The organism is Arthrobacter sp. NPDC057259, assembly GCF_042668995.1.
Lineage (GTDB): Bacteria > Actinomycetota > Actinomycetes > Actinomycetales > Micrococcaceae > Arthrobacter.
In genome coordinates this window covers 112,445-223,542 of record NZ_JBHUYA010000004.1, presented here as the reverse complement: position 1 = coordinate 223,542, position 111,098 = coordinate 112,445, and the positions used below count along the sequence as shown (strand labels likewise).

The following is a 111,098-nucleotide window of genomic DNA, read 5'->3' as shown; positions in this document are numbered from 1 at the left end:
AAGGGCCGCCAGGTAATCGTGCCGGCCGGCGTCCTCGGCTATGTCGAGATCGGCGCCGAAGAGGTCCGCCGCGTCGGCTTCGGCGCCCTCTAGGTCCCGCTGTGCTCTCCCTCATCGTGGTGGCGATGGTGGCCGTTGCCGCCGGCTTCGTCGTCTGGGCCAATGACAAGCGGCATGCCAAGTACGGCATCGCCGTACCCGCCGGTGTCGCCCTCACGGTGGGGATGCTCAGCTGGATCATCTTCCAGGCCGCGGGCCTCGGCTATCAGCCGGGCCTGACCTGGATCCCGTGGATCCTGCCGCTGCTGCTCGCCGCGGCCGCCGCGGTTGCCGCCGTCGTGCTCCTGGGCCGGTCCCGCACCGCCCAGGACACGGAGCGGCTGAACGCCATCCTGCGCTCCTAGCCCCCTACAGCGCCTGCTGCAGCACCCAGCGGTTGCCGTCCGGATCGCTGAGGTGGGCGAATAGGACGCCGCCCATGTCCTCGATTTCGCTGACCTCCGCCCCGCGGCCCACCAGCTCGGCGCGCGTCGCGGCCAGGTCCGGGGTCACCAGTTGCAGCCCCTCGAGGCTGCCGGGCTTCATCCCGGTCATTCCCGTCCCGATCACGATCGACGCCGCGGAGCCGGGCGGGGTCAGCTGGACCACCCGCATCCCCGGGATGTGTTCGACGTCGTGGTCCAGCACGAACCCCAGCCGCTCGGAATAGAACTCCTTGGCCGCGTCGACGTCGGCCACCGGAACCTGGATCACTTCTAGGCGCATCTGCATGCGCCCAGGCTACCCCGCTCCCCCGGCGGGTAGGCGCAGTCCCTGGCCGCGGTCCCTAGAGGAACTCGGCGCGGCCTTCCATGCCGGAGGATGCCAGCGCGTGCTCGCGGCGCGGGATGCGGCCGGCCAGCCGGGCCAGGCGGCCCGCGGCGACGGCGTGTTTGAACGCCTCCCCCATCAGCACCGGGTTCTGGGCCCTGGTCACCGCGGTGGCCAGCAGCACGGCATCGCAGCCCAGCTCCATGGCCAGCGCCGCGTCCGAGGCCGTGCCGATGCCGGCGTCGAGGACCACGGGTACCGAGGCCCGGGAGGCGATCAGTTCGATGTTGTGCGGGTTCAGGATGCCCAGGCCCGTGCCGATGGGCGCGCCCAGCGGCATGACGGCCGTGGCGCCGAGGTGCTCCAGGCGCAGCGCCAGGACCGGGTCGTCGTTTGTGTAGGCGAAGACCTTGAACCCGCGCGCCACCAGCTGCTCGGTGGCGTCGGCCAGTTCCAGGGCGTCCGGGAGCAGGGTCTGTTCGTCGGCGATCACTTCGAGCTTCACCCAGCCCGTCTCCAGCGCCTCGCGGGCCAGTTCGGCGGTGAGCACCGCGTCGCGGGCGGTGAAGCACCCTGCGGTATTGGGCAACACCCGGATGTTGCGGTCGGCCAGCAGTTGGAACAGCGATCCGCTCTCTGCCGGGGAGTAGCGGCGCATCGCCACGGTGGTCAGTTCCGTGCCGGAGGCTTCCAGTGCGGCGCCGAGGCCGTCGAGGCTGGGTGCGCCGCCGGTGCCCATAATCAGCCGGGAGCCCAGCTCCACGCCGTCGAAGGTCACCGGGTCGCGGTGCGCCGTGGCCTTCACGGCGGGCTCCTGCGCGGTGTCTGCTTCGTTCATGCCGTTCATCCTCCCTGTACCGCGGTGACGAGTTCGACGTCGTCGCCCTCGATGAGTTCTGTTGCGTGCCACCGGCTGCGGGGCACGACCTCGGCGTTGCGCGCGACGGCGACGCCGAGTTTGCGTCCGTCCGTGGCCTGGCCGTTGTCCGCCAGGGGCCGGCCGGTGACGCCGCTGACGAGGGCGCCGACCGTGGCGTTGTCCGGGAGCGCGTGCGGCTTCCCGTTGAGGGTGATGTTCATGCGGTTGTCCTGTGGGTCGCGGGGTGGAGAGCATTGGTAGGGCTGTGCGCCTGGCTGGTCGACTGGTTGTGCTCAGCGTCGGTGCGTGGGCGGTCGAAGCGGTCCGGGAGGAACCCGTCCCAGCGCGGGTCCGGGGTGCCGTCCAGCAGCTCCCGGCAGATGGCCGCGGCCGCCGGGGTCAGCAGCACACCGTGCCGGAAGAAGCCGGTGGCGATCACCAGGCCCGGAACGTGGCCGCCGCCGGCGGCACGGACCCGTCCCAGCAGCGGGGCGTTGTCCGGGGTGCCGGGGCGTGCCCTGGCCGTGGCCTCGACGAGTTCCAGCTCGGCGACGGCCGGGACCAGCTGCTGGGCATCGCGCAGCAGCTGGTAGACCCCTCCGGCGGAGACGGCCAGGTCCCCGGCCTGGTCCTCGCGCTGGGTGGCGCCAACCACCACGGTTCCGTCTCCGCGCGGAACGATGTAGACCGGGACACCCCGGACCAGCCCGCGCACGGTGGAACTCAGCAATGGACGCAGGCGTTCGGGCACCCGGAGCCGGAGGATGTCGCCGTGGACCGGCCGCAGCGGCAGGGTGAGCCCGGCCGGGAGGTCCTGCAGGGCGGCGGCGCCCAGGCCGTTGGCCACGATGGTCTCGGCCGACCGGATCTCCTCTCCCCCGCTGAGCCGCACGCCGGCGATCCGGCCGTCCGCCTCGATTAGGCCCGCGGCGCGGTGCGGGACGGCCCGGAATCCGGTGTCGGCTGCCAGCAGGGCTCTGATCCGGGTGATCAGGCGGCGCGGGTCCACCTGGTGGTCGGCGGGGATCTCGAAGGCGCAGGAGATCGCCGGGCTGAGCAACGGTTCGCGGCGGCGGGCCTCCCGCACGGTGAGGGGTTCGACGGACAGTCCGGAGGCCACCTGGAGGGCGCGCAGGTCCGCGAGCGCCTGCCGGTCCGCGGCGTCGGCGCCCACGGCGAGGGTCGGCGTCGTGAGGTAGCCGGTGCCGGCTCCCCCGTCGCCGCCGTCGGCGAGGCTGCCGGCGAAGGCGGGCCAGAGCCTGGAGGACTCCAGCATCAGGGGCAGCAGTCCCTCCTCCTGGTAGTGGAGTTCGCTGACGGGTGCCAGCATCCCGGCGGCGGCCCAGCTGGCGCCGTCCCCGGGGGCGTCGTCGATCAGCGCCACGGTGCGTCCGGAGCGCCGGAGTTCCCAGGCGATGCCGTGGCCGATCACGCCCCCGCCGATCACGACGGCGTCGAGGGGGCCGTCAGGCCGAGCACCGCGGCCGTCAGGCTGGGCACCGGGGCCGTGCGGCCGGGCCTTAGGGCTGGGGGTGGTGTTCATGGGTTCCTTCCCTACGCCGGTACTAGCCGGATCAGGTCAAGCGGTCGGCTCTGACGCCCTCTCAGCCCTGCGCCGTCGACGGCGTGCGGGGCTCCCGCGGTATGCGCCCAGTTTAGAGGAACTACGCTTGGGGCATGAGCCAGGATGTCCACAGCACCGCCCGTTTGTACCTCTGCACCGATGCCCGCAAGGACCGCGGAGACTTTGAAGCCTTTGTCGATGCCGCGTTTACCGGGGGCGTGGACATCATCCAGCTCCGGGACAAGACCATCGAAGCCGCGGAGGAACTGGAGCTGCTGGAGGTCCTGCACACGGTCGCGGCGCGCCACGGCCGGCTCTGGGCCGTCAACGACCGCGCCGACCTGGCCTCGCTGGCCGGTGCCCCGGTGTTCCACATCGGGCAGAAGGACATTCCGTTCGGAGCGGCCCGGGACTTCCTCGGCAAGGACACCGTGATCGGCCTGTCCACCCACACCTCGGAGCAGGTCGACGCCGCCATCGCCGCCGCGCCGGGCCGGAGCGGGCTGGACTACTTCTGCGTGGGCCCGGTCTGGGCGACACCCACCAAGCCCGGCCGGGCCGCCGTCGGCCTGGACCTGGTCCGCTACGCCGCCGACGCGATCGAGCGCGCCGAGGCCGCGGGCGACGGCGGCAAGGTAGCCGGCGTCGTGCCGTGGTTCGCGATCGGCGGCATCGACCTGACAAATGTGGAGCAGGTCCTCGACGCCGGGGCCCGGCGGATCGTGGTGGTCCGGGCGATCACCGAGGCGGACGACCCCGCCGCTGCGGCGCAGGCCCTGCTCGCCGCCCTCGACGCCCGGGCTTAGTCGCGGCCGTGCGTAAGCGCGGCCGGTCGCCTCGGCCTCACCGGCCGCGGGCCCTCTACCCGGCCAGGCCCAGCAGGGTCATCCGGCGGGAGTGCGCCGTGGCCAGCGAAGTCAGCAGCGCCCGGACCGGATCCGTGCCCGCAGGGACGCCGTTGCCCGTTGCCCCGTTGCCCGCTGCTTCCGAACCCTGGACGGCCAGGAAGGCGTGGTCGGCCGCGACCCGCTGCGCCTGGGTCAGCGCCTCGCCGAGAAGCCGCCGTGCCCACAGCGCCAGCCGGGAGGCCAGCCGGGGATCGTCGGCCAGGGCCTGCTTGAGCCGTTCACGCAGCACCCCGGTGGCCTCTTCGGAGGCCTGGACCTGCTCCACGAGGGCCGCGGTGGCGGGATCCAGCCGCGGAATCAGGGAACGGTAGAAGTCGGCGGAGACGGTGTCGATGACATACGCCTTCATCAGCGACTCGAACCAGTCGGCCGGCCGCGTCCGCTCATGGAAGTGGTCAACCGAGCGCTGGAACGGCACCATGGCGCCCTCCACGTCCTCGCCCATGTCCCGCAGCCGGGCGCACACGAGTTCGTAGTGCTCGAACTCCCGCACCGCCAGCCGGCCCAGCACGGCCCTGTCCCGGAGGGTGGGCGCGTAGCGGGCGTCGGAGGAGAGCCGTTCAAAGGCGGAGAGTTCGCTGTAGGCCATCACGCCGAGCAGGTCCGTGAGAAAGCGGTGATCGCGGGCGGAATCCGGCGTCGGAGTGCTCATCGTTCAAGACTAGCGGCGGATTTCGGGCTACCCTGACTTTCGTGTCTCACCATCGCCTGACGCCGAGCGTCCGCCAGCAGCAAAACCAGCTCGCCGAGGCGCTGAAGGCCCTGCGCACCGTCCTGGAACTGCCCGGGCCGTTCCCCGAGGAGGCGCTGCGCGACGCCGAGGCGGCGGTGGCCGGGCACGAACTTCCCGGCCTGGACCTGACCCACGTGGAGTTCGTGACGATCGACCCGGCGTCGTCCACGGACCTGGACCAGGCCCTGTTCATTGACCGCTCCGGCGACGGATACAAGGTCTTCTACGCGATCGCCGATGTCCCGTCCTTCGTGGCCCCCGGCGGCCCGCTCGACGCCGAGACGCGCCGCCGCGGGCAGACCTTCTACACGCCCGAGGGCCGCATCCCGCTCCACCCCGAGGTCATCAGCGAGGCCGCCGGCAGCCTCCTGGCCGGCCAGCTCTGCGCGGCCTTCGTCTGGGAGTTCGAGCTCGACGCCGCCGCCGAGGTGTCCTCGGTCCTGGTGCGCCGCGCCCGGGTCATCAGCCGCGCCAAGCTCAGTTACGCCGGGGTGCAGGCGGACCTCGACGCCGGCACGGCCGCCCCCGTCCTGGAACTGCTGAAAGAGGTCGGCGGCAAGCGGGTGGAGCTCGAGCGGCAGCGCGGCGGAGCGAGCCTGAACATGCCGGACCAGGAAATCGAACAGCTCCCCGACGGCGGCTACCGGATCGTCGCGGCTCCCCCGCTGCCGGTGGAGGACTGGAACGCGCAGATCTCGCTGATGACCGGAATGGCCGCCGCGGGCCTGATGCTCAAGGGCAAGGTGGGCATCCTGCGGACCATGCCCGCGCCGGACGAACGCTCCCTGCGCCACTTCCGCCGGCAGACCGGAGCGCTCGGCAAGCCGTGGGACGGGCAGACCAGCTACGGGGAATACCTGCGCACCCTGGACCCCATAGACCCCAAGCAGCTGGCCATCCTGCACTCGGCCGGGATGCTGTTCCGCGGCGCCGGCTACACCCCGTTCGATGGCAGCGTCCCGGACGACGCCATCCAATCCGCCATCGGCGCGTCGTACGCGCACTCCACCGCCCCGCTGCGGCGGCTGATCGACCGGTTCGTCCTGGTCATCTGCGAGGCGCTCTCGAACGGCGCCGAAGTTCCCGCCTGGGCCCGGGAGGCGCTGCCGTCCCTGCCCGCGATCATGGCGGCCTCGGACCAGCTCGCCGGGAAGCTGGAGCGGATGTCCCTGGACACGGTCGAGGCGGCGCTGCTGGTCAACCACGTCGGCCAGGAGTTCGACGCCGTCGTCATCTCCGGGTCGAAGCCCGCCAACGGTAACGGCGCGGGGGCCGGCAACGGCGACGGGAATGGGACAAAAGCGAACGGCAACGGCAACGGTCCGTCCGGAATCGTGCAGATCGCGGAGCCGGCCGTGACCGCCCGATGCCCGGGTGAGATGGAGTCGGGCAGCCTGGTCCGGGTACGCGTCGTCTCGGCCGACATCGCCGCCCGCGAAGTGCGGCTGGAGCTCGCCGGCTGAGGCCGCACCGCGCCGCAACGGCCGCGCCGTCGGGGACGCAGGGGCCGAACGGCTAGACTGGAAGGGTAGTAATGGATGCCCGGTCGTTGATTTCCTCGTAATTTCGAATCAACAAGCCCGCCCCTACGCGATCTTGAGACACACCCGCTGGTCCCAGTGCCAGCATCTAGATAGCCCGCGATCGGCTCCACTGGACTTGCTTGCGCCTACCGAGCGTGCTCCGGAACGGCCCTCCGCCGCCCCGTCGAGCAGGCAGCGCAACCCAAATGAATAAGGAAACTCCCCGTGAGTGAATTGCACACGCATCAGCTTCTGACCGACGAATCCGGCACGGAATCGATCGAACCGGAAGAAACCATCAGCTCCGACGAGGCGCCCCACGCCCTTCCGGAAAAGACGTTCGCCGACTTCAACGTCCGCGCCGACATCGTCGAGTCCCTGGCCGACGCCGGGATCACCCACCCGTTCCCCATCCAGGCCATGACCCTGCCGGTGGCCCTGGGCGGCCACGACATCATCGGCCAGGCCAAGACCGGCACCGGCAAGACCCTCGGCTTCGGCATCCCCGCGCTGCAGCGGGTCATCGGCCGCGACGACGCCGGTTACGACGCCCTCCCGACACCGGGTGCCCCGCAGGCCCTCGTGATCGTCCCCACCCGCGAACTCGCCGTCCAGGTCGCCAACGACCTGCAGAACGCGGCCCGCAAGCGCAACGCCCGGATCGCCACCATCTACGGCGGCCGCGCGTACGAGCCGCAGGTCGATGCGCTGCAGAAGGGCGTGGAGGTTGTCGTCGGCACCCCCGGCCGCCTGATCGACCTGTTCAAGCAGAAGCACCTGGTGCTCAAGAACGTGAAGATGGTCATCCTCGACGAGGCCGACGAGATGCTGGACCTGGGCTTCCTGCCCGACGTCGAGACGCTGATCGCCGCCACCCCGGCCGTGCGCCAGACCCTGCTGTTCTCCGCCACCATGCCCGGCCCGGTCATCGCCATGGCCCGCCGCTACATGAGCCAGCCCACCCACATCCGCGCCGCGGACCCCGAGGACGAGGGCCTGACCAAGCGGGACATCCGCCAGCTGATCTACCGCGCCCACAGCATGGACAAGGTCGAGGTGGTGGCCCGGATCCTGCAGGCCCGCGGCCGCGGCCGGACCATCATCTTCACCAAGACCAAGCGCACCGCCGCAAAGGTCGCGGAGGAACTCGTGGACCGCGGGTTCGCGGCCGCCGCCATCCACGGTGACCTCGGCCAGGGCGCCCGCGAACAGGCGCTGCGCGCCTTCCGCAACAACAAGGTGGATGTCCTTGTCGCCACCGACGTCGCCGCCCGCGGCATCGACGTCGACGACGTCACGCACGTGATCAACTACCAGTGCGTCGAGGACGAGAAGATTTACCTGCACCGCGTGGGCCGCACCGGCCGCGCCGGCAACAAGGGCACCGCCGTGACCTTCGTGGACTGGGACGACATGCCGCGCTGGGGCCTGATCAACAAGGCCCTCGGCCTGAGCGTTCCGGAACCCATCGAGACCTACTCCTCCTCCCCGCACCTGTTTGAGGATCTGGATATCCCCGAGGGAACCAAGGGCCGCCTGCCGCGCGACAAGCGCGTCCTGGCCGGCGTGGACGCCGAGGAACTCGAGGACTTGGGCGAGACCGGCAAGAAGAACCCACGCAGCAGCTTACGCGCCACCGGCAGTGACGGCGCCCGCACCGGCTCCCGCACCGGCGGCCGCTCGGGCTCCCGTGAGGGCGGACGCTCCGGCGGCCGCGAGGGTTCGCGGGCCGGTTCGTCCGAAGGCGGCCGCGAGGGCGGACGTTCCGACTCCCGCTCCGGTTCGCGCGAAGGCTCCCGCGAGGGCACCCGCGAAGGCTCGCGCCGTCGTCGGACCGCCCCCGAGCAGGAGACGGCCGCAGCGCCCGTGGAGGCCACCGGCCGCGCCGCGGCCGCGACGTCCGCCACCGAGGTTGACCGGGCCACCCGTGCCCGCCGCCGCACCCGGACCCGCCGCCACAACGGCGAAGTTGTTTCCGGCGAGGCCCAGGGCGGTACCGCGACGCGCAGCGCCGAGGCCTAGTCCCCACCATGCCTGACTCCGTCTGGGCGCCGGACGGCAGCAACCTGGTGGTACACGCGGACAACGCGGAGTACCTCCAGACGCTGCCGGACGGCGCCTTCACCCTCATCTACGTGGACCCGCCCTTCAACACCGGGCGGGTCCAGAAGCGCCAGGAAACGAAGATGGTGCTCAACGCCGACGGCGTGGGCGACCGGGTGGGTTTCAAGGGCCGCTCCTACGACACGATCAAGGGCGCCCTGCACAGCTACGACGACGCCTTCAGCGACTACTGGTCCTTCCTGGAACCGCGGCTGGTCGAGGCGTGGCGGCTGCTGGCGGATGACGGCACGCTCTACCTGCACCTGGATTACCGCGAGGTGCACTACGCCAAGGTGATGCTGGACGCGATCTTCGGCCGCGAGTGCTTCCTCAACGAGATCATCTGGGCCTACGACTACGGCGCCCGCGCGAAGTTCCGCTGGCCCACCAAACACGACAACATCCTCGTGTACGTCAAGAACCCGGCGAAGTACCACTTCGACAGCGCCGAGGTGGACCGGGAGCCGTACATGGCGCCGGGCCTGGTCACGCCGGCCAAGCGGGAGCTCGGCAAGCTCCCCACCGACGTCTGGTGGCACACCATCGTCTCCCCCACCGGCCGGGAGAAGACCGGGTACCCGACGCAGAAGCCCGAGGGGCTGATCCGCCGCGTGGTGGCAGCCTCCAGCCGGCCCGGGGACTGGTGCCTGGACTTCTTTGCCGGGTCCGGGACGCTCGGCGCCGTGGCCTCCAAGCTCGGCCGCAAATTCGTCTGCGTGGACCAGAACCCGGCGGCCATCGACGTCATGGCCAAGCGCCTGTCCGGCGCCGCCGAGTTCACCGCCCACCCGGCCGCGCCGCCTGCCTGAGAACGCGGCCTCCGAGCCCTGACTGAGCGCTACATCCAGCTCTTCACGAAGGAGTGCACGGCGTCGGCGATCATCTGCACGGCGATCGCCGAAAGCAGCAGGCCGGCAATCCGGGTAACCAGCTCGACGCCGTTCTCCCCCAGCGCCCGCTGCACCAGCCCGGCGAACCGCATCGCCAAGTACAGGGACGCCAGCGTCACGGCGATGCCCACCCCCACCGCAAGGTACTGCGGCACCGTCGACGAGCGCTGGACGAACACCATCACCGCGACGATCGCGCCCGGTCCGGCCATCAACGGCGTGCCCAGCGGGACGAACGCCACGTTCTTGTACTTCGCCGCGCTCTCCTCCCCGCCGGTGGACCCGGTCAGCAACTGCAGCGCGATCAGCACCAGCAGCAGGCCGCCGGCGCCCTGCAGCGCCGCCAGGGAAATGTGCATGTAGTTCAGGATGGACTGGCCGAAGATCGCGAAGGTGACAATCACGCCGGTGGCCACCACGAGCGCCTGCAGGGCCGAAAGGTTACGTTCCTTCGCGTTCATCTGCGCCGTCAGGGACATGAAGATGGGCACCGTGCCCGGCGGGTCCATGATCACGAAGAGCGTCACGATCACCGAGGCCAGCAGCTGCAGGTCGATCCAGTCCATCAACGCACCACCGCGGTGCCGCTGGCGAGTTCCTCGATGCGTGCCAGCACCTCCGGGGCGGTGGTGTTCTCACCCAGCAGGTTTGGCTTCCCGGCGCCGTGGTAGTCGGAGGAGCCGGTCACCAGCAGGTCGTGCTCCGCGGCCAGGCGCCGCAGGAAGGCCCGGCCCTGTTCGGGGTTGTCCCGGTGGTTGATCTCGAGGCCGGCCAGGCCGGCGTCGATCATCTCGCGGTAGGTGTGCTCGCCAACGATCCGGCCGCGGGAGGACGCCACCGGGTGGGCGAAGACCGGGACTCCGCCGGCGGCCCGGACGAGCTCGACGGCGGCCGCCGGATCCGGGGCGTAGTGCTGCACCCAGTAGCGGGACCGGGAGGTCAGGATCGTCTCGAAGGCCTCGCTCCGGTCCTCGACGACGCCGGCGGCCACGAGCGCGTCGGCGATGTGCGGGCGGCCCAGGGTAGCGCCGGGGGCTACGTGGTGGATCACGTCGTCCCAGCTGAGCGGGTAGTCCTCGACCAGCAGGCTGACCATCCGTTCGGCCCGGGTGAAGCGGGCGTCCTTGGACTTGGTGATCTCCTCCAGCAGCCCGGGATGGGCGGGGTCGTGCAGGTAGCTGAGCAGGTGCACGCTGATGCCCTCGCGGGTCCGGCACGAGACCTCCATGCCCGGGACCAGGGCCACCCCCAGCTTCAAGGCCGCGGCAGAGGCCTCCGCCCAGCCGTCCGTGGTGTCGTGATCGGTCAGGGCCACCACATCGAGTCCGGCCCCCGCGGCGGCGGCGATCAGCTCCGCCGGCGGCTGGGTTCCATCGGAAACATTCGAGTGGGCATGCAGGTCTATCCTCACCTGCCCAGCCTAGTAGATCGGGGTGCCTCCGGGCCCCGGGCGGCCTGTTGGCCTAAGCCGCGCCGCTGGTGAGACGATGGGGACGTGAACGATGCAGATAACACCCAGATCTCCGCTTCCCAGCCCCTCGAAGAGCGCGTCAACAACCGCTCCCAGCGCCCCGCTTCCGAGGCCTTCAAGGCCTTCATGGCCAGCAACTGGGCGGCCGCCCCGGCAGAGCTGCCGGAACGGGACGCCGTCGCCGGCCACGCCGCCTCCCGCCGCAAGGCCATCTCCGAACAGTTCAAGGGTGAACGCCTGGTGATCCCGGCCGGCCCGCTGAAGGTCCGCTCCAACGACTGCGACTACCGCTTCCGCCCGCACTCGGGGTTCGCGCACCTGACCGGCCTCGGCCTTGACCACGAGCCCGACGCCGTCCTGATCCTCGAGCCCACGGATGAGGGCAAGGGCGACGACGGCGGCCACCACCACGCGACGCTGTACTTCCGTCCGCTGGCCGGCCGCGACACCGAACAGTTCTATGCGGACTCCCGCTCCGGTGAATTCTGGATCGGCGCCCGCCCCACCCTCGCCGAGTTCAAGGCCCGCCTGGGCCTGGCGACCGCCGACCTGGCAGAACTCGAACTGGCCATCACCAAGGACGTCGGTGCGCCCGAGATCGGCGGGATCTCCGTCCGCCTGGTCCGCAAGGTCGACGAGAACATCGACGCCCTCGTGGACACCGCGCGCTACAACACCGCCAAGGACCCCGAAAACCTGGACCTCGGCGTGCTGGACGCCCTCGACGAGAAGCTCAGCGAGGCCCTCTCAGAACTCCGCCTGATCAAGGACGAGTGGGAAATCGAGCAGATGAAAATCGCTGTGGCCGCCACGGTGGAAGGTTTCACCGAGGTGGTCAAGGCCCTTCCGCGGGCACTCACCCACCACCGCGGCGAGCGCGTGGTCGAGGGCGCGTTCTTCGCCCGCGCCCGTGAAGAAGGCAACGAACTCGGCTACGACACCATCGCCGCGTCCGGCAACAACGCCACGGTGCTGCACTGGACCCGGAACACCGGCAAGGTCAACGCCGGCGAGCTGCTCCTGCTGGACGCCGGCGTCGAGGCGGACTCGCTCTACACTGCCGACGTCACCCGCACCCTGCCGGCCAACGGCACCTTCTCCGAGATCCAGCGCAAGGTGTACGAGGCCGTCCTGGACGCCGCCGACGCCGGTTTCGCCGCCGCCCAGCCCGGCACCAAGTTCCGCGACATCCACACCGCCGCCACCACGGTCCTGGCCGAGCGCCTGTCCGAGTGGGGCCTGCTGCCGGTCTCCGTGGAGGAGGCCATCAGCGTCGAGGGCCAGCAGCACCGGCGCTGGATGCCGCACGGCACCAGCCACCACCTGGGCCTGGACGTGCACGACTGCGCCCAGGCCAAGCGCGAGCTGTACCTGGACGGTGTGCTCACGCCCGGCATGGTCTTCACGATCGAACCGGGCCTCTACTTCAAGGACGAGGACCTGGCCATCCCGGCCGAGTACCGCGGCATCGGCGTCCGGATCGAGGACGACATCCTGATGACTGAGGACGGCCCGGTCAACCTCAGCGCCGCCCTGCCGCGCAAGGCCGACGACGTCGAGTCCTGGATGGCGGGCATCTACCAGGAAGTCGACGCCCAGTAGGCACCAGACCCCACCTACGAAAGAGGACCCCCGGCGCTGCGCCGGGGGTCCTCTTTTTTGTCTCTTGGGTAAAGCTACTGCTGCGGCTGGCCGCCCTCGGGCTGCTGGCCCTCCTGCTTCGGGGCGTCGCCGACCCGGATGCCGTACTGCGGCCGGCCGTCGGGCAGGTCCGGGTAGCGGACGGCGGAGGGGCGGGAGGGCTGCTGGTTCTGCTCGCCGGGGGCACCGTACTGGCCCTGCTGGGGTCCGGGCTGCTGCTGACCGGCTTCCGGGGAGCGCTGGCCGTAGGGGTCGGTCCAGCCGGCCGGACGCTGCGGGCCGTGCGGCTGGCCCTGCTGCGGGCCGCCATACTGGGGTCCGGTCTGCTGCGGACCGTTATGCTGCGGACCGTTCTGCTGGTGGCCGCCCCAGGGCTGCTGGCCCTGCTGCGGGGTGTGCTGCTGGTAGCCGGCCGCGTCGGAGCGGTTCATCGGCAGCTGCTGGAGCAGGCGGCGCGCCTCGTGGGACGCCTCGAAGGCCACCACCACGTCGTAGTTGGTGGCCACCACCTGGCTGGTGGAGGTGAAGTCACGCTTGCCGCGCTGCATGGCGTAGGTGACGATGCCGAACAGCATGAAGAAGGCGGCGCCCATCAGCACCGAAGTCATGATGGAAAAGTAGCCGTCCGAGGTGGAGAAGAACGAGAGCATGACGCCGACGAACAGGCCGAACCACATGCCGCTCAGCGCGCCGGAGAGCGCCACCCGGGGGTACGTCAGCCGCCCGGTGACCCGCTCCACCATCTTCAGCTCGTTGCCCACGATCGAGACCAGCTGCACGGGGAACTGCTGGTCCGCGAGGTAGTCCACGGCCTTCTGGGCGTCCAGGTAGGAGCTGTAGGAACCGACCGTGTCACCCTTGGGGACGGCGCGGGCATCGTCCGCCCCGCCCGGAACGTTGGCCTTCGGACCACCAAAAATGTTTGACATAGGCCCATTCTCACCCATCGAGCTGGTGGGTGCCTGCAAATTCAGCTAAAAGAGAGGAGACTCGGTAGCCTGTAGGAGTGAGCACCACTCTTTCGCGGGTATTTGTCGCGCGCCTCCTCGGACTGGACGTCTTCGACCCCCTGGGCGACCGTCTGGGCCGGTTGCGCGATGTCGTCGTGCTCTCCCGCGGCAACCGCGGCGCCCCCCACGTGGTGGGCATCGTCGTCGAGGTCCCGGGCAAGAAGCGCGTCTTCGTGCCGATGACCCGCATTACCTCGATCGACCAGACCCAGGTGATCTGCACCGGGCTGGTGAACCTGCGCCGCTTCGAACAGCGCGGCGCCGAGACCCTGGTGGTCGCCGAGATGTTCGACCGGCGCGTGACCCTGGCCGACGGCAGCGGCGACGCCACCATCGAGGACATCGCGATGGACCGGCACCGCTCGGGTGACTGGTTTGTCAGCAAGCTCTTCGTCCGCCGCGGCCACTCGCTCTCGCCGCTGAGCCGGCTGCGCCGCAACGAAACCCTCATCATCGACTGGGCCGACGCGCAGCAGGGCGCCCGCACCGAGCCGCAGGCCGCCACCCAGTTCGTCGCCACCCACGAGGACCTCAAGCCGGCCGACTTCGCCGAGGCCCTGCAGGAGATGAGCGACAAGCGCCGTTTCGAGGTGGCCAGCGAACTTCAGGACGAACGACTCGCCGACGTGCTGCAGGAGATGCCCGAGGGTGACCAGGTGGAGATCCTGTCCGCCCTCGACGTCGAACGCGCCGCCGACGTGCTGGAAGAGATGGACCCGGACGACGCCGCCGACCTCCTCGCCGAGCTCCCCTCCGCCCAGGCCGAGGAACTCCTGCAGCTGATGGAGCCCGAGGGCGCCGAGGACGTCCGGCGCCTGCTCGAGTACGACGAGGACACAGCCGGCGGCCTGATGACCCCGGTCCCGGTGATCCTCCCGCCCGAGGCGACCGTGGCCGAGGCCCTGGCACATGTCCGCCGCGAGGAGCTCTCCCCCGCCCTGGCGTCGTCGATCTTCATTGCCCGGCCGCCGCTGGAGACCCCCACCGGGCGATTCCTCGGCGTCGTCCACATCCAGCAGCTGCTGCGCTACCCGCCGCCGGAACCCCTGGGCAACCTGGTGGACAAAAATCTGGAGCCCGTCTCCGACCAGGCGCACATCAGCGAGGTGGCCCGCACCCTGGCCACCTACAACCTCAACTCGCTTCCCGTGGTCAACGACGACGGCCGGCTTGTCGGGGCGGTGACTGTTGACGACGTGCTTGATCATCTGTTGCCCGACGACTGGCGCGCCCACGAGGACGACGCCCCGATAAGGAAGCTTGGAGGCCGCATTGGCTGAACTCAGCACCCCCCGGAACTCCAACGTCCGTCCCGGCACCCGCTCCGCCGGCACCCTCGATACCCCGCTGAGCGGCCGGCAACGCATCCTGCCCAAGCTCTCGCCCAACCCGGACGCGTTCGGCCACGCCACCGAGGGCTTCGCCCGCTTCATGGGAACGCCGCAGTTCCTGGTGTACATGACCGTGTTCTGTGTCTTCTGGCTGGCCTGGAACACCTGGGCGCCCACTGACTGGCAGTTCGACTCCAAGGACCTCGGCTTCACCCTGCTGACCCTGATGCTCTCGCTCCAGGCCTCCTACGCCGCTCCCCTGCTGCTGCTGGCCCAAAACCGCCAGGATGACCGGGACCGCGTCTCGCTGCAGCAGGACCGGCAGCGCGCCGAACGGAACCTCTCGGACACCGAATACCTGACCCGGGAACTGGCGTCCCTACGCATCGCACTGCGCGAAGTCGCCACCCGCGACTACGTCCGCGCCGAACTGCGCAGCCTGCTGGAGGACATGCTGGAGGCGCAGGAGGAGCTCCGCAACCAGGAAGAGCCCGGCGCCGGTCCGGACAACCCGCGGGACAAGGTCAAGGAGCACCTCCGGGAACGCCGGGACAAGCAGCGCGGTCCTCGCACCCAGCAGATCCCCCGCGTCCGCGCCGACGGCGGCGCCGAGACCCAGGGCCGCCGCTCGGTCCCCGAGAGCTGAAATCCGTGAACACCCTGCATGATCATTCCGGCGTGCCCGGACTGGAATCGGCGGTCCGCGCCGCGCTGGCCACTGTCATCGACCCGGAGCTGCGACGCCCCATCACCGAGCTCGGGATGGTCGACGCGGTGGTGGTCTCCGACGACGGCCGGGTGCGGATCAGCGTGTTGCTGACCATCGCCGGCTGCCCGCTGCGCGGCACCATCACCGCCGACTGCGAGGTGGCGCTGGCCGCCGTCCCGGGCGTCACCGCCGTCGACGTCGAACTAAAGGTGATGACGCAGGAACAGCGGGACGCGCTCAAGGAGATGCTGCGCGGCCCGGGCGGTGTCCGCGGCATCCCGTTCAACCAGCCCGGCTCCCTCACCAAGGTCTACGCCGTGGCCAGCGGCAAGGGCGGCGTGGGCAAGTCCTCCGTCACGGTCAACCTCGCCTCCGCGCTGGCGGCGAAGGGTCTGCGGGTGGGGATCGTCGACGCCGACGTCCACGGCTTCTCCGTGCCGGCGCTGATGGGCATCACCGCCGCCCCCACCCGGGTGGACGACATGATCCTGCCGCCGGTGGCCCACAGCGTGAAGGTCATCTCCATCGGCATGTTCGTCGCCGGGAACCAGCCGGTGGCCTGGCGCGGGCCCATGCTGCACCGGGCGCTGGAGCAGTTCCTGACGGACGTCTACTTCGGGGACCTCGACGTCTTGTTCCTGGACCTGCCGCCGGGTACCGGGGACATCGCCATCTCCGTGGCGCAACTGCTGCCCGGTGCCGAACTCCTGGTGGTCACCACCCCGCAGGCTGCCGCGGCGGACGTCGCCGAACGTGCCGGCACCATCGCCGCGCAGACCGGGCAGACAGTGGCGGGCGTCGTCGAGAACATGTCCTACCTGCAATTGCCCGACGGAGGCCGAATGGAGCTGTTCGGCAGCGGCGGCGGCGCGGTCCTCACCGAGCGGCTCTCCGCCACGGTCGGCGCCGACGTGCCGCTCCTGGGCCAGATTCCGCTGGAGATCCTGCTGCGCGAGGGCGGCGACGCCGGCACCCCGCTGGTGCTGGCGCACCCGGAAACCCCGGCCGCGGCGGCCCTGGAAGCCATCGCGGGCCGGCTCGCCTCCGTCCCCCGGAACCTCGCCGGCCGCCCGCTGGGACTCCAGCCCCGCTGAGGGGACGGAACACCCTGGGACACGTCGGCTCGTATGTGTGGGAACTGCGCCAGCAGGTCGGGTCACGCGAACTGCTTCTGCCGGGGGCCCAGGTCGTGGTGTTGGGCCCCGATGAGACTGTGCTCTTCCAGCAACGGACCGATAGCGGCGTGTGGGAATTCCCGGCCGGAGCCTGCGAACCCGGGCAGAGTTTCGCAACCGCCGCCGTCGCCGAACTGTTCGAAGAGACCGGCATACGAGCGGACGCCACGGATCTGACTGCGTTCGCCAGTTTGTCTGAGCCTCAGCTTCATCAGCTGGAGTACCCAAATGGCGACAAGGTGCATGCTTTTGCACTGTGCTTCGCATTGGAGCGGTGGACCGGGAAGGTTACTCGGGAGGAGTCGGAGGTCAGCGACATCGCGTTCTTCCCCCTCGCCGCACCGCCGGAACCTCTGCACCCGCCCACACGTGAGGTAATCCGGCTTTACCTGCGGTACCGTCAAAGCGGCGCCTTTCAGGCTCGATAGAGCATCGAAATCCGCCTAATGGACGCTGTCGATGCCCCACCGGGGAGCGGCTCTTTAGGGCTTGGACAGCTCGAAGCAAAGGTCGGTTTGGGAAGTGTGAAGTATCGTTCTGAACCCGAGCTCCCGGGCGGCAGCGATGTTGGTCGCGTTGTCGTCAATGAAGACGATGTCCTCCGGATGGGCGCACAGCTCAGCAGCCACATAGTGGAAGATTCGGGGGTCAGGTTTTGCCATACCGAGCTTGCCGCTGAAATAGAGTCTCGAAAAATATCCCACCCATCCTGATCCGTCCAGATGCCACTCGGCCATCCCACGCGGCATGTTCGATAGGAGCGCAACCTTCGCCCGGCGGCTCCGCAAGGTCTCCAGAACAGCGATCGTTTGCGGGTTCAGGTGGGACCACTGCGCCGCATCAAGGCGCTCCAGTTGGTCGAGGTCCGCCGGAGGGACCGGCCGTCCCAAAACCTCAGACCAGTACTCCGCCGGGCCTAATTTTCCGGCATCGAAGGCTTCACGGCTCGCCCAGTAGGAGCTCGACGCCGACCGTAGGTTCAGTCCCGTTGCCTGTTCCAGGAAGGCCCAGTCGCTGTGTCTCGGGGCGGTCGAGACCACCATTCCATAATCGAAGAGATACCAGGGAGCCGGGCGGGCAGTGTCCGTCATCGGTCCAGCGTAGCGGGGTCCCCGAAGCCATCGCCGGGCAGGCTGGTCCCGTCTGCTCCGCCGCAGCTGTTAGCGTGATGCCATGCCGCACCTTGTACGTCCGACAGTGGTCCTGCGCGCGGAGTGGCTGGATGCCCACGACGAGTGGGGCGAGGGCCTTCACGAAGACGGTTTCGGTCTGAGGACGGCCGATGATGTCCATTCCCCGCACGGCTTCGAGGCATTCGTTGACCGGCTGTCCGCCGCGGAGGCAGCCTGCGGAGACGCCGGGTGCACCTACCGGTGGATCGTCGAGGACGGTCAGGTGCTCGGCGGAATCGCCCTGCGCCACTCGTCAAACCCCGCAGTGACGACGCTCGGGCATGTGGGATACGGACTGAGGCCCTCCGCCCGCGGACGCCGGGTTGCGGCCCTGGCGCTGCAGCAGATGCTCGGAATCGCGAGGCTCCGAGGAATGGAACGCGTCAAGCTGTGCTGCTTGATGGACAACACCGCATCCATCAGAACCATCGAACGCTGCGGAGGGGTGCTGGATCACCAGATCGAAACAGCCCTCGGGAAGATCGGGCGCTTCTCGGTCAGCCTTTAGCGGATGCTTCCTGGCAGCCCATCCCCAGGAAGCCCCACATCCGGAGCGTCCTTGTCCGGGGATGTCGGAACCGTGCTGCCGGCAGTACGGCGCAGGAAGTCCCCGGTTCGTCGAAACTGCCGGGCCGCCGCGGCCACCAGGCCGGCGAAGAGCAACAGCAAGGGGATCCAAACCCAAAGGAATCCCGGCTGGCCCCAGCGGGAGATCGCCAACAGAATCTGGTTGGCACACAGCAATAGATATCCCGGCGCCAGCAGCAGCTGTAATGCCAGGCCCAGTCGGAGTTGTGTGGCCAGGCTCCTTAGCGGCGGCAGACGGTGGCCTGCGGGCTTCTCCTTGCCCAGGATCTCCCTGCGCACCTGGACGCGTTCCGGGCCGGTCAGCAAGGCCAACGGGCTGCGCCGGCGTGGACGCACCAGCGGGCTGACCCGCGCGCGGAAATAGAGCAGCCCGCCAATGAATCCGCCGATTGCTGCCAACGACAGACCGGCCCCAATGTACTCACGCCAGTCGGCGGGGCCGAGGGCAAAGATCCGGGCTGCAAGAACGCCTCCGACCACGGCCAGCAGCACCAGACCCGCCGGAAGGTACACCAAGTAGTAGGTCCGGACGGCGCCGGAAATGCCATGGTCGGTGACGTCCCTGGCGGCACGCTCGACGGCGGCCCATCGTTCCTGGGCGGCCGGGTCAGCGTCGTTCATCCGTATCCCCCTTGGCGGCAGCAATCCGCTGAGCGTACGGCATCCGGCGCCTGGCGCCTAGGACGGGGTTCGCTGCCCCTAGGTGGCTTCGGTGTCGAAGGGTGCCGGCACGCCCTCGGGCAGCCGTTCCACCACCCGGGCGGGCTTCCGCTCCTCCGCGGCGGCTACGGCCGCGGGAGCACCGGCACTGACCGGCTTGGTGTCATCCTCCAGCAGGGCCTCGCGGATGATCCGGCGGGGATCGTACTGGCGCGGATCGTACTTCTTCCAGTCCACATCGTCGATGTCGATGCCGACTTCTTCCTTGATCTGTTCCCGCGCGCCGGACGCCATCCGCCGGACTTCCTTGACGATATTCGCCAGTTTCTGGGTGTATTCGGGGAGGCGGCTGGGACCGATCACCAGGAGGCCGATGATCAGCAGCAGAATGAACTCCGGGCCGTTGATTCCAAACACTCTAGGAAGATTACCCTCTCGTCCCGGGAGCCGACGATTCGGCGTCGGAACGTCGCCCGGCACTCCGTATGCCGGCGAAAAAGCGGGCGCTCATCGGGCCAGCAGCTCAACAACGCGCTGCAGGCCACGGCCCAGCCGGGTCTGCAGGGACTCCGCTGCCGGGGCACCGGCAGCATCGGCCCCGGGACCGGCGGTGGAGGGCTGGGCGGGCAGCAGCGCCGCGGCGACGCCGTCGTCCGTCTCGGCCGGCGGAGCCTCGGCGACCACGGTGAAAGTGGCGCGTTCAGTCCGGTAGATGGCCCGGTAGGGCGGCTGGCGGTTGACCCAGAGGACACCGGGTGCCCCGTGCCCTGCGGCGTCGGCGGCCGTAGCGTGCAGCGTGACGGGCACGAAGCCGTCGGCCGGGGCCGGGTGGCCGGTGACGACGTTGACGGGCACGCCGCCCCCGGAGCCAGCGGCAGTACCGGCGGGATCCGGGTGTTGTTCCAGCACCGTGGCGAAGGACTGTCCGTCGGTCAGGCGCAGCTCCAGGACCTCTTTTCCGTCCGCCGTGCCCGCACGCGCCCAAGCGAGGTGGTAGCCGAGGTCGCGAAACTCGGGGCAGGCCCAGCCGCCGGTGCGCAGCGCGGAGAGTTGCTCGGCGCTGAGCGATTCGGCCGGCGCGATGTCCGGTTCACCGCTCAACCGCCAGCCGGAGACGGAGGCCATCTGGGCGGAGACGAAGCGGCCGGTTCCGGGCGGGGTGAGCGCATCGGTGAAGGCAGGCGCGCCGGCGGCAGCCCCGCTTTCTTCACCGAGGACGTAGGCGGTACCCGCGGTCAGGCAGGTGGCTGCGGCCACGCCCCCGGTCACGGCGGCGGCCAGCCGGACCCGCGCGTTGCGGGCCGGTGCAGGGGCGACGGGCCGGGCGGCAGGCGTCCCGGCCCCGGGGGATGCGGCATGGGGCTGTGCGGTACCCGGGCGCGTGATTTCGGGTTGCTGCGCCATCTCGCTGGTCCTTGCCAGCAACCGGGCGGTCAGGTCACCGCTGGCCTCCGGGACGGCGGCGTTGCGGAGCCGCTGCAGGTACTGCCGCTCGTGGGCCTGGCGCCGCCTGCAGCCGGCGCAACGCTGCAGATGGCGTTGGAGGCGGCGCTCGGCCGCCGCACTGGGCAGCACCCCGGCCGACCGGTCACGCCGGGCCTGCCGGGCGAGGAACTTACACGCCAGGCCCCCCAGGAGAACTCTCAGCTGTGCCATCGTCCCGTCAGAGCAAACCGGCGATGCGCGGCATCTTCAGGCGGGGCTTCAGGGCGGCCTTGGGCTGCGGACGGGGGTCACGGTGGGCGAGCTTCTCGCGCAGCAGGGTCCGGCCGCGGTGGATGCGGGAGCGGACGGTGCCGAGCTTGACGTCCAGGGCGGCGGCGACCTCGTCGTAGGAGAGGCCCTCCAGGTCGCAGAGGACGACGGCGGCCCGGAAGTCCGGCGGCAGCTCCTCGAGGGCGGCCTGCACGTCCAGGTCCAGGTTGTTCAGCTCGAAGCTCTGCTCCGGGCCCGGTTCCCGGCCGGGGATCCGGGATTCGGCGTCTTCGGCCAGCGCATCGAACCGGATCCGGCTCTTGCGGCGGGCCTGGTCCAGGAAGAGGTTGGTGGTGATGCGGTGCAGCCAGCCGTCGAGGGTGCCGGGCTTGAAGTTCTCGAGCGACCGGAAGACACGGACGAAGACCTCCTGGGTGAGGTCCTCGGCGTCGTACTTGTTGCCCGTCAGCCGGTAGGCGAGGCGGTAGACCTTGGCGGAGTGGTTCGTGACCACTTCCTCCCACGTCGGCCGGACCCATTCGGCATCGGCCGCGGGCTGGGCGTGATCACTGACTGGGACATTTGCCAGAACTGACATTGTCCACTCCCCTCGCAGATGGTGTTTACGTCTCCGTGGCGCCTGCTCCCGCAGGCTCCTGCACCACTGGTTCGACGCCGATCACCGTGGGGATGAGCGGATAGCCATCATTTCAAAAAATTCTGGGAAATTCCTGACCCGCCCGGGGACTTCCGCCATCGGCGGAATGCCGCGCCGGTTCGCGGGGCCGGACCCAGTACGCTGGAGGGAACACTCCCCTCCTGCCCGGAAAGCGATACCCATGAGCGCCGATAAGTCCACAAGCTGGTCCTACGCAGAAGATCTGCCTGCCGAGGACGAGGTCTTGCTGCACGCGCGTGAGCGGTCGTTCCAACTGGGTGTGACGCCGGTGGGTCCGGGGGTGGGCGCCGTGCTTACCGTGCTGGCCGCCGCGTCCAAGGCCCAGACCGCCGTCGAGATCGGCACCGGGGCCGGCGTCTCCGGCGTCTGCATCCTCCGCGGCCTGGGCCCGCAGGCGGTCCTGACCACCATCGACGTCGACGTCGAACACCTTCGCGCGGCGCGGGAATCCTTCCAGGAGGCAGGGAACCCCGCCAACCGCACCCGCACCATCTCCGGCCGCGCCGGCGACGTGCTCCCCCGGCTGACCGACAGCGCATACGACCTGGTTTTCATCGACGCGGACAAGCCGGACTACCCGCGCTATGTGGAGCAGGCCATCCGGCTGCTCAAGCGTGGCGGCCTGCTGATCGTCAACGACGCCCTGGACCAGGACCGGGTGGCCAACCCCGCGGCCCGGGAGGCCACCACCGTGGTGCTGCGCCAGATCGGCAAGGCCATCCGCGACGACGAACGGCTGGCCTCAGCCATGCTGCCCACCGGCGACGGACTCCTGGTGGCCGTCAAGAAGTAATCCCGGCAAACGCAGAAGGGACCGGCTGCCTCGCGGCAACCGGTCCCTTTGTTCTTGTCCTGCCAGCCGTGCCGGCCGCGCCCTATTCGGTGACGCCGACCAGGCATTCCCTGAGGTTCGAGGCCTCAGCGGCATTAAGTTCGACCACCAGCCGGCCCCCGCCCTCCAGCGGGACCCGCATGATCAGGCTGCGACCCTCTTTGGTCACTTCCATCGGTCCGTCGCCGGTGCGCGGTTTCATAGCAGCCATGCGGAATATCCCCTCCAAATTGTCCCGTGACTTTCCAGCCCGGCCGGGCTGTGTCCGCTTGGTCCATTAAGCTGCCCGCCGACCGCGAGCGGACGCCGGGGTTTGACACTCAGTTTTCCTTAGCTTGGGCACCATTATCCCGCAATTACCTGAGCGTAGCTAATCGATGGAGATTCTTGGGAGCGGCAGATCAGGGCGGATAGTCCCCGCCGCCGGGCAGTTGGGCCCAGGCCCAGAGCCACACAACCCACACCAGCTGGAGCAGCAAAAACATCACCACAACGGCGCCGCGGTACGCCCGGGACCGGGATATCCAGGCCGCGCTGAGTGCCAGCGGGAAGAGCGGCAGGAGCATCCGGAAGGTGCTGGTTTGAGGGTGCAGGAACACCAGCAGGTACCCCACGTAACAAACGCACCAGAGGCGCAATTCGGTCCCCAGCCGGACCGCCGGCTTGGACATCATCAGCAGCGCAAACAGGGCCACGAACACAAACGGGGCCAGCAGCCCCAGCACGGGTCCGAACAACTGGACACCGGTATCGAACCACGGCTTGAAGGGCACCAGGTCGTGGCCCCGCCACACCGTCTCGGTCCGCGTGTAGGCCTGGATGTCCCCGGTGACGGCCCACGCGATCGCGGGCCAGAGCAGGGCACCGACGCCCGCGACGGCGGTCAGGGCGGCCAGCGTCCAGAGCCCGGCGGGCGTATGGTCGGCGGGACCGCCGACGGCCGCCTGGCCGGGTAGGCCGTGGCGGCGCCCGGCGCGGACGCGGCCATACAGGCGGTACAGGAACAACAGCCCGAGCATCGCAGCGAACGGGACGCCTGTGGGCCGGGACAGGTCCATCAGCAGCACCACCGGCATGGCCCACAGGTACCGCCGCTCCAGCACCAGCAGCAGCGCCGCCGCCAGCAGGAGCAGGTTCAGCGACTCGGCATAGGGCACCTGGAGGATGGGAGCCAAGGGGAAGGTCGCCACGAAAACGGAACCCCACAGCGCGGTGCGGTGACCGGCCTTAAACCGAAACAGGCGGTAGATCACCAGGGCGGCGCCCAGCCCCGCCACCGAGGCGATCAGGGTGAGAGAGGTTGCCGGGGCCAGTCCCGTCAGGCCGCTGAGCACCCGGCCGAGCAGCGGGAACAGCGGGTAGAACGCCCAGGCGTTCTCCTTGACGTTGCCGGCCGCGTCCACCGGGAGTTCGGACGGATAGCCGTTCCGCAGCGCCTCGCCGTACCAGCGGGCATCCCAGATGTTGATGAAGTTCCAGTAGTCCGGTTTCGGCGGGAACCACGGGTTAACGCCCTGCTGCAGTGCTGCGCCGGCGAAGATGCACGCACTGACCAGGCGGGCGGCAAGGTACAGCGCCGAGATCTGGACCCACCGGGGCCACCGGGCGGCGCGGGCGCCAGCGCCTGCGATCACCCGCCACAGGGCGCCGTTCACGCCCTCCGGCGCGGCCGGGCCGGAGGGACGGAACTCGACGGCGGGGCCCGCCTCGCGGACGGGGCGGGGCTCGTTCACGGCGCCGGGTGCGTGGCCGGGGCGGAATGCGTGGAGGGGCCCGGCTCAGCGGCGGGCGCCGTCCCGGTCTCCGCGCCGGTCCGGGACCTCAGGTCCTCCAGTTCCCGGTCCTTGCGGGTAATCTGCGCCTTCAGCTCGTCCAGGACCTGGTCCACCTGGTCCATGCGGTAGCCGCGGACTCCCACGGCGAACCGGATCCGGTCGATATCGGCCGTCGTCGCGTCCTCGGGCAGCAGGACGGCCGGCAGCGACGCGACCGGCTCATCGAAGCCGTCGTCGAACGCCCGGCCCACCCCGCGGCCGCGGCGGAACAGTCGCGGCACCAGGTCCGTTCCGAGGAAAATGGCGGCGGCTGCCAGCACGACCGCCAGGAAGACGAGGAAAAAACTCACAGCTCCATGGTGCCAGAGAAGCCGGGGCGCGGCCGGTCAGGCGTGCGGCGCGGCCTCCCCGCCGGGCGCCGCACCGGGGTTGTTGCCGCTGGGGTTGCGGTGCCGGGCAGCCCCCTCGACGATGAGTTCGACGGCGAGCGCCGGATCGTCGACCACCTGGACGAGGTCCAGGTCCTGCTCGGCCATCATGCCCTCGGTAACCAGCGTCGTCTGGATCCACTCGAGCATCGGGCTCCAGAACGCGGTGCCGATCAGCACGATTGGGAAGGACGTCACCTTGCGGGTCTGCACCAGGACCATCGCCTCGAACAACTCGTCCAGAGTCCCCAGCCCGCCCGGCAGCACGATGAAGCCCTGCGCGTACTTGACGAACATGGTCTTGCGGGCGAAGAAGTAACGGAAGTTGATGCCCAGGTCCACCCACTGGTTCAGGCCCTGCTCGAACGGCAGCTCGATGCCCAGGCCCACGGAGACCCCGTTGCCCTGGACGGCGCCCTTGTTCGCGGCCTCCATGGAACCGGGACCGCCGCCGGTGATCACGGCAAGTCCGGCCTCGGCCAGCTTCCGGCCCACCTCGACGCCGAGTTCGTAGTTCAGGCTGCCGGGCTGGGTGCGGGCCGAGCCGAAGACGCTGACCGCCGGGCCCAGGTCCGCCAGGGCACCGAAGCCTTCGACGAATTCGCTCTGAATCCGCAGCACCCGCCAGGGATCCGTGTGCACGAACTGCCCGGGGCCCTTGGTGTCCAGGAGCGTCTGGTCGGACATCGTGACCTTCGCCGCCCGGCGCCGCAGTTCCAGTGGGCCCTTGTGCCGGATGCCGTTGGCCGGCGGATTCTCCCGCCGTCCGGCTCCCCCGTTGCCGCCGGCGGTACTGCCGCCGGAGGACGCGGGCTGCTCGGGCACGGGCTGCGGTTCGCTTTTCATGCCCCCAAGGCTAGCCCCCGCGGCGGCACCGGATGTCCGGGGCCCGCCGGGCGCGTCCCGGGGCGCCGGGTGACGGGTATCTCTTGTGTCACGATGTGGACGAACTGGGAGTGATTGGCGTCATAAGGGGCTAATCTTCGCTAGATTCTTCCTATGACTACTCAAGTACCCGGCGATGCCCTCGTCTCCCTGAAGGCCGTGAATAAGCACTACGGCCAGTTGCATGTCCTCAAGGACATCAATCTGAACGTCCGCAAGGGAGAGGTCGTTGTTGTCATCGGCCCCTCGGGCTCGGGCAAGTCAACGCTGTGCCGCACCATCAACCGGCTGGAAACGATCGACGACGGCGTCATCACCATCGACGGCAAGGAACTTCCCGCCGAGGGCAAGGGCCTGGCCAAGCTGCGGGCCGACGTCGGCATGGTATTCCAGTCCTTCAACCTGTTCGCCCACAAGACGATCCTGGAGAACGTCACGCTGGGTCCGATCAAGGTCAAGGGTGCCTCCAAGGCCGAGGCCGAAAAGGACGCCATGGCACTGCTGGAGCGCGTCGGCGTCGGCCAGCAGGCGCCGAAGCTGCCCGCACAGCTCTCCGGCGGCCAGCAGCAGCGCGTGGCGATCGCGCGGGCCCTGGCGATGAAGCCCAAGGTCATGCTGTTCGACGAGCCCACTTCCGCGCTGGACCCCGAGATGATCAACGAGGTCCTCGACGTCATGGTCCAGCTCGCCAAGGAAGGCATGACCATGATCGTGGTCACCCACGAGATGGGCTTCGCCCGCAAGGCCGCGGACCGGGTGGTCTTCATGGCCGACGGCCAGATCGTCGAAGACGAGACGCCGGAGGAGTTCTTCACCAACCCGAAGAGCAGCCGCGCCAAGGACTTCCTGTCCAAGCTCCTGACCCACTAAGCACACCGCATCTCTCTCCGGCCGCCGCCAGGCGGCCGTCCAATGAAAGGTATCCGATGAAGAAATTCTTTAACGGGAAGAAGCCCCTGTTCGTCGCGGCCACCGCGGCCCTGGCTCTCTCCCTCAGCGCCTGCGGCGGCTCCGGCAGCACCGGCGGCGCTGCTCCGGCCGGCGGCGGGGACCAGGCACCGTACAAGGTTGCGGACAACGTCTCGCTGACCGGCAGCCCGACCTACGACGCGATCAAGTCCAGCGGCAAGATCCGCATCGGCGTCAAGCAGGACCAGCCCGGCCTCGGCTTCAAGGATGCAGCCACCGGCGAGTACTCCGGCTTCGACATCGAGATCGCCAAGTGGGTTGCCGCGTCCCTGGGCATGAGCAAGGACAAGATCGAGTTCAAGCCGATCCCGTCCGCCAACCGTGAGTCCGCCATCACCAACGGCGACATCGACTACTACGTCGGCACCTACTCCATCACGGACAAGCGCAAGCAGCTGATCGACTTCGCCGGACCGTACTTCGTCACCGGCCAGGGCATCCTGGTCAAGAAGGACAACTCCAGCATCAACAGCGAGAAGGACCTCTCCGGCAAGAACGTTTGCTCGGCCACCGGTTCCACCCCGATCCAGAACATCAAGGCCAACTTCCCGGGCACCAAGACCACCGAGTTCGACACCTACTCGCAGTGTGTTGAGGCCCTCAAGAGCGGCCAGGTTGACGCGGTCACCACCGACCAGGCCATCCTGCTCGGCTACGCCGCCCAGGAGCCGGACAGCCTGAAGGTTGTCGGCCAGCCGTTCACCACCGAGAAGTACGGTGTCGGCCTGAAGAAGGGTGACACCGCCCTGCGCCAGTTCATCAACAAGACCTTCACCGACGGCGGTTCCGTCTGGCAGAAGATCTACGACCAGACGCTCGGCCAGTCCGGCACGAAGGTCCAGCAGCCCGCAGTAGAGAACTACTAAAACCTGCGTTGAGGGGGCGGCCTCCGGGCCGCCCCCTCTTCCACTGTCGAAAGCGACGATTCTGTGAATACGCTGCTGAATAACTCGGACCTCTTCATTACGGGGTTCCGAAACACGCTCATCCTCTTTTTCTTCTCGGCGATCTTCGCCCTGATCCTCGGCACCGTCGTCGCCGCCCTGCGGGTGTCCCCCGTCCCCGCCATGCGTGCGACCGCGACGCTCTACGTCAACGTGGTGCGCAATACCCCGCTGACCCTGGTGCTGTTCTTCTTCGCTTTGGGTTACCCGAAGCTGGGCCTGGTGCCGATCGACTTCACCACCGCCGCGATCATCGGCCTGAGCCTCTACACCGCCACCTACGTGGCCGAGGCTGTCCGCTCCGGTATCAACACCGTGCCGGTGGGCCAGGCCGAAGCCGCCCGCGCCATCGGCCTGCCGTTCACCCAGACCCTTACCCTGGTGATCCTGCCGCAGGCGTTCCGCGCCGTGATCCCGCCGATGTTCAGCGTCTTCATCGCCCTGCTCAAGAACACCACGGTGGCTGCGGGCTTCTCGGTCTTCGAGGCCGGCGCCATCCGCGCCAACCTCTCCGAGCGCGGCGAGCCGGCCCTGACCGGCCTGCTGTGGGTGGCCCTGGTGTTCATCATCCTTGTCTTCATCCTTTCCGCCCTGCAGCGAAAGCTTGAACAGAAGTGGAAGGTTGCCCGATGAGTTCCGTCCTCTTTGACGCCCCCGGCCCCAAGTCCCGTGCCCGCTACCGGATCCTCGGCGTCGTCACCGCCCTGGTGATCTTGCTGATCATCGGCTTCGTCCTGCTCCGGTTCGCCGAAAGCGGCCAGTTCGAGGCGAAGAAGTGGCAGCTGTTCACCTTCCCGCTGGTGCAGCAGACCATCCTCCAGTCCGTCGGCGCCACGCTGTCGGCCTTCGGCACCGCGGCCGTACTGAGCCTGATCCTCGGCATCCTGCTGGCCTTCGGCCGGCTCTCGGACCGCCGCTGGATCAGCGCCCCGTGCTACGGCTTCACGGAGCTGTTCCGTGCCGTGCCGCTTCTGATCCTGATGATGATCTTCTACTACGGCCTGCCCACCGTCGGCATCCAGGGCATCACGCCCTTCACCGCCGTCGTGGCCGGCCTGGTGCTGTACAACGGTTCGGTCCTGGCCGAGGTGTTCCGCGCCGGCATCGAATCGCTGCCGCGCGGCCAGAGCGAGGCCGGCTACGCGATCGGCCTGCCCAAGAGCAAGGTCATGACCAGCATCCTGCTCCCGCAGGCGGTCAGGTCCATGCTGCCGGTCATCATCTCCCAGCTGGTGGTCATCCTGAAGGACACCGCCCTCGGGTTCATCGTGACCTACAACGAGATCCTGTTCCAGGCGAAGTACTTCGGCAGCCAGATCCAGTACGGCTCCCCGATCATCCCGGCCGCCATGGTGGCTGCCGTGCTGTACGTGGGCATGTGCCTGATCCTGGCCGCGATCGCGAAGTGGCTGGAACGCCGGCTCTCCCGCAAGCCGGGCGTGGCGGTGGTGCCGGCGGCCAGCGTCCCCGCCGACGCCTAGCCCCACCAGCAACGCAGCCACACCAGCAACACAGCTTCGACGCAGAACGGCCCGGAACCTCAGGTTCCGGGCCGTTCTGCGTTTCGGGCGTTTCAGTGCCGACGCGCGCCTACTCGGCGGCGGGCAGTCCCAGCCAGGAGCGCAACGCACGCAGGCATTCGCGGATGGCCGCGGCGTCGACGTGCTCGTTGTCCTTGTGCGCCAGCAGCGCGTCCCCGGGGCCGAAGTTCACAGCGGGGACGCCCAGTTCGCTGAAGCGGGCGACGTCTGTCCAGCCGTACTTGGGCTTCGGCTCGGCCCCGACGGCGGCGACGAAGGACGCGGCGGCCGGATGGTTCAGCCCGGGCCGGGCACCGGCGGCGCCGTCGGTGCGGACCAGGTCGAAGCCGCCCAGCAGCTCGCGCACGTGCGCCTCGGCCTGCGCCATGGTCTTGTCGGGAGCGAAGCGGTAGTTGATCTCCACTACGCAACGGTCCGGGATGACGTTGCCGGCCGTGCCGCCGTGAACGCGCACTGCGTTCAGGCTCTCCCGGTAGTCCAGGCCGTCGACGGAGACCGTCTTCGGCTCGTACGCCGCCAGGCGTTCCAGGATGGGCGCCGCGGCGTGGATGGCGTTGCTGCCCATCCAGGCCCGCGCGGAGTGGGCCGCCTCGCCGACGGTGGTGGCCTCAAAGCGGATGGTGCCGTTGCAGCCGCCCTCGACGGTTCCGTCAGTGGGTTCGAGCAGGATCGCGAAGTCGCCCTCGAGGAGGTGCCCGTGGTTGCGCACCAGCCGGCCCAGGCCGCTCTTGACGCCCTCGACCTCCTCGTGGTCATAGAAGACGAAGGTGACGTCCTTGTCCGGTGCCGCGCCGCCGTCGAACATCCCGGCCGCCAGGGCCAGCTGCACGGCGACGCCGCTCTTCATGTCGGTGGCGCCGCGGCCGTAGAGGATGCCCTCCCCCGGCGCGCCGGAGGCCCAGTAGGAGGGGACGGTGCCGAGGGAGCCCTCGGTGGTGGGCAGCGGCACCGTGTCCAGGTGCCCGGCCAGGATGACCCGCTCGGGCCGGCCCAACGAGGTGCGGGCGACGATCGCGTCGCCGTCCCGGGTCAGCTCCAGCTGCGGGATGGCCCGGAGCGCGTGCTCGACGGCGTCCGCCAGCCGGCGCTCCTCCCCCGAAACGCTGAAGATGTCGATGATGTCTGCGGTCAGGAGGGCCACGTCCTGGTGCAGGTCCAGGCGGGCGGGGGCGCTTTGCTCAGTCACCGTCCCACTGTAGCGTCCGCGCACCGTCACCGTTTTAGAAGACGGCGGGGCCCGTCGATAGACTTGGGCGCATGACTGACAACGCTTCCTCTGCCGCGCCCGCCGACTCCCGCTCCGCCTACGGCTACGGGGTGGCCACCATCGCCACCCGCGACGGCGCGGCCACCGTGCTGGACGCCTGGTTCCCGGCCCCGGCGCTCGGAACCGCCGCGGAGAGCCTGCGGGACGTCGCCAACGCGGACCAGTCGCTGCAGGAAATCGCGGCGGCAGGCGACGACGCCGACCGCGGCACCGAGCAGAAGGTCATCTTCGCCCAGATCAACCTGGATGAGGCCCCCGCGGACACCGCCGACGCGTACCTGCGCCTGCACCTGCTCTCGCACCGCCTGGTCAAGCCCAACAGCATCAACTTGGACGGCATCTTCGGCAAACTGCCCAACGTCGTCTGGACCAACTTCGGCCCCGCCCCGGTGGAGGGCTTCGAAATGACCCGTGCCCGGCTCCGCCGCCGCGGCGCCGTCACCGTCTACGGCGTGGACAAGTTCCCGCGCATGGTGGACTACGTCCTTCCCTCGGGCGTCCGGATCGCCGACGCCGACAGGGTCCGCCTCGGCGCGCACCTGGCCGAGGGCACCACGGTCATGCACGAGGGGTTCGTGAACTTCAACGCCGGCACGCTCGGCACCTCCATGGTGGAGGGCCGGATCTCCGCCGGTGTCGTCGCGGGAAACGGCACCGACGTCGGCGGCGGCGCCTCGATCATGGGCACCCTCTCCGGCGGCGGCAAGGAACAGATCTCCCTCGGAGAGCGGGTCCTCCTGGGCGCGAACTCCGGCGTAGGGATCAGCATCGGCGATGACTCCGTGGTGGAGGCCGGCCTGTACGTCACCGCCGGAACCCGCGTCCGCGTGGTGGGCCCGAAGGACGCCGACGGCGAGGACACCACCCGGATCGTCAAAGCCGTGGAGCTCTCCGGCGTCCCGAACCTGCTGTTCCGCCGCAACTCCACCAGCGGCCAGGTGGAAGTACTGCCCCGCAAGGGACAGACCGTGGAGCTCAACGAGGCTCTGCACGCCAACTAGGCACCGGCCGAGAGCCTGACGGCTCAGGATTCGACCGGCCCCGCGGGGCCCGAGGGAGTATTTACGTGGCACGCAGACGTGGCTGGCGCCGCAGGATCGTGCTGTTGCTGGTCCTGGCGATGGTGGGCGGCGCCGTGTACACCGCCGTCGCCTTCCTGCAGCGCTCCGAGACCCTGGTGACGGAGGGCTGCAAGGTCCCCGGCGCGGACGAGGACCTCGCCTCCGACCAGGCCGGGTACGCCGCCCTGATCAGCGCGATCGCGGTGCGGCGCGGGCTGCCCGCCCGCGCCGCCAGCATTGCGCTGGCCACCTCGCTGCAGGAATCCAAGCTCCGCAACATCGGCCACGGGGACGAGGCCGGGCCGGACTCCCGCGGGCTTTTCCAGCAGCGGCCCTCCCAGGGCTGGGGCACCGAGGCCGAGGTGATGGACCCGTACCATGCCACGAACGCCTTCTACGATGCCCTGGTCAAGATTCCCGGCTATGAGTCGCTGCCCATCACCGCCGCCGCGCAGGAGGTCCAGCGTTCGGCCTACCCGGGCGCCTACGCCCAGCACGAACCGACGGCCCGGGCCTTCGCCTCCGCCCTGACCGGGCAGTCGCCGCAGTCCCTGGACTGCACGCTACGTGCCCCCGACGCCGCCGGCGACCCGGCCGCCGTGCAGCAGCGGCTGACATCGGCATTCGGAGCGCTCACCGCCGGCACGGAGGGGCGCACGCTCACCGTGCAGGCGCAGGGCACCCGGGCGTGGGCCGTGGCCCAATGGGCGGTGGCGAACGCGAAGTCGCTGTCCATCACCGCGGTCGCCGTCGACGGCCAGGCCTGGACCCGGTCCGGCCACAACGGCTGGCAGCCCGGCGACGCCCCGGCGGGCCAGGTCAGCATCACGGTCGCGGCGGAACCGGCCAAGTAGAGGTAAACGGCTCGCCGCAAAGACCGGCGGGCGCGGACGACGTTGGCCCGATCAGGCCAGCAGTTCGATGACGGGCTGGACGTAGCTGCGGAACAGCTCCGGGTCCGCGGCCAGCGCCGAGCTCATGATGATCTTGTCCGGCTCCAAGTACCAGGCCCGCGGCTCGGCCAGCGGCAGTTCGATGATGGTCAGCTCGAAGTCGCGGGCATCCCGGCCGGCCTCCAGCAGTCGGTCCTCGACCATGTCGGCCAGGATCGACGAGGCACCGTTGACGTCCCGTTCAGCCTCGAGCGCGCGGTACTCCCCCTGGCGCTCCCGGGCCCAGCTGAGCGCGGCGCCGAAGTGCGCCTGCAGCACGCGCCGCAGGGCCGGGGAGTTGCCGAAGGCGCGGAAGCCGGGCGGCCCCAGCTCGGGCTCCATCTCCGGGTGCGCCTTGAGCAACTGTGACCACCAGGCCTCCCACTCCGTCTTCAGTGCCGGCATCCCGCCCACCTCGTTGATCAGGTGGGAATGGTTCGACGGATGGATCTTGGGAACGACCGGGCAGAGGACCGGATGACCCACGGTCTCCAGGCCGGCCGCGTCCCGTATATACAGCGCGATCAGCATGGGACCCGAGGTGTCCATGGTGATCCGCCAGCCGGGCCCGCCTGTGTGGTGCATCCGATGTGCCTCCCTTGGCAAGACGTACTTTTTCAGTGTATTCCCGTTGGCCGCACAGGTTAATGGCGGGCACAGGTAGGTGGCGGTCCAGGTGATGGTCCCCGGCGGTCAGGCAGGGACCGGGTGCCGCCGGTCCAGGGTCGAAAGGTGCGCCTCCAGGACGTCGCGGCACACCTGTGCCGTCATCCATTCCGGCTGCAGCAAGGCATGCAGGACTAGCCCGTCGAGGGTTGCCAGGAGCCGCTCGGCCTCGGTGACCAGCTGTTGCTGGTGCGGCTCCGCGCCGTCTCCGGCGAGGGTGAGGACCAGGCGGCCGACGACGGCGGCCACCGCCCGGTGGCTGCGGTCCGCCTCCGGTACCAGGAAAGGGCGGGTACGGGCTGCGGCCTTGAAGGCCATCCAGACGCAGGCGTCCATGGCCCGCTCCTCATCGAGCGGCAGCAGTTCCTCCAGCAGCGCCAGCACGGCGGTCCGGTGGCCGGGGGTGCCGGGGGCTGCCGCGGCGAGCTGCTCCTCGGCGGCGAGCAACCGGCCGGTGATGCTGTCAACGGCGACGCTGAAGGAGTGGATGAGCAGCTCGTCGCTGCTGGCGAAGTAGTGCCGCACGGAGCCGACGGCCAAGCCGGCCTCGTCGGCCACCTCACGCAGGGACGCCCGTTCCAGGCCGTCGGTGGCGATAATGCGGAAGACCGCGTCGACAATTTCCTGGCGCCGCAAAACAGCGTCGACAAATTTGGGCATTGCTCTTTTTTAGCACGCACGTGCCCCGTTCACGGCGAACCACGCCGTCCCACCCGTCACTCCTGTACCAGCCACGGGCACTTCCGGCACGGAAAACGGCGGCGGCCGCGCCCCTGGAAAAGGGTGCGCGGCCGCCGCCGTCGGGCTGTGCTCAGCAGTGCAGTGCCGTTGGATGGGACCTAGACGGCCGGGTAGTTCCGTTCCGGCTCTCCCGTGTACAGCTGGCGCGGGCGGCCGATCTTGGTGTTCGGGTCGCTGATCATCTCGCGCCACTGCGCGATCCAGCCGGGGAGGCGGCCGATCGCGAAGAGCACGGTGAACATCTTCTCCGGGAAGCCCATGGCCTTGTAGATCAGGCCGGTGTAGAAGTCCACGTTCGGGTAGAGCTTGCGCTGGATGAAGTAGTCATCCTGCAACGCCTTCTCTTCGAGGCGGAGGGCGATCTCGAGCAGTTCGTCGTTGCCGCCGAGCTTGCTGAGGATCTCGTGGGCCGTGGCCTTGACGATCTTGGCGCGCGGGTCGTAGTTCTTGTAGACCCGGTGGCCGAAGCCCATCAGGCGGACGCCGTCTTCCTTGTTCTTGACCTTCTCCATGTAGTCCTCGGGCTTGATGCCGTCGGCCTGGATCTGGCGGAGCATCTTGAGGACGGCCTCGTTGGCGCCGCCGTGGGCGGGGCCGAAGAGGGCGTTGATGCCGGCGGAGACGGACGCGAAGAGGTTGGCGTTGGAGGAGCCGACCAGGCGGACCGTGGAGGTGGAGCAGTTCTGCTCGTGGTCCGCGTGCAGGATGAGCAGCAGGTCCAGGGCCTTGGCAACGACCGGGTCGACCTCGTACTGCTCGGCGGGGAGGCCGAAGCTCAGGCGCAGGAAGTTCTCCACCAGGTTCATGGAGTTGTCCGGGTAGAGCATCGGCTGGCCGATGGACTTCTTCAGCGCGTATGCGGCGATGACCGGCATCTTGGCCAGCAGGCGGTAGGTGGAAACCTCAACGTGCTCGGCGTTGAACGGGTCCAGCGAGTCCTGGTAGAACGTGGACAGCGCGGAGACGGCGGAGGAAAGCACCGGCATCGGGTGCGCGTCGCGCGGGAAGCCGCTGAAGAAGCCCTTGAGCTCCTCGTGCAGCAGGGTGTGGTGGCGGATCCGCTGGTCGAAGGCCTCCAGCTCGGCCGGCGTCGGCAGGTTGCCGTAGATCAGCAGGTAGGACACCTCGAGGAAGCTCGAGTGCTCGGCCAGCTGCTCGATCGGGTAGCCCCGGTAGCGCAGGATGCCGGCGTCGCCATCGATGTAGGTGATGGCCGAGGTGGTGGCCGCGGTGTTCATGAAACCGGGGTCAAAGGCAACGGCGCCGGTCTGCTTCAGCAGCTTGGAAACGTCGTAGCCTTCGTTTCCTTCAACAACCTTGATGCGCGGGAGCTCAAGCTCGCCGCCTGCATGACGCAGGGTTGCGCTGGTGGTCTCAGTCATGGATTCTCCTCATGAGGCCCTGGGCCCCTGTTGAAAGCTTGATCCAACATCTGGTGAAGCCGCCCACGGAATCCGCATCTGCATGCCGGTTCCAACGGCCGCGCTGCCTTCTTGTGGAAAGCCACCATTGATCGTCAGTTAAAAAGTACCGGGACTTCGCGGGTGGTACTAATCCGCAGGGCCTTCAAGGCGGCGAATCCGCGCTTTGTGTGCCCCGCGTCACAGCATCGTTACGGTCCCGTAGCCAGACGCTCCGCCGCGGTGGCGATCCGCTCGTCGCTGGCCGTGAGGGCCACCCGCACGAAGCCGTTGCCGGCGTCGCCGTAGAACACCCCGGGGCCGACGACGATTCCGCGGTCCGCCAGCCGCCCCACCGTGTCCCAGGTCGGCTCGCCCGCGGTGGCCCACAGGTAGAGGCCGGCGCGGGACTCGTGAATGGTCAGCCCGAAGGCCTCCAGTGCGGGAACGATCCGCTCGCGGCGGCCGCGGTACAGGTCCTTCTGCGCGGTGACGTGGGCGTCGTCGCCAAGCGCCACGCGCATGGCCTCCTGGACCGGGTAGGGCACGATCATCCCGGCGTGCTTGCGGCTGTTGACCAGGTTGGCCATCAGGGCCCCGTCGCCGGCGACGAAGGCGGCCCGGTAGCCGGCCAGGTTGGACTGCTTGCTCAGCGAGTAGACCGCCAGCAGCCCCTCGTGGGAGCCGCCCGCCACCCGCGGGTCGAGGATGCTGGGTACGGGTTCCCCGCCTCGCTGGACGTCCCATTCGCCCCAGCCGAGTTCGGCGTAGCACTCGTCGGAGGCGACGACGGCGCCCAGCTCACGGGCCTGCGCCACGATCCGGCGCAGGGACTCGGCGTCGCGGACGCTGCCGGTGGGGTTGGCCGGGGAGTTGACCCAGACGAGCCGGACGCGCGAGCGGGTGCCGGCGTCGAGTTCATCGAGGTCGTCGGCGGCGACGTGCTCCGCGCCGGCGAACGTGGCCCCGATGTCGTAGGTGGGGTACGCGACGGTGGGCCGGACGACGACGTCGCCGGGCTTCAGGCCGAGCAGGAACGGCAGCCAGGCCACCAGTTCCTTGGACCCGACGGTCGGCATGACGTTCTGCGGGTCGAGGCCGGGGACGCCGCGGCGGCGCTCGAACCAGGCGGCGATGGCCTCGCGGAGGGCCGGGGTGCCGTGCACGGTCGGGTAGCCGGGAGCGTTGGCCGCGGCCCGGAGGGCGTCCTGGACCAGGGCGGGCGTGTCATCCACCGGGGTGCCGATGGACAGGTTGGCCACTCCCCCGGGGTGCCCGGCGGCGCGGGCGCTGTAGGGCGCCATCGCCTCCCACGGGTAGTCGGGCAGGCTGAGGCCGAAGCTGCGCACCGCAGAAGTCACCGTGGATCCGTCTTAGTGGTCTTGGTTCTGCGGCGGCAGGGCGGCGATCATGGGGTGGTCGGTGTGGGTGTTGCCGATCTTGGCGGCCCCTCCCGGGGAACCCAGCACGTCGAAGAACTCCACGTTGGCCTTGTAGTAGTCCGCCCACTCTTCGGGGGTGTCGTCCTCGTAGTAGATCGCCTCGACGGGGCAGACCGGCTCGCAGGCACCGCAGTCCACACACTCGTCCGGGTGGATGTACAGGGAACGCTCACCCTCGTAGATGCAGTCGACCGGGCACTCCTCAATGCATGCCTTGTCCTTAACATCTACACACGGCTGCGCGATTACGTACGTCACGACCCTGGCCTCTCCACGTTGGCTCCGGCTTCCGCCGGGCGTTCTGCCCCGGCCTGAGCGCCGGGCTGCTGACTTCCGAGCCTATTATCCCCCAGCCCGCTCCCGCCAACCTACCCGGCCGTCACAGACGCACGCGGCAGGCGGTCCGCCCGCGGACCTAGGATGGTCCGGTGAGCGTTTCCCCTTCCCGGCCCCGTGACTTCCTGGCCTCCGCCGCGCCGGGCACCCGGGTGGTGGTCCGGTACCGCGTCGAGGGCGGCCTGACCGACGCGCTGGGCGAGCTGCTGGGTTGCGACGGTACCGAGTGCACGGTCCGCACGCGCCGGGAGGACACGGTCATCACGCTGGCGTCCGTGGTGGCGGCGAAGGCCGTGCCGCCGCCTCCGCCCCGCCGGGCGCCGCGGGTGAGGCCGGGCTCTACTGAGCCGGAGAAATCCCAGGACGCGGCCGGCCCGGAGGAAGCCTAGGAGGCGGGTTCCTCGACGCTGTCCGGGAGCTTCCGCATGGACATCAGCGGCGAGAACAGCACCGGCGCCACGGAGAGCAGGCTCAGCGCGGCGCCCAGCCACATGGCCGGCACCATCCCGATGGACTCGCCGAGGAAGCCGCCGATCAGGGCCGCCACCGGCATGACGCCCCAGACGACGCAGCGGACGGAGGCGTTCATCCGGCCCAGCAGCCGCGGCGGGCAGACCCGCTGCCGCATGGTCAGCTGCATGATGTTGTAGACCAGCGCGCCGAAGGTGGTGCCGAACTCGGAGATGGTCAGCAGCACCAGGGCGTTGCCGGGTTCGGTCTGCAGGGCCGCTACCGGCACCAGCACCAGCGCCAGCGACCCAAGCAGTGCCCCCGCCGGGATGACCCGGCCCTCGCCGATCCGGCGGGCAAGCCACGGGCCGGACACCGCGCCCAGCAGGCCGCCCGCGGCGCCGACGGACATGATGATGCCCATACCCTGGGGACCCAGCCCCAGCTGCCGGAGCACCAGCACCGGCAGCAGCGTGAACACCAGCATGCTGGCGAAGTTCATGCCGGCGGTGCAGAGCACCACGCGGCGGATCAGTTCGTGCCGCACCACAAAGGAGAGGCCCTCGCGGATCTCGGTGCCCAGCGAACCGTGTTCCCGGGCCGGGCGGGGCTCCTCACGGTCGCGGGTGCGGGTCAGGAACACGGCGGAGAGCAGGTATCCCACGGACTGGCCGACAAAGAGCACCGGCGCCGTCACCACGGCCAGGAGCGCTCCGCCGACGGCCGGCCCGCCGATCCGGGCGATCTGGGCCGTGGCCTCGAGTTTGGAGTTTGCCTCGCCCACGTGGCGGGCGGGCACCAGCAGGGGGACGAAGCTCTGATAGGAAACGTCGAAGAACACGGTGGCGACGCCGACGACGGCGGAGATGACGTAGAGGTGCCAGACCTGCAGCGCACCGGCCCACCAGAGCAGGGGCACGGCGCTGATCGCGACCATCCGGACCAGGTCCGCGAGGATCATGGTGCGGCGCTTGAGCCAGCGGTCCACCCAGGCGCCGGCAGGCAGCCCAACCAGCAGGAAGGCGGCGAGTCCGGCGGCGTTGAGGATGCCCACCTCGAACTCGGTGGCGCGCAGCAGGGTCACGGCCAGGACGGGGAACGCGAGCTGGCCGAGCTGGGCGCCGAGCTGCGAAAGGGACTGTGCGGTCCAGAAGACGCCGAAGTTGGCGTCACGCCACAGCGAAGCCTCCCGGGCAGCATCCTCCGGGACCTCAGCGTCCCCGCCGACGTCGGAATCCGCGGCGAAGTCGGCGGGTTTCTGGGCTGTCACCGGGTCAGCTTTGCAGTAGAGGTGACAGCTGTCAATCACTTCGCGGCGCGCCGGGCCGGCGCTGCGCCGCACGGCGCCGGTAGAACCGCGAGGGCCGCTTAAACGGCACTGCCGCCGGGCGGCGGTTGGACCGCCTGCCCGACGGCAGTTCGTGGTGGCGCTGGACGCGCGGATGCCCTGGCGGGCTGGACCCTAGGCCTTGGCGCGGGCGCGGTTGGCCTTGGCCCGCTCGTTGGAGTCCAGGATCACCTTGCGGATACGGATGTCTTCCGGGGTGACCTCGACGCATTCGTCCTCGCGGGCGAATTCGAGGGATTCCTCGAGGGTCAGCTCGCGCGGCGGGGTCAGGTTTTCGAAGGAGTCCGAGGAAGCGGCACGCATGTTGGTGAGCTTCTTTTCCTTGGTGATGTTGACGTCCATGTCATCGGCGCGGGAGTTCTCGCCGACGATCATGCCCTCGTAGACCTCGGAGGTGGGCTTCACGAAGAAGGAGCCACGTTCCTGCAGGTTGATCATGGCGAACGGCGTCACGACTCCGGCACGGTCGGCAACCATCGAACCGTTGGTGCGGTATTCGATCGGGCCGGCCCACGGCTCGTAGCCCTCGGAGATCGAGGCGGCGATGCCGGCACCGCGGGTGTCCGTGAGGAACCGGGTGCGGAAGCCGATCAGGCCACGGGCGGGAACGATGAATTCCATGCGGCACCAGCCGGTGCCGTGGTTGGCCATGTTGGTCATTCGGCCCTTGCGGGCGGCCATCAGCTGCGTCACGGCGCCGAGGTATTCCTCGGGCACGTCAATGGTCATGTGTTCCATCGGCTCGTGGATCTTGCCGTCGATGGTCTTGGTGACAACCTGCGGCTTGCCGACGGTCAGCTCGAAGCCTTCGCGGCGCATCTGCTCGACCAGGATGGCGAGGGCGAGCTCGCCACGGCCCTGGACTTCCCAGGCGTCGGGACGCTCGGTCGGGAGGACCTTGATGGAGACGTTACCGATCAGTTCCTTGTCGAGGCGGTCCTTGACCTGGCGTGCGGTGACCTTGGCGCCCTTGACCTTGCCGGCCAGCGGGGAGGTGTTGATACCGATGGTCATCGAGATGGCCGGGTCGTCAACGGTGATCAGCGGCAGCGGCTGCGGGTTCTCGGCGTCGGTCAGGGTCTCACCGATGGTGATCTCCTCGATGCCGGCGACGGCGACGATCTCGCCCGGTCCGGCGGACTCGGCCGGGACGCGGTCCAGGGCCTTGGTGGCCAGCAGTTCGGTGATCTTGACGTTCTTGAGCTCACCGTTGGCGCGGGCCCATGCCACGGTCTGGCCCTTGCGCAGGGTGCCGTTGTAGATGCGGAGCAGGGCGAGGCGGCCGAGGAACGGGGAGGCGTCCAGGTTGGTGACGTGTGCCTGCAGCACACCGTCCGGGTTGTAGGTCGGGGCCGGGATGTGCTCGATGATGGTCTTGAAGAGCGGTTCCAGGTCCTCGTTCTCCGGGGCGGTGCCGTCGGCGGGCTGCTCGAGGGAGGCGCGGCCGACCTTGGCGGCGGCGTAGACGACGGGAACTTCGAGGATCTTGTCCAGGTCCAGGTCCGGAACCTCGTCCGCGAGGTCCGAGGCCAGGCCCAGGAGCAGGTCCATGGACTCGTGCACGACTTCCTCGATGCGGGCATCGGGACGGTCGGTCTTGTTGACCAGCAGGATCACGGGCAGGTGCGCGGCGAGGGCCTTGCGCAGCACGAAGCGGGTCTGCGGCAGCGGGCCTTCGGAGGCGTCCACGAGGAGGACGACGCCGTCGACCATGGACAGGCCGCGCTCGACCTCACCGCCGAAGTCGGCGTGGCCGGGGGTGTCGATGACGTTGATGGTGATGGTCTCGCCGTTGGAGGACGGACCGTTGTAGGCCACCGTGGTGTTCTTGGCCAGGATGGTGATGCCCTTTTCGCGTTCCAGGTCACCGGAGTCCATGACGCGGTCTTCGAGGTGGTTGTGCTCGGCAAAGGAGTTGGTCTGCTTGAGCATGGCATCGACCAGGGTGGTCTTGCCGTGGTCAACGTGGGCCACAATCGCGACGTTGCGCAGGTCACTGCGCAATGCAGTGGCTACCGCAGTGTTGGTGGTGGTTTCAGACATGCGTTATTGCTCGATTCAGTGGTGAAGTCAGCTGTTGTATCGCGACATTTCCGACCGGAACGCACGACAGGAATGGCCCGTTCGCACAGGGCACCTGCATCCATTCTAGCGGCTCGGGCATTTATTGGCCTAAATCGCCCGCCGGCGCGGGGATCCCCGGGCACCGAGCCCGGCGCCCGGCGACGGCGGCGGCGGCCCGGCGGGGTCGTGTCCACGTGAGGAATGTCACTGGCTTTTGGGAGCGAAGTACCGCATTATTGCCGTGGTAAAGAAAAGCAAAGCCCGGAGACCCCAGATGCGAATCGCCTCGGCTCTGACCCGCTACGCCGCACCTGTGATCGCCACCGGCGTTCTCCTGGCCGGCTGCGGGCAGGCACCCACCACTTCCTCGTCCGGCCCGGACTCACCGGCCAGCGCCAGCGCCCCCGCCTCCGGCGTAGCCGGAAAGTCGGCGGCCCGTGCGGGTGCAGGTGCGTCCGGCGAACCGGTCGCCGCCGGCGGGCAGAAGTCCCTGCTGGCACCCCTGCCCAACCCGGCCACCATGGCCCCGGGCACGGTATACCGCAACCCGGCCAACGGCCGGGAAGAGGTCATCGTGGCCAACATCTCCCGGACCGCGCTCCTGATCGGCGACTCCCAGTCCGAACCGACCAATGGGTGGCCCCGGCAGGGCCTTTCCGCGGCCGGGTACGACGTCTTCTTCTGCGGTCTGGGCGGAACCGGCTATGTCGCGGCGAACGGGAAGACCGGCAACTACGTCGACGCCCTGCAGCGCGGGGACTGGAAGCTGCCCTACGGCGCGCCCGCCCTGGTTGTGATGGAAGGCGGCGGCAACGATGCCACCCGCGGGGCCACCGACGCCCAGATCGTGGCCAACGCCGAGCGGCTGATCGCCTCCCTCAAGCAGCGCTACCCCTCCGCCCGGCTGGCGATGATCGGCACCCTGGCCCGCGGGGCGAACTACGGCGGCGGCCGCCGGACCCAGGTGGATTCGTTGCTGGGCGGCCTTGCGGCCCGGCATTCCATCCCGTTCATCAGCACCGGCGACTGGCTGACCAAGTACAACCTGACCTCGCAGATGGCCGACGGCGTGCACATGAACAGCACCGGCCACGCCGCGCTCGGTACGATCCTGGCCGGCAAACTCAAGGATCTGGGCCTCGAACTGCCCCCGCCCGGGCCCGTGACCACCGAGCCCGGCAACTAGGCAGCGGTACGTAAGGACCGGGAAGAGCTAAACAAAAGGGAGCCGGTGACCACACCGCGGGGTGGTCACCGGCTCCCTTTCTTCGTGCGGACCCGCAGGGGCGTCCTGCCTGGAGGTTAGGCGACGTCCGGCGGGAGCATCAGCTTGGCGCCGGGGATGGCGTTCAGCAGGGCCTTCGTGTACTCCATCTGCGGCGCGTCGAAGACGTCGTCGGTCGAACCGGTCTCCACCAGCTTGCCCTTTTCCATCACGCAGACGTGGTCCGCGATCTGCCGGACCACGGCCAGGTCGTGGGTGATGAAGAGGTAAGTCAGGCCCAGCCGCGACTGCAGGTCCGCGAGCAGGTTGAGCACCTGCGCCTGGACCAGCACGTCGAGGGCGGAGACGGCCTCGTCACAGATGATGACCTCGGGGTCGAGGGCCAGGGCACGGGCGATCGCGACGCGCTGGCGCTGGCCGCCGGAGAGCTCGTTCGGGTAGCGCTGCATGGTGGACTGCGGCAGGGCCACCTGGTCCAGCAGTTCGCGCACCTTCTTTTCCCGGCTGGCCTTGGTCCCGATCTTGTGGGTGCGCAGCGGTTCCTCGATGGTCCGGAAGATGTTGTACATCGGATCGAGGGAACCGTAGGGATCCTGGAAGATCGGCTGGACACGGCGGCGGAACGCGAAGATTTCCTTGGCGTTCAGCGTCGAGGTGTCCACGCCGTCGAACACGATCTTGCCGGAGGTGGGCTGGAGCAGGTTCAGCACCATCTGCGCCACCGTGGACTTGCCGGAGCCCGACTCCCCCACGATCGCCGTCGTCGTGCCGCGCTTGACGCTGAAGGACACGTCGTCCACCGCGGTGAAGTCGGTGGACCGGCCCAGGCCGGAGCGGAGCTTGAAGACCTTGCGGAGGTTCTCGATCTTGAGCACCTCGTCCGGCTTCGCGGCCTCGACCACGCCTTCCTCGGCGGGGGCGAGCAGGTCCTCGGACTCGACGCCCTGCTCCTTGGCGACCTGGATCCGGCGGGACGCCAGCGACGGCGCGGAGGAGACCAGGCGCTGCGTGTACGGGTGCTGCGGGTTGCGCAGCAGTTCCAGCGACGGACCCGATTCCACCACCTGGCCGCGGTACATCACGACCACCTTGTCGGCGCGTTCGGCGGCGAGGCCGAGGTCGTGGGTGATCAGCAGCACGGCGGTGCCGAGCTCGGTGGTCATCTTGTCCAGGTGGTCAAGGATCTGGCGCTGCACGGTCACGTCCAGGGCCGACGTCGGCTCATCGGCGATGAGCAGGCGCGGCTGGCAGGACAGGCCGATGGCGATCAGCGCGCGCTGGCGCATGCCGCCGGAGAACTCGTGCGGGTACTGCTTGGCGCGCCGTGCGGCGTCCGGCAGGCCGGCCTGCGAGAGGACCTTGGCGACGTCGTCGGGACCGTCGGGCAGCCCGTTGGCCTTGAGCGTCTCGCGGACCTGCTGGCCGATCTTCCAAACCGGGTTGAGGTTGGACATCGGGTCCTGCGGGACCATGCCGATGCTGTTGCCGCGCAATTCGATCATGCGCTTCTCGCCGGCGTTGGAGATGTCCTCGCCGTCGAACAGGATCTGGCCGCCGGAGACCCGGCCGTTGGTGGGCAGCAGGCCGATCGCGGCCAGCGCCGTGGTCGACTTGCCCGAGCCGGACTCGCCCACGATCGCGACCGTTTCGCCCGGCATCACGGTGAGGTGGGCGTTGCGGACGGCGTTGACGTCGCCGCCGCCGGTCTTGAAGGTGATCGCCAGGTCCCGGATTTCCAGGAGCGGACGCACGGCGGCCGTTCCCTCTTCACGGATTTCAACAGGGGTGTTCATGGCTTCCCCTTTCATCGCTTGCGCGCTTTGGGATCGAGAGCATCACGGAGGGCGTCGCCCAGCATGATGAAGCTCAGAACGGTGATGGAGAGGGCGATGGCCGGGTAGAGCAGCGGCATCGGGTTCGAGCGCAGGGAGGCCTGAGCTGCCTGGATGTCGTTGCCCCAGGACATCACGCTGGGCGGGAGGCCGATGCCCAGGAAGGACAGCGTGGATTCGGCCACGATGAAGGTACCCAGGGAGATGGTGGCCACGACGATGATCGGGGCCAGCGAGTTCGGCATGACGTGACGCATCAGGGCGCCGAACTTGGAGACGCCCAGGGAACGCGCGGCGGTGACGAAGTCGGCGTTACGGACCTCGATCACGGCACCGCGGGTGATGCGGGCGATCTGCGGCCAGCCGAACGCCATCAGGATCAGCACCAGGGTCCACGCGGTGCGGTTGGAGCGGAACATCGGCAGCTGCATGACGACGATCGCGCCGAGGATCAGCGGCAGCGCGAAGAAGATGTCGTTGATGCGGGCCAGGACCGCGTCAACCCAGCCGCCGTAGTAGCCGGCCAGGGCGCCCATGATACCGCCGATGACCAGGACACCGATGGTGGTGAACAGGCCGACGGTCACGGAGGAGCGCGTGCCGTAGATGACGCGGGCGTAGACGTCGCAGCCCTGCTGGGTGAAGCCCAGCGGGTGGCCGCCGGTGGGGCCGCCGTCGGAGTTGGCCAGCTGGCAGGCCTCGGAGGTGGGGTCGATGCCGGAGAACAGTCCCGGGAAGAGGGACACGGCCACGACCACCAGGATCAGGAACGCGGAGATCAGGAACAGCGGCTGCTTGCGCAGGTTGCGCCAGGCCTCGGCCCAGAGGCTCAGGGGTGCCTGGTCCTCCTTGACCTTGTCCGTGGCCTGCAGCGGGGTCTCGGAGAAGTCGGCGACGAAGTGCTCGATGTGGCGTGGGGCGGGCATCGAAGCGTCCTGCCGTGCGGGATTGGTTTCAGGAGTCATAGCGGATCCTCGGGTCAAGCCAGGCGTAGAGCAGGTCAACGAGCAGGTTGGAGAGGCAGTAGATCAGCACCAGGACGGTGACGATCGAGACCACCGTGGGTCCCTCGCCGGAGAGCACGGCCCGGTAGAGCCGGTTGCCGACGCCGGGCACGTTGAAGATGCCTTCGGTGACGATCGCGCCGCCCATCAGGCTGCCCAGGTCCGCGCCCAGGAAGGTGATGACGGGGATCAGGGAGTTGCGCAGGATGTGCACGCGGACCACGCGGAACCGGGAGAGGCCCTTGGCGGTGGCGGTGCGCACGTAGTCGGCGTTCATGTTCTCGATCACCGAGGTGCGGGTCAGGCGCAGCACATACGCGAAGGAGCCCAGGCCCAGCACGATCGCAGGCAGGATCAGGTCCTGCACCGTGGCCGCGGAACTGACCGTGGGCTTGGCCCAGCCGAGCTGGACGCCGATGGTGAACTGCAGCAGGAAGCCAAGGACGAAGATCGGGATGCCGATGACGATCAGGGACGCCACGAGGACGGTCGCGTCAAAGAGCTTGCCCTTCCGCAGGCCGGCGATCAGGCCGAAGATGATGCCGAAGACGGCCTCGAAGATCAGCGCCATGATGGCCAGGCGGGCGGTAACCGGGAACACCTCGCCCAGCACGGCGGCGATGGGACGGCCGGAGAAGTCCTGGCCGAGGTCGAAGGTGAAGATGCTCTTGAGGTAGAGCAGGTATTGGATCCAGAACGGCTGGTCCAGGTGGTACTGCGCGCGGAGCTTCGCGGCGACGGCCTCGTTGACCGGCTTGTCGCCGAAGAGGGCGACGATCGGGTCACCGGGGAGGCTGAAGACCAGGAAGTAGACCAGCAGCGTTGCGCCCAGGAAGACGGGGATCAGTTGGAGAAAACGCTTGAGGATGTAAGTCGCCATCAGCGAAGCACACCCTTGTCAGCAGGCATCCGGTCCAGGGATGCGGCGGAGTTGTTCATCGAAGAACCTTTTCACTTTGGACTGCAGCCCGGCGCCGGGTCGGTCACAGAGGACGGGCTGCAGAGTTCACCCGAGGCGGTGGCCGTCAGGGCGGACTGTCAGGGAGAACTTGCGGGGATCTGTCCGGAAAACAGAATGGAAGCAGAACAACGGCGGAGGCCCCAATCCAGGCAGCCCCCGCCGTCGTTCAGTTATTTACTTGCCGCTGATGTTGTAGTACAGCGGGACGCCGTCCCAGCCGTAGTCAACGTTGGTGACCTTGTCGCTCCAGCCGCCCTGGGCAACCTGGTACCACAGGGGGATGGCCGGAAGGTCGGTCAGGAGGATTTCCTGAGCCTTGTTCATGGCCTTGTTGCCGTCGGCGACGGTGGAGGCGTTCAGGCCGTCGGAGATGGCCTTGTCGAACGTCGGGTTCGCGTACTTCGCGTCGTTGGAGCCGGCACCGGTCTTGTAGATCGGGCCGAGGAAGTTGTACAGCGACGGGTAGTCGGCCTGCCAGCCGGCGCGGATGGCACCGGTCAGGGTCTTGGCGGTGGCGTCGTTGCGGGCTTCCTTGAACGTGGCGTAGGGCTTGCCCTCAACCTTGATGCCGAGGGTGTTCTTCAGCTGGTTCACAACAGCCTCAACCCATGCCTTGTGGCCGCCCTTGTCGGCGTTGTAGGCGATGGTGAAGGTCTTGTCAGCGTCCCACTTCTGGATCGCGTCGGCCTTGGCCCAGGCGTCCTTGGCCTTGGTGGCGTCGAACTTCAGGTTGTCCGAACCCGGGATCGAGTCGCTGTAGCCGTCCAGCACGGGGGCGGTGAAGTCCTTGGCGGGCTGGCGTGCACCGTTGAAGATGACCTTGGTGATCTCATCGCGGTTGATGGCCATGGAGATGGCCTGGCGGCGCAGCTTGCCGGCCTCGCCGCTCCACTCCGGCAGGTATTCCGGGATGGCGATGGTCTGGTTGCCGGCGTACGGCTTGTTGATGGTGCGGTCACCCAGGTCGGACTTGTAGTTCTTCAGGGCGCTCGTCGGGATGGTCTGCAGGATGTCCAGGTTGTTGGACAGCAGGTCCTGGTACGCGGCGTCGTCGTTCTGGTAGATCTTGAACGTCACGCCGGCGTTCTTGGCCTTGCGCGGGCCGTTGTAGTCCGGGTTCGGGACCAGCTGGATCTGCACGTTGTGCTGCCAGCCGCCGTCCGCCATCTTGTACGGGCCGTTACCGACCGGCTTCTCGCCGAAGCCCTTCGGGTCCTTCAGGGCACCGGACGGGACCGGCACGAAGGCGGTGTAGCCCAGGCGCAGCGGCCAGTCGGATTCCGGCTGGGAGAGTTCAACGGTGAAGGTCTGGTCGTCAACGACCTTCAGGCCGGACATGGTCTCGACCGTGGAGCCTTCCTTGCTGGCCTCGTCGTAGCCCTTGATGGACTCGAAGAAGCCACCGCTGAGCTGTGCGTTCTTCGCGGCGGCACCGAAGTTCCAGGAGTCAACGAAGGTCTTGGCCGTGATGGCCTCGCCGTTCGTGAACTTCTGGTCCTTCTTGATCTTGATCGTGAAGTGCTGGCCGTCCTTGCCCTCGATGGACTCAGCCAGTTCGTTCACGGGCTTGCCGTTGGGGTCGTAGCTGACCAGACCGGAGAACATCATGTCGATGACCTTGCCGCCGCCAACTTCATTGGTGTCGGCGGGCATCAGCGGACGCTGGGGCTCGGAACCGTCAGCAATGATGACCTTGCTGGTGTCGCCACCGGTGCTGCCGCCGGCGGTGTTGGAACCGCCGCCGCCGCAACCGGTCAGGGTCATGGCAGCGATAGCCACCAGGCCCAGTGCTTTGGAAGTGCGCGAAAAACGCATTCCTCCTCCTAAGAGTTGTGGGAGTTCTGCGGGAGAGACTTGTGCTTCCCGGCAGGCGCGGGCACAGGGATATCCCTGTGACGTGGCCTACATATGGAAGTAGCCTAACCGCAAGATGTCCAGATCATGGAACTCCGTTGCCAAACCGTGACTCGACAGCACTGTGACGGCTAGCGTCAAGCGCAACGTATTTCAAGTCACAGATTACTGGCTGGTAGGATACGTGCCCGCTTCTCCCGTTCCTCGTGGATTCCCTCCCTGTTGCCCCTTTCCTAACCGCTCTCCTAGCTGGCGCCCGAGAGCAGCTGGGCCCGCAGCTCGCGCCGCTCCCGTTGCTTCTCCGGGTCCGGCAGCGGCACGGCGGCCAGCAGGCGCTGGGTGTACGGCTCCTGGGGGTTGCGCAGGATCTGGTCGCGGCTGCCCTGTTCGACGATCCGGCCCCGCTGCATGACGCAGATGCGGTCGGCGAGGACGTCGACGACGGCGAGGTCGTGGGTGACGAAGAGGCAGGCGAAGCCGAGTTCCTTCTGAAGGTTCTGGAACAGCTCCAGCACCTTGGCCTGGACCGAGACGTCGAGGGCGGAGGTGGGTTCGTCGGCCACCATCAGCTTCGGCTTCAGGGACAGGGCCCGGGCGATGCCGACGCGCTGCTTCTGGCCGCCCGAGAGTTCGTGCGGGTAGCGGTTGCGGTAGTTGCGCGGCAGCTCCACCTGGTCCAGCAGCGCCTCGATCCGGGTTTGCAGCTCGGCACCCTTCGCGACGCCGGCCAGGAACATTGGCTCGCCGATGCTCTCGCCGATGGGCAGGCGGGGGTTCAGCGAGGAGGACGGGTCCTGGAAGACCATGCCTACGTGGCGGCGCATCTCGTGCAGCTGCCGCCCGTTGCGCTTGGCGGCGGAGATGTCCTGCCCCACCACCTTCATGGTGCCGGCCGCGACGGGCAGCAGGCCGACGGCGGCGCGTCCGATGGTGGTCTTGCCGGAGCCCGACTCCCCCACCAGGCCGACGACCTGGCCCGGGTAGATCGCCAGGTTGGCGCCCTCCACCGCGCGGAAGGCCGGCACCCGGCCCTGCTTGGGGTATTCGATCGCGACGTCGGTCAGTTCCAGGACCGGGTCGCCCTGCGGCTTGGCGGTCTCCGCGGCGGCGGCGAGGGCCGCGGCGTTGGCCCGTTCCCGGCGGAGGAGTTCCTCGTGCGGGATGGCCTCGAGGTCGGCCTGGGTGGCGGCGGCGAGGGCCGCGGTGACGTCAACGTCACCGTCGGCCTCCCCGCCCTGGCCCAGGTGCGGCACGGCGTCCAGCAGCGCCTTGGTGTACTCGTGCTGCGGGTTGTGGAAGATCTCCGCCGCCGTGCCGGTCTCCACAATTACGCCGCGGCGCATGACCGCGATCCGGTCCGCGAGGTCGGCGACGACGCCCATGTCGTGGGTGATCAGGACGATCGCGCTGTCGAGCTTGTTGCGGAGGTTCCGCATCAGGTCCAGGATTTCGGCCTGGACGGTGACGTCGAGGGCCGTGGTGGGCTCGTCGGCGATCAGCAGCTTGGGGTCGCAGGAGAGCGACTGGGCGATCATTGCACGCTGCCGCTGGCCGCCGGAGAGCTGGTGCGGGTAGGAGCGGAAGGCCTTCTCCGGATCCGGCAGCTCCACCAGCTCGAGCATCCGCACGGCCCGTTCCCTGGCCTGGTCCGGGGAGACCTCGTTGTGCAGCCGGATGGTTTCCACGATCTGCGCCCCGACGGTGTAGACCGGGTTCAGTGCGGTCATCGGCTCCTGGAAGATGACGGCGACGTCCTTGCCGCGGACGGCCCTGATGTTGGCTTCGCTGCCGCCCAGGAGTTCCTTGCCGGCCAGCTTGACGCTGCCGTTGACGCGGCTGTTGCTCGGCAGCAGGCCCAGCAGCGCCATGGAGCTGGCGCTCTTGCCGGAGCCGGACTCGCCGACGATCGCGAGGACCTCGCCGGCGCGGACCTCGTAGTTCAGCCGGATGGCGGCCGGGACCCATTTCTTGTCCACGCCGAAGTCGACGCTGAGGTCGCGGACCTCCAGGACGACGTCGCCCTTGCCGGGGGCGGAGGGCTGCGCCGGGTCCACGGTGATGAAGTCAGTCATGATGGGGTGTTCCTTCCGCCGGGCCGCCGCACCGGGAATTTAGTGCGTTCGGCCGGAATGCTGAAATATGGGGGGCATGAGCACAGCGCCCGATGCCGGAAACGTCGAAATCTTCAAGGCCCGGACCAATAAATGGTTCGCCGGCCTGGCCTGGGGTGTGGGGCTGCTGGGCCTGGTCGTGACGGTGGCCTCGGCCGGTCCCGCGGGGCTGCTGGGCACCGCTCCCCTGCTGCTGGTGGCCTTCCTGGGCTGGCAGTTCTTTTGGCTTCCCGCCGTCGTGGTGCACGACGGCGGGGTCACCCTGGAGAACCCGTTCCGGTCCGTCGAGGTGCCGTGGGCGGCGCTGGTGCACGTGGACACCCGCTACGCCCTGACGCTCGTGACGGCACAAAAGAGCTACGCCGCGTGGGCAGCCCCCGCGCCGGGCATCTGGGGCGGCCGCAACGCCCGCCCCGAGGACCTGCGCGGGCTGCCGGACACCAGCTACGGCCCGGGCAACTCGGTGCGCCCGGGAGACCTGAAGACCACCGACTCGGGCCAGGCCGCCCGGCTGGTGCGCGGCCGCTGGCAGGCTCTGGTGGAGAGCGGCGCCCTGGCCGCCGGCGAGGCCGCCACCACCGCGGTGTCCGTGACCCCGCGGTGGGCGGCGATCGCCGTCGCCGTGGTGCTGCTGGCGGCCAGCGTCTGGACCGTCGCCGCCGTCTAGCCTGCGGCCCGGGTTCGGGGCTGTCACCTTAGTCGTCCTTGGTGCCATCGAAGGCGGTGACCGCGGACTTTTCCGCTGCCGGCGAGGCACCCGCTGCAGCGGGAGAACCGGCGGGGGTGCCCGCGGCGGCGTCGGCTTCGCGGGCCTTCTTGGCGTTGAACTTCTTCTGCCGCGGGTCGAAGGCATCCCGCAGCCCGTCGCCGATGAAGTTGATGCTCAGGCAGATCAGCACGATGAACAGGCCGGGGAACCAGAACAGCCAAGGCCGGGTGGCGAAGGCCTGCTGGTTCTGCGAGATGAGCAGGCCCAGGGACGTGTCTGGGGCCTTGACCCCGACGCCCAGGAAGCTCAGCGCGGTCTCGGTGAGGATGGCCGCGGACATGGTCAGGGTGACGTTGACGATCAGGACGCCGACGGCGTTGGGCAGGATGTGCTTGAAGATGATCCGGGCGTTGCTGGCACCGGAGATCCGGGCGGCGTCGACGAATTCGCGTTCCCGCAGGGACAGGAACTCGCCGCGCATGAGCCGGGCGAGGCTGACCCAACTGATCAGGCCGAGGAAGATGCCCAGGGCCAGGACGCCGTTGCTGCTGGCGAAGGAAGCGAACCAGCTGCCGGAGTCGCGCCGGCCGGCCATCTGCGCCATGACCGCCGCGAGCAGCAGCGCCGGGATGATGATGATGACGTCGGTGAGGCGCATCAGGATGGCCTCGGCCCAGCCGCGGAAGTAGCCGGAAATCGCCCCGACCAGGACGCCGAGCAGGCCGGCGATCAGGCCGATGACCACCATGACGGTGATGGACTGCTGCGCTCCGCGCATGGTCATGGCGAACAGGTCGCGGCCGATCCGGTCCTGGCCGAAGGGGTGCTCGCCCCAAGCCAGCGGCCAGAGCGAGGAGGTGGGGGCGCCGTCGTTGACCAGGGCGGAGACCTGCTCGTGGTTGTACTTCCACCAGCCCGGGATGCCGAGGTAGCCCACGGAGGTGAAGGCCATCAGAAAGATGATGGCGAAGACCACCAGGCCGATGATCGCGCCGGTGTGGCCGAGGAAGCGCTTGCGTACGATCTGGCCCTGGCTCAGGCCCTTGGCCTCGAGGACGGGTTCTATGCCGGCCGCGGGGGCACCCTTGAGGGCCGCGTCCTCGGCCATGATTTCGTCTTGCTGGCTTGGCTGGCTCATGCTTTTACCCTTACGCGCGGATCAAGTGCGGAGTAGGCGAGGTCCGCAATGAGGTTGAAACCCATGGCCGTGATGGCCACACAGACGAAGACGCCCATGACCGGGTTGGGATCGGTGTGGGAGATGCCGTCCAGGAACAGGAAGCCCATGCCGCGCACCGAGAACACGGATTCGGTGATGACGGCGCCGCCGATCAGGCCGCCGATGTCGAAGGCCACGATGGTGGCGATGGGGATCAGGGCGTTCCGGAAGGCGTGCCGCATGACCACTGTCCGTTCCGAGACGCCCTTGGCGCGGGCGGTGCGGATGTAGTCCATGTTCATGATTTCCAGCATCGAGGCCCGGGTGAAGCGGGTGTAGCTGGCCAGAGAGATGAGGATCAGGGCCATGGTGGGCAGGATCAGGTGGGTGAAGGAGTCCAGGCCCAGGATCCAGAAGTCGCCCTCGATGTTGGGGGTGCCGGCGCCGATCGTGGCGATCGGGCGGCCGCGGACGCGGCTGTTGTCGAAGTAGCTCGGCCAGGCCTGCATGAACCGGTCCAGCAGGATCATTCCGCCGACCAGGAACGAGGTGATCGCGGCGGCGCGCATGGACTGGCCGCGGTCGTAGCCGCCCATCAGGTAGCCGATGCCCAGGCCCACCAGGACGGCGGCGACGGCCAGCAGCACGATCATCAGGAAGGTCGCCTGGTCCAGCAGCGGCTGGACCACGAAGTAGAGGACGACGCCGACGGCGACGGCGATCAGCGAGGATTGCAGCGCCTTGCGGTTTTTCAGGCCCGCGGAGAGCAGGGTGACGGCGAAGGCGATGCCGACGCCCGCGATGGCGATCACCACTGGTCCGAGGCCCGGGTTCTTGAACCAGAGGGTCGCGGAGAAGTAGATCAGGACGGCGCTGACGAAGGCAAATACGACGGCGCCGACGGTGAGCCGCCGCCGCAGTGCGCCGCCGGCGGCGACGGCGACGATTACGCCGAGCACCAGGCCGATGGCCAAAGCTACGGGGAGCGGGACGTCGGGGTCCCTTAGGAAGTTGTTGAAGCCGATGGCGCCGAATTCCTTGAGCAGGACGGCGACCCAGAAGATCGGCAGCGAGAAGAACAGAAACGCCATGAAGGTGACGCCGTAGTCCAGGGCGCTGTATTGGCGCAGGGCGGTGATGATGCCGAGTGTGATGCCGATCAGGATGGCCAGGATGGTGGCACCGGTGACCAGCGTCAGGGTCTGTATCAGGGCGTGGCCGAGGGCGTCCGTGACGGGCTGCCCGGCGATGTTCTTGCCCAAGTCGCAGGAGTTGGCGAACGGCACCAGGCACTGGGCCGCTCCGCCGAGCCAGCGGAAGTAGCGCACAGGGGCGGGGACGTCGAGCTGCAGCAGCTGCGTCCGGGCATCCATCAGGGCCTGTTTCTGCGGGGAGTTATTGACCCGGAATTCCTCCAGGGGGTCTCCGGACGCCGCCGTCAGGAGGTAGACCAGGAAGGAAGCGCCGAGAAGGATGAGGGCGGCCGTCATGAGCCGCCGGACTACGTAAGTCACCATGGGAGTACAACCTCGGTATTCAGGTCCTGGGATTGCCGGGACCGGTTGCTGGGTTCGCGCCGGCTGCGGGGATACGGCGGGCCAAACCTCTGTGGGGTGCCGCTAGAAAGGCGTCGGGACCGTGGAGCCTTGGTCCCGACGCCTTTCGCCAGCACGTGTTACTTGCGGTCGTCGGCTACTTCTGAGCCCACTCCCAGAAGTTCCACCAGACGCCGGTCTGGTTCGGCATGTACTTCACACCGGTGATGCGGTCGGAGTAGGCGTCAACGCCCACTGCCTGGAACAGCGGCAGACCGTACGCGGAATCCCAGATCTTCTTGTCGATCTGCTGGATGAGGCCGTCCTGCTTGCTCTTGTCGGTGGTGACGATCAGCTCGTCCATCAACTTGTCAGCATCCTTGTCGGAGAACTTGTTGAAGTTGGAGTCGTTGCCGGTCTTGAAGATCTGCGGGACGCCGGAAACGCCGACACCCGGGTTGATCCAGCCGAAGATGGTGGCGTCGTAGCCACCCTTGCCCAGGGCCTTGCCCCAGTCGGACTTGCCGAGACCGCCGTCGACGATCTTGAAGCCGGCCTTGGCGGCGGACTCGCGGATCAGGGAGAAGGCGTCAACGCGGTTGGGGTTGTCCTTGTTGTACATGATGCGGACTTCGGGGGTGGCACCGTTGAGCAGCTTCTTGGCGCCGTCGATGTCGACGTCCTGGTACGCGGAGGAGCCGTTGTTCTTGACCGAGTCGGCGTAGGCGGCCTGGTCCGGAACGAACAGCTGGGAGTCAAGCGGCTTGGCCTTGTCGTCCAGCTTCTTGACGATCTTGTCGACGATGTCCTTGCGCGGGACGGTCTTCATGAACGCCTCGCGGACGTTCTTGTCCGCGAACGGGCCGCTGTAGTTCAGGTCGATGTGATCGTAGGAGAGCTGGTTGCCCTGGTCGACGGTCACGCCTTGGCTCTGCAGCGCCTTGAGCTGGTCCACCGTGTCGGCGGAGGCCTGCGGGGCGATGATGTCCGCTTCGCCGTTCTTCAGCGCCTGGACCTGGGCGGCGGAGTCGCCGATGTAGCGGACGGTGATTTCGTCCAGCTTGGCGTCCGGGCCCCAGTTGTAGTCCTTATTCTTGACCATGGTCAAGGACTGGTCCTGGTTGATGGTCTTGACGACGTACGGGCCATTGGAGAGGAAGAGCTCCGGGTCGGCCGGCAGGGTCTTGGTGTCGAAGCCGGTGTTCCAGAGGTCCGACATGGCCTTGAGCTGCGCATTGGCGGGCTTCGGGGCCTTGGAGTCGCCGCGGGGCATGCCCTTGAGCAGGCTCACGAACGCCTTGGCGTCGGCCAGGCCGGCCTTCTTGGCCAGGACGTGCGCGGGGATGTCGATGCCCGGGCCGCCGAGGGCGATTTCCCAGTCGGCGAACGGCTTGGAGTACTTGATGGTCATCGACTTGCCGTCGTCGCTCAGCTCCGGGAAGTCGGTGAGCGCCAGGCCGGTGGGGTCACCGGCGTAGGAGAAGTAGGAGGTACCGGTCTTCGCATCGGCGTCTGCGTCGTTGTAGTAGCCGGAGAAGGCCGCCCACTGCAGCAGGAGGTCGGCGGTGGTGACGGGGGTGCCGTCGGACCACTTCACGCCGTCGTTGATAGTGTATTTCACCGTCAGCGGGTTATCGGAGGTCTTCTCCATCTTGCCGAACTTTTCGTTGCGGACAACGTTCAGCTTGTTATCGATGTAGTAGAAGCCCGAGTGGGTGGCGTAGCTGACCTTCGAGTTGATGTCAGTGTTGCCGTCGGCGGTGTTCGGGTTGAACGTGTTGAACGCGTTAACCTCGACGACCGTTGCCGATCCGCCGGTTTTGCCTGCCGCGGCTGACGACGACGGGGTTGACCCGCCGCTGTTGCCGGCGCAGGCGCTGAGTGCGAGTGCAGCTGCCGCTGCCACCCCCACCGCTTTGGAAATACGACCGAAGCGCATTCCGCCTCCTTGTTTCTGTGGTGTGGATGAGACCTGCGCCAACGGCACCGGCCAGACGCCCACACTCCCCCAGCGGCAGTGTGGTTCGTCTCACATGGCATGAACTGTAAACCCGGGATAGGGCGGAATGGTGGGAAATTCGGACAGCACTATCGTTCGTTATCGAGCTGTAACAAAATATGATTCCGCCGTGTAAATTTTGTGAAAATTCGTTGACGAATACGTTACCGGGGGCTATTGACGGCCCGGCAGAAATCCGCTTGACGGCGCCCGCACGAGCTCTCCCAGTTAAGCGGTAATTACCGGGCTCCCCGTGAAGTGAGCCGGTTCCCCGGATTGCCGCCCGCCAGCAGGGCCTCCGCGCGGCTCCGGTGGCGGGCCCGGGTCTCCGGATCCATCCCGTCCAGCAACGAAACGACCACCCGCGACCGTGGGTTCGCGGCGAACACCTCCCGGTGGTCCGCGATGAACGACCAGTACAGCCCGTCCCAGTCCGCGGCCCACTCTCCCGGCGGGAGGTCCGACATCTTCTTCAGGTAGTTACTGCCGGAGACGTAGGGCTTGGTGGTGATGGCGTCCCCGGCCGCGAACTGGCTCATGGCGTAGACGTTGGGGACCATCACCCAGTCGTAGGCGTCGATGAACAGTTCCATGAACCACTCGTAGACGGCATCCGGGTGTATGCGCAGCAGGGACATGGCGTTGCCGAGGACCATCAGCCGTTCGATGTGGTGGGCGTAGCCGGTGGCCAGGACGCGGGAGATCACCAGGTCCACCGGCGCCAGGCCGGTGCCCGCGTCCCACCAGCCCTCACCCAGTTCATTCCGATGGCCCAGCCGGTTTGCGCTGCGCAGGGCACGGCCGCCGGTGCGGTAGGTGGCGCGCATGTATTCGCGCCAGCCGATGACCTGCCGGATAAAGCCTTCCACCGAGGCCAGGGGCGTAGCCTCTGAGGCTCCGTCCAGAACGGCCTCGATCACCTCCCGTGGGTCCAGCAGGCCGACGTTCAGTGCCGGGGTAAGCAGGCCGTGGGCGATGAACGGGTGCACGGCGGAGATGGCGTCCTCGTAGGGTCCGAAGTCGTTCAGCCGGTCCCGGACGAATTCACGCAGATGGTCCCGGGCCTCCCCGGCGCTGGTGGGCCAGGCGAAAAGCTTCGGGTCCCCGGGGGCGTCCGGGAACTCCCTGGCCACCCAGTCGATCGCGTCGGCGACGTCGCGGTGCTGGCCGGCCTGCGGGCCGCCGTCGGGCTGTTCCGTCGCGGGTCCGTCCAGTCCCGTCAGGTCGAAGCTGCCCTGCGGCTCGACGGCGGGGTGGCCGGCGAACCGGCCCACCGTGGCGGGGGTATAGCCGCGCGGCAGCTTCTTGCGGTTCTCCGCGTCGAAGGACCACTTGCCGCCCACGGGCCGGCCACCGTCCATCAGGAGGTCCAGCCTGCGGCGCTGCCACACGTAGAAGTCGTGCATGCGTGCGGTTTTCCCGGCAAACCAGTTGTCGATGTCCCGGCGGCTGGTGAGGAAGTTCGGGGTCTCCAGCACGTCGGCCACGCGCGGCCGGTAGCCGCCGTCGTTCAGGGCGGCGTCGAGGTCCCGCTCCAGCCAGTCGTCGACGACGTCGAACCACGTCACCCCGGATGGGCGGCGGCTGCGGACCAGCTCGGCCAGCTGATCGCCGGAGGGCCGCCCGGCGTCGCTGGCCAGGACCTCCACCTCGAAGCCGCGGCCGCGCAGCCGGCGGGCGAATCGGGTCATCGTGGCCCGGTGCAACACCAGCTTCTGGGCATGGAACGAGTACTGGCGGAACATCAGATCGTGCTCGATCAGTACGAACACGGTGCCGGCCGCCGCGTCCAGGTGCTGGTCGAACAGCTGGTGCGGGAGGACAAGGCGCAGTTCCGGGCCGGGGCTCATGACCCAACGATAAAGGACTCCGCGCGGCGGTCCCCGGCCTCAGCCCTGAGTCAACCCTGAGTCAAACCAAGTCCAGGGCCTTGAGGACGCGGGCGACGCGGGCCCGCTGCTCCGTGTCCAGCCCCCGGATGGGCAGCGGAAGGCTCGGCCCCTGGACGAAGCCCAGCTGTTCGGCCACCGCCGCAACAACGCGGAGGCTGCCGCCGAACTCCTGGAAGAGTTCCCACAGCGGGCCCAGCCGCGTGGACTCCGCCGCCGCGTCCGCGGCCCTTTCCTCCTGGACGGCCCGCGTGATGGTGAGCGCAGGCCCGGGCAGCGTCCCGGCGATCACGGAGTACCAGGCGTCGCAGCCAGCTGCCAGCCCGGCCGCAGCGGAAGCATCCCCGGAGATGCCGATGGTGACATGGGCGGGGATGACGGCACGGATCTTCGCGACCCGCGCTCGGGCCTCCGCCGGTCCGGCGGGGACGGCCGGGATCTTGATCGAAGCGATCCCCGGGAGCGCCGCGATGTCCGAGTACAGGTCGGTGGTGAAGGTGAAGTGGGTGGTCCCGGGATTGTCGTAGACAATGACGGGCAGCCCCGTGTGCCCCGCGACCGTCTCGAAGAGCCCAAAGACGTCGTCCGCGGTGAGTGGCTGGTAAGTTATCGGGGCGAGCAGGACTCCTGCGGCGCCGGCGCCTTCAGCGGCGTCGATATGGCGGAGGACGTCTGAGGTGCGAAGCGCGCCCACCCCGACGAACACCGGCACGTCGCCGGCGTTGGCGACCGCCAGGCGTGCCACACCGGCCCGCTCCTCCGGGCTGAGGTAGGCGTAGGAGCCGGTGGACCCGAGGGCCGTGATCGAGTCAACCCCGGCCGCGGCCAAGCGCCGGACGAGGCCACCGAACGCACCCTCATCAACCGCGTCCCGTGTCAGCGGCGTCAGAGGGAAGGCACTCAGGCCGGTAAAGCTGGGGTTCACTGGATGCTCCTTGCCATGGCGGCCCACTGTATAGGCGGGCCCGAAGGGCAGCGGCCGGCCCTTGCGCCTAGAATACTGACATGCCCACACGTGTTCACGAGTTTGACTGGCCAGACCGGGTGGTCGTCGGCACCATCGGCGTTCCGGGCGCGCGGACGTTTTACCTCCAGGTGAACGCCGGGTCGCAGACGGTGAGCATCGCCCTCGAGAAGCAGCAGTCGGCCCAGCTGGCGGAGAAGATCGACGAGATCCTCGACCAGCTCTTCACCGTCGACGGCAATCCCTTCAGCGTGCCGACCAGCACACCGGTCGAACTGGTCGACAACGATCCGCTGGCACCCGTCCAGGAGCAGTTCCGCGCCGGTGCCATGACGCTGGGCTGGGACCCGACGACGGCACAAATCATCATCGAGGCCTACCCGATCACCGACGTCGACGCCGATGAGGACGATGATTCGTTCGACGACGACGCGGACGACCGCGAGATGCTCCTGGTGCGCATGCCGGTGGGAACCGCGCGGGCCTTCGCCAAACGCACCCGGGAGATCGTGGGAGCCGGGCGTCCGACCTGCCCGCTCTGCGGCTACCCGATGGACCCCGACGGTCACACCTGCACCCTTCCCGGCATGTGATTTCCCCTGGGAAGGCCAGGTTCTTCCGGCCCCTCGGGTCTTTCTTCAGTGGGTCAGGGCGCGCCGCCCGCGAAGGCCGTGCTGGGAAGGTCTTTCTCGCCGTCAACGATGGCCGTGACAATTCGGGCGGCCACCGCGTCCGGGTCCAGCGCCGCGCCGAATTTCGGTGCCTGCCCGGCGATCGGATGCTCGGACAGCGCGGTGCCGGTATGGCCCGGCCTCGCGTCCAGGATCCGGATCCCGGCGCGGCGGAACTCACGGCCGGCAGCCACCGCGAAGGCGGCGAGCCCGGCCTTCGAGGCCGAGTAGGGCGCCAGCCCTGCGACGGGCGCCTCTGCGACAACCCCGCTCAGGGTGACGACGAACGGCTCCCGGCCCGCCCTCGCCGACTCCGCCAGGTGCGGCTGGGCCCCGGCTATCAACTCGATGACACTGGTGGTGTTCACGGCGAAGAGTTCGTCCACCGTTGCCGGGTCTAGGTCGGCCGCTGCGCCGAAGGCGACAACACCCGACGCCACCACCATCCCGTCCAGCCGGCCGTGCTGGGCCATCACGCCCTCAAGCACTTCCCTGACCGCCGCGGGCGCGCGCAGATCCTGTCCGCCGGAGCGCGAGGACCGGACCACGGCGGCTCCGCCGTCCTCCAACCGGGCGGCGATGCGCGACCCGAGCCCTCCCGTGGCACCCAGCACCAGAACAACTGCACCCTCAAGTGTCGTCATGGCTCGATCCTAGTGCCCCGAGTGGAAAGGGTGGCCAGTTCCCCGCCACTACCAACCTGTCCCGCTACGCAGTCCTGCCCCGCCTGGATGCCCGGACGATCAAGGCCACTACCCCCGCCGCGACCGCGGCTCCCGCGACGGCCAGCAGAATCGTGTTCCTCGATGCCGGAGCGGACGTGTTTGCCGGGGCTTCCAGGCCGCGCCTCGCGACTTCGGGCACGTTCCAGTCTGAAGCTGAGGGGAAGATTCCCGGCGGCAGCTTCTCCCTACGGAGCTCGCGGCGCGTCTCGAGACGCTCCCGGACCTGTTCATTCGGCGCGGCGACGACGTCGTCCGCGGCCAGGGCCGTGGGGAAGTCGATGATGTACGGCTCACCGTAGTAGGCCGACGATGCCACGGACTCCAGCCACGTAAAGGGCGGTTCGTCCACGCCGTGGTCGGCGAAAGCGGCCCGCAGCCGCTTGATGATCTCGTCGTGGCTCCTGCCCTTGGAGTCCTTACTGACCTCGAAGATCGCCAGCTGGAGCTGCAGCTTCGCCTCGGCGTCCGGGTCGTTCGCCGCCGGGTCTTGGCCGGTCGGGTCCTCGACCGGCAGTTTGGCGTTCACGTCGGCGGACTTGCTCTGGTCAGGATTCATGGGGTTCCTTTCGTCGTGCCTGTCATCGCGGACTACGCAGCCACAGTGCGGCCTAGGCGCCATTATCCTCGACGTTACCGAGAGCGACCTGAGCAGCATCCCGATACCCATGGAGGCAGGAAGGGAAACCCGAATAGGAGGCATTCACAGGGAACGGCCCTTGAAGGGGTCAGGCCGCCAACAGAAGCTCCGTAAGCGACATCTCAAGGTTGCGCTGCGCCGCGTCGAGATAACTCTGAGCGCTGGATCAAAGACCGAGCCCGGCAAACGTACCGGGGCACTCTTTACCAGGCGGGCGGTTCATCAGCAGCTCACCAATCGCTCCCGGGATCATTCGCATGCCCCGAGTTCCCTGACAAATCGCCTGAGCTGTCCGCCCTGCTCCGTGAGGCGTATCCCCCATGACTCACTTCGTGTGCCCCCCTCTAACGTCGGTCCGTTGCTTCTGAACTCTTGTCAGCCGATCAGGTAAGCACATCCGCGCCCGTCCGAGGCGGCCGTGCTGGCGAAGACTTTCGCTCTATCAAGGAAAGCGTTGACGTAGGCCGCCTCGGACTCCAGCGTGTGGCCGGGCGAGCAGGACCCGCCCAGAGCGACGTTGATGGCGTGGCCGTCGATCGCCTCAAGGTCTCTGGCGATCAATGCGACTTCGTGCGGCGGAAGCGCGCGCACCCAAGGGTGCCAGGTAAGACCATCGCCGGCGTGTGTCACATGTCCTTCGAACATCCGGTAGGAAGCTCGGGCCGCAGCACCTGGCGAGGGCGGACCAGTGAGCCGCTGCAAATACGGCCATGCTTTGTCGAGGTAGAGGAGGTCACGCTCCGGCAGGGATTGCCGGAGGTCTGTATAGCCCTGAATGAAGCCACGCTCAAGGCCGAACGCATCCGCGAGCGGGTCGGGGCCGATCACGGTGCGTGGATCAGCAAGTGCTTGCGCCGCCTGATCACTGTCAAATGCGTAGGCGTAGTACCGGATTCCCATGGAACTAATCCTGCACGGACAGCAGGCTGCGCCCATCAGGGTTCTACCGTATGTGGATGACTCGGGGATCCGGATCGACAGCGGTTAGACCTCCACGTCCGGCCTGCCTTCGCATGAGGCCAAGGTCCTTCCCTACCGTCCCAGCGAGCGGCTAATTTGCCTGAGGGCGGCATCATAGGCCGCTTCCCACGTCCAGCCAGCCGCCGGCGCCCCGGCAATTTCCAGTGACACCATCCCATGCACTTGGCCCCACACCGCGCCCACCATCGAGGCGATCTCATCCCCCGGGGCTCCGGGCAGCGCAGCCTCGACTGCGGCGAACAGCGGCTCCATCGCCGGTTCAGCGGCTCCGGGTGTCGGCCGGCAAGGCACCTGGCTGGTCAGCGCCCCCCCGAACATCAGGCCGTAGAGGACAGGATGCTCCAAGGCCCAGGCCCGATAGGCCAGCCCTAATGCTTCGACGCCGCCGTCGGCCGCGTCCCTCTGGGAGGCAGCGAAGGACGCGAAGCCGTCGTCGAGTACGGCACTCAGCAGTTCCGCTTTACCCCCGAAGAGTGAATACACCGCCGTCGTCGATGTCCCCGCGGCAGCGGCCAGACCGCGCAGCGATACGCCCGCGGCGCCGTCGCGGGCGATCAGGGAGGCGGCGGCGTCGAGCAGCCTCCGCCGCAGGTTGTCGTCATGAACTACGGGTCTTGCCATGGGACCAGTATTCCATAACACTGTTCTGTAACACTGTTATGGAAAGGAATGAGACATGACGGATCACGTTCACACAGGGCGATTCACGGCGGCTCCCGAAGGACCGGTGACAGTCTTCCTGATCGGGATGCGGGCGAACCGATGGTGGAAACTCGGGAAGGTGGCACAGGTGGCGGCGTCCATGCCCACGATGCTTGGCTACCTGGCCAGGACGCCGGAGGCCGGGCTGCTGGGCTACCAGCAATGGTTTGGCAGGACCACCATCATGGTCACCTACTGGAAGAGCCCCGAGCATCTGCAGCGGTTCGCGGCGGACCGATCCGCACCGCACCTTGAGCCCTGGCGCCGGTTCATGCGGGAATCAGCCGGCACCGGCGACGTCGGAATCTGGCATGAGACCTACGAGACGATCCCGGGTGGCAGGGAAAGCATGTACAGCGACATGCCGGCCTTCGGGCTGGCAGCAGCGACCGGCCACGCCCCGGTCGGGGCAGGACTCAACACCGCCCGCCAGCGTTTGGAGGCAGACAGGGCGCATGGTCCTCTGGCCGAATGAGGCGTCTCAGCCGAGGCCGGCAGGCGGCTTCGTTTTCGCTCGGAAGCCCAAAAGAGCGGATGGCCGCCGGGAACAGGTGTTCCCGGCGGCCATTACTTCGCGGACTAGACGTTGAAGCGGAACTCCACCACGTTCCGTAGCGAAAAACCATCTAGGGCATCACCAAGATCTTGCGGACCCATTTGGGATCGATACGCAGGACCCCTCTCCTGATAGGACGCCCGGACAGCGGACGGGTCGGCCGACGATCAGAGCTTCCCTTCGCGGTAGAGCCGAAGCAACAACTCCTGCATTTGCGGCGTGTACTCAATGGACTCGTACTGCTCACCCCGGGCGTTATGCCGCTGTTCAACCACCACACCCAGTGCGCGAGCCAGCTTCGATGGCTCCCACGCGCCTGACTCACCGATGAGGACCCCTGCTTCACTGAGCCGCGCGTTGAGAGCTGAGGTTTTCATGCCGGCGTCCTCGTCACGAAGCTCGCCCGCCTCGCGCCAGCCCTTCAAAACGACAGTCAACGACACCGCGGCAGCACCCGGCTCCAGCGCCCGGGTCCGCCCCACGGTCTGTGAGGACCCGGCTACGAGGGTGGTGGGAGTCGAGGCGGTCCATCCTTCCTCCAGGCTAATTAGGGGGTCCTCACGAAGGGCGAGGACCGCATTGGACCGCTGCGCGAACCTCGACATCACGCCAAACACTTTTCCGTTGTTCCATCGGTTCGCCGCCGCGAAAACGATAAAGAGGTCCTTCGCACGGGAGACCGCCACGTTCATCAGCTCAGGGTTCTGGTCGACGAACGTTGCCTGCGCACTGTCCTGCCCGTACACAGCGGAGAACAGGACAATTGGGCGCTCCGCCCCTTGCAGCCGGTGCGCCGTACCCACTGTGACTTTTTTCCACAATTGGTCCGGCAGACGGGCCGAGGCGTCCGCTGCCTCCGCTGCTTTCCTTAGCTCCGCGGTGATCAGCCGGGCGTGGGCGCTGAACGGAGTCACGACGCCGATCAGGGCATCCCCACTTACCCGCTTGTTCACATCGGGCTCTGTGGAGAAGTAAATGTCAAAGTAGTGCGCGTAGTTCTCCACGATCCATGCGGCGACAGCCTCCGCCTCCTTCTGGTTCCTACGGCTCGATCCCTGCCGGGAATCATGCGATCCCGGCACGTCGGCCCACATAAAAGCGGCTGACTCGCCGTCAAGTTTCGAGGAGCTCGAAAGACGCTTCGACTGAAGCATCCCGTCGTACAACAGCGTGTTGCAGAATCCGATGATGTCCGGATGGCACCGGAAATGCTCCGCGAGGAACAGCCCCGGAGACCCCGTGCCATAGTTCCAACTGGAGGCGTGGCTTGCCGCCCGCATCAGGCTTGACGGTGCCGAGCACGTCAGACCTCGTTCCCGCAGATCCTCCGACCACTCCTGCAGGGGAATGCCTGCTCTCTCCGCCACTTCGCTGTCCGTCAGCTCATCGATGGACCATATCGGTGCCAGCTGCTTCTCGTCGCCCACAACCAGAGCACGTCTGGCCAGCGCGAAAACCGGCCAGCCGAGTGGAGTATCCACCTGGCCCGCCTCGTCGACAATCAGCAGGTCAATGCGGCCGACGGCGAAACGGCTCGGTTCCCCGGGCTTCGTATAGAGCTCGAAGTACTTTGGCACCTGATAGACGGTCATCACGAAGCAGGGCGTGAGGCCCGCAGCCTGCCGCCAGTAGCGCTCCATGACATCCGGGGCAGTCTTCCACCGGTCGTCTTGTTTGATGAAGTCGGCGAGGAGCCACTGCGCCTCGAAATAATGCACGGCAAGCCAGAACTCCGCATACCGCAGGGTCACGTCGAGCTTTTGATCGAGCTGTTCCAGGCTGGTGCAGTACTTCAACTCCGTCACGTGGCTGATCGCTCGGAGAAGAGGAGATGCCTCCACCTCGCTGCACAGGGAGATGTAATCGTCTGACTGCCCCTGGGACGACATGGTCTCGATCAGGTTGATGCGATACCTGTCCACCTTTATCAGCGCATTATGAATCAGCTGCGGCAACTCGGGGATGTCAGTGAGTTCGCCGAAATAGGCATGGAAGCTCATCGCGAAGCAATCCTTCGCCTCCGCAATGTATGCGTCGCTGCTGTAAGCGGAGTACGTCTGGCTCTTATCCTTTTGCTCGACCAGGAACTTCCTTTTCGCGTCGGTTAGTTTCTTCTGGGAGGGGCAGTAGACCGCCAGTGACTGGAGCGATTTCCCGGCACGGGCGTGGCCGTTCTCCTCCTGCGGCAACCAACGGAAGTCCAGCGGACCGGGCTTGTCCTTCGTGACGGAAGCGAACGAGGAGATGATGTTGGTGACGGCCTGGTTGTTGGTGGACGTACCCACGATGACAGGCGGCGCCCCCTGTTCCAGCGCACGGCGTGTCATGAGGTTAGCCACGACCGCCTGCAGCATCGTTGTCTTGCCCGTGCCGGGCGGGCCGCTGACGGCAGTGACCTCGCTGCCGGCCCCGTCGAGGAACGCATGCACTGCACGGCGCTGCGAATCCGTCAGTGGAAATCCGTCGCTCATCGACCCGCAGGAGTTCAGTGCGGCCGCGTAAAGCCCCTCACCCGCATGTATTCCTGTCTCGTGAAGCCTCCCGTTCCCCCACCCCTTGGACAGCCGCTCCACCAGCGCAGGCATCTTCTTTTGCCTACTGAGGAAGTCGTAGACCTTCAGAAGCGAACCCGCGGCATTAATCCGGTCGGCGTTCTGGACATAGCCCAGCTCGTACTGGATCGCACCTTCGCCCGGACCATGCTTCGCTGCGAATTCCTCAACGGTGTCCCCCGCGACGTCCTCAAACATCCGTGTCGTCAGCTTCATCGCATCAGCAAAAGACACCGTCTGGGAGATGCCGGCTCCGAGCACGGAACGTGCATACTTCCAATAGTCACTCAGGGATCCAATTGTTAGCTTTTCCCCCGTTATCGAAGGGGATTCCAGGCGTTCCGCCGGTATCCACGGAGAAGACGCCGTTTTGAGTTCCGGCTCCAGCCGTCCATCTCGGAACAACTTTCCCTCTAACAGCAGGAGGCCATTTTGTGCTGTCCCATTCTTGGCCGACTGCGAAACCAGTGATACCACCACAGAGATTGGCGCGTCCTGGACAGACTCTGTCGCGGCGGTTTGCTCGGCGCTGGGTGTACCTTTCGGCGCAGTGCGGAGGCCGTGTACCTCCTCCTTGTGGTGGGAGAACAGCGTCGCGGTATCCTCAACGCTCAAGGAACCTGTGGCGAGCTGCTCTCGAGTCACCGCCAAGTATTTGGAAGAGTCCTCGAAGGTCACCGCTTCCAAGTCGCCGCGCTTGATAACCTGCGAAAAATAGTCCGCAACCCGAAACGGGTCTGCCATTGTGGAGCTCCTTTGTCTTCCTCGAACCCACTGTCCGCTTCGGGCCGATGGACGCCATACCGCGGCGATTTATAAGGCGGCTCATGATGATACCGCTGGGGCCGTCTCGCCTTGTCGTTTCAGCCTGCGTTGAGGATTCCCTCCAGCACCGGCCGTAGAACAGCAGCGCGAATCGCTTTGCTGTCCCTGCCGTTGGCGCTGGTCCATTTTCGTGATTGTGCTGCCTTTCGTAAGAATGATGGCCAATGCCTCACCGCCCTACACCACGTTTAGAGGGCTGTGTCGGCAGTGTCGCCTACGCAGACTTATCGACAGCCGCGCCCTCGTCGTAAGCTCCGCCGTTCGCCTCGTTCGATTTGTGATTAATACCCAGCGGCAGCAATTCACTATTCGACCCTTGTCGATGACCTTGCTTCCACCGTGACCTATTTCGCACCTACTGACCGAGTAAATATATGCCACAACCATCTCTACCTATCTAGGCAAAAAGACAAGTCCCTAGCGGGAAATCACTGCAGGAGACTTATCGACGGTCTCACGCACTAAACGAGGCCTGTGTCGCCCATCCTTTCAAGACCCAAGGGCGATAACGAACGAAATCTACGAGGGCTGGACAATAAACCCCTCGCTCCACCTACAAGAAATGCCGCCCTAATACGTTTTCACGTAGGGCGGCACTTCCACTGCATCAAGGGATTGAACTACACGTTAAATCTAAATTCCACCACGTCGCCGTCGGCCATGACGTATTCCTTGCCTTCGATCCGGACCTTGCCGCGGGACTTGGCCTCGGCCATGGAACCGGCATCGATCAGGTCGTCGAAGGAGACCACCTCGGCCTTGATGAAGCCGCGCTGGAAGTCCGAGTGGATGACGCCGGCGGCCTGCGGGGCCGTGTCGCCCTGGTGGATGGTCCACGCGCGGGTCTCTTTGGGACCGGCAGTGAGGTAGGTCTGCAGCCCCAGGGTGTGGAAGCCGACGCGGGCCAACTGGTCCAGGCCGGACTCGTCCTGGCCGTTCATTTCCAGCATCTCCCGGGCCTCTGCCTCGTCGAGTTCGACGAGGTCGGACTCGAGCTTGGCGTCGAGGAAGATGCAGTCGGCGGGAGCCACGAGGGCGCGCAGTTCATCCTGCTTCTCGGGGCTGCCGAGGATGCCCTCATCGGCGTTGAAGACATAGATGAAGGGCTTGGCCGTCAGCAGGCCCAGCTCCTTCAGGTGTTCCATTTCCAGCTTGTCGCTCTTGATCGACGAGAAGATGGTGTCGCCGCGCTCCAGGACCGTCTGGGCCGCCTTGACGGCCGCCAGCTCGGCAGCCTCGCGCTTCTTGATCTTGACTTCTTTTTCGATCCGCGGGATGGCCTTCTCGATGGTCTGCAGGTCAGCGAGGATCAGCTCGGTGTTGATCGTTTCCATGTCCGAGCGGGGATCGACCTTGCCGTCGACGTGGATGACATCGGGGTCGTCGAAAACGCGCACCACCTGGGCGATGGCCTCGGCCTCACGGATGTTGGCGAGGAACTGGTTGCCCAGGCCTTCGCCCTCGGACGCGCCCTTGACGATGCCGGCGATGTCAACGAAGGACACGGCGGCCGGCAGGATGCGCTGGGAGCCGAAAATCTCGGCCAGCTTCTCCAGCCGCGGGTCCGGCAGGTTCACGACGCCGACGTTGGGCTCGATGGTGGCGAACGGGTAGTTCGCCGCGAGCACCTGGTTGCGGGTCAGTGCGTTGAAAAGAGTTGATTTGCCGACGTTGGGCAGTCCGACGATGCCAATAGTAAGAGCCACGAGGATTGATTCTACCGGTAAACGGCTCCCCGGCGTCGCTGGCTAAAACTGTCAGAGGTGCGTGCCAGAGTGAAGGCATGGACGCTTTCGCACTCATTCTTGCCCTCCTGATGCTGCTCATCGGGGCCGCCGCCGGCGGCGGTTTCGCCTTCGTCGTACTCCGCCGCCGCGCGATTGGCCTCGAGCAGGACTTCGACGGGCTGTCCGCCCGGCTTTCCGAGACCACGGCCCAGCTTGCCGCGGCCGACGCCGAACGCCGGCTCCTCGCCGCGCAGAACCGCGAGCTGGGTGACGCGCGGGCGCAGGACGGCAGTGTGCTGCGCGCCCTGGCGCCCGTGGCCGAGAAGCTTTCCGCCGTGCAGCAGCAGGTCTCGCTGCTGGAGCGGGACCGCCTTGAGCAGTATGGCCAGCTCGCCCAGCAGCTGCAGGAAGCCAGGCTCTCGGATGAGCAGCTGCTGCGCTCCACCCACGCTCTGGAATCCGCCCTGCGGTCGAACAGTGCGCGCGGCCAGTGGGGCGAGGTGCAGCTGCGCCGCGTCGTCGAGGCGGCCGGCATGCTGCGGCACGTGGACTTCCACGAGCAGGTCCACAGCAGCGGCTCGGACACCGCCGTCCGGCCGGACCTCGTGGTCCAGCTCCCCGGCGCGAAGCAACTCGTGGTGGACGCCAAGGTCCCGCTAACCGCCTATCTTGAGGCGCAGGAACTCGGCGCCTCCGGCCGGGCCGGCCACGCCTCAGCGGGGACCGCGGGGCAGGGCCCGTTGCTGGTGGCGCACGCCAAGGCGCTGAAGTCCCATGTGGATGCGCTGAGCGGCAAGAAGTACTGGGACATCCCCGGCAACGCCCCGGAACTGGTGATCTGTTTCCTGCCGGCCGAATCCATCCTGGCCGCGGCCCTGACGGCTGATCCGGCCCTGCTGGACTACGCCCTGTCCCGCAACGTGGTGCTGGCCTCCCCCGGCACGCTGCTGGCCGTCCTGAAGTCCGTGGCCTTCACCTGGCGGCAGGACGTGCTGACCGACAGCGCGCGGGAGCTGTTCGAACTGGCCCAGCAGCTTTACGAGCGGATGGGCACCCTGGGCGAGAACGTCTCCAAGCTGGGTTCCTCCCTCAAGACGTCCGTGGACCGGTACAACTCGATGGTGGGAACCCTTGAGGCCCGGGTGCTTCCGACGGCGCGCAAACTCAATGCCATGGACACCGCCGGGCTCGCCGCACCGGTCACCGTCGAGGTGACACCGCGCTCCGTGGCCGCGCCGGAGCTCCAGTACGAGGCCCCCGCCGTGGCCGCAGCCGGACCGGCCGAAGCGGGAGAGTCCGCTGCCTAGGAATTCAACTAAGCCCTAGGAACCGGCCGCGGGGCGTGACCCGCGGCCGCCCAGGGCGCGGGAAACATCGCCGGCCTGCTTGAGCGTGGCCCGCAGTTCCTTGGGCAACGAGAACAGCAGGTCTTCCTCCGCGGTAACGACTTCCTCCACGGTGCCGTAGCCGTAGTCGGCCAGAAGCCGGAGCACCTCCTGGACCAGGACCTCGGGCACGGAGGCGCCGGAGGTGACGCCGACGGTGGCGACGCCCTCGAACCAGGACTCGTCGACCTCGTTGGCGAAGTCCACCCGGTAGGAGGCTTTCGCGCCGTACTCCAGGGCCACCTCCACCAGCCGGACAGAGTTGGAGGAGTTGGCCGAACCCACCACGATCACCAGGTCTGCCTGCGGCGAGATCTTCTTGATCGCCACCTGCCGGTTGGTGGTGGCGTAGCAGATGTCGTCGCTGGGCGGATCCTGCAGGGTCGGGAAGCGTTCCTTCAGCAGCCGGACCGTCTCCATGGTTTCGTCAACGCTGAGCGTGGTCTGCGAGAGCCAGATGACCTTCTCCGGGTCCCGGACGGTGACCTTGTCCACCTCGTGCGGGCCGTTGATGATCTGAATGTGTTCGGGGGCCTCGCCGGCGGTGCCCTCGACCTCCTCGTGGCCGTCGTGGCCGATCAGCAGGATGTCGAAGTCGTCCTTGGCGAAGCGCACGGCCTCGCGGTGGACCTTGGTCACCAGCGGGCAGGTCGCATCGATGGTGCGGAGGCCACGGTCCTCGGCGGACTGCACCACGGAGGGAGCCACGCCGTGCGCGGAGAAGATCACCAGGGCGCCCTCGGGGACCTCGTCGGTTTCGTCGACGAAGATGGCCCCCTTCTCCTCCAGCGAGCTGACCACGTGGACGTTGTGGACGATCTGCTTCCGCACGTAGACCGGCGGCCCGTAGTGCTCGAGCGCCTTTTCCACGGCGATCACGGCGCGGTCAACGCCGGCGCAGTAACCGCGCGGGGCCGCCAGCAGCACGCGCTTGGGCCCGGAAACGGGGGCCGCGGCCAGGATTTCCTCCGGCGAACGCCGCCGGCGCGGAACGGAGGGCATCGGAATGGAAACAGCGGTGGACGTCATGTCCCCATGCTACCGGTGTTCGCTACGGCCGGGCCGTGAGCCGCCTGCGCGGGGCGACGACGCGGAGCACGATGCCGGCCACCAGCAGCGCACCGCCGGCCACCAGGGCGGCGATGATCCACTGCCCGAAGTTCGCGGTGGCGGCGTCTACGAATTCGCGCTTGAAGATGCCCGCGACGTCGTTGCCGCCCGAGGTCGCCAGGACAGCCTTCCCGGCCAGGTCCGAGCCGAACTTCCACACCGCGGCCAGCACGAGCGCTCCCAGGCCCATACCGGCCAGAACGGTCCACTTGCGGCGGGCAGCGACAAAAGCCAGGAGGAAGGCGATGGCCGCCCCCACTGCCACGGGCGTTCCCATCGGCGCATAGGCGGACACGCGTTCGATCATCTGGCGCTGGCTGGATTGCCCGATGTTGATCCGGACCGTGTCGGGGGCCTTCAGCGACAGGGGCAGCGGGGAAGCCTCGGTGATCCTTTTCACCACCAGACCCACCAACGGTGCGACGTCGAGGGTCAGGGAGGTAGCGCCGTCGGTTTCCGGGGGCAGGGTCGACGGGTCCGCAAAGCTCAGCCGGTGACTGCGGCGGAGAGTCTCCGCCCAGGCGTCCGCGTAGCCCGGAGCGGTGGTAAGGGACTTCGCCGCGTCGGTCAGGATCGGTTTGATCAGGTTGGCCAGCGCATCCGGGAGCTGCTGCTGGCCGGTGCCGATACCGTTCACCGCCGCCGTCGCCAGGCCCTGCTGGAAGGCGGGATCCTTGCCCAGCGGAGCGGTCAGGGCAACAAACCCGTCCTCCTGGACGATGTTGCGGTCCACCCAGAGGGCGGGGACGGCGACCGCGGACAAGGCCAGGCCGATCAGCACGGCGATGGCCGAGACAAAAGTGCGCACGAAAGTCTCCTGGTGGGTTGGGAGTGAAGCCATCCTACGGGTGAGCCCGGGCGGACGGTAAAACCACCGCGCGCCCCGCCACCAGGAGGCCTGCCGTTATAAAGTCGGACGCCGCTGGTATTGCTATGGATAGAGTTGAAGCCGGCCCCGCCGCCGGAATCGTTCCGCGACCACCACCGAAGGACCCGCAACCATGCACCTGGCACCCCGCGTCGACAGCCGCCGGCATGTCTGAGGAGACCGCCGAGGCCTCTACGCTGCCGGCCACTGCCGCCGGCACCAGCCCGGACAATCCGTGGCCGCTGCAGCTGCTCTCCCAGAAGCTGAAGGGCTACATCGACCGGGCACCATCGGCGTGGGTGGAGGGACAGGTCATCGAACTGAACCGCCGCGGCTCCAACGCCTACCTGACCCTCCGGGACATCGACGCGGAGATCTCCCTGCCGGCGTCGGTCTGGAGCAGCGTCCTGGACCGGCAGGCGACCCCGCTGGAGCGCGGCTCACGCGTCGTGGCCCTGATCAAGGCCGAGTTCTGGCTGAAGACCGGCCGGCTGAACATGTCGGTCAAAGACATCCGCCCGGTGGGGCTCGGTGACCTGCTGGCGCGGATCGAGCGGCTCCGCCAGGCGCTGGCCGCCGAGGGGCTCTTTGCCGAATCCCGCAAGAAACGGCTGCCGCTCCTGCCCCACCGGATCGGGCTGATCACCGGCAGGGACTCGGACGCCAAGAAGGATGTGCTCCGCAACGCGGCGTTGCGCTGGCCCGCCGTCGAGTTCGAAGTCCGTGAGGTCGCCGTCCAGGGCAACACCGCCGTCGCGCAGGTCCTCGGCGCGCTCCGGGAGCTCGACGCCCATCCGGGGGTGGACGTCATTGTGATCGCCCGCGGCGGCGGCTCCCTCGAGGATCTCCTGCCGTTCAGCAGCGAGGAGCTCATCCGCGCCGTCTCCGTGGCGTCGACCCCGGTGGTCAGCGCGATCGGCCACGAGGCGGACCGGCCCATCCTCGACGACGTCGCCGACCTGCGCGCTTCCACCCCCACCGACGCGGCCAAGCGGATCGTGCCCGACGTGGCGGAGGAACTCGCCCGGGTCCGGCAGGCCCGCGAACACCTGCGGCGCGGCGTCGGCCGGCTGGTCGACCGCGAAACGGACCGGCTGGCATCGCTGCGGTCCCGGCCCGTCCTCTCCGCCCCGGAGGGGATGATCACCACCCGCCACGACGACGTCGAGCGGCTCAAGAACCGCTCGCACTCCGCGATCACCACGGCGGTGGTCCGCGCCGCGGACAAGCTGGTGCATCTCAAAGCGCAAATCCGGGCCCTGTCCCCGCAGAAAACCCTGGACCGCGGCTATGCCGTGGTCCAGTTGGACGACGGCATCGTCGAACCCGGGGCCCGGCACGAGGTCATCCGCTCCCCCGAGGAGGCCCCGGACGGCACCGCCCTGGCCATCCGGGTGGCCGGCGGAAAATTCACCGCCCGGTCCACCGGCGGCGCCGAACCCACCGACGACTAACCCAACAGACCACCAGGAGAACCACCATGGCAGCGGACAGCGCGGCAACGCCCACCACCCACACCGACCTCGACGCCCTCAGCTACGAGGAGGCCCGCGAACAGCTCGTCGCGGTCGTCGGCAAGCTGGAAGCCGGCGGGGTCAGCCTCGAAGACTCACTCGCCCTGTGGGAACGCGGCGAGGCACTGGCCAAGCGCTGCGAGCAGTGGCTGGAGGGTGCCCGGAAGCGCCTGGCCGCCGCAAAGGAGCAGGCGGCCGACGAGGGCTAGGAGCGCCGGACCAGCTCCCGCTCCATGTCCAGGTCGATCTCCGGGGCGGGCCACTGCAGGGCCAGGGACTCCAGCGCGTCCAGCAGGAGCTGCTGCACGGCGATCCGGGCGTACCACTTCTTGTTCGCCGGCACCACGTGCCAGGGCGCGTGCTCGGTGCTGGTCCGCTCAAAGGCAGCCTGGTAGGCGTCCATGTAGTCGTCCCAGAAGGCCCGCTCCTTGAGGTCGTTGCCGCTGTACTTCCAGTGCTTGGCCGGATCGTCCAGGCGGGCGAGCAGGCGCTGCTGCTGCTCGTCCCGGCTGATGTGCAGCATCACCTTGACGATCTTGGTGCCTGCCGCGGCCTGCCGGGCCTCAAATTCGTTGATGGCCCGGTAGCGGCGGTCCAGTTCCTCGGCGTCGGCCCAGCGGTGCACCCGGTGGATCAGGACGTCCTCGTAGTGGGAACGGTCGAAGACGCCGACCATCCCGGCCGCCGGCACCTCCTTCTCGATCCGCCACAGAAAATCGTAGGACTGCTCCTCGGGCGTGGGTGCCTTGAAGGATTTCAACTGCACGCCCTGCGGGTTCATCTGGCCCATGACGTGGTTGACGATCCCGCCTTTGCCGGCGGTGTCCATCGCCTGCAGGACCAGCAGGACCCGCTTCTTGCCACCGGCGCGTGACTCCGCGAAGAGCTGCTCCTGGAGCCGGGTCAGCTTGCCGTCCAGTTCGCCGAGCAGGGTCTCGCCCGCGGCCTTGTCGCCGCTGTACCCGGGGGTGGCGCCGGGGTCCACATCGCCCAGGCTGAACTTCTTGCCCGCCCTCAGCAACTCGGCGGGATGTTTCTCAAAGTTCACGGCGTCTGCCATTACAGCCTCATTCCGGTCCGGGCAGCCGGCCGCCGCGACGGGTGTCCGGCGGCGCTGCTGACCCGAATCCTAGTTGCCCTTGTAGCGGCTGAGGAAGTCCGCCATGCGGTTGATGGCTTCCTCCAGGTCCTTGACGTTGGGCAGCGTGACCATGCGGAAGTGGTCCGGGCGCACCCAGTTGAAGGCCCGGCCGTGGGAGACCAGGATCTTCTGCTGCCGTAGCAGGTCCAGTACAAACTTCTCGTCGTCCCGGATGTGGTAAACCTCCGGGTCCAGTTTGGGGAACAGGTACATGGCACCTCGGGCCTGCTGGGTGCTCACGCCGGGAATGGCGTTGAGCATGTCGTAGGCCTTATTGCGCTGTTCCAGCAAACGGCCGCCGGGCAGGATGAGATCGTTGATGCTCTGGTACCCGCCGAGGGCGGTCTGGATGGCGTGCTGGGCCGGGACGTTGGCGCAGAGCCGCATGTTGGCCAGCAGGTTGATGCCCTCGAGGTAGTCAGCGGCGTTCTTCTTCGGCCCGGAGATGGCCATCCAGCCTGCCCGGAACCCGCAGACGCGGTAGGCCTTGGACAGTCCGCTGAAGGTCAGGCAGAGCACGTCATCCCCGGTGAGGCTCGCCATGTTCACGTGGACGGCGTCTTCGTAGAGGATCTTCTCGTAGATCTCGTCGGCGAAGAGCACCAGGCCGTGCTTCTCGGCCAGGGCCACGATCTTCTTCAGCGTCTCCTCGGGGTAGACGGCGCCCGTGGGGTTGTTGGGGTTGATCACCACGATGCCCTTGGTGCGCGGGCTGATCTTGGCTTCCAGGTCCTCCAGGTCCGGCTGCCAGCCGGACTCCTCGTCGCAGAGGTAGTGGACGGGCTTGCCGCCGGCGAGGGCGACGGAGGCGGTCCACAGCGGGTAGTCCGGTGTGGGGATCAGCACCTCGTCGCCGTCGTCGAGCAGGGCCATCAGGGACATGGTGATCAGTTCGCTTACACCGTTGCCGAGGTAGATGTCGTCCACGTGGATGTTCTGGATGCCGCGGGTCTGGTAGTACTGCGAGACGGCGGTGCGGGCGGAGAAGATGCCGCGGGAATCGCTGTAGCCCTGGGCGTGCGGCAGGTGGCGGATCATGTCCACCAGGATCGCGTCCGGCGCTTCGAAACCAAACGGGGCCGGGTTTCCGATGTTCAGTTTGAGGATGCGGTGACCCTCTGCCTCCATCTGCTGGGCGGCCTGAAGAATCGGTCCACGGATGTCGTAGAGGACATTATGAAGCTTGGTGGACTGCTGGATTTCTGCCATCCATCAAATATGCCATAAGGGTGATGGACTTCCCCTGAGACTTGCCTCACAGCCCGTCACGGCCATACGGACCAACGGCAGCGGCCGCCGGGCCCCCGTCATCCGGGTCCCGGCGGCCGCCGTCGTCAGGGTGAGGCGCCGTCTACTTGACGATGCCCTTGTCCTTCAGCCACGCCGCGGCGGCGTCCTTCGGGTTCTGCTTCTGGCTGCCGCTGACCGCCCGGTTGAGGTTGATCAGGTCGTCGGTGGTGAGCTGCTTGGAGACGGCGTTCAGCGCTTCCTTGGCCTTGTCCGTCATCTTCGCCTTGTTGTACAGCGGCAGGACCTGCTGGGCGATGAAGTTGTTCTTCGGGTCCTCCAGCACCACCAGGTCGTTGTCCGCGATGGCGGGGGTGGTGGTGTAGATGTCGGCTACCTGGACCTGGTCGGAGAGCAGGGCCTTGACCGTCAGGGGACCGCCGCCGTCGCTGAACGGTTCCAGCTTCTTGGGCTCGCAGTTGTAGTTCTTCTTCAGGCCCGGGAGGCCGTAGGCGCGCTCGGCGAACGTCGCGGGGGCGCCGACGACGATCTCGCTGCAGACCTTGGCCAGGTCCTCGATGGACTTCAGCTTGTACTTCTCCGCGGTGGCCTTCGTGACCACCATGGCGTCCTTGTCCTCGGCCTTGGACGCGTCCAGCACGGCCAGGCCGTCGGGCAGCTTGCCGGGCAGCGCCTTGGCGATGTCGTCCGCGGAGACCTCGGTGGCTTCCTTGTTTACGTACAGCAGGAGGTTGCCGGTGTAGTCCGGGACCACGTCCACCGAGCCGTCCTGGACGGCCTTGAAGTACACCTCGCGTGAGCCGATGTTCGGCTTCGTGGTGGCGGTGACGCCGGCCGCGTTCAGGGCACCGGCGTACAGCTCGGCGATGATCTGGCTCTCGGTGAAGTCGGCCGAGCCGATCACCAGGGACCCGCCGGCGCCGCCGGTGGAACCGCCGCTGGCCGGCGCGGAGGACAGCGGGTTGGACGAGCCGCCGCAGGCGGACAGCGCCAGGGCCAGGCCGACACCGGTGGCCAGGGCGCCGAATGCGCGCCTGCCGAGGGCTCGTTGGCGGTTTTCCTTCATGATGTACCTCCTTGAAGAACAGGCTCCGCGGTCGCGGGGTCTGTGAGATCAACCGTGGCCTGCTGGCCCCGGTTTGGTGTGCGGGCGGCGCCCCGGACGAGGAAGAGCCGCTGGAACAGGGCCAGGACGAGGTCGACGGCGATCGCCAGCACGGCGATCAGCAGCGAGCCGCCGAGCATTTGGGGGAAGTCGGAGAGCACCAGCCCGTCGAAGAGGTAGCGCCCCAGGCCGCCGAGGTTGATGTACGCGACCACCGACACGGTGGCGATGACCTGCAGCACGCCGGTGCGGAACCCGCCGAACATGACGGGCAGGGCGTTGGGGAACTCGGCCCGGAACAGCACCTGGAGTTCGGTCATGCCCATCGCGCGGGCGGCGTCCACCACGTTTCGGTCCACGCTGGAGATGCCGGCATAGGTGCCGGCCAGCAGGGGCGGGACGGTCAGGATCACGAGGGCCCAGACCGGGGGCATCAGCCCGATTCCCGCCAGCAGGACAAAGAGCGTCAGCAGGCCCAGGGTGGGCAGGGCCCGCAGCGCGCCGGCGAGGGCGACGACGGCCACCCGGCCGCGTCCGGTGTGGCCGACGAACAGGCCCACGGGCACGGCAATGGCCACGGCGATCAGCATGACCAGGCCGGTGTATTGCAGGTGCTCGGCCAGGCGCACGGGAATCCCGGTGCTGCCGGACCAGTGGTCCGGGTCTGCCAGCCACGCGAAAGTATCGGAGAAGACGTTGCTCATGCGCTGGCCTCCACGGTGGCCGCGCTGCCGCGGGCGGCCCGCCCGGGGCCGTCCGGCTTCGCCCTGGCCGCGCGGGCCCAGGGGGTCAGGAGACGCTCGAGCAGCACCAGGAGGGCGTCCATCACCAGCGCGAGGATCAGGATGGCGATGATGCCCACCATCACCTCGGTGACAAAGTCGCGCTGCAGCCCGGCGGTGAACAGCATGCCGAGGTTTCCGATCCCCAGCAGCGCCGCGACGCTGACCAGTGAGATGTTGCTGACCGAGACCACCCGCAGGCCGGCGAACATCACGGGCAGGGACAGCGGCAGGTCGATCTGCAGGAAACGGGCCAGCGGCTTGAAGCCCATGGCGACGGCGGCCTGCTGCAGATCATCGTCCACCGAATCGAAGGCGTCGAGGGCGGCACGGACCAGGAGCGCCACCGCGTAGATGGTCAGCGCGACGATCACGTTGAGCGGGTCCAGGATCCTGGTGCCGATCACGGTGGGCAGAATGATGAACAGCGCGAGGGAGGGAATGGTGTAGAGCAGGGACGAGGCCGTGAGAACCACGGCCCGGAGGGTGCTGCTGCGTCGCGCCAGCTGGGCCAGCGGGATCGCGATCAGCAGGCCCAGGACCATCGGCACCACCGCGAGCACAAGGTGCTGGCCCGCGAGGGTGAAGACGGTCCCGCTGTTGGCCAGAAACCATTCCATCAGAGTCGTCCCTGCCTGGCCCGCCGGTCCGCGTCGATGACGGCGAGCACCTCGTCGGCCTTGAGAATCCCGGCGACACGGCCGTCGTCGTCGACGGCGACGCCCAGACCCGAGGGCGAGGACAGCGCCGCGTCCAAGGCGCGGCGGAGGGTCTCGCCCTTGCGGAAGAGGGAGCCGCCGGGGACAGTGGCCGCTCCTGCCCCGGGACCGCTCCAGCCCAGGGGACGGCCCTCGTCGTCGACCACCAGCTGCCAGTCTCCGGCGCCGTTACCGGCGCCGAGCTCGTGGATCCGGACGGTCTGCGCCGCGTGGATGCGGACGCCGTCGGACGGGCTGAAGGCTAGGTGCCGGAAACCGCGGTCCCGGCCCACGAAGGCCGCCACGAACTCGTTGGCGGGAGCGCGCAGGATTTCCTCCGGCGCGGCGTACTGGGCGAGCTTTCCACCGGTAGCGAAGACGGCAACCTTGTCACCCAGGACGGTGGCCTCGTCGATGTCGTGGGTGACGAACACGATGGTCTTGGCGAGGTCCCGCTGCAGGCGCAGGAGTTCTTTCTGCAGCTCGTCGCGGACCAGGGGGTCCACGGCGCTGAACGGCTCGTCCATGAGCAGCACGGGCGGGTCCGCGGCGAGCGCCCGGGCCACGCCGACGCGCTGCTGCTGGCCGCCGGAGAGCTGGGAGGGGTAGCGCTTCCCGAGGGCGGAGGCGAGCCCGACGACGTCGAGCAGCTCCTCGGCGCGCTTGCGGGATTCGGCTTTGGAGACGCCGTTGAGCCGCGGGACGGTGGCGATGTTGTCCAGGACCGTACGGTGTGGCATCAGTCCGGAAGACTGCATGACGTAGCCCATGGAGCGGCGCAGCTGGGGTGCGGGGACACTGGTGACGTCCCTGCCGTCCACGGTCAGGGTGCCCGAGGTGGGCTCCACCATCCGGTTGATCATCCGCAGGGAGGTGGTCTTGCCGCAGCCGGACGGGCCGACGAAAACCGTGATCGCGCCCTTGTCGATGGACATGCTCAGATCGTCAACGGCGGCCTGGCCGCCCTGATACTTCTTCGTGACGCTCTGGAACTCGATCATGGCCTCTGCCATTACGGGCTTACCTAACTGTTGGCGGCAACATGGGACGGTCCAGCCAACTGATCATATGCATGCTTATTTTTTACTGTAAAGCGAGTAGGAGCCCAGCGTAGCGGGCGCCGCAGACAGGTTGATCAAACGAGTCGAAAAAGTGATCAAACCGTCCCACGGCGCCCGCGTCCCCGCGGCGGCGGCGGACCGCCTCCGCGGGGCGAGCGAAACTCTCCCCGCGGAGTCTTCGGCACCGTTACCCGGACGGATGGGCGCACCTTTTCGTTAGCGGCCGCGCCGCCCGGCCTTGCCGCCGCTGCTGCCACCTCTGCTGCTGCCGGGTTCGCCGGAGCCGGCGGCCCGTTTGGCCCCGTACCCCTCTCCCAGGCGTTCCGCCGCCCGCTGGCCCCGGCTGGCCGCGGACACCTTCTGGTGCCATTCCCGCTGGTAGGCCCGCCGCGCGGCCGCGTCGTGCCGGCGGCCCAAGGCGGCAAGCTCGCGCCGCATCTTCTGGTAGCTGGCCCAGCGGCGGCCCTCCAGTGTGCCGTCGGCGAGTGCGGCCTGAACCGCGCAGCCCGGCTCGCGGTCGTGGGCGCAGTCGGCGAACCGGCAGCCGGCAAACAGCTCCTCGAGGTCGCCGAACATTTCGCCCATGCCGTCCTCGGCGTTGTACAGGCCAAACCCGCGCACCCCCGGGGTGTCCATCAGGACGGCGCCGCCGGGCAGCGGCACCAGCTCGCGGACGGTGGTGGTGTGGCGGCCCTTGCCGTCACCGGCCCGGACGGGTCCGGTGTCCTGGACATCGGCCCCGGCGAGCGCGTTGATCAGCGTCGACTTCCCGGCTCCGGAGGGTCCCAGCAGCATGATGGTGCCTCCCGGGGGCAGGTGGGCCAGCAGTTCCTCCAGTCCGTCGCCCTGCTGCGCGGAGGTGGTGACCACCGCGGCGCCGGCGGCCTGGTGGAGGACGGTGGCGACGACGTCGTCCGCCACGCCCGCCAGGTCCGCCTTCGTGATGACCACCAGGGGTGTGGCGCCGGAATCCCAGGCGGCCACGAGGGTGCGCTCCAGGCGGTTGTGGGTGAGGGGCCGGTCCACCGGAACCACCACCCCTACGACGTCCATGTTGGCGCCAAGCACCTGGGCCTCCGAGGAAGCGTCGAAGGCCTGTTTGCGGGTCAGTGCCGTCCGGCGGGGCAGGACGTCGATGATGGCGGTCTCCCCCACGCTGTCGGGGCCGAGCCACACCCAGTCGCCGGTGGCGGGCAGGCCGCCGTTGCGGGGATAAGGGAGTTGGAGCGGACCGTCGTGGGCGGCGACCACGACGCGGGTGCGGTCGACGCGCGCCACGCGGCCGGCGCCGGTTCCTCCGGACACGGGATGTCCGGCAAACAGGTCCCGGACGGAATCGGTGAAACCGTAGGCTTCCGGGCCGCTGGGGCCGTGGTGATGATGAGATGGTGCAGAGTGAGCGTTCGAATGAGCGTTCAATGGGAACCCTTTGTACTGGGCCCCGGGACATGTCGCCCGCTGCGGTCGGAATGGACCGGTGGAAACCCGCCCGGCAGGAGGTGCCGGGGTCGGGTCAGGAAGCGCGGACGGCCGGGGCAGAACGTGTGCTGTGGCTGCTGGTGGTGCGCTGCGCGCACAGGTCCGTTGCAATCATCACGTTCACCTCCCCCGCAGTAGCTTTCGCGTTCCCCGCTGCCGTTCACGGCGCGGTGTCTTCAGGGTAGCCGCCCCCGCCGCCGCTGGCTAGGGACCGTTCGGAGAAAGCCTGCCGTCCACCGGTCGTTCCCGGTAGAGCCTCAACGCCACATCCACGAGCGAGACCCGGTTCAGTCCGGCGACCTCGGCCAGCGGGATCCACGCCGCGTGCGTGGTGCTGCCGCCGACCTCATGGCGCAACTCTCCCCCGGTGATCTCCGCTTCGTAGACGAGCCGGAGCGACTGGAAGTCCCGGTGGCCGCCGTCGAGCCGTGACTCGGCGGGCCAGTACCCGACGTCCACGCCCAGCAGGGCGCCGACGGCGGCGTCATAGCCGGTCTCCTCGAAGATTTCCCGCCGGCAGCCGTCCACGGGGTGTTCGGCCAGGTCCAATCCCCCGCCGGGCAGCGTCCAGCCCTCGCGGCCGCCCTGCTTCCAGTACGCGAGCAGAAGGTTGTCGTCGCGGATGACGACGCCGTAGGCGGCAGGGCGGGTGTCGAATGGCAGGGTCATCGTCCCAGCGTAACCGCGCACCGCCGGCCCTGCCGGATCCGGCGGCCGGGCCCTAGAGTTTGAGGGTGACCAACCTCGAAGTCCTGCCGCCCGAAGAAGTCTGCCCCGCCGCGCACAGCGTGGCCGGAACCGCCAGCGGTCCGTGCCTCCAGCTCTGGCCGGCCCGCGAGGTCCCGCTCGGCGGGGTCCGGGCCATGAACGTCTCCCGCACCCTCCCGCAGAGGGGCCTGCCGACCGTGGGCGCGTGGTGCTTCCTGGACAGCTTCGGCCCCGACCGCGTCGCCATGTCCGTGCTCCCGCACCCGCACACGGGACTGCAGACCGTCACGTGGCCGCTGGCGGGAACCATCCGGCACCGCGACAGCGTGGGCAGCGACGTGATCGTCCGGCCCGGGGAGCTCAACATCATGACCGCCGGACGGGGCGTCTCCCACTCCGAGTTCGCGGTGCTGCCCGGCGGCCCTGATGCCGAAATGCCGCTGCAGCGCGGCCTGCAGCTGTGGGTGGCGCTCCCGGACAGCGACCGGCACCGCGCCCCGGCGTTCGAACAGCACCGGGACCTGCCCGTGGTCCGCGGCGAGGGCTTCGCGGCGACCGTCATGGTGGGGAGCCTGGCCGGGACGACGTCGCCCGCCACCACCTTCACGCCGATCCTTGGGGCCGACATCAGCTGCGACGGGCCGCTGGACCTGCCTTTGGACCCGGACTTCGAGCACGCCGTCCTGGTGCTCGACGGCAGCGTGGAACTCGACGGCCGGCAGGTGCCGCCGGGACCGCTGGGCTACCTCGGTACCGGACGGGACCGACTGCAACTGGTGGCCTCTCCCGGAACCCGGTTCGTGCTGCTGGGCGGGGAACCGTTCGAGGAGGAACTGCTGATGTGGTGGAACTTCGTCGGCCGCAGCCACGAGGAGGTGGCACAGGCGAGGGAGGACTGGGAGGCGCAGGCCGGACTCACGGACGCCGACGCCGCGTCGGCCCGCTTCGGGCTGGTGCCCGGCCATGGACCCGACGCCGGCCCGGAAGCCGGGCGGATCCCCGCGCCGCCGCTGCCTGGGGTTCCCTTGCGTCCGCGCCGGCGGCACTAACGACGACGGAGGGGTGGCCCGCCGGGCCCGGGTAGGCCGGCTCAGTCCTGTTCGGCGACGAGCTGCAGGACCCCGAACACCGGCTCCTGCTGCAGCACCCGGACATCGGTGATACCCTCGGCCGCGAGCGCGGTGCGGAAGGCGTCCTGCAGGCGCACCACGTTCATTCCCAACCCGCTGCCCAGAATCACGGGACCGGCGATGCCGAGCTGCCGGAGGGTCTGGGCGGCAAGGTCGGCCAGGTCGCGCCCGGCCTGTCCGATCAAGGCCTGGCTGGCGGGGTGCCCGGCGTCGGCGGCCTCGACCACCACACGCGCCCGCTGGGCCCAGAAGCGCCGGCCCGTGGCCGGCGAGTGGAAGAGGGCAATGAGCTTGTTGGGGTGGTCCGTGCCGCAGGAGGCCAGCAGCGCCCGGGTCAGTTCGTCCGGTTCCAGTCCCTGGTTCATCCGGCGCAGGCTGTGCCGGACCGCTTCCCGGCCGAGCCAGTAGCCGCTGCCCTCGTCGCCGAGGAGGTAGCCCCAGCCTCCGGCACGGGCCTCGGCGCCCTCGGCGTTGCGCCCCCAGGCGGCAGAACCGGTGCCGGCAATGACAGCCACCCCGGTGGCGGCTCCTCCGGCCGCCAGCAACAGCCGGGAGTCATGCACCACGGTGACCCGGGCACCGGGGGCGTGTGGGGCGATCAGCGCGGCGAGCGCGGCGGCGTCCTCGTCCGTGTCGATGCCGCCGGCGCCGGCGTAGACGCGGGCGATCGTGCCGCCGCCGATCCGGGCAAACAGCTCCGCCAGGTTCCGGGCCGCCTCCTCGCGGGTGACGTTTTGGACGTTGGCGCTGCCGACGGACTCGTCGGCCACGGGGACGCCGGCTTCGAAGCGGACAGCGCGCGTCTTGGTTCCGCCGATGTCCAGGCCGATCACGGCCCCGTCGGGGCTCGGGACGGCGGCCGGGGGGACGGAGGGGGTGTCAGAATGGGTCACCGAACAAGCCTACTGACAACGGCCGCCGAAAATCCCGTCAGGAGTACCCATGCCGCACCCGATGTTTGGCACCAGCGTCATCGCCGCGCCGATGGCCGGCGGGACGTCGACGCCGTCGTTCGTCACCGCCGTGCACCGGGCCGGCGGGCTGGGCTTCCTCGCCGCCGGCTATAAGGACCCCGCCGCGATGGCGGCCGAGATCCGCTCCGTGCGGTCCACCGCCGCCCGGTTCGGAATGAACGTCTTCGTCCCCGACCCGGCCCAGCTGCCGCCGGGCCCCGCCGTGACGGCGGCGCTGGAGGCGTACCGGCAGGAGCTGATCCCCGAGGCGGGTCGCTATGGCGTCGAGCTCCCGGCGCCCCGGCTGGACGATGACGACCGCTGGCAGGAGAAGATCGATCTGCTGCTCGCCGACCCGGTGGAACTGGTCAGCTTCACCTTCGGCCTGCCTGGGGCGGACACGGTGCGGCGGCTGCAGCAGAAGGGTTCCGTGGTCCTGGCAACCGTGACAGGGGTGGCCGAGGCGAGGCTGGCGGAGGAGCAGGGGGTGGACGCCCTGGTGGTGCAGCACTCCTGCGCCGGCGGGCACAGCGGGGCCTTCCTGCCGGGATCGCTTGGGTCGTTGCAAGAGGGCCCAGGGGAGGGAACGACGGCGGACCTGGTCCGGGCGGTCCGCGCCGCCGTCGCGCTCCCCCTGGTGGCCGCCGGCGGCATCATGGACGCGGCCGGGGTGGCCGGCGTCCTCGCGGCGGGCGCCGGCGCCGCGCAGGTGGGGACGGCCCTGCTGCGCACAGAGGAGAGTGGAACCCGCCAGCTGCACAAGGATGCCTTGGCCAGCCCGCGCTTCATCGGAACGGCCATGACCCGGGCGTTCACGGGACGTGCCGCCCGGGCCCTGGTGAACGAGTTCGTTGCCGCGCACCCGGACGCGCCGGAGGCCTACCCCGCGGTCCATCACCTGACGGCCCCGCTGCGGGCGGCCGCGGCCGCCGCCGGGGATCCGGAACGGCTGAACCTGTGGGCGGGCACCGGATGGCGACAGGCGCGGGCCGGACCGGTCGCCGGGGTGCTGGCACGGCTGCTGGGCTAGCCTCGCTCCACGCGCCGGCCGCAGCGCGCCGGGGACGGCCGCCGGAGACGACCGTTTAGCGGCCGGAGCGGCCGCGGACGAAGCCCGCCAGCAGGGAGGGACCCTCGCTGAGCACCAGCTCCCGGAACAGCCGGACCGGGTCCGGTTCGGCGTCCGCCCCGCCGCGCCGATCCCGCCAGGCGAGGCCGATCTCACGGAAGGCCAGGTCCGACTCCAGCGCCAGCTCCACCCAGCCCAGTTCGGGCGGCTGTCCGGGCTGGTGCCGGTCCGGGGACGGGCCCGCCGGCGGCAGGATGCTGACGCCAAGCCCGGCCGAGACCAGCCCCCGGGCCGTATGGGAGTCCTGACTTTCGAAGGCGATCCGCGGCCGGAAGCCGGTCTCCCGGAACAGGGCATCGGAGAGGGAGCGCAGCCCGTACCCGGGGCCCATCGCCACGAACGGTTCGGCCCGCAGTTCGGACAGCGGTACGCTGGCCCGGCCCGCCAGGCGGTGGCTGTGGTGGACCACCAGGCGCAGTGGTTCCCGGTAGAGGGCGGCAGAGGAGATCCCCCGGCTGGGGGCTGCGACGGGGGCGGTCAACGCCAGGTCGGCCTCTCCCGCGGCAAGCTCGGCCAGGCATCCCTCGCGGGAGCCCTGACTGAGCTGGAAGGCCGGCTGCGGGTGCCGCCGGTGGAAGGCGCTGATCAGCAGGGGCAGCATCGCCTCGCCGAAGGTGTGCTGAAAGGACACCGCGATCCTGCCGCGGACCACCTCCGATTCATGCCGGACCACGTCCAGTCCCGCCTGGAACTGGGCCAGGGCCGCCTCGATGTGCGGCAGCAGCGCCTCCGCCGCCGGGGTGAGCCGGACACCCCGGCCGTCGCGGAGCAGCAGCTCCGTGCCGATGAGGCGGCCGGCCCGCGCTACGCCGCGGCTGACCGTGGATTGCGGCAGGCCAAGGGCCTCGGCCGCCGCGGTGACGTGCCGGGTCCGGCCCAGCTCGGCCAGGACCGGCAGCAGCGGCAACAGCTGGACAAGGTGTTTGTGCTCCACATCCACGCGGGACCTCCTCGGCACGGGACCTCCCGACGGGCCGGGAGAATTGTTCCATTATCGCTATGAGTCTGATGATAATGATGCATTGGAAGCATACCCGGCCGGCGTCTACGCTGGGCAGATGCCCCGCCACCCCGTCTCCAGCCCCGCCACCGGCCGGCCCTCCCCCGTGGCGCGGCCCGCCCCCGGCACTGAAGCCCCAAGGAACCACGGGCAACGGGAACCGCAGGCAGCGTGGGCCGGCCACCGCAAGGGCTCCGCGGGATACCGCAGGATCCTTGCCGGCCTGGCCTTCGCCGGCGTCGCCACCTTCGCGCAGCTGTATTCCACCCAGGCCGTCCTGCCGCTGATTGCGCGCGGAATGGAGGTCACCGCGGCGGAGGCCGCCCTGACGATCTCCCTGGCCACCATCGGGCTGGCCCTCACGGTCCTTCCGTGGTCCTTCGTTGCGGACCGGGTGGGCCGGGTCCGGGCCATGGCCTGGGCGATCTCGGCGGCAACCGTGTTCGGCCTGCTGGCGCCGCTGGCGCCGACGTTCCCGGTGTTGCTCGCCCTGCGGGCACTGGAAGGTATGGCACTGGGCGGGATTCCGGCGATCGCGGTGGCCTACCTGAATGAGGAGATCACGAAGGCCCAGGCCGCACTGGCCGCCGGGACCTATGTTGCCGGCACCACCCTGGGCGGGCTGGCGGGCCGGTTGCTCGCCGGACCCGTCGGCGAACTCTGGGGCTGGCGCGCCGCCGTCCTGTGCGTCTCCGCCATGGCCGCGGTGGCGGCGGTCCTGTTCCTGGTCCTGGTCCCGCCGGCCCGGAACTTCACCCCGTCCCCGGCCGGGGGCTTGCGCGGCGCGTTGGCCACCCTGGGACGCCATGGCCGGAATCCGCGGCTGCTGGCCATCTACCTGCAGGCCTTCCTGCTGATGGGCGGCTTCGTGGCCGTCTACAACTATTTGGGGTTCCGGCTCTCCGCCGCACCGTTCGGCCTGCCGGCCACCCTGATCAGCCTGATCTTCCTGGCCTATCTCTCGGGCACGGTCTCGGCCCGCTGGGCCGCCGGGCTGACCGCGCGGCATGGCCGCCGGAACGTCCTGATCGCCGGGACGGTGCTGATGGTGGGCGGCCTGGCGCTGACGCTTACCGCTCATCTGGTCCTGATCCTGGCCGGGCTCCTGATCTTCACCGGCGGTTTCTTCGCCGCCCACAGCATCGGCTCCGGCTGGACCGGGGTGATCGCCAGCGGCGGCCGGGCCCAGGCCGCCTCGCTCTACAACCTCGCGTATTACCTGGGCTCCAGCGTCCTGGGCTGGGCGGGGGGCCTGCTCTTCCAGTCGCTGGGCTGGACGGCGCTTGCCCTGGGGGTGATGGCACTGGCGGCGACGACGGCGGCGGTCACCGCCGTCGTCCATCCGGCCGGCGTGCCCGGCGCCGCGCAGGCCTAGCGCGTGGCTTCCAGGGCCTGAACCAGGTCCGCGATGATGTCCGCCGGGTCCTCGAGCCCCACCGAGACCCGCAACAGCCCGGCGTGCGGCTTCGCCTCGGCCGCAACGGGCCGGTGTGTCAGGCCGGCGGGATGCTGGATGAGGGAGTCGATGCCGCCCAGGGAAACGGCGTGGGTGAGCAGCCGGACGGCGCCCGGAAGCCGCCCGGCATGGTCCGCGCTGCCCAGCTCGAAGGCCAGCAGCGATCCCGGACCGGCCATTTGGGTCCCCACCAGCCCCAGCGGATCGCAGTCCGGCAGCCCCGGATAGTAGACGCGGCGGACCAGCCCGTGGCCGGCCAGTGCCACCGCCACCTTGTGCGCTCCGGCCTGCTGGGCCCGGACCCGGACCGGCAGGGTGGCCAGGCCGCGGTGCAGGAGGTAGGCCGGCCAGGGCGTCAGGATTCCGCCGGTGATGGCCCGCACCCGCCGCAGCCGGGCGGCCCACTCGCCGCCGGCCGCAATGACCCCGCCCATCGCGTCCCCGTGGCCGCCGATGAATTTGGTGGCACTGTGCAGCACCATGGCCGCCCCGTGGCGTGCCGGCTGCTGCAGCACCGGGGTGGCGAAGGTGTTGTCCACCAGCACCGGGACCCCGTCGGCGGCGGCCACGACGGCGGCGATGTCCACCAGGTCCAGGCTGGGGTTCGCCGGCGTTTCCAGGATCACCAGGCCGGTGTCCGGCCGCAGCGCCCCGTGCACGCCGCCGGCCGTGGTGAAGGTGACCTCGGTGCCCAGCGCGCCGGTGGCCAGCAGGTGGTCGCTGCCGCCGTAGAGCGGCCGGACCGCGACGATGTGCTTTCTCCCCGTCGCCACGACGGCCAGCAGTGCGGCACTCAACGCGGCCATGCCGCTGGCGAAGCCCACGGCCTCGGGCATCGCCTCGAGCAGGGCCACGCCCTCTTCGAAGCGTGCCACCGTCGGATTCCAGAGCCGCTGGTAGACCGTGCTTTGGCCTTCCTGCGGGGTGCCGCCCGTGGCCAGCTGCTCGTAGGCGAGGCCGCCGTCGTGGACGGAGGGAAGCGGGGCGGTGGTGGACAGGTCGATCGGGACGGCATGCAGGCCCTGGTCCGTGAGGCCCTGGCGGCCGGCGTGGACGGCCTGGGAGTCGAAGGAAAGCACGATTCTCCTTGTGAATATTCGCCATTGAATAGGGAAAGTATCCGGCAGATATTCGGAAGGAGACAGGTGTTTCGAATGGAACCGGCGGATATGGCCGCCTATGATGAACCTAAACCACATGGAGGAGGACCCGTGAGCAGTGCTGCGAAGAATGTTCGGACCGGAGCGGGGGCCGGCGAACCGCTGGACGCGATCGACGAGCGTCTGCTGGCAGCGCTGGTGGCGGACGCCCGCATCTCCAACAAGCAGCTGGCCGAGCTGGTGGGCATTGCGCCCTCCACCGCCCTGATGCGCACCCGGGCGCTCTCCGACCGCGGCATCATCCAGGGCTTTGAGGCCAAACTCAGCCTCCCCGCCGTCGGCCGGTCGGTGCAGGCCCTGATCGCGGTGCGCCTGCGGGCCCACGACCGCGAACAAATCGACCGGTTCACCGCCCGCGTGCCCAAGCTCCCCGCCGTGCTCTCGACCTTTCACACCTCCGGCTCGGTGGACTACCTGCTGCATATTGCCGTGGCCACCACCGAGGACCTGCGTGACTGGGTGCTGGACAACCTGGCCACGGACCCGGTGGTGGGCCACACGGAAACCACGCTGGTCTTCGACCACATCCAGGGCAACCACGGGCCGCTGCCGGACTGAGGCGAGGGACCTTCGGCGCCCGCGGACCCGAGGGACTAGGCGCGCAGCGCCTGCCGCAGCGACACCGCCGCGAGAATCAGGCCCAGCGCGGCGCAGAGCACCACGAAGCCGGCCACCGCGGTCTGCAGCCCGACGGCGCCCGCGGCCAGGCCGAGCCCGATCACCGGGAAGGCGCTGCCGAGGTAGGTGATCACGTACACCGTGCTGATGATCTGCGCGTGGCGGGCCGCCTCGACCTTGCCGGCGACGGTGTTGAAGACGGTCCGGAACGCCACGCCCTGGCCCAGGCCCGCGGTGACGCTCGCCGCGACCAGCAGCCAGGGGCTGCTCCAGGCGGCAGCGGCGGCGATCAGCAGCACCGAGACGGAGAGCAGAACGAGCCCCGCCGGCACCACGAAGCGTCCCCTCACGGCCAGCAGCTGGCTCAGGGCGGACGCGGCGAGGGTGAGCCCGGCCAGGACCCCGATCAGCGGACGCGAGTCGGCGTGGACGATCTGCGCGAAATAGCCCGGGGCCACGGAAAGGCAGAAGCCGAACACGGCGAAGCTGAGGAAGCCCACCGACGAGGCGAGCCAGAAGGCGCCCCGTGCCACGCTGGAGACGGAGGGCCGGCGCGGGGCGAGGACCTTCAGCGGCTGCTGCCCGGCGGTGGAGGTGATCGCGGGGCGGGCCTTGAGCAGGTACAGGGGGACCAGGAGCGCCGCCAGGACCAGCGAGTGGAGGTAGTACGGCGTCGACGTCGGACCCGGGAACACCGAGAGCAGCCCGCCGATCGCCGGCCCGGCGGCCACCCCGCCGGCCGAGGCGAGCAGCGTGAAGCGGGAGGCCCATTCGGGCCGGCTGGGCAGCAATTCCCGCAGCGCCGCGGAGCTCGCTCCGGTGGCCAGGGCCACCGCGGCGCCCTGCAGGGCGCGCCCTGCGCAGAGCGCCGCCAGGCTGTCCGCCGAGGCAAAGACCAGTCCGCCTGCCAAGCCCGTCAGGACCGCCAGCACCAGGGCAGCACGCCGGCCGATGTGATCGGACCAGTGCCCCGCAAGGATCAGGGTGGCCACGAGGGCCAGGACGTAGGCCGAGAACGCCACCGTCACGTCCAGCGCCGAGATGCCCAGCCGGGCCTGCAGCAGCGGGTAGAGCGGGGTCGCGAGATTGGCTCCCACCAGGAGCGTGAAAATGACGACGCCGGCCATCACCAGCCGGGCGGTGACGGAGGCATCCCAACCCCAGCGGGCGGCGGTGGCCGGGCGCATGCGGAGTTCGCTGAAGACGGTCATGACGGTGTCCCTGCACATCGGGGTACCGCGGGCGTTCCCGGTGGGGAGGCTACGGACCCGGTAAAGAAATGGATGCCTCCAGAATGCGGCACGCATGATCGTTCACCTCTCTTTTCGTGCCAGAATTGATCAAAACCATCAATGATGCCCCGCGCGGATGAACCGGAGTGATGATTTGAACAGCCTCGACCCCACCGACCTGCGGATCCTGCTGGAACTGGTCAAGGATCCCCGGGTCCAGATCGGCGAACTCAGCGACGCCCTGGGCATCGCGCGGAACACGGCGCAGACCCGGGTCCGGCGGATGCTGCGTTCTGGGATCCTGCACGACGGCGGCCGCGAGATCGACCTCGAGGCGGTGGGGTACGACGTCGTCGCGTTCGTCACGATCGAGGTGAACCACCGGGAGCTCGACGGCGTGGTCGCCGCGCTGCGCCTCATCCCCCAGGTACTGGAGGTGCACGAAATCTCCGGCCGGGGCGACGTCTGGTGCCGGCTGGTCGCCACGGACACGCACAATCTCCAGACTGCCCTGCGCTCCATCCTGCGGATCAAGGGCGTCATCCGGACCGAGACGGTGCTCGCCCTGCACACCCACATCCCCTACCGCACCGAGCCGCTGATCAGCCGGCTGGCCCAGGGCGCCGCCGGGACCGCTGCGCGGCCAGCGCGCCGGGCCGTTGCGGCCGGTGACGGCACCGACGCTGGATAATGGCCCGGTGACTATCATCGACAACGCCGTCTACGTGGACGGCGTCCGCCGGGCCGAGCCCGAGAGCCTGGAACAGACCTTCGAGACCCTGAATCGCCACGGGGGCATGGCGTGGATCGGCCTCTACCGTCCCACCACCGAGGAAATGGCCGCCGTCGCCGCCGAATTCGGGCTGCACGGCCTCGCCGTGGAGGACGCCGTCTCCGCCCACCAGCGCCCCAAGCTGGAACGCTACGACGACAACCTCTTCACCGTGCTCCGGCCCGCCCGCTACCTGGACGACTCCGAGACCGTGGAGTTCGGCGAGCTGCACGTCTTCACCGGCCGCAACTTCGTGGTGACGGTGCGGCACGCCGAGACCGCCGGCGTCGGCCAGGTGCGGCGCCGCCTGGAGCTGCGCCCGGACCTGCTCTGCCACGGGCCCGAGGCCGTGCTCTACGCGCTGATGGACCAGGTGGTGGACGACTACGGGCCGGTGGTTGCCGGGCTGGAAAACGACATCGACGAGATCGAGGACCAGCTCTTCAGCGGCGACCCCCTGGTCTCCCGGCGCATCTATGAGCTCGCCCGCGAGGTGATCCACTTCCAGCGGGCCATCCATCCGCTGCCGGCCATGATGCAGCACCTGCGCAGCGGCTTCGAGAAGTACCGCGTGGATTCGGAACTGCAGCACAACCTCCGCGATGTCGAGGACCACGTGGAGCGGCTGATCTCCCGCGCGGACTCCTTCCGGGACCTGCTGCAGAACGCGCTGACCCTGGACGGCACGCTGACCGCCAACCGCCAGAACGAGGCGAGCGCCGAGCAAAACGAGCAGGTCAAGAAGATCTCCTCCTGGGCCGCGATCTTCTTCGCCCCGTCCTTCGTGGCCGGGGTGTACGGCATGAACTTCGAGAATATGCCGGAGTTGCACTGGGCGTTCGGGTATCCGATGGCGATCGGCCTGATGGCCGCCACGGCGACGCTGATGTACGCCATCTTCAAGCGGAAGGGCTGGCTCTGACCGGAGCCCGCTGAGGCCGGCGCTCCCTGACGGGCGCGGGCGGACCGTACCGCCCCGCGTCCCGCGCCCCCGTGTACTCTGGCCGCATGAGCGCGCGGCGGGAGCGGTTCCGGCACATCGTGGAGACCCTGGGCAGGCACGGGCTGGGATTCGCGGTGGGCGGGCTGCACCTGGAGCGGTTGCATCTTCCCGGCCGGCCCGGAGGGTTGCCCGGCGCCCGGATGCCTGCCCCGGAGCGGGTGCGCCTGGCCCTGGAGGAGCTCGGGACGGTGTTCATCAAGTTCGGCCAGATCGTCTCCACCCGGACCGACATCCTGCCCCCGGACTACGCCGGGGAGCTCGCCACCCTGCAGGACGCCTCCCCCGCCATCCCGGTCGAACAGATCCGCGACGTCATCGCCGAGGAGCTCGGGCCGGCCGCGCATCAACTGCTGGACGGGCTGCGGGACACACCGCTCGCCACGGGTTCCATCGGGCAGGCCCACGAGGCAACACTCGCCGACGGGGGCGCCCTGGCCGACGTCGTGGTCAAGGTCCGCCGGCCCGGCGTCGTCGAGGAGGTCAACGAGGACCTGGAAATCATGGCCGAGCTGGCCAAACGCGCCGAACAGGCGTCCGCGGCCGTGGCCGGCTGGCGGGTCGCGGCGCTGGTGGACGAGTTCGCCCAGACCCTCCGGGCGGAACTGGACTACCTGCAGGAGGCGCGCAACGCCGAGCAGTTCGCGGCGAACTTCGCCGGCGACCCGCGCGTGCACATCCCCCTGGTCTTCTGGGACGCCACCACCACGCGGGTGCTCACCCTGGAGCGGCTGCGCGGCATCAAGATCAGCGACGTCGGCGGGCTGCGGGCGGCCGGGATCGACACCGGGGACCTCGCCGTCCGGGCCTGCACCGTGCTGCTGAAGATGGTCTTCGAGGACGGGTTCTTCCACGCCGACCCGCACCCGGGAAACTTCTTCGTCGAACCCGACGGCAGGCTGGGCATCATCGACTTCGGCATGGTGGGCAGGATCGACGACGGCGCCCGGTGGAACCTGGTGCGGGTACTGCTGGCGGTGGTGGACAAGGACCCCCGGAGCCTGACCACCGCGGTGGTGCGGCTCTGCGGCGGCGCCGACGTCGACTACGGCACCCTGCAGGCGGCGCTGGGCCGGCTGTTGGACCGCTACGCCGACCGGCCGCTGGCGGAGGTGCCGCTGGTACCGGTCCTGGCCGAGCTGGCCGGCCTGCTGCGGACCAGCCGGCTCCGCCTGCCGCGGGAGACGGCCCTGATGGTCAAGATGCTGGTCATGGCCGACGGGCTGGGCAAACAGCTGGACCCCGGCTTCGAGCTGACCGAGCAGCTGGGGCCCTTCACCCGCGGTGTGGTGCTCTCCTCGCTCACCCCGGAGGCGGTGGCTGAGCGGCTGAAGAAGCTCGGGTGGGAGGCCCTGAGGTTCGGCATCGAGGCACCGGAGCTGGCCCGGAGGCTGCTGGAGGTGCTGGAGCGCGGCGGGGTGGACGTGCATTTCCGGGCCGGGGAACTCCAGGCGCTGATGGACCGGGCGGAGAAGACCGGCAACCGGATCGTCGCGGGCCTGATCGTCGCGGCGCTGATCGGCGCCGTCGGGGAACTGGTGTCCTTCCAGCCGGACCGGTGGAAACGGTGGCCCAAGGCCCTGTTCACCGCCGGGCTGGGCGGTGTTGGTGCCCTCGGCGGCTACCTGGCGCTCGGCTCGCGGCCGCGACGACGGCGCGGGACCTCCTAGAGCCGCCTGCTTCCGTTCCCCACAGATTTCGGGGCAGCCTCAGGGCGTGGGCCGTCGGTGCCGTGCCTGCGCCACCAGCCGGGCGAACGCCAGGACGAACACCGCCTCGATCGCCGCCATCAGGGCGAGCCAGAGCCACTCCCGGTGGCCGATGAAATAGACCACGCCCGCCCCCACCAGGATGCTGCCAAGGACCAGCGCGTACACCGCGAAGCCGACGGCCACCTTCGCGCTGCGCACCCCCGTACGGAAACCGAAGCCGTTGGGCTCACCGCCCGGCTGTCCGCGCACACGGTCCTGCCGGGCCGGGCCAAGCCGGTCGAATTCCTCCCACGGATCGGGGCCATGTTCCGGAGGTAGGTCCGGACGTTGTTCCGCCATTGCCCCATTTTAGTCGCCGCCCTCAGCCGCCGCAGGTCAGGCGGCGCGCTGCTCCACCTGGCCAGGGGCGGCGCCGTCAGCCCCGAAGACCAGCAGCCGGGTGGCAATTTTCTCCGTGAAGAACCGGTCGTGGCTGACCACCACGACGGCGCCCGGGAAGTGCAGCAGGGCCCGTTCCATCACCTGGGTACTCGAGAGGTCCAGGTGGTTGGTGGGTTCGTCGAGGAGCAGCACGGACGCCCCCGAGAGCAGGCACTGGGCCATGGCGACGCGGGCCTTCTGGCCGCCGGAGAGGTTGCCGATCTTTTGCTTGAGATCCGCCTCGGAGAACTGGAACATCGCGAGGAAGCGGTTGACCGACTTCCTGGTGGCGGTCAGGGCCAGGCTGTCCGGGAGGGCGTTGACGGCGTGCGAGACGGTGTCGCCGTCGTCGAGCGCCGCCAGCATGGCGTTGTAGGAGACGTACCCCGGACCCTTGGCCCAGGCGACCGTGCCGGCGTCGGGGGCCTCCTCGCCGGTGAGGACCCGCAGGAGGGTGGATTTGCCGCTGCCGTTGGCGCCCAGGACGGCGATCCGGTTGCCCTTGCGGATCTCGAAGCCCAGGTCCGTGAACAGCGTCCGGCCGTCGTAGGACTTTTCCAGCCCCTCGACCCGGCAGAGGACGTCCTTGACGTGCAGGCCGCCGTAGATCTCGGTGACGATCTGGTCCACCGGCCGGGGGGTTCGCGACTTCTTGATCTTGGCCAGCTTGTTCTCCAGGCCCCGGCTGGCGGCCTTGGCGGCCTCACGCCGGTCGGCAATTCCCTCCGCCTCGAAGGCCAGCAGCTCGGCCTCGTGGACGAACTGCTGTTCCAGGGTCTTGAGCCGGAACTGCTTCTGGACCACGTATTCGGCGAAGTTCCCCGGATACTCGTGCAGGTGGTAGTTTTCGACTTCGACGATCCGCGTGACCACGGCGTCCAGGAACATGCGGTCGTGCGAGACGATGACGGCGGCGCCCTTGAAGTCGCGGAACCAGTTCTCCAGCCACTGCACCCCGGCGACGTCGAGGAAGTTGGTCGGCTCGTCCAGCAGCAGCACGTCCGGGCTTTCGAGCAGGATCTTCGCCAGCGCGGCCCGGTTGCGCCAGCCGCCCGACAGCTCGTCGATGGCGCAGTGCCGGTGGGCGTCCTCGAAGCCGAGGGTGGTCAGCACGGTGTCGATCCGGCGCGGGTAGTCCCACCCGTCCAGCCGTTCCATCTCCTCGAAGAGCGCGGCCTGCCGGGTGATCAGGCGGTCCAGTTCCCGGGCACCGGGGTCGGCGGCGATGGCGGCGTCGATCCCGGCAAGTTCCGCCTCGACGGCCTTCACCGTGCCGAACAGTCCGTTGAGGACCTCCGTGATGGTGGAGGCACCGTTGAGTTCGGAGAACTGGGAGAAGTAGCCCACGCGGACGCCCGGATCGACGCTGACCGAACCCGCGTCCGGCACGACCTGGTCCAGGACTAGCTTCAGGACTGTGGTCTTGCCGGAGCCGTTCTTGCCGATCAGCCCCACCCGGTCGCCGGGCTCGAGCCGGAAGAAGACCTCACGGAGGACCGGAGTGTTCTCGAAGCGGACGCTGACGTCGTTCAGGCGGATCAGGCTCATGGGGGTCCTTTCGGGGCGCCCGTGCCCGACGGCGGACCGTACGGTGGGCGGCCCGGCCGCTGTGGGAAGCGGGAGTGGAAGTCCGGGTGGCGCAGGGAACCCGTGGTTTCCAGAATATCCCGGCATGCGAAGAGCCCCGCACCGCGGTTGCGGGACGGGGCTCTTCGGGTATGGGGCTCTTCGGGTGTGCGGTCCGCTAGCGGCCGGACTTGCCGTGGGCGGCCGCGGGAGCCGGGTTGTGCTCGGCTTCGTGGGCCGGGCCGTTGCCGTAGCTGGGGACGGCGGGGGTGGCCGCGTGCTCGTTGCGGTGCTGTTCGGCGTTGGCCTGGCCGGCGGCACGGTGCGCTTCGGCGTTCGCGTGGGCCCAGGCGCTGTTGCCCGGTTCAGCCGGAGCGGATTTCTCCGGTTCGCTGTCCTTCGTTTCCGTGGACTCGGCCGGTTCCGTGGCCTCGCTGGTTTCGGTCGGGGCAGCGGACGGGGTATCGGACGGGGTATCGGTGGCTGAGGGGGCCGGGGCGGGCTCCGTCGGTTCAGCCGTTTCCGTCGGCTCCGCGGATGCGGTAGCGGTCGCGGTCGGGGCCGGTTCCGTGGGCTCGGCGGTCTCAGTGGGGGCCGCCGTCGGGGAGTCGATGGCGGTCGCCGTGGCGGTGACGGCCGGCGTCGGATCCGCGGTGATCTCGCTGACCGTGGCGGCCATCGCCGCCCCCGCTCCGCCGGTGACGACGACGGCGGCCACGGCTGTTGCCTTGCCTGCGGTGCCCAGGGCGCCGAGCCACGTGAAAATTCCTGCCAAGGGGTGTTCCTTCCAGAGTTCCAAAGAGGTGTCCGGCAGGCCCTGTCACCAAGCCAACCGGGGAAAACACTACCCAGACGGAGACGGCGCGACGGCGGGGAACGGGATTCCTGCGGATTTCTTGGGGATAAACAGTGGTGCGGGGCGCCGCGGCGGGCTCAGGGACCCCGGGGCGCGAACATGATAACGGCCACGCCCGCCAGGCAGACCACGGACCCGATGACGTCCCAGCGGTCCGGCCGGTATCCGTCCACCGCCATTCCCCAGGCCAGGGACCCTGCCACGAAGACGCCTCCGTAGGCGGCCAGGATCCGGCCGAAGTGGGCGTCCGGCTGAAGTGTCGCGACGAAGCCATAGAGCCCGAGGGCGACGATCCCGATCCCGGCCCACCACCAGGCGCGGCCCTCACGGACGGCCTGCCAGATCATCCAGGCCCCGCCGATTTCGGCCACGGCGGCCAGGGCAAAGAGCAGGACGGTGCGCGCAATGGTCATGCCACCATCTTTGCGCACCCCGGCCCTTGTCCGCGGCGGCGTCGGCGGGTATGAGGGAAGCATGCAGACCGGACAGGGGCTCCTTGAGGGTCGGGTAGCGGTGGTGACCGGGTCCTCCCGAGGCCTGGGCTTTGCGATGGCGGGGCTGCTGGGCGCCGAGGGGGCCGCCGTTGTCCTCGCGTCCCGGTCGGCCGCCGACGCCGAGGCGGCCGCCACGCGGCTCCGTGCGGAGGGAATTACTGCGTGGGGGCTGCGCTGCGACACCGCGGAACTGGCCGACGTCGAGTCCCTGCGCGACGAGGCACTGCGCCTCGGCGGGCTGGACATCTGGGTAAATAACGCCGGCACTTCGGGGGCATACGGGCCGACGGCGTCCACGCCGGTGGACGACTTCACGCGGGTGGTCCGGACCAACATCCTGGGCACCTTCCACGGTTCCCGGGTGGCGCTGCCGGTGATGCTCGGGCAGGGCCACGGTGACCTGGTGAACCTCTACGGCCAGGGCGACGGCGGGCCGGTGCCGCTGCAGAACGCGTATGCCTCCAGCAAACGGTGGGTGCGCCAGTTCACCGAGACCCTGCGCCGGGAAACGCGCGGCACCGGCGTGCGGGTCCACGGCATGAACCCCGGCCTGGTGGAAACGGACCTGCTGCGGCGCATTCGGGCCCAGTCCGGCTACGAGAAGCGCCTTTCCGCCCTTCAGGTGGTGGTGGGCCTGTGGGGGCAGGCCCCGGAGGCCGCCGCGAGACCCCTGCTGGGCCTGGTCACGTCGGATGCGGCGGCGTACCGGGACCTCACCCCGGCCCGGCTGGTGTCCCGGGGCGCCCGAAACGTCCTGGCCGGCCGGCTCCGCAGGAGTCACCGAATGCCGCTGGATATCACCGTGGTGGAACCGGAACGCTGACCGGCGGAAGCACCGGCGCCGTGGCGGCTACCTGATGGTCAGCGCCGGGTTGACGGGCGCCTTTGCGGCGTTGACCTGCAACCCGACCGTGACCTTCTGCCCGGCGGCGAGCTTCGCCGTCCAGTCCGAGCCGGTGCAGGTGACTGACGTCTTCGGGACCATCGTGCACTTCATCCCCCAGGAGTTGGCAACCGAGGTCACCGTGGGGTCGTTCCAGGACACGGACCACGACGGCACCGCGCGCAACGCCGTAAGGTCCAGGTTCGCCACGTAGCCGCCGGGCCAGGAACTGGTCAACCGCCAGGTGGCCGACAGGGCATCCCCGCTGGCCGGTCCCGGGCTCGCGCTCGGCGAGGGCGACGGCGAGGGCGACGGGCTGGTGGTCGGTGCCGGTGCGGGAGCGGTGGGCGCGCCCGTCGGCGTCGGGGTGGGCGAGGGAGACGTCGTCGGCGTAGGCGCGGGCGACGTCGTCGGCGTCGGCGCGGGGGACGTGCCCGGGGCGTTGGTCAGGATCGGGGCCAGCGCATCCAGCTTGGCGCGTTCCGGCGTGCGCCAGTCGGACTGGACCAGACCGCCTGTACCGGCCGAGTTGGGGTTGAAGGACCAGTAGGCAAAGGACATGCCGTTGGCCTTGAGGTAGCTGACAATCGAGGCCATCCACGCCTTGTCGGAGGCGGTGGCCAGGGCGGTGCCGAACTCCCCCAGCAGCACCGGAGCGATTCCCTGCTTCTGCAGGTATCCCCAGTTGCGGTCCCACACGGCGGGAAGGTTGGCCGGGTAGGCGGGGTCGCTGAACCATTTCTGGGCGAACATGGATGCCGGGTAGTCGTGCGGCGAATACACCACCCGGTGCGGCACGGCGAGGGACACCGGCTTCGCGCCGGCGTCCGCCAGGCCACCACCCCACCAGGTGCCTCCCGCAGTCGCCTGGTTCTCGATTCCCTCGACGAGGATCAGGAGGTTCGGGTTGGCGGCCAGGACGGCGTTGCCTCCCCGGGTCGCCGCCGCCTGCCAGTCGGTCGCGGCGGGTCCGCCCCAGGTGGCGGATCCGGCGGGCTCGTTGTGCAGGTCGGCCCCGATCACTGTCGGATCGTTCCTGTAACGGGCCGCCAGCATCTGCCAGTCCGAGATCCACCGGGACTCGGGGACGGCGGCGGTGTACCAGAGGGGCGACTGGCTTGCCGAGGAAGGGCGGTGCCGGTCCAGGATGACCTGCAGGCCGTTGGCCTTGGCCCGGGCGATAACCGTGTCCATCACATCCAGCGGGCGTTTACCCTCCAGGTTGTAGGCCCGGTTGGCCCAATAGTTGACGCTGCCCTTGATGGTTGTTGCGGCCAGGCACTCATTGGAGAACGGCAGCCGGACGGTGTTGAACCCCATGGATTTTATGCTGGCCAGGGCTTCGTCGATGGTCAGGGTGCCCCAGAGTCCGTGCGGGACGCAGTCGGGGGTCTCCAGCCCGAACCAGGAGGCCGCCTTGATGATGTACGGGGCGTTATTCGAGTCCCGGATGGTGCCGCCGTCGGTGTGCAGCCACCCCGTAGCCGCGGGCGTGGTGTCCGCGACCCGCTCGAGGACCGCACCGGGCTCCGCGGGCCCGGCGCAGCCCGCCACCGCCAGCAGGGCGGCGACACCCACGGCGACGACACCCAGCGTCCGGGCCGGACGACGGCGGGCAGGGCTCTGTCTGGTGGGGCGGCCTGATGACACATGTCCTCCAAGATTCCGGGCCAGGCAGGCCCACTGAGCCTCACCGTACCCAGCCCGGCCGCCGCTCCTTCGGCGACGCTCTGGGGTGGGCGGAATATTTCCTGGTCTTCGGCCCCCGTCCGACGGCGACGAACTCCCGCGGCGCACGTGGCCGGGGCTGGGGTTTGGCTGGGACTTGGCCCCGGATGCGGCGCTCCTACTTGCGCGATAGATGCTAAGCAGGCTTAGGATAGGGACATGGCCGTATCGAGCGGCCGCCAACCAGAGGAGGAAACACCATGGGACTGGGCGACAAGATCGAGAACGCTGCCGAGAAGATGACCGGCAAGGGTAAGGAAGCCGCCGGCGACGCGACGGGCAACGACCGCCTCCGCGCCGAGGGCCAGGCCGACCAGGCCAAGGGCGACCTCAAGCAGGCCGGCGAGAAGGTCAAGGACGCCTTCAAGAAGGACTGATCCCGGACAACTGCCAAGGGCGCTTCCCGTGACGGGAGGCGCCCTTTGCTGTGCCACCCCACTTCCCGGGAGTCACCCCGGTGCACGCCCGGAACCGGCGGATCCTAGAACCTGCCGTACTTGGCCCGTGCCATCGAATACACCCCGTAGCAGACCAGTCCGGCCGCGGTGGCGGCGAGCAACACCACGCCGAACGGCTGGGACCCCAGGGTCTTGAGGCCGCCGTCCAGGCCTGAGGACTTGGAGGGGTCCGCCGTCGCCGCCGCCACGATGATGAGGATGCCGACCACGCCCAGCACGACGCCCTTGGCGGCGTAGCCGATGGTGCCGAGCCACTCCACGGCGGTGCGGGGGTTCCCGGGAACGCTGAGGTCCTCCATGAACTTCCGGGTGACACCCCGGTAGACGTAGTAGGCCCCGCCGCCGATGATCGCTGCCCCGATAACGATCAGCAACAGGACGCCGGCGGGTGCGGCCAGAATCTTGGCGGTGAAGTCGCTGGCCGACTGGCTGGAGCTCTTGGAACCGCCGGCGGCGAAGACGGCAAAGGTGATGGCCAGGAAGCCGAAGATGACGGCTTTTCCGGCCGCCGACGCCGTTTCCTTGACCTTGTCCTTCGCCTCACCCTGCGCGCGGCCGGCGACGACGGCCTCACTCACCATCCACAGGGCCAAGGCCGCGCAGGCTGCGAACCCCACCCACAACAGGATGGCTCCGCCCGGCTTGGACGCCAGCGAGCCGATTGCCCCGGACTGGTCCGCCTCGCCGCCCTGCCCGCGGTCGATCTGGAGGGCGATGACACCGATGAGGATATGGACCAGGCCGATGAAGACGTAGCCCGCCCGGGCGAGGTTCCGGAGTACCGGTCCCCTGGCAGCGGAGCTGGCCTCCGAGACGGCCCGGTTGGCTTTTTGCGAGGCTTCACCCACGGCGGGATCCTTCACTGGAGCGGCAGAAGTGGTCCGCCCAGCATAGCCAGCGTGAAGGCCGAGGGGAATGATGGGGCCGCGCGGGGAACCGGCGGCGGGAGGCAATGTGGAGCTAAGGAGATTCGAACTCCTGACCTCTTCGATGCGAACGAAGCGCTCTACCAACTGAGCTATAGCCCCGTGACAACGCCGCTCCCGAAAGGGAACGGCGTCACCAAACGTTCTTAGGCTACAAAGTATCTGCCCGCAACGCCAACCGACGCACCGGCGCGGGCACCAACCTCACTCGAAAAAGCCAAAAAGCCCCGGATTCACCGTGGTGGTGGATCCGGGGCTTCCTGCGTGGACTCAGGCTCGGCGCCGCTGGAGGACGTCGTCGAGGTTGCTCAGTGCGCTCTGGCCCTTGCCCTGGGGTTTGGACTCGGCGGCCTCCTCGGCGCCGCGCACGGAGGCCTGCTTCAGCGACGGCTTGCCGACGGCCTTCGGTGCGGCAGGGAGGTCGAGGGGTTCCGGGGCCGCACGTTCGGCCTTGGGGGCCTCGACGTAGGTCGGCTTGGGCACCTGGACCGGTTCCCAGCTGGCGCCCTCGGGGGACGCCGGGTCGCCGACCTGGTGGACGGAGATGTCACCGGACGCGGCTGCCTCGGCCAGGGCAGCCTGCCGCAGCTCGGCGACGGTCAGCGTGACGGGACGGACCCGCCCGCCGTCGGCTTCGGCGTCGAACAGGGGGCTTTCCTTTGCCGGAGCGTCGGAGGGGACGGCAGTGGGCTGCTCGGCAGGCGCGGGCCGCGCCGGGCGGGGCGGGGCCATGGCCGACCGGAACGCGCGCTCAACTTTGCGGCGACGGTCACGCACGGCGAGGGAACGAAGGAGTACGACGGCGGCGACCGCGGCCAGCAGGGTCAGGACCGGCAACCAGCCGGAGCCCAGACCGAAGAGGCGGAGCACGCCGGACACGACACCGGTCAGGAGGGACACCACCGCCAGCAAGGCCAGCGCCAGGCGGCCGAACCGGATGCGGAACGTGGAGTTGGCCGGAAGGCTCGAGGGCCGGGCGGACTTCATCGACGCCGGGTCGGCCTTTATCGACGACGGCGCAGCGGCGTCAGGCGTCGAAGGGGCGGAGGTGGGGCGCTGCGTACTGGTCATCGGTTTCTCCTGCGGTGACGTCATGGCCATGACGTTTCCGGCTTGGGGGTCGGCTCGTTCCACGTCCGCGGCGTCCATCAGGAAGTCTCCAGCCGGCCGAAGCTGGCGGCTGTTCCGGAGCATGTAGGGAGCCACCCATACGATCCAGAGCGCAACAGCGACGACAAGGATCACTGAGCTGCTGAGAGGGAAGTCCACACTCAAAACCGTAAGAGCTTGAGGGCGTGGCGGACCGCATTAGCGGCGGTGTGTCGCGGCGCGGCCGGAGAAACTGCCCAACGTGACGAAAACGCAGGTCAGGACGGCGTTTCCCGCTGGCGAACCGGGCCCTCCCGGAGCCACCGGCCCAGCAGGCCCTCGGGGACCTCCTCGGCTGTCAGCGCGAAGCTGCGGTGGTCCGCCCAGCGGCCGTTGATGTGCAGGTACCGGGGCCGATACCCCTCATCCCTGAAGCCGAGTTTCTCAACCACCCGCAGGCTGGGACCGTTCTCCGGCCGGATGTTGATTTCCATCCGGTGCAGCCCGAGGGTGCGGAAGCAGTGGTCCGTGGCCATGGCCACCGCGGTGGGCGCGATGCCCTGCCCGGCCCGGTCCTGGTCCACCCAGTACCCCAGCGTGGCCATCATGGCCGACCCCCACACAATCGAGGAGACGGTCAGTTGCCCCACAATGACGGGTTCCCGATGTCCCGGCGTCCAGGCAGCAATCACGAACGGCAGGGCCGTCGCCTGTGCCGCTTGGGCTTTCAGCGAACTCACCATCTGCCGGTAGTTGGGCAGGCCGCCCCCGGGAGCCGGGTTGGACGCCTCCCAGGGGGCCAGCCACTGCTCGTTCCGGGCGCGGAGGGCGCTCCACTCGCGGCGGTCACGGTACCGGATCGGCCGCAGGACCAGGTCGCCGCTCTCCAGCGTGACCGGCCAGGTGAAGCTGCCCCCCACGGGACTAGTGCGTCAGCCCGGCGGTGAAGCCCGGCAGCCACTCCCGCAGGCCCGGGCCCAGGTCTTCGCTGTCGCAGGCCAGCTGGACGCAGGCCTTCAGGTAGCTCAGCTTGTCGCCGGTGTCGTAGCGGCGGCCGCGGAAGACGACGCCGTACACGCCGTAGCCTTCACCCTCGCCGGCGGCGAGTTCCTGCAGTGCGTCGGTGAGCTGGATCTCGCCGCCGCGGCCGGGCTCGGTGCGCTCCAGCACGTCGAAGACGGCCGGGTGCAGGACGTAACGGCCGATGATCGCCAGGTTGGAGGGCGCGTCTTCGACGTCGGGCTTCTCCACGAGGTGGTTGATGCGCACGTAGTCTTCGCCGTCGACGGCCTCGACGTCGGCGCAGCCGTAGGCGCTGATCTGGGACGGATCGACCTCGATCAGGGCCACGACCGAACCGCCGGTCTTGGCCTGCACCTCGATCATGGTGCTCAGCAGTTCGTCGCGGGCGTCGATCAGGTCATCACCGAGCAGGACGGCGAACGGCTCGTAGCCGACGTGCTGCTTCGCACGCAGCACAGCGTGGCCGAGGCCCATCGGGTCACCCTGGCGGACGTAGTGGATGTCGCCGAGGTTGCTGGCGGCCTGGATGGACTCAAGCTTGGCGGTGTCACCCTTTGCTTCGAGGGTCGCCTCCAGGGTGGGGACCCGGTCGAAGTGGTCTTCAAGGGCCCGCTTGCTGCGCCCGGTGATCATCAGGACGTCGTTGAGGCCCACCTTGACGGCTTCCTCGACCACGTACTGGATGGCCGGCTTGTCGACGACGGGCAGCATCTCCTTCGGCATCGCCTTGGTGGCGGGAAGGAAGCGGGTGCCGAGGCCCGCAGCGGGGATGACGGCCTTGCGGACGGGGGCGTTAGGTGTCTTCACCCGACTAATCTAACCGAGGGGGCAAACATCAGGTAATTGCCCTCACGGTGCGGCCGCGGCGCGTTTGCCCGGCCGGCGAGGCGAAGGAGCCACTGCATGGAAGCGCACGACAGGGACACCAAGGAAGCGATCCGCACCCGGCACCGGCAGCGTCGGGCGGCGATGACACCGGCGTCGCGATCGGCGGCCGGAGCGGCCCTGGCCGTGCATGGCACTGCATGGGCGGCTTCGCTGACCGACGGCGGAACGGGCACCTTCGCGGCCTACCTGGGGGTCGGCTCGGAGCCGCCGACCCTCCCCCTGCTGGCGGCCCTGCACGACGCCGGGCACACGGTCCTGCTTCCAGTCTGCGAACCGGACCTGGAACTGAGCTGGGTGGTCTGGACGCCGCAGAGCGAGTTCGCGCGGAGCCGGTACGCGCCGCTTCAGGAGCCAATCGGGGAACGGCTCGGCACCGATGCCGTGGCGGGGGCAGCCGGAGTCTTCGTTCCCGCCACCGCGGTGGACCTCGACGGAAACCGGATCGGCCAGGGCGGCGGCTACTACGATAAGTTCCTCGCCGCCCTCCCGGCCCTCCCCGGGAACGACGGCAGCCACCCGGTGCCGACTGCCGGCGTCGTCTACGCCGATGAAGTGCTGCCCGCGGGCACCATCCCCGTCGAAGTCTTCGACCGGAAGGTCGGGGCCGCACTCACGCCCGACGGCCTTGTTCCCACAGGCGCCAGCCGCTGACGCCGCATATTCTTCCACCTGTTCGCGCGGTGATAGAATTAGCACTCAGGCCCTGTGACTGCTAATCCCCTGGCTCCCCGAGCCAGCCGCCCCCTCAAGGAGCGGACGGGAGGGACGCAGTACGGGACCTGCTCGTTTGTCCTAGAGGAGGAACCCAGTGCCCACGTACGCCTACGCTTGCAAGGACTGCAACCACGCCTTCGAGACCGTGCAGTCGTTCTCCGATGAATCGCTTACGACCTGCCCGGAGTGCCAGGGAACGTTGCGCAAGAAGTTCAACAGCGTCGGAGTCGTCTTCAAGGGCTCCGGCTTTTACCGGACCGATTCCCGCGATTCCAAGGGCAGCTCCGTGGCGCCCGCCGTACCGGCTGCCACCCCGGCCGCGGCTCCGACCGCCGCCGCCAACTAAGGCACCTGCAGCTTGTCCACATAGCCCGGACCGGGGCTAAGCCCGCCGCGTTCAGGCTCCTACCGTGAAGCCATGGCACCAGCAAGGCTTCACTTCTTTCGTCCCGGGTCTGCCCGCGGCCCATCCGTTGCGGGCCGGCCCTCGGGAGGACGCTTACTTACTTCGCGCCGGTCCGCCCCACGTCGCCTCCGTCGCTGGGTGGGGCGCAACCGCAGGCTGATCGCCGCCCTTCTGTTGTGCCTGGCCGCCGGGCTCGCAGTCCAGCAGCTTACTCCCGCTCCCCCGCCGACGGTCACGGCCTGGGCCGCGGCCGGGGACCTTCCGGCGGGGCGGCTCCTCGCCGCGGGGGATCTCACAGCCGTCCAAGTTCCGCCGGGGGTTTTACCTGACGCGGCCATTGACCCGTCGACGGCCGAGGGGCAGCAACTGGGCGTCGCGTTGAGCCGGGGGCAGTTGCTGAGCTCATCGTTCTTTGTCGGACCCGGCCTTTTGACCGGGAGCCCACCCGGTTCCTCCGCCGTACCGTTGCGCATGGCTGATCCCGCCTCGATCCAGCTGGTCTCCCCCGGTCAGCTGGTCAACATCGTGCTGACCGGCGGCAACGGGTTTGAGCAGGCGGCAACGTCGGAGATTCTGGCCGCGCGCGTCCCGGTGCTCTGGACCTCCGCCCGTGGCGGCAGGTCCGGGCAATGGCTCGACGCCGGCGATACGGACGGGCTGATGGTGGTTGCGGCCGACCCCGAGCAGTCCAGGAAGCTTGCCGGCGCGTCGACGCAGGGAAAGTTGTTTTTCGTCCTCGTTGGTCCCGGTGGGCCGTAGTCACGCTGCGGGCGTGCTGTTGCTCACCGTCCCGCGCCGGAGCTGCCCCGGCCCTGGTGTCAGCCCCAGTGCGGCGGCTTCTGTTCCTGCAGCCAGGCGTCGTGGTCATACCCGCCGGGCTCGTCGCCCCAGCGTCGGGGATCATCCTCCGCGGCCTTGGTGGGAAGGATCCCTGCCGGGGACGCGCTGTGTGCAGCGGCGCCTTCGGCCCGGGACGGCTCAGTCCGGTCCTCGTCCTGATCCGGGGAACCGGCACTCCGGCCCTCCCCGGCCCGGGCTGCCCTGTCGGTATCGATGGTGGCCGCCGTGGCGGGTTCCCCGTGGGCCTCGCCGGGATGGTTCCGGTTGTCGTTTGCGGCGCTCTGGTGACTGGTCACATCCGCCTCCTTAGTACTGCTCGTAAATTCCTGCTGGTGCGCCGCGGCGGCCCAGGCGGTGGGTGCCTGGCCGGTGGCCGCATACGCGTCCCGGGCGCTCTCGAGCCCGAAACTTTCCATGTCGTCCGAGAAGCCCGGAGCGGTCCCGATCCGGGAGGACGCCACCGGCTTCTCCAATCCAAGGTACCCGCCAATCCGGTCCGCGCACACGGAGGGATCGGTAAAGACCTCGATGGTCCACAGCGGCATGTAGCGCCAGCCCAGGCGTTCCAGCTGCTGCGGCCGGAGCCGGCTGCGTTCGCGGACGGTCATCCGCCGGTAACGCTCGGTTCCGTCGGATTCGATGGCCACCGGGCGCGGGATGTCGGCGTCGTCCTGTCCAATCGTGTGCAGTGGATCCGCAGCCGCCACCATGTCCAGGGCTCCGTCGTACTGGTGCCAGACGCGGGCGCCGCGGGCGCGGAGCCTGTCGCCGAGGTCCGTGACCAACGGGTCCGCACCGAGCGCCTGCTCGCTGGCGGCGGCGCGGGACGCGGGGCTGCCCAGGTCCGAGTTGCCGGCAATCTCCCGGTCGATGAGCTCGTAGAAGTCAACGGCCCCGTGGCTCAGCCGGGAGCTGTCCAGATCCTCGGGCCGGAAGCAGGTGAGCACGTGGAGGGAGCGCCGGGCACGGGTCATCGCGAGGGCGAACTTGGCGCGGCCGCCGTCGACGGACAGGGGGCCCAGGCTGTGCAGCGCGCGGCCGTGCGGCGTGCGGCCGTAACCGGGCGAGAAGATCACCCGGTCGCGGACCAGGCCCTGCGCCCGTTCGAGGTCGACCACGCGGAACGATTCGGTGCCCGCGGTGAAGAAGCCCGCCAGCAGCGGGTAGTTCGGCAGCTGCAGTCGGATGGCCTCGCCGATCCGGGCGGCGTGCCGCAGGCTGCCGGTGACCACGGCAAGGGACGTCCTCGGACGCAGCCTCGCGTGCTCGAAGACGAGTTCCACGACCCGGTTCACCTCCGCCAGGACGGACTCGACGCCGTCTTGGTCAGCGCTTGGGAGACCCGTTCCGTCCGGCAGGTATTCGACCGTGAGGGCGCGGTCCAGCCCGGTTGCGGACTGCCCCTCGGGCAGCCGCCGGAGTTCGCCGCCGTAGAAGTTCTTACTCAGCTGCCGAACCAGATCCTCGTCCACGGCTCGGTAGACGGTCCGGAGCCTGCGCACCGGCAGCACCGCCGCCAGGCTCTGGTAGGCGCTATCGACGCGGTGGTGGGAGCTCTCTCCCGCCGCGAGCCGCTCGACACCCACGGTAAAGGTTCGCGGGCTGGCGATCCTGTCATCGCCGAAGGCAATGACCTGGCGGGACCGCGCGACCGCGGGGAGGACTGCCTGCAGGGAGGTCGCCTCGGCGTCGAGGATCACCACCGCGTCGAAGTGCTGTTCGGCGGGCAGCAGGCTCGTCATCAGGTACGGGCTGATGGACCAGACGGGCACGAGCATGGGGATGAGTTCGGCAGACTGGGCGGTGAGCGCCGCCGGCGTGACCCGGCCGTCCTTGAGCAGGCTCCGCAGCAGTTCGGCCTGCCGCGGGTGCTCGGCCAGCGCCGCCCGCCAACGCTCCGCGAGCTTCCAGCGGAGCCGGGCCGCACCGCTGGCGATGTGGGCGTTGTCCGCGAGACGGTATTCCGCCTCCAGCTGGCGGAGGGCGTCGCCGTCGGACATGGCGAGGTAGTCGTCCCCGCTGATCATTGCCTCCAGCGCGGACTGCCACCAGGCGAGCTCGAGTTCGGCAGCGACGGAGTCCGCGGAGACCTCACGCTCGGCGAGGTCCGCCAGCAGCTCACCCAGGCCGTGCTCGCGCATGTTTTCAATCAGCAGCGTGCGTTCGGGCAGGGTCTCAAGGGTGCCGGTGTCCGCCACCAGGCGGGTCAGCCGGTCGAGCAGCTCCGGGTACGGCGTATTCTGCACGTCGCCGCCGTCGCGGGTATACCTGACGGCCTCGCCGAGGTCCTTGAGCTCGCCGTCCAGTTCCCGGTACAGCCCCGACAGCTCGCCCAACCCGGACGGCACCGCGGGGTGCCGCTGCGTGGTGGCGTACCCCGACCACGCCGCCCGCTGCTCCTGCACCAGGACCAGCGAACTGTGCAGGTCGGCAATGTGGACGCCGGGCCGGACGTACTCCTTCGCGACCCGCCGCAGCCGCGACCGCTGCATGGAGGGCATATCAATGCTGCGCTCCCGTCGCCACGACGAGGAAGCAGTGGCCGAGATCAGGTCGTGGACCGGACGGTCGAAGATGTCGGGGGTGAATTTGTCCAGGCTTCCCCGCACGGCGACCAGCAGGTCGATCTGGTCGCCCCACTCGGCAAAGGTGTCCCCCAGCCGGATTTCGGCGTGCTCGGCGACCTCGTTCATCCGGTCGCGGAGCCGCGGCAGCTTCTCCGCGACCGAACGCGCCACCTGCTGCGCTTCCTGCGTTTCCTTGCGGGTCAGCAAACGGGCGCCGTGCCACGGGCTCAGGGTCGAGGCCCGGCTGAAGCTGCCCAGTTCCGCGGCACGCCGCAGCCGCTCGGCCAGTTCCGCGCGGTCCCGGATGTTGTCCAGGACGCTGCGCTTGAGCCTGACGGTGGTCGCCGGGGCGGGATGGATCGCGGTCAGGGCCGCGAGCGACTGCATCGCCTCGTACGGGGAGCAGCCCCAGCGCTCCCGCACGTTGTGCAGGGAGGCCACGTGGTCCATCAGCGCGTGCCGGTGCTCGGTCAGGGTGGCGTGCAGGTTCTTCAGCTGCGGCTCGAGGGACTTCTCGTTGCGCACGATCGCGCGCACCAGCTGGCCCTTAAGCTGGAGCGGGGTAGTGCCCCCGGCCAGCTGCACCAGCATCGAGTCCAGGCCCAGGGCTTCGAGCTGCGCGGAGACCTCGCCCAGGCTGGCGCGGCGGTCCCCCACCACCAGCACGCTTTTGCCCTCGTCGACGAGGGTGCCGATGGTGTTGATCGCGGTCTGGGTTTGTCCGGTTCCCGGAGGGGCGCTGACCACCAGGGAGTCGCCGGCACGGACGGCATCCACCACATACTGCTGGTCGGCGTCCGCGTCGAGGAGCAGTAGCTCGTCGGCGGGGTTCCGCTCGTCCGTGCTGGCGAAGCGGCCGTCCTTGAGCTCGGGTACCTCCACGAAGTCGCCGGCCGCGACGCGGCCAAGGGCGGCAATGAGCTTGTTCTCCGGGTTGATCCACGGGTCGTCGAGGTTGCCGGAGAGATCGGCGAAGGTGGAGACGAGGAGGTTGTGCTCCACCTCGGCGCCGTGGATCGGCTGGATCAGTGTTGCGAGCCGGTCCAGGACGGGCAGCGGGTCGAAACGTGCAGTGCTGTAGGCCATCCGCGTCACGGCGTTGACGTCGAAGACGATGCCGTGGATGGTCTTCAGGTGACGGACCAGTGCCGGGTTGATCCGGGCCTGCTCTGTCAGTTGCAGCTCGTAGTCGTCTTCGCCGGGACGGACCGTGAGGGACACGGCCGTGAGCATGACCGGAGCGGAGACCCGCTGCGGCTTCCCGCCGACGGCCGAGGTCCAGACGACGGTGCCGGCCGAGAGGTACCCCGCGTCGATGCCCCGGTCGTTGGCCAGCTCAAAGATCTTCGAGCGCAGGTTCCGGGACGCGCGCGCCGCCACGACGTACTGCTGGCGGTCACGGATGAGGGTGGACAGCCGCGTGCGCCGCCCGGCCATCAGCTGCGCCAGCCCCGACGGGTGGGCATGGGTCAGGTCGATGGAACCCTCGGGCGTCTTTGTGAAGCGCAGCATCGTGTCGGGGCCCGTGACGGGCTTCAGTCCCGACAGCCATTTCCTGAACTCCTCGGAGCCTTCGGGGTGGCCTTGACCAACTGACACTTCTGCCTTCTTTTCTGTGCTCACGGTTTCTGTGTTCGCGCGGAACGCCCTGGACCATACCGGCATGCCTTCGAGCGTAGCCCGGATCGGTCCGCCGGGAGGGGCCGCAACACTGGCAGGGGCCAAAATAGTGCGGCCGATTCCTCTCGACCGGCCGGAGGATTAAACGCCAAGGGCCGGCCTCCGGAGAGGCCGGCCCTTTACAAGGCTATTCCCACTCGATGGTTCCCGGCGGCTTGCTGGTCACATCCAGCACCACCCGGTTCACGCCGTCGACCTCGTTGGTAATCCGGTTCGAGATCCGGGCCAGCAGGTCGTACGGGAGCCGCGACCAGTCCGCGGTCATGGCGTCCTCGGAGGAGACCGGGCGCAGCACGATCGGGTGGCCGTAGGTGCGGCCGTCGCCCTGCACGCCGACGCTGCGGACGTCGGCCAGCAGTACCACGGGCATCTGCCAGACCTCGTTGTCGAGGCCGGCGGCGGTCAGCTCGGCGCGGGCAATCGCGTCGGCCTTGCGCAGCAGGTCGAGGCGTTCCTTCGTTACTTCACCGACGATGCGGATGCCGAGGCCGGGGCCCGGGAAGGGCTGGCGGCCGACGATTTCCTGCGGCAGGCCGAGCTGGGCGCCAACGGCGCGCACCTCGTCCTTGAACAGGGCGCGCAACGGTTCGACGAGCTCGAACTGCAGGTCCTCGGGCAGGCCGCCGACGTTGTGGTGGCTCTTGATGTTGGCCGCACCCTCGCCGCCGCCGGATTCGACGACGTCCGGGTACAGCGTGCCCTGGACCAGGAACTTGATCTTGTCGCCGTGCGCTGCCGCCTCGGCGATGATGGCCCGCTCGGCCTCCTCGAAGGCACGAATGAATTCGCGGCCGATGATCTTGCGCTTGGTCTCGGGGTCGCTGACACCGGCCAGGGCGGCCTGGAAGCGTTCCTGCTCATTGGCGACGTAGAGCTTGACGCCGGTGGCGGCGACGAAGTCGCGCTCCACCTGTTCGGCTTCGCCTTCACGCAGCAGGCCGTGGTCGACGAAGACACAGGTGAGCTGGTCGCCGACGGCGCGCTGGACGAGGGCGGCAGCGACGGCGGAATCCACGCCGCCGGAGAGGCCGCAGATGACCCGGGCGTCGCCGACCTGCTCGCGGATCCGGGCGACCTGCTCTTCGAGGATGTTGCCGGTGGTCCAGTTCGGTTCCAGCTTGGCTCCCTTGAAGAGGAAGTTCTCCAGGACCTGCTGGCCGTAGGCGGAGTGCTTGACCTCGGGGTGCCACTGCACGCCGTAGAGGCACTTCTCCTCGTTGGCGAAGGCGGCGACGTCGGCGCCGGCCGTCGTGGCCAGGACCTCGAAGCCCTCCGGCGCCTCGTGCACGGAGTCACCGTGGCTCATCCAGGTGCTCTGGTGCTGCGGCATGCCTTCGAGGATGGAGCGGCCCTCACCCAGGACGGTGGTCTCCGTGGCGCCGTACTCGCGCAGGCCGGTGCGGGCCACCTTGCCGCCCAGGGCGTTCGCCATGGCTTGGAAGCCGTAGCAGATGCCGAAGACCGGGACGCCGGCGTCGAACAGGTCCGCGCCGACGCCGGGGGCGCCCTCGGCGTAAACGCTGGACGGGCCACCGGAGAGGATGATCGCGGCGGGGTTCTTGGCCAGCAGCTGCTCGGTGCTGTAGGTATGCGGAACAACTTCCGAATACACATTCGCTTCCCGGACGCGGCGGGCAATCAGCTGCGCGTACTGGGCACCGTAGTCAACAACCAGGACCGGCCTTTGGGACGTCTGGGATGCAGTGGGTGTGGTCACCCCTCTAGCCTACTTTGCGCCCCCGCTCCCCCGCACATTCGCGGTGCGGCGGGTAAGCGAACTCACAGGCCGGCCGCGTCACGCGCGGCCGGTGAAGGTCAGCGGCGAACCGAGGCGGACAGTCTGCGGCGGCGCGGGGGCCGAGAAAGGGCTTAGTAGCGCTGTGGTGCCTGCGGGTTGGCGGCCAGTTCGGCTTCGACCTCGGCGTGGAACTTCTTCTCCACGAAGAACGAGAGGAACGGCACGACGCCGCCGAGGGCCAGGATGATCATCTTGCCGAAGGGCCAGCGCATCAGGGACCAGAGGCGGAAGTTGGACATCAGGTAGACCACGTACATCCAGCCGTGCACGATCAGCACGGT

At 68.7% G+C, this 111,098-nt stretch carries 106 protein-coding genes, 1 tRNA gene and 1 riboswitch (2 of these 108 running past the window's edge); of the genes, 39 read left to right on the top strand and 68 right to left on the bottom strand.

What is annotated here, in order from left to right; all coding sequences use genetic code 11:
- Together ACFUCU_RS08830 and ACFUCU_RS08825 are read left to right on the top strand one after the other, a co-directional pair.
- Positions 1 to 93, top strand: partial view of a DUF3107 domain-containing protein gene (locus tag ACFUCU_RS08830; protein ID WP_290255738.1) — the end only. It extends 132 nt beyond the left edge of the window; only the last 93 of its 225 coding nucleotides appear in the window; its start codon lies beyond the left edge, outside the window; its stop codon occupies positions 91 to 93.
- Positions 94 to 101: 8 nt separating this feature from the next.
- Positions 102 to 404, top strand: coding sequence for a hypothetical protein (locus tag ACFUCU_RS08825; protein ID WP_290255739.1), 303 nt, complete (start codon positions 102 to 104; stop codon positions 402 to 404).
- A gap of 4 nt (positions 405 to 408) precedes the next feature.
- Here ACFUCU_RS08825 and ACFUCU_RS08820 read toward each other — a convergent pair whose 3' ends face one another.
- The 4 genes from ACFUCU_RS08820 to thiO form a co-directional block, all read right to left on the bottom strand.
- The gene (locus tag ACFUCU_RS08820) at positions 409 to 771 is read right to left on the bottom strand and encodes a VOC family protein (RefSeq protein WP_290255740.1); all 363 of its coding nucleotides are present in this window, start codon (positions 769 to 771) and stop codon (positions 409 to 411) included.
- Between the two features lie 55 nt (positions 772 to 826).
- On the bottom strand, positions 827 to 1,648 hold the full coding sequence (locus ACFUCU_RS08815) for a thiazole synthase (RefSeq protein WP_377972055.1): 822 nt from the start codon (positions 1,646 to 1,648) through the stop codon (positions 827 to 829).
- 5 nt (positions 1,649 to 1,653) lie between these two features.
- Entirely contained in the window at positions 1,654 to 1,890 is a 237-nt protein-coding gene (gene thiS, locus ACFUCU_RS08810; RefSeq protein WP_290255751.1) for a sulfur carrier protein ThiS, read from the bottom strand.
- Entirely contained in the window at positions 1,887 to 3,212 is a 1,326-nt protein-coding gene (thiO, locus tag ACFUCU_RS08805) for a glycine oxidase ThiO (protein WP_377972053.1), read from the bottom strand. The genes thiS and thiO overlap by 4 nt, the downstream gene beginning before the upstream one ends.
- A riboswitch (TPP riboswitch) is annotated at positions 3,203 to 3,320 on the bottom strand. Its footprint overlaps the gene before it by 10 nt.
- Positions 3,321 to 3,346: 26 nt before the next feature.
- Between thiO and thiE the strand changes: the two genes are divergently transcribed.
- Complete coding sequence (gene thiE / locus ACFUCU_RS08800; RefSeq protein ID WP_377972051.1) at positions 3,347 to 4,039, top strand: thiamine phosphate synthase; 693 nt, start codon at positions 3,347 to 3,349, stop codon at positions 4,037 to 4,039.
- A gap of 55 nt (positions 4,040 to 4,094) precedes the next feature.
- Here the strand turns inward: thiE and ACFUCU_RS08795 are convergent, their stop codons facing one another.
- Positions 4,095 to 4,793 (bottom strand): ferritin-like fold-containing protein, encoded by a 699-nt coding sequence (locus ACFUCU_RS08795; RefSeq protein ID WP_290255754.1) that lies wholly within the window; start codon positions 4,791 to 4,793, stop codon positions 4,095 to 4,097.
- Positions 4,794 to 4,834: 41 nt separating this feature from the next.
- On the opposite strand from ACFUCU_RS08795, the gene ACFUCU_RS08790 reads away from it, so the two are divergent.
- From ACFUCU_RS08790 to ACFUCU_RS08780, 3 genes are all read left to right on the top strand, one after another.
- Complete coding sequence (locus ACFUCU_RS08790; RefSeq protein ID WP_377972049.1) at positions 4,835 to 6,337, top strand: RNB domain-containing ribonuclease; 1,503 nt, start codon at positions 4,835 to 4,837, stop codon at positions 6,335 to 6,337.
- 285 nt (positions 6,338 to 6,622) lie between these two features.
- On the top strand, positions 6,623 to 8,419 hold the full coding sequence (locus ACFUCU_RS08785) for a DEAD/DEAH box helicase (RefSeq protein WP_377972048.1): 1,797 nt from the start codon (positions 6,623 to 6,625) through the stop codon (positions 8,417 to 8,419).
- 8 nt (positions 8,420 to 8,427) lie between these two features.
- Positions 8,428 to 9,309: a DNA-methyltransferase gene (locus tag ACFUCU_RS08780; RefSeq protein WP_377972046.1), complete on the top strand. Its 882-nt coding sequence runs from the start codon at positions 8,428 to 8,430 to the stop codon at positions 9,307 to 9,309.
- A 29-nt stretch (positions 9,310 to 9,338) separates the two neighbouring features.
- Here the strand turns inward: ACFUCU_RS08780 and ACFUCU_RS08775 are convergent, their stop codons facing one another.
- Together ACFUCU_RS08775 and ACFUCU_RS08770 are read right to left on the bottom strand one after the other, a co-directional pair.
- On the bottom strand, positions 9,339 to 9,947 hold the full coding sequence (locus ACFUCU_RS08775; RefSeq protein ID WP_290256465.1) for a MarC family protein: 609 nt from the start codon (positions 9,945 to 9,947) through the stop codon (positions 9,339 to 9,341).
- A gap of 8 nt (positions 9,948 to 9,955) precedes the next feature.
- Positions 9,956 to 10,801, bottom strand: coding sequence for a PHP domain-containing protein (locus ACFUCU_RS08770; RefSeq protein WP_377972044.1), 846 nt, complete (start codon positions 10,799 to 10,801; stop codon positions 9,956 to 9,958).
- An 84-nt stretch (positions 10,802 to 10,885) separates the two neighbouring features.
- Here ACFUCU_RS08770 and ACFUCU_RS08765 point away from each other — a divergent pair, with 84 nt between their 5' ends.
- Positions 10,886 to 12,463 (top strand): aminopeptidase P family protein, encoded by a 1,578-nt coding sequence (locus ACFUCU_RS08765; protein WP_377972042.1) that lies wholly within the window; start codon positions 10,886 to 10,888, stop codon positions 12,461 to 12,463.
- 74 nt (positions 12,464 to 12,537) lie between these two features.
- Here ACFUCU_RS08765 and ACFUCU_RS08760 read toward each other — a convergent pair whose 3' ends face one another.
- Positions 12,538 to 13,431 (bottom strand): general stress protein, encoded by an 894-nt coding sequence (locus tag ACFUCU_RS08760; RefSeq protein ID WP_377972041.1) that lies wholly within the window; start codon positions 13,429 to 13,431, stop codon positions 12,538 to 12,540.
- Positions 13,432 to 13,508: 77 nt separating this feature from the next.
- Between ACFUCU_RS08760 and ACFUCU_RS08755 the strand changes: the two genes are divergently transcribed.
- From ACFUCU_RS08755 to ACFUCU_RS08740, 4 genes are read left to right on the top strand one after another with little or no spacing between them, the layout of a single operon-like run.
- Positions 13,509 to 14,792, top strand: coding sequence for a magnesium transporter MgtE N-terminal domain-containing protein (locus ACFUCU_RS08755; protein ID WP_290255761.1), 1,284 nt, complete (start codon positions 13,509 to 13,511; stop codon positions 14,790 to 14,792).
- A complete protein-coding gene (locus tag ACFUCU_RS08750; protein ID WP_377972039.1) occupies positions 14,773 to 15,489 on the top strand; it encodes a DUF1003 domain-containing protein in 717 nt (238 codons plus the stop codon). Before ACFUCU_RS08755 ends, ACFUCU_RS08750 begins: the two co-directional genes overlap by 20 nt.
- 32 nt (positions 15,490 to 15,521) lie before the next feature.
- Entirely contained in the window at positions 15,522 to 16,646 is a 1,125-nt protein-coding gene (locus ACFUCU_RS08745; RefSeq protein WP_377972037.1) for an Mrp/NBP35 family ATP-binding protein, read from the top strand.
- A gap of 35 nt (positions 16,647 to 16,681) precedes the next feature.
- A complete protein-coding gene (locus ACFUCU_RS08740; protein ID WP_377972036.1) occupies positions 16,682 to 17,155 on the top strand; it encodes an NUDIX domain-containing protein in 474 nt (157 codons plus the stop codon).
- A gap of 54 nt (positions 17,156 to 17,209) precedes the next feature.
- Here the strand turns inward: ACFUCU_RS08740 and ACFUCU_RS08735 are convergent, their stop codons facing one another.
- On the bottom strand, positions 17,210 to 17,818 hold the full coding sequence (locus ACFUCU_RS08735) for an HAD family hydrolase (RefSeq protein ID WP_377972035.1): 609 nt from the start codon (positions 17,816 to 17,818) through the stop codon (positions 17,210 to 17,212).
- An 82-nt stretch (positions 17,819 to 17,900) separates the two neighbouring features.
- Between ACFUCU_RS08735 and ACFUCU_RS08730 the strand changes: the two genes are divergently transcribed.
- Complete coding sequence (locus ACFUCU_RS08730) at positions 17,901 to 18,407, top strand: GNAT family N-acetyltransferase (protein WP_377972034.1); 507 nt, start codon at positions 17,901 to 17,903, stop codon at positions 18,405 to 18,407.
- Here ACFUCU_RS08730 and ACFUCU_RS08725 read toward each other — a convergent pair.
- The 4 genes from ACFUCU_RS08725 to sigE all read right to left on the bottom strand — a co-directional run bounded on the left by ACFUCU_RS08725 (position 18,404) and on the right by sigE (position 21,440).
- Positions 18,404 to 19,108, bottom strand: coding sequence for a hypothetical protein (locus tag ACFUCU_RS08725; RefSeq protein WP_377972032.1), 705 nt, complete (start codon positions 19,106 to 19,108; stop codon positions 18,404 to 18,406). The two genes, ACFUCU_RS08730 and ACFUCU_RS08725, sit on opposite strands and share 4 nt — an antisense overlap.
- A gap of 78 nt (positions 19,109 to 19,186) precedes the next feature.
- A complete protein-coding gene (locus tag ACFUCU_RS08720) occupies positions 19,187 to 19,564 on the bottom strand; it encodes a twin-arginine translocase TatA/TatE family subunit (RefSeq protein WP_290255766.1) in 378 nt (125 codons plus the stop codon).
- Between the two features lie 90 nt (positions 19,565 to 19,654).
- Complete coding sequence (locus ACFUCU_RS08715; protein WP_377972031.1) at positions 19,655 to 20,803, bottom strand: hypothetical protein; 1,149 nt, start codon at positions 20,801 to 20,803, stop codon at positions 19,655 to 19,657.
- 7 nt (positions 20,804 to 20,810) lie between these two features.
- Complete coding sequence (gene sigE / locus ACFUCU_RS08710) at positions 20,811 to 21,440, bottom strand: RNA polymerase sigma factor SigE (protein ID WP_290255768.1); 630 nt, start codon at positions 21,438 to 21,440, stop codon at positions 20,811 to 20,813.
- A 241-nt stretch (positions 21,441 to 21,681) separates the two neighbouring features.
- Here sigE and ACFUCU_RS08705 point away from each other — a divergent pair, with 241 nt between their 5' ends.
- A complete protein-coding gene (locus ACFUCU_RS08705) occupies positions 21,682 to 22,314 on the top strand; it encodes an O-methyltransferase (protein ID WP_377972029.1) in 633 nt (210 codons plus the stop codon).
- An 82-nt stretch (positions 22,315 to 22,396) separates the two neighbouring features.
- Here ACFUCU_RS08705 and ACFUCU_RS08700 read toward each other — a convergent pair whose 3' ends face one another.
- From ACFUCU_RS08700 to ACFUCU_RS08685, 4 genes are all read right to left on the bottom strand, one after another.
- Entirely contained in the window at positions 22,397 to 22,564 is a 168-nt protein-coding gene (locus ACFUCU_RS08700; protein WP_290255770.1) for a DUF3117 domain-containing protein, read from the bottom strand.
- A gap of 190 nt (positions 22,565 to 22,754) precedes the next feature.
- The gene (locus ACFUCU_RS08695) at positions 22,755 to 23,996 is read right to left on the bottom strand and encodes a hypothetical protein (RefSeq protein ID WP_377972168.1); all 1,242 of its coding nucleotides are present in this window, start codon (positions 23,994 to 23,996) and stop codon (positions 22,755 to 22,757) included.
- Between the two features lie 86 nt (positions 23,997 to 24,082).
- Complete coding sequence (locus ACFUCU_RS08690) at positions 24,083 to 24,478, bottom strand: DivIVA domain-containing protein (protein WP_290255771.1); 396 nt, start codon at positions 24,476 to 24,478, stop codon at positions 24,083 to 24,085.
- Positions 24,479 to 24,514: 36 nt separating this feature from the next.
- Positions 24,515 to 25,243 carry a TIGR00730 family Rossman fold protein gene (locus ACFUCU_RS08685; RefSeq protein WP_377972167.1) on the bottom strand — a complete coding sequence of 243 codons (729 nt, stop codon included), beginning with the start codon at positions 25,241 to 25,243 and terminating at the stop codon, positions 24,515 to 24,517.
- 312 nt (positions 25,244 to 25,555) lie between these two features.
- Here ACFUCU_RS08685 and ACFUCU_RS08680 point away from each other — a divergent pair, with 312 nt between their 5' ends.
- From ACFUCU_RS08680 to ACFUCU_RS08665, 4 genes are all read left to right on the top strand, one after another.
- On the top strand, positions 25,556 to 26,311 hold the full coding sequence (locus ACFUCU_RS08680) for an amino acid ABC transporter ATP-binding protein (RefSeq protein ID WP_290255773.1): 756 nt from the start codon (positions 25,556 to 25,558) through the stop codon (positions 26,309 to 26,311).
- Between the two features lie 56 nt (positions 26,312 to 26,367).
- Positions 26,368 to 27,276 carry a glutamate ABC transporter substrate-binding protein gene (locus ACFUCU_RS08675; protein ID WP_290255774.1) on the top strand — a complete coding sequence of 303 codons (909 nt, stop codon included), beginning with the start codon at positions 26,368 to 26,370 and terminating at the stop codon, positions 27,274 to 27,276.
- Positions 27,277 to 27,339: 63 nt separating this feature from the next.
- Positions 27,340 to 27,987 (top strand): amino acid ABC transporter permease, encoded by a 648-nt coding sequence (locus tag ACFUCU_RS08670; protein WP_290255775.1) that lies wholly within the window; start codon positions 27,340 to 27,342, stop codon positions 27,985 to 27,987.
- Entirely contained in the window at positions 27,984 to 28,835 is an 852-nt protein-coding gene (locus ACFUCU_RS08665) for an amino acid ABC transporter permease (protein WP_290255776.1), read from the top strand. The genes ACFUCU_RS08670 and ACFUCU_RS08665 overlap by 4 nt, the downstream gene beginning before the upstream one ends.
- 109 nt (positions 28,836 to 28,944) lie before the next feature.
- Here ACFUCU_RS08665 and dapE read toward each other — a convergent pair whose 3' ends face one another.
- On the bottom strand, positions 28,945 to 30,081 hold the full coding sequence (dapE, locus tag ACFUCU_RS08660; protein ID WP_377972026.1) for a succinyl-diaminopimelate desuccinylase: 1,137 nt from the start codon (positions 30,079 to 30,081) through the stop codon (positions 28,945 to 28,947).
- A 71-nt stretch (positions 30,082 to 30,152) separates the two neighbouring features.
- Here dapE and dapD point away from each other — a divergent pair, with 71 nt between their 5' ends.
- Both dapD and ACFUCU_RS08650 read left to right on the top strand, forming a co-directional pair.
- On the top strand, positions 30,153 to 31,163 hold the full coding sequence (gene dapD / locus ACFUCU_RS08655) for a 2,3,4,5-tetrahydropyridine-2,6-dicarboxylate N-succinyltransferase (RefSeq protein WP_377972024.1): 1,011 nt from the start codon (positions 30,153 to 30,155) through the stop codon (positions 31,161 to 31,163).
- A gap of 65 nt (positions 31,164 to 31,228) precedes the next feature.
- Positions 31,229 to 32,077, top strand: coding sequence for a hypothetical protein (locus ACFUCU_RS08650; protein WP_377972022.1), 849 nt, complete (start codon positions 31,229 to 31,231; stop codon positions 32,075 to 32,077).
- A gap of 51 nt (positions 32,078 to 32,128) precedes the next feature.
- On the opposite strand, the gene ACFUCU_RS08645 is transcribed toward ACFUCU_RS08650, so the two are convergent.
- From ACFUCU_RS08645 to fdxA, 5 genes are all read right to left on the bottom strand, one after another.
- On the bottom strand, positions 32,129 to 32,740 hold the full coding sequence (locus tag ACFUCU_RS08645; protein ID WP_377972021.1) for a hypothetical protein: 612 nt from the start codon (positions 32,738 to 32,740) through the stop codon (positions 32,129 to 32,131).
- Between the two features lie 108 nt (positions 32,741 to 32,848).
- Positions 32,849 to 33,481 (bottom strand): TetR/AcrR family transcriptional regulator, encoded by a 633-nt coding sequence (locus ACFUCU_RS08640; protein ID WP_377972019.1) that lies wholly within the window; start codon positions 33,479 to 33,481, stop codon positions 32,849 to 32,851.
- 179 nt (positions 33,482 to 33,660) lie between these two features.
- Entirely contained in the window at positions 33,661 to 34,944 is a 1,284-nt protein-coding gene (locus ACFUCU_RS08635; protein WP_290255781.1) for a citrate synthase, read from the bottom strand.
- Positions 34,945 to 35,174: 230 nt separating this feature from the next.
- Positions 35,175 to 36,323 carry a succinyldiaminopimelate transaminase gene (gene dapC, locus ACFUCU_RS08630; RefSeq protein ID WP_377972018.1) on the bottom strand — a complete coding sequence of 383 codons (1,149 nt, stop codon included), beginning with the start codon at positions 36,321 to 36,323 and terminating at the stop codon, positions 35,175 to 35,177.
- 12 nt (positions 36,324 to 36,335) lie between these two features.
- Positions 36,336 to 36,662, bottom strand: coding sequence for a ferredoxin (fdxA, locus tag ACFUCU_RS08625; protein ID WP_290255783.1), 327 nt, complete (start codon positions 36,660 to 36,662; stop codon positions 36,336 to 36,338).
- A gap of 170 nt (positions 36,663 to 36,832) precedes the next feature.
- Here fdxA and ACFUCU_RS08620 point away from each other — a divergent pair, with 170 nt between their 5' ends.
- Positions 36,833 to 37,129 (top strand): hypothetical protein, encoded by a 297-nt coding sequence (locus tag ACFUCU_RS08620; protein ID WP_377972016.1) that lies wholly within the window; start codon positions 36,833 to 36,835, stop codon positions 37,127 to 37,129.
- Here the strand turns inward: ACFUCU_RS08620 and ACFUCU_RS08615 are convergent.
- Positions 37,126 to 38,460: an MFS transporter gene (locus tag ACFUCU_RS08615; protein WP_377972014.1), complete on the bottom strand. Its 1,335-nt coding sequence runs from the start codon at positions 38,458 to 38,460 to the stop codon at positions 37,126 to 37,128. The genes ACFUCU_RS08620 and ACFUCU_RS08615 overlap by 4 nt on opposite strands.
- Positions 38,461 to 38,652: 192 nt before the next feature.
- Positions 38,653 to 40,581, bottom strand: coding sequence for a translational GTPase TypA (gene typA / locus ACFUCU_RS08610; RefSeq protein ID WP_290255786.1), 1,929 nt, complete (start codon positions 40,579 to 40,581; stop codon positions 38,653 to 38,655).
- Positions 40,582 to 40,876: 295 nt separating this feature from the next.
- On the opposite strand from typA, the gene ACFUCU_RS08605 reads away from it, so the two are divergent.
- Positions 40,877 to 41,788, top strand: a complete 912-nt coding sequence (locus tag ACFUCU_RS08605) for an SGNH/GDSL hydrolase family protein (RefSeq protein ID WP_377972012.1) — start codon at positions 40,877 to 40,879, stop codon at positions 41,786 to 41,788.
- A gap of 116 nt (positions 41,789 to 41,904) precedes the next feature.
- On the opposite strand, the gene ACFUCU_RS08600 is transcribed toward ACFUCU_RS08605, so the two are convergent.
- From ACFUCU_RS08600 to ACFUCU_RS08580, 5 genes are all read right to left on the bottom strand, one after another.
- Entirely contained in the window at positions 41,905 to 43,620 is a 1,716-nt protein-coding gene (locus ACFUCU_RS08600; protein ID WP_377972010.1) for a dipeptide ABC transporter ATP-binding protein, read from the bottom strand.
- Positions 43,621 to 43,631: 11 nt separating this feature from the next.
- Positions 43,632 to 44,624, bottom strand: a complete 993-nt coding sequence (locus tag ACFUCU_RS08595; RefSeq protein ID WP_290255789.1) for an ABC transporter permease — start codon at positions 44,622 to 44,624, stop codon at positions 43,632 to 43,634.
- Positions 44,614 to 45,543 carry an ABC transporter permease gene (locus tag ACFUCU_RS08590; protein WP_290255790.1) on the bottom strand — a complete coding sequence of 310 codons (930 nt, stop codon included), beginning with the start codon at positions 45,541 to 45,543 and terminating at the stop codon, positions 44,614 to 44,616. Before ACFUCU_RS08590 ends, ACFUCU_RS08595 begins: the two co-directional genes overlap by 11 nt.
- Before the next feature lie 255 nt (positions 45,544 to 45,798).
- The gene (locus ACFUCU_RS08585) at positions 45,799 to 47,439 is read right to left on the bottom strand and encodes an ABC transporter substrate-binding protein (RefSeq protein ID WP_290255791.1); all 1,641 of its coding nucleotides are present in this window, start codon (positions 47,437 to 47,439) and stop codon (positions 45,799 to 45,801) included.
- A gap of 284 nt (positions 47,440 to 47,723) precedes the next feature.
- Positions 47,724 to 49,550 carry an ABC transporter ATP-binding protein gene (locus ACFUCU_RS08580; RefSeq protein ID WP_377972008.1) on the bottom strand — a complete coding sequence of 609 codons (1,827 nt, stop codon included), beginning with the start codon at positions 49,548 to 49,550 and terminating at the stop codon, positions 47,724 to 47,726.
- 76 nt (positions 49,551 to 49,626) lie between these two features.
- Here ACFUCU_RS08580 and ACFUCU_RS08575 point away from each other — a divergent pair, with 76 nt between their 5' ends.
- Complete coding sequence (locus ACFUCU_RS08575; protein ID WP_377972006.1) at positions 49,627 to 50,256, top strand: PH domain-containing protein; 630 nt, start codon at positions 49,627 to 49,629, stop codon at positions 50,254 to 50,256.
- Between the two features lie 28 nt (positions 50,257 to 50,284).
- Here the strand turns inward: ACFUCU_RS08575 and ACFUCU_RS08570 are convergent, their stop codons facing one another.
- The 5 genes from ACFUCU_RS08570 to ACFUCU_RS08550 all read right to left on the bottom strand — a co-directional run bounded on the left by ACFUCU_RS08570 (position 50,285) and on the right by ACFUCU_RS08550 (position 57,805).
- On the bottom strand, positions 50,285 to 51,406 hold the full coding sequence (locus tag ACFUCU_RS08570; RefSeq protein WP_290256469.1) for an ABC transporter permease: 1,122 nt from the start codon (positions 51,404 to 51,406) through the stop codon (positions 50,285 to 50,287).
- A gap of 26 nt (positions 51,407 to 51,432) precedes the next feature.
- The gene (locus ACFUCU_RS08565) at positions 51,433 to 52,974 is read right to left on the bottom strand and encodes an ABC transporter permease (RefSeq protein WP_290255794.1); all 1,542 of its coding nucleotides are present in this window, start codon (positions 52,972 to 52,974) and stop codon (positions 51,433 to 51,435) included.
- A gap of 175 nt (positions 52,975 to 53,149) precedes the next feature.
- Positions 53,150 to 54,931, bottom strand: a complete 1,782-nt coding sequence (locus ACFUCU_RS08560; RefSeq protein ID WP_290255795.1) for an ABC transporter family substrate-binding protein — start codon at positions 54,929 to 54,931, stop codon at positions 53,150 to 53,152.
- 299 nt (positions 54,932 to 55,230) lie between these two features.
- Entirely contained in the window at positions 55,231 to 56,841 is a 1,611-nt protein-coding gene (locus tag ACFUCU_RS08555) for a cryptochrome/photolyase family protein (RefSeq protein ID WP_377972004.1), read from the bottom strand.
- 61 nt (positions 56,842 to 56,902) lie between these two features.
- Positions 56,903 to 57,805 carry a dihydrodipicolinate synthase family protein gene (locus ACFUCU_RS08550; RefSeq protein WP_377972003.1) on the bottom strand — a complete coding sequence of 301 codons (903 nt, stop codon included), beginning with the start codon at positions 57,803 to 57,805 and terminating at the stop codon, positions 56,903 to 56,905.
- A gap of 80 nt (positions 57,806 to 57,885) precedes the next feature.
- Between ACFUCU_RS08550 and ACFUCU_RS08545 the strand changes: the two genes are divergently transcribed.
- Positions 57,886 to 58,437, top strand: a complete 552-nt coding sequence (locus tag ACFUCU_RS08545) for a DUF3090 domain-containing protein (protein WP_290255798.1) — start codon at positions 57,886 to 57,888, stop codon at positions 58,435 to 58,437.
- Positions 58,438 to 58,490: 53 nt separating this feature from the next.
- Here the strand turns inward: ACFUCU_RS08545 and ACFUCU_RS08540 are convergent, their stop codons facing one another.
- The 4 genes from ACFUCU_RS08540 to ACFUCU_RS08525 form a co-directional block, all read right to left on the bottom strand.
- A complete protein-coding gene (locus ACFUCU_RS08540) occupies positions 58,491 to 59,159 on the bottom strand; it encodes an SDR family NAD(P)-dependent oxidoreductase (RefSeq protein WP_377972001.1) in 669 nt (222 codons plus the stop codon).
- A 64-nt stretch (positions 59,160 to 59,223) separates the two neighbouring features.
- Entirely contained in the window at positions 59,224 to 59,796 is a 573-nt protein-coding gene (locus tag ACFUCU_RS08535) for a hypothetical protein (protein WP_377972000.1), read from the bottom strand.
- A gap of 456 nt (positions 59,797 to 60,252) precedes the next feature.
- Positions 60,253 to 60,777: a hypothetical protein gene (locus ACFUCU_RS08530; RefSeq protein WP_364133111.1), complete on the bottom strand. Its 525-nt coding sequence runs from the start codon at positions 60,775 to 60,777 to the stop codon at positions 60,253 to 60,255.
- A 132-nt stretch (positions 60,778 to 60,909) separates the two neighbouring features.
- Positions 60,910 to 61,479, bottom strand: a complete 570-nt coding sequence (locus ACFUCU_RS08525) for a TetR-like C-terminal domain-containing protein (protein WP_377971998.1) — start codon at positions 61,477 to 61,479, stop codon at positions 60,910 to 60,912.
- Positions 61,480 to 61,534: 55 nt separating this feature from the next.
- Here ACFUCU_RS08525 and ACFUCU_RS08520 point away from each other — a divergent pair, with 55 nt between their 5' ends.
- Positions 61,535 to 62,035 (top strand): DUF4188 domain-containing protein, encoded by a 501-nt coding sequence (locus ACFUCU_RS08520; RefSeq protein WP_377971996.1) that lies wholly within the window; start codon positions 61,535 to 61,537, stop codon positions 62,033 to 62,035.
- A gap of 248 nt (positions 62,036 to 62,283) precedes the next feature.
- Here ACFUCU_RS08520 and ACFUCU_RS08515 read toward each other — a convergent pair whose 3' ends face one another.
- Both ACFUCU_RS08515 and ychF read right to left on the bottom strand, forming a co-directional pair.
- Positions 62,284 to 65,412: an AAA domain-containing protein gene (locus tag ACFUCU_RS08515; protein WP_377971994.1), complete on the bottom strand. Its 3,129-nt coding sequence runs from the start codon at positions 65,410 to 65,412 to the stop codon at positions 62,284 to 62,286.
- A 701-nt stretch (positions 65,413 to 66,113) separates the two neighbouring features.
- The gene (gene ychF / locus ACFUCU_RS08510) at positions 66,114 to 67,199 is read right to left on the bottom strand and encodes a redox-regulated ATPase YchF (protein WP_290255808.1); all 1,086 of its coding nucleotides are present in this window, start codon (positions 67,197 to 67,199) and stop codon (positions 66,114 to 66,116) included.
- Positions 67,200 to 67,276: 77 nt separating this feature from the next.
- On the opposite strand from ychF, the gene ACFUCU_RS08505 reads away from it, so the two are divergent.
- Entirely contained in the window at positions 67,277 to 68,527 is a 1,251-nt protein-coding gene (locus ACFUCU_RS08505) for a DNA recombination protein RmuC (RefSeq protein WP_377971992.1), read from the top strand.
- Positions 68,528 to 68,542: 15 nt separating this feature from the next.
- On the opposite strand, the gene ACFUCU_RS08500 is transcribed toward ACFUCU_RS08505, so the two are convergent.
- Both ACFUCU_RS08500 and ACFUCU_RS08495 read right to left on the bottom strand, forming a co-directional pair.
- Positions 68,543 to 69,634 (bottom strand): 4-hydroxy-3-methylbut-2-enyl diphosphate reductase, encoded by a 1,092-nt coding sequence (locus ACFUCU_RS08500; protein ID WP_290255810.1) that lies wholly within the window; start codon positions 69,632 to 69,634, stop codon positions 68,543 to 68,545.
- Positions 69,635 to 69,656: 22 nt separating this feature from the next.
- A complete protein-coding gene (locus ACFUCU_RS08495; protein ID WP_377971990.1) occupies positions 69,657 to 70,523 on the bottom strand; it encodes a hypothetical protein in 867 nt (288 codons plus the stop codon).
- A gap of 227 nt (positions 70,524 to 70,750) precedes the next feature.
- Here ACFUCU_RS08495 and xseA point away from each other — a divergent pair, with 227 nt between their 5' ends.
- The gene (xseA, locus tag ACFUCU_RS08490) at positions 70,751 to 72,037 is read left to right on the top strand and encodes an exodeoxyribonuclease VII large subunit (protein WP_377971988.1); all 1,287 of its coding nucleotides are present in this window, start codon (positions 70,751 to 70,753) and stop codon (positions 72,035 to 72,037) included.
- Positions 72,038 to 72,063: 26 nt separating this feature from the next.
- Positions 72,064 to 72,306: an exodeoxyribonuclease VII small subunit gene (locus ACFUCU_RS08485; RefSeq protein ID WP_290255813.1), complete on the top strand. Its 243-nt coding sequence runs from the start codon at positions 72,064 to 72,066 to the stop codon at positions 72,304 to 72,306.
- Here ACFUCU_RS08485 and ACFUCU_RS08480 read toward each other — a convergent pair.
- From ACFUCU_RS08480 to ACFUCU_RS08445, 8 genes are all read right to left on the bottom strand, one after another.
- Entirely contained in the window at positions 72,303 to 73,157 is an 855-nt protein-coding gene (locus ACFUCU_RS08480) for a polyphosphate kinase 2 family protein (protein ID WP_377971986.1), read from the bottom strand. The two genes, ACFUCU_RS08485 and ACFUCU_RS08480, sit on opposite strands and share 4 nt — an antisense overlap.
- A 69-nt stretch (positions 73,158 to 73,226) precedes the next feature.
- Positions 73,227 to 74,447 (bottom strand): pyridoxal phosphate-dependent aminotransferase, encoded by a 1,221-nt coding sequence (locus ACFUCU_RS08475; RefSeq protein ID WP_290255815.1) that lies wholly within the window; start codon positions 74,445 to 74,447, stop codon positions 73,227 to 73,229.
- Between the two features lie 142 nt (positions 74,448 to 74,589).
- Entirely contained in the window at positions 74,590 to 75,552 is a 963-nt protein-coding gene (locus ACFUCU_RS08470) for an ABC transporter substrate-binding protein (protein WP_377971984.1), read from the bottom strand.
- Positions 75,549 to 76,295, bottom strand: coding sequence for an ABC transporter permease (locus ACFUCU_RS08465; RefSeq protein WP_377971983.1), 747 nt, complete (start codon positions 76,293 to 76,295; stop codon positions 75,549 to 75,551). Before ACFUCU_RS08465 ends, ACFUCU_RS08470 begins: the two co-directional genes overlap by 4 nt.
- Positions 76,292 to 76,993, bottom strand: a complete 702-nt coding sequence (locus tag ACFUCU_RS08460) for an ABC transporter permease (RefSeq protein ID WP_377971981.1) — start codon at positions 76,991 to 76,993, stop codon at positions 76,292 to 76,294. The genes ACFUCU_RS08465 and ACFUCU_RS08460 overlap by 4 nt, the downstream gene beginning before the upstream one ends.
- Complete coding sequence (locus ACFUCU_RS08455; RefSeq protein ID WP_377971979.1) at positions 76,993 to 78,084, bottom strand: ABC transporter ATP-binding protein; 1,092 nt, start codon at positions 78,082 to 78,084, stop codon at positions 76,993 to 76,995. The genes ACFUCU_RS08460 and ACFUCU_RS08455 overlap by 1 nt, the downstream gene beginning before the upstream one ends.
- A 264-nt stretch (positions 78,085 to 78,348) precedes the next feature.
- Positions 78,349 to 79,551 carry a ribosome small subunit-dependent GTPase A gene (gene rsgA / locus ACFUCU_RS08450; protein WP_377971978.1) on the bottom strand — a complete coding sequence of 401 codons (1,203 nt, stop codon included), beginning with the start codon at positions 79,549 to 79,551 and terminating at the stop codon, positions 78,349 to 78,351.
- 264 nt (positions 79,552 to 79,815) lie between these two features.
- Complete coding sequence (locus tag ACFUCU_RS08445) at positions 79,816 to 80,280, bottom strand: NUDIX hydrolase (protein ID WP_290255820.1); 465 nt, start codon at positions 80,278 to 80,280, stop codon at positions 79,816 to 79,818.
- Positions 80,281 to 80,345: 65 nt separating this feature from the next.
- Between ACFUCU_RS08445 and ACFUCU_RS08440 the strand changes: the two genes are divergently transcribed.
- A complete protein-coding gene (locus ACFUCU_RS08440; RefSeq protein WP_377971977.1) occupies positions 80,346 to 81,368 on the top strand; it encodes a pirin family protein in 1,023 nt (340 codons plus the stop codon).
- Positions 81,369 to 81,409: 41 nt separating this feature from the next.
- On the opposite strand, the gene ACFUCU_RS08435 is transcribed toward ACFUCU_RS08440, so the two are convergent.
- Positions 81,410 to 82,342 carry an N-acetylglucosamine kinase gene (locus ACFUCU_RS08435; protein ID WP_377971975.1) on the bottom strand — a complete coding sequence of 311 codons (933 nt, stop codon included), beginning with the start codon at positions 82,340 to 82,342 and terminating at the stop codon, positions 81,410 to 81,412.
- Between the two features lie 49 nt (positions 82,343 to 82,391).
- Here ACFUCU_RS08435 and ACFUCU_RS08430 point away from each other — a divergent pair, with 49 nt between their 5' ends.
- The gene (locus tag ACFUCU_RS08430; protein WP_377971973.1) at positions 82,392 to 83,432 is read left to right on the top strand and encodes a nitronate monooxygenase; all 1,041 of its coding nucleotides are present in this window, start codon (positions 82,392 to 82,394) and stop codon (positions 83,430 to 83,432) included.
- A 55-nt stretch (positions 83,433 to 83,487) separates the two neighbouring features.
- Here ACFUCU_RS08430 and ACFUCU_RS08425 read toward each other — a convergent pair whose 3' ends face one another.
- Positions 83,488 to 84,471, bottom strand: a complete 984-nt coding sequence (locus ACFUCU_RS08425) for a LysR family transcriptional regulator (protein WP_377971972.1) — start codon at positions 84,469 to 84,471, stop codon at positions 83,488 to 83,490.
- Positions 84,472 to 84,589: 118 nt separating this feature from the next.
- Here ACFUCU_RS08425 and ACFUCU_RS08420 point away from each other — a divergent pair, with 118 nt between their 5' ends.
- Positions 84,590 to 85,906 (top strand): MFS transporter, encoded by a 1,317-nt coding sequence (locus ACFUCU_RS08420; RefSeq protein WP_377971970.1) that lies wholly within the window; start codon positions 84,590 to 84,592, stop codon positions 85,904 to 85,906.
- Here the strand turns inward: ACFUCU_RS08420 and ACFUCU_RS08415 are convergent.
- Positions 85,903 to 87,066, bottom strand: coding sequence for a trans-sulfuration enzyme family protein (locus tag ACFUCU_RS08415; protein ID WP_377971969.1), 1,164 nt, complete (start codon positions 87,064 to 87,066; stop codon positions 85,903 to 85,905). The two genes, ACFUCU_RS08420 and ACFUCU_RS08415, sit on opposite strands and share 4 nt — an antisense overlap.
- Before the next feature lie 132 nt (positions 87,067 to 87,198).
- On the opposite strand from ACFUCU_RS08415, the gene ACFUCU_RS08410 reads away from it, so the two are divergent.
- Positions 87,199 to 87,705 carry an Lrp/AsnC family transcriptional regulator gene (locus ACFUCU_RS08410; RefSeq protein WP_290255827.1) on the top strand — a complete coding sequence of 169 codons (507 nt, stop codon included), beginning with the start codon at positions 87,199 to 87,201 and terminating at the stop codon, positions 87,703 to 87,705.
- A 35-nt stretch (positions 87,706 to 87,740) separates the two neighbouring features.
- Here ACFUCU_RS08410 and ACFUCU_RS08405 read toward each other — a convergent pair whose 3' ends face one another.
- Complete coding sequence (locus ACFUCU_RS08405) at positions 87,741 to 88,976, bottom strand: MFS transporter (protein ID WP_377971967.1); 1,236 nt, start codon at positions 88,974 to 88,976, stop codon at positions 87,741 to 87,743.
- A 157-nt stretch (positions 88,977 to 89,133) separates the two neighbouring features.
- Here ACFUCU_RS08405 and ACFUCU_RS08400 point away from each other — a divergent pair, with 157 nt between their 5' ends.
- The 3 genes from ACFUCU_RS08400 to ACFUCU_RS08390 all read left to right on the top strand — a co-directional run bounded on the left by ACFUCU_RS08400 (position 89,134) and on the right by ACFUCU_RS08390 (position 92,439).
- Positions 89,134 to 89,688, top strand: a complete 555-nt coding sequence (locus tag ACFUCU_RS08400) for an Lrp/AsnC family transcriptional regulator (protein ID WP_377971966.1) — start codon at positions 89,134 to 89,136, stop codon at positions 89,686 to 89,688.
- A gap of 7 nt (positions 89,689 to 89,695) precedes the next feature.
- On the top strand, positions 89,696 to 90,691 hold the full coding sequence (gene corA / locus ACFUCU_RS08395) for a magnesium/cobalt transporter CorA (protein WP_290255830.1): 996 nt from the start codon (positions 89,696 to 89,698) through the stop codon (positions 90,689 to 90,691).
- A gap of 86 nt (positions 90,692 to 90,777) precedes the next feature.
- Positions 90,778 to 92,439, top strand: a complete 1,662-nt coding sequence (locus ACFUCU_RS08390) for an ABC1 kinase family protein (RefSeq protein WP_377971964.1) — start codon at positions 90,778 to 90,780, stop codon at positions 92,437 to 92,439.
- A 39-nt stretch (positions 92,440 to 92,478) separates the two neighbouring features.
- Here the strand turns inward: ACFUCU_RS08390 and ACFUCU_RS08385 are convergent, their stop codons facing one another.
- The 4 genes from ACFUCU_RS08385 to ACFUCU_RS08370 form a co-directional block, all read right to left on the bottom strand.
- A complete protein-coding gene (locus tag ACFUCU_RS08385) occupies positions 92,479 to 92,820 on the bottom strand; it encodes a hypothetical protein (protein WP_377971962.1) in 342 nt (113 codons plus the stop codon).
- A gap of 36 nt (positions 92,821 to 92,856) precedes the next feature.
- Positions 92,857 to 94,449 (bottom strand): ABC-F family ATP-binding cassette domain-containing protein, encoded by a 1,593-nt coding sequence (locus tag ACFUCU_RS08380; protein ID WP_377971961.1) that lies wholly within the window; start codon positions 94,447 to 94,449, stop codon positions 92,857 to 92,859.
- A 196-nt stretch (positions 94,450 to 94,645) separates the two neighbouring features.
- Positions 94,646 to 95,242, bottom strand: a complete 597-nt coding sequence (locus ACFUCU_RS08375; protein WP_377971959.1) for a hypothetical protein — start codon at positions 95,240 to 95,242, stop codon at positions 94,646 to 94,648.
- A gap of 158 nt (positions 95,243 to 95,400) precedes the next feature.
- Positions 95,401 to 95,736, bottom strand: a complete 336-nt coding sequence (locus tag ACFUCU_RS08370) for a YnfA family protein (RefSeq protein WP_377971957.1) — start codon at positions 95,734 to 95,736, stop codon at positions 95,401 to 95,403.
- A gap of 61 nt (positions 95,737 to 95,797) precedes the next feature.
- On the opposite strand from ACFUCU_RS08370, the gene ACFUCU_RS08365 reads away from it, so the two are divergent.
- Entirely contained in the window at positions 95,798 to 96,640 is an 843-nt protein-coding gene (locus tag ACFUCU_RS08365; RefSeq protein ID WP_377971956.1) for an SDR family NAD(P)-dependent oxidoreductase, read from the top strand.
- A 27-nt stretch (positions 96,641 to 96,667) separates the two neighbouring features.
- On the opposite strand, the gene ACFUCU_RS08360 is transcribed toward ACFUCU_RS08365, so the two are convergent.
- Positions 96,668 to 98,350 (bottom strand): cellulase family glycosylhydrolase, encoded by a 1,683-nt coding sequence (locus ACFUCU_RS08360; RefSeq protein WP_377971954.1) that lies wholly within the window; start codon positions 98,348 to 98,350, stop codon positions 96,668 to 96,670.
- 278 nt (positions 98,351 to 98,628) lie between these two features.
- Here ACFUCU_RS08360 and ACFUCU_RS08355 point away from each other — a divergent pair, with 278 nt between their 5' ends.
- Positions 98,629 to 98,805, top strand: coding sequence for a CsbD family protein (locus ACFUCU_RS08355; protein ID WP_290255838.1), 177 nt, complete (start codon positions 98,629 to 98,631; stop codon positions 98,803 to 98,805).
- 104 nt (positions 98,806 to 98,909) lie between these two features.
- On the opposite strand, the gene ACFUCU_RS08350 is transcribed toward ACFUCU_RS08355, so the two are convergent.
- The 5 genes from ACFUCU_RS08350 to galU form a co-directional block, all read right to left on the bottom strand.
- Positions 98,910 to 99,734: a DUF1206 domain-containing protein gene (locus tag ACFUCU_RS08350; protein ID WP_377971952.1), complete on the bottom strand. Its 825-nt coding sequence runs from the start codon at positions 99,732 to 99,734 to the stop codon at positions 98,910 to 98,912.
- Positions 99,735 to 99,841: 107 nt separating this feature from the next.
- Positions 99,842 to 99,914: transfer RNA gene (locus tag ACFUCU_RS08345), tRNA-Ala, on the bottom strand.
- 168 nt (positions 99,915 to 100,082) lie between these two features.
- On the bottom strand, positions 100,083 to 100,883 hold the full coding sequence (locus ACFUCU_RS08340) for a hypothetical protein (protein ID WP_377971951.1): 801 nt from the start codon (positions 100,881 to 100,883) through the stop codon (positions 100,083 to 100,085).
- A 296-nt stretch (positions 100,884 to 101,179) separates the two neighbouring features.
- On the bottom strand, positions 101,180 to 101,821 hold the full coding sequence (locus ACFUCU_RS08335) for a GNAT family N-acetyltransferase (protein ID WP_377971949.1): 642 nt from the start codon (positions 101,819 to 101,821) through the stop codon (positions 101,180 to 101,182).
- Positions 101,822 to 101,825: 4 nt separating this feature from the next.
- The gene (galU, locus tag ACFUCU_RS08330; RefSeq protein ID WP_377971948.1) at positions 101,826 to 102,731 is read right to left on the bottom strand and encodes a UTP--glucose-1-phosphate uridylyltransferase GalU; all 906 of its coding nucleotides are present in this window, start codon (positions 102,729 to 102,731) and stop codon (positions 101,826 to 101,828) included.
- A gap of 96 nt (positions 102,732 to 102,827) precedes the next feature.
- Here galU and ACFUCU_RS08325 point away from each other — a divergent pair, with 96 nt between their 5' ends.
- From ACFUCU_RS08325 to ACFUCU_RS08315, 3 genes are all read left to right on the top strand, one after another.
- Complete coding sequence (locus ACFUCU_RS08325) at positions 102,828 to 103,463, top strand: 5-formyltetrahydrofolate cyclo-ligase (protein ID WP_377971946.1); 636 nt, start codon at positions 102,828 to 102,830, stop codon at positions 103,461 to 103,463.
- A 157-nt stretch (positions 103,464 to 103,620) separates the two neighbouring features.
- Positions 103,621 to 103,872, top strand: a complete 252-nt coding sequence (locus tag ACFUCU_RS08320) for an FmdB family zinc ribbon protein (RefSeq protein ID WP_377971945.1) — start codon at positions 103,621 to 103,623, stop codon at positions 103,870 to 103,872.
- Between the two features lie 72 nt (positions 103,873 to 103,944).
- Positions 103,945 to 104,691 (top strand): RcpC/CpaB family pilus assembly protein, encoded by a 747-nt coding sequence (locus ACFUCU_RS08315; protein ID WP_377971943.1) that lies wholly within the window; start codon positions 103,945 to 103,947, stop codon positions 104,689 to 104,691.
- 59 nt (positions 104,692 to 104,750) lie between these two features.
- Here ACFUCU_RS08315 and ACFUCU_RS08310 read toward each other — a convergent pair whose 3' ends face one another.
- The 3 genes from ACFUCU_RS08310 to ACFUCU_RS08300 all read right to left on the bottom strand — a co-directional run.
- Positions 104,751 to 108,938, bottom strand: a complete 4,188-nt coding sequence (locus ACFUCU_RS08310) for a DUF4011 domain-containing protein (protein ID WP_377971941.1) — start codon at positions 108,936 to 108,938, stop codon at positions 104,751 to 104,753.
- 208 nt (positions 108,939 to 109,146) lie between these two features.
- The gene (gene guaA / locus ACFUCU_RS08305; RefSeq protein ID WP_377971939.1) at positions 109,147 to 110,736 is read right to left on the bottom strand and encodes a glutamine-hydrolyzing GMP synthase; all 1,590 of its coding nucleotides are present in this window, start codon (positions 110,734 to 110,736) and stop codon (positions 109,147 to 109,149) included.
- Between the two features lie 152 nt (positions 110,737 to 110,888).
- Positions 110,889 to 111,098, bottom strand: partial view of a DUF3817 domain-containing protein gene (locus tag ACFUCU_RS08300; RefSeq protein WP_377971938.1) — the final stretch only. 303 nt of this gene lie beyond the right edge of the window; the window shows 210 of its 513 coding nt (coding positions 304-513); the start codon falls outside the window, past its right edge; its stop codon occupies positions 110,889 to 110,891.

What these genes read in the sequence shown, in the direction of transcription:
- thiE (WP_377972051.1), top strand. Translation starts at nt 3,347, where the DNA reads ATGAGCCAGGATGTCCACAGCACCGCCCGTTTGTACCTCTGCACCGAT.
- ACFUCU_RS08390 (WP_377971964.1), top strand. Translation starts at nt 90,778, where the DNA reads ATGAGCGCGCGGCGGGAGCGGTTCCGGCACATCGTGGAGACCCTGGGC.
- ACFUCU_RS08780 (WP_377972046.1), top strand. Translation starts at nt 8,428, where the DNA reads ATGCCTGACTCCGTCTGGGCGCCGGACGGCAGCAACCTGGTGGTACAC.
- ACFUCU_RS08555 (WP_377972004.1), bottom strand. Translation starts at nt 56,841, where the DNA reads ATGAGCCCCGGCCCGGAACTGCGCCTTGTCCTCCCGCACCAGCTGTTC.
- ACFUCU_RS08340 (WP_377971951.1), bottom strand. Translation starts at nt 100,883, where the DNA reads ATGACCAGTACGCAGCGCCCCACCTCCGCCCCTTCGACGCCTGACGCC.
- ACFUCU_RS08760 (WP_377972041.1), bottom strand. Translation starts at nt 13,431, where the DNA reads ATGTCAAACATTTTTGGTGGTCCGAAGGCCAACGTTCCGGGCGGGGCG.
- ACFUCU_RS08590 (WP_290255790.1), bottom strand. Translation starts at nt 45,543, where the DNA reads ATGGCGACTTACATCCTCAAGCGTTTTCTCCAACTGATCCCCGTCTTC.
- xseA (WP_377971988.1), top strand. Translation starts at nt 70,751, where the DNA reads ATGTCTGAGGAGACCGCCGAGGCCTCTACGCTGCCGGCCACTGCCGCC.
- typA (WP_290255786.1), bottom strand. Translation starts at nt 40,581, where the DNA reads ATGTCTGAAACCACCACCAACACTGCGGTAGCCACTGCATTGCGCAGT.
- ACFUCU_RS08515 (WP_377971994.1), bottom strand. Translation starts at nt 65,412, where the DNA reads ATGGCAGACCCGTTTCGGGTTGCGGACTATTTTTCGCAGGTTATCAAG.
- ACFUCU_RS08470 (WP_377971984.1), bottom strand. Translation starts at nt 75,552, where the DNA reads ATGAAGGAAAACCGCCAACGAGCCCTCGGCAGGCGCGCATTCGGCGCC.
- ACFUCU_RS08365 (WP_377971956.1), top strand. Translation starts at nt 95,798, where the DNA reads ATGCAGACCGGACAGGGGCTCCTTGAGGGTCGGGTAGCGGTGGTGACC.
- ACFUCU_RS08505 (WP_377971992.1), top strand. Translation starts at nt 67,277, where the DNA reads ATGGACGCTTTCGCACTCATTCTTGCCCTCCTGATGCTGCTCATCGGG.
- ACFUCU_RS08680 (WP_290255773.1), top strand. Translation starts at nt 25,556, where the DNA reads ATGACTACTCAAGTACCCGGCGATGCCCTCGTCTCCCTGAAGGCCGTG.
- ACFUCU_RS08730 (WP_377972034.1), top strand. Translation starts at nt 17,901, where the DNA reads ATGCCGCACCTTGTACGTCCGACAGTGGTCCTGCGCGCGGAGTGGCTG.
- ACFUCU_RS08455 (WP_377971979.1), bottom strand. Translation starts at nt 78,084, where the DNA reads ATGGCAGAGGCCATGATCGAGTTCCAGAGCGTCACGAAGAAGTATCAG.
- ACFUCU_RS08560 (WP_290255795.1), bottom strand. Translation starts at nt 54,931, where the DNA reads ATGCGCTTCGGTCGTATTTCCAAAGCGGTGGGGGTGGCAGCGGCAGCT.
- ACFUCU_RS08715 (WP_377972031.1), bottom strand. Translation starts at nt 20,803, where the DNA reads ATGGCACAGCTGAGAGTTCTCCTGGGGGGCCTGGCGTGTAAGTTCCTC.
- ACFUCU_RS08430 (WP_377971973.1), top strand. Translation starts at nt 82,392, where the DNA reads ATGCCGCACCCGATGTTTGGCACCAGCGTCATCGCCGCGCCGATGGCC.
- ACFUCU_RS08355 (WP_290255838.1), top strand. Translation starts at nt 98,629, where the DNA reads ATGGGACTGGGCGACAAGATCGAGAACGCTGCCGAGAAGATGACCGGC.
- ACFUCU_RS08370 (WP_377971957.1), bottom strand. Translation starts at nt 95,736, where the DNA reads ATGACCATTGCGCGCACCGTCCTGCTCTTTGCCCTGGCCGCCGTGGCC.
- ACFUCU_RS08645 (WP_377972021.1), bottom strand. Translation starts at nt 32,740, where the DNA reads ATGCACCACACAGGCGGGCCCGGCTGGCGGATCACCATGGACACCTCG.
- ACFUCU_RS08725 (WP_377972032.1), bottom strand. Translation starts at nt 19,108, where the DNA reads ATGAACGACGCTGACCCGGCCGCCCAGGAACGATGGGCCGCCGTCGAG.
- ACFUCU_RS08595 (WP_290255789.1), bottom strand. Translation starts at nt 44,624, where the DNA reads ATGACTCCTGAAACCAATCCCGCACGGCAGGACGCTTCGATGCCCGCC.
- ACFUCU_RS08540 (WP_377972001.1), bottom strand. Translation starts at nt 59,159, where the DNA reads ATGACGACACTTGAGGGTGCAGTTGTTCTGGTGCTGGGTGCCACGGGA.
- ACFUCU_RS08385 (WP_377971962.1), bottom strand. Translation starts at nt 92,820, where the DNA reads ATGGCGGAACAACGTCCGGACCTACCTCCGGAACATGGCCCCGATCCG.
- ACFUCU_RS08570 (WP_290256469.1), bottom strand. Translation starts at nt 51,406, where the DNA reads ATGGCCGAGGACGCGGCCCTCAAGGGTGCCCCCGCGGCCGGCATAGAA.
- ACFUCU_RS08815 (WP_377972055.1), bottom strand. Translation starts at nt 1,648, where the DNA reads ATGAACGAAGCAGACACCGCGCAGGAGCCCGCCGTGAAGGCCACGGCG.
- ACFUCU_RS08500 (WP_290255810.1), bottom strand. Translation starts at nt 69,634, where the DNA reads ATGACGTCCACCGCTGTTTCCATTCCGATGCCCTCCGTTCCGCGCCGG.
- ACFUCU_RS08635 (WP_290255781.1), bottom strand. Translation starts at nt 34,944, where the DNA reads ATGACTGAGACCACCAGCGCAACCCTGCGTCATGCAGGCGGCGAGCTT.
- ACFUCU_RS08485 (WP_290255813.1), top strand. Translation starts at nt 72,064, where the DNA reads ATGGCAGCGGACAGCGCGGCAACGCCCACCACCCACACCGACCTCGAC.
- ACFUCU_RS08605 (WP_377972012.1), top strand. Translation starts at nt 40,877, where the DNA reads ATGCGAATCGCCTCGGCTCTGACCCGCTACGCCGCACCTGTGATCGCC.
- ACFUCU_RS08585 (WP_290255791.1), bottom strand. Translation starts at nt 47,439, where the DNA reads ATGCGTTTTTCGCGCACTTCCAAAGCACTGGGCCTGGTGGCTATCGCT.
- ACFUCU_RS08575 (WP_377972006.1), top strand. Translation starts at nt 49,627, where the DNA reads ATGAGCACAGCGCCCGATGCCGGAAACGTCGAAATCTTCAAGGCCCGG.
- ACFUCU_RS08530 (WP_364133111.1), bottom strand. Translation starts at nt 60,777, where the DNA reads ATGGGAATCCGGTACTACGCCTACGCATTTGACAGTGATCAGGCGGCG.
- ACFUCU_RS08420 (WP_377971970.1), top strand. Translation starts at nt 84,590, where the DNA reads ATGCCCCGCCACCCCGTCTCCAGCCCCGCCACCGGCCGGCCCTCCCCC.
- ACFUCU_RS08445 (WP_290255820.1), bottom strand. Translation starts at nt 80,280, where the DNA reads ATGACCCTGCCATTCGACACCCGCCCTGCCGCCTACGGCGTCGTCATC.
- ACFUCU_RS08315 (WP_377971943.1), top strand. Translation starts at nt 103,945, where the DNA reads ATGGCACCAGCAAGGCTTCACTTCTTTCGTCCCGGGTCTGCCCGCGGC.
- ACFUCU_RS08475 (WP_290255815.1), bottom strand. Translation starts at nt 74,447, where the DNA reads ATGGCAGAAATCCAGCAGTCCACCAAGCTTCATAATGTCCTCTACGAC.
- ACFUCU_RS08640 (WP_377972019.1), bottom strand. Translation starts at nt 33,481, where the DNA reads ATGCCCAAATTTGTCGACGCTGTTTTGCGGCGCCAGGAAATTGTCGAC.
- ACFUCU_RS08665 (WP_290255776.1), top strand. Translation starts at nt 27,984, where the DNA reads ATGAGTTCCGTCCTCTTTGACGCCCCCGGCCCCAAGTCCCGTGCCCGC.
- sigE (WP_290255768.1), bottom strand. Translation starts at nt 21,440, where the DNA reads ATGTCAGTTCTGGCAAATGTCCCAGTCAGTGATCACGCCCAGCCCGCG.
- ACFUCU_RS08600 (WP_377972010.1), bottom strand. Translation starts at nt 43,620, where the DNA reads ATGAACACCCCTGTTGAAATCCGTGAAGAGGGAACGGCCGCCGTGCGT.
- ACFUCU_RS08545 (WP_290255798.1), top strand. Translation starts at nt 57,886, where the DNA reads ATGCCCACACGTGTTCACGAGTTTGACTGGCCAGACCGGGTGGTCGTC.
- thiS (WP_290255751.1), bottom strand. Translation starts at nt 1,890, where the DNA reads ATGAACATCACCCTCAACGGGAAGCCGCACGCGCTCCCGGACAACGCC.
- ACFUCU_RS08735 (WP_377972035.1), bottom strand. Translation starts at nt 17,818, where the DNA reads ATGACGGACACTGCCCGCCCGGCTCCCTGGTATCTCTTCGATTATGGA.
- ACFUCU_RS08460 (WP_377971981.1), bottom strand. Translation starts at nt 76,993, where the DNA reads ATGGAATGGTTTCTGGCCAACAGCGGGACCGTCTTCACCCTCGCGGGC.
- ACFUCU_RS08795 (WP_290255754.1), bottom strand. Translation starts at nt 4,793, where the DNA reads ATGAGCACTCCGACGCCGGATTCCGCCCGCGATCACCGCTTTCTCACG.
- ACFUCU_RS08520 (WP_377971996.1), top strand. Translation starts at nt 61,535, where the DNA reads ATGACGGATCACGTTCACACAGGGCGATTCACGGCGGCTCCCGAAGGA.
- ACFUCU_RS08535 (WP_377972000.1), bottom strand. Translation starts at nt 59,796, where the DNA reads ATGAATCCTGACCAGAGCAAGTCCGCCGACGTGAACGCCAAACTGCCG.
- ACFUCU_RS08700 (WP_290255770.1), bottom strand. Translation starts at nt 22,564, where the DNA reads ATGGCTGCTATGAAACCGCGCACCGGCGACGGACCGATGGAAGTGACC.
- dapD (WP_377972024.1), top strand. Translation starts at nt 30,153, where the DNA reads ATGACTGACAACGCTTCCTCTGCCGCGCCCGCCGACTCCCGCTCCGCC.
- ACFUCU_RS08675 (WP_290255774.1), top strand. Translation starts at nt 26,368, where the DNA reads ATGAAGAAATTCTTTAACGGGAAGAAGCCCCTGTTCGTCGCGGCCACC.
- ACFUCU_RS08325 (WP_377971946.1), top strand. Translation starts at nt 102,828, where the DNA reads ATGGAAGCGCACGACAGGGACACCAAGGAAGCGATCCGCACCCGGCAC.
- ACFUCU_RS08400 (WP_377971966.1), top strand. Translation starts at nt 89,134, where the DNA reads ATGAACCGGAGTGATGATTTGAACAGCCTCGACCCCACCGACCTGCGG.
- ACFUCU_RS08380 (WP_377971961.1), bottom strand. Translation starts at nt 94,449, where the DNA reads ATGAGCCTGATCCGCCTGAACGACGTCAGCGTCCGCTTCGAGAACACT.
- ACFUCU_RS08480 (WP_377971986.1), bottom strand. Translation starts at nt 73,157, where the DNA reads ATGGCAGACGCCGTGAACTTTGAGAAACATCCCGCCGAGTTGCTGAGG.
- ACFUCU_RS08820 (WP_290255740.1), bottom strand. Translation starts at nt 771, where the DNA reads ATGCAGATGCGCCTAGAAGTGATCCAGGTTCCGGTGGCCGACGTCGAC.
- ACFUCU_RS08405 (WP_377971967.1), bottom strand. Translation starts at nt 88,976, where the DNA reads ATGACCGTCTTCAGCGAACTCCGCATGCGCCCGGCCACCGCCGCCCGC.
- ACFUCU_RS08525 (WP_377971998.1), bottom strand. Translation starts at nt 61,479, where the DNA reads ATGGCAAGACCCGTAGTTCATGACGACAACCTGCGGCGGAGGCTGCTC.
- ACFUCU_RS08465 (WP_377971983.1), bottom strand. Translation starts at nt 76,295, where the DNA reads ATGAGCAACGTCTTCTCCGATACTTTCGCGTGGCTGGCAGACCCGGAC.
- ACFUCU_RS08685 (WP_377972167.1), bottom strand. Translation starts at nt 25,243, where the DNA reads ATGTCCGACCAGACGCTCCTGGACACCAAGGGCCCCGGGCAGTTCGTG.
- ACFUCU_RS08580 (WP_377972008.1), bottom strand. Translation starts at nt 49,550, where the DNA reads ATGACTGACTTCATCACCGTGGACCCGGCGCAGCCCTCCGCCCCCGGC.
- thiO (WP_377972053.1), bottom strand. Translation starts at nt 3,212, where the DNA reads ATGAACACCACCCCCAGCCCTAAGGCCCGGCCGCACGGCCCCGGTGCC.
- ACFUCU_RS08705 (WP_377972029.1), top strand. Translation starts at nt 21,682, where the DNA reads ATGAGCGCCGATAAGTCCACAAGCTGGTCCTACGCAGAAGATCTGCCT.
- ACFUCU_RS08565 (WP_290255794.1), bottom strand. Translation starts at nt 52,974, where the DNA reads ATGGTGACTTACGTAGTCCGGCGGCTCATGACGGCCGCCCTCATCCTT.